At 72.1% G+C, this 112,853-nt stretch carries 102 protein-coding genes, 1 tRNA gene and 3 pseudogenes (1 of these 106 running past the window's edge); 40 read left to right on the forward strand and 66 right to left on the reverse strand.

What is annotated here, in order from left to right:
- Positions 1-9 precede the first annotated feature (9 nt).
- Together ACFWRV_RS02990 and ACFWRV_RS02995 are read right to left on the reverse strand one after the other, a co-directional pair.
- Entirely contained in the window at positions 10-1,179 is a 1,170-nt protein-coding gene (locus ACFWRV_RS02990; protein WP_384327292.1) for a serine hydrolase domain-containing protein, read from the reverse strand.
- A gap of 154 nt (positions 1,180-1,333) precedes the next feature.
- Entirely contained in the window at positions 1,334-2,209 is an 876-nt protein-coding gene (locus ACFWRV_RS02995) for an endonuclease/exonuclease/phosphatase family protein (RefSeq protein ID WP_384327295.1), read from the reverse strand.
- 316 nt (positions 2,210-2,525) lie between these two features.
- On the opposite strand from ACFWRV_RS02995, the gene ACFWRV_RS03000 reads away from it, so the two are divergent.
- Positions 2,526-4,043, forward strand: coding sequence for an MFS transporter (locus ACFWRV_RS03000; protein ID WP_384327954.1), 1,518 nt, complete (start codon positions 2,526-2,528; stop codon positions 4,041-4,043).
- A 158-nt stretch (positions 4,044-4,201) separates the two neighbouring features.
- Entirely contained in the window at positions 4,202-4,978 is a 777-nt protein-coding gene (locus ACFWRV_RS03005; RefSeq protein WP_384327298.1) for a TetR/AcrR family transcriptional regulator, read from the forward strand.
- Here the strand turns inward: ACFWRV_RS03005 and ACFWRV_RS03010 are convergent.
- The 5 genes from ACFWRV_RS03010 to ACFWRV_RS03030 form a co-directional block, all read right to left on the reverse strand.
- Positions 4,972-5,958: an NAD(P)-dependent oxidoreductase gene (locus ACFWRV_RS03010; RefSeq protein ID WP_384327957.1), complete on the reverse strand. Its 987-nt coding sequence runs from the start codon at positions 5,956-5,958 to the stop codon at positions 4,972-4,974. The two genes, ACFWRV_RS03005 and ACFWRV_RS03010, sit on opposite strands and share 7 nt — an antisense overlap.
- A gap of 79 nt (positions 5,959-6,037) precedes the next feature.
- Positions 6,038-6,508: a PPOX class F420-dependent oxidoreductase gene (locus ACFWRV_RS03015; protein WP_384327301.1), complete on the reverse strand. Its 471-nt coding sequence runs from the start codon at positions 6,506-6,508 to the stop codon at positions 6,038-6,040.
- Positions 6,509-6,537: 29 nt separating this feature from the next.
- On the reverse strand, positions 6,538-7,353 hold the full coding sequence (locus tag ACFWRV_RS03020; protein ID WP_384327304.1) for a YceI family protein: 816 nt from the start codon (positions 7,351-7,353) through the stop codon (positions 6,538-6,540).
- Positions 7,354-7,608: 255 nt separating this feature from the next.
- The gene (locus tag ACFWRV_RS03025; RefSeq protein ID WP_384327307.1) at positions 7,609-10,137 is read right to left on the reverse strand and encodes an MFS transporter; all 2,529 of its coding nucleotides are present in this window, start codon (positions 10,135-10,137) and stop codon (positions 7,609-7,611) included.
- A gap of 31 nt (positions 10,138-10,168) precedes the next feature.
- Complete coding sequence (locus tag ACFWRV_RS03030) at positions 10,169-10,681, reverse strand: MarR family winged helix-turn-helix transcriptional regulator (RefSeq protein ID WP_384327960.1); 513 nt, start codon at positions 10,679-10,681, stop codon at positions 10,169-10,171.
- A gap of 224 nt (positions 10,682-10,905) precedes the next feature.
- On the opposite strand from ACFWRV_RS03030, the gene ACFWRV_RS03035 reads away from it, so the two are divergent.
- Positions 10,906-11,121: a hypothetical protein gene (locus ACFWRV_RS03035; RefSeq protein ID WP_030077455.1), complete on the forward strand. Its 216-nt coding sequence runs from the start codon at positions 10,906-10,908 to the stop codon at positions 11,119-11,121.
- A 233-nt stretch (positions 11,122-11,354) separates the two neighbouring features.
- On the opposite strand, the gene ACFWRV_RS03040 is transcribed toward ACFWRV_RS03035, so the two are convergent.
- The 9 genes and pseudogenes from ACFWRV_RS03040 to ACFWRV_RS03080 form a co-directional block, all read right to left on the reverse strand.
- Positions 11,355-12,257, reverse strand: coding sequence for a hypothetical protein (locus tag ACFWRV_RS03040; RefSeq protein ID WP_384327311.1), 903 nt, complete (start codon positions 12,255-12,257; stop codon positions 11,355-11,357).
- A gap of 58 nt (positions 12,258-12,315) precedes the next feature.
- Entirely contained in the window at positions 12,316-13,182 is an 867-nt protein-coding gene (locus ACFWRV_RS03045) for an RNA polymerase sigma factor SigF (RefSeq protein ID WP_384327314.1), read from the reverse strand.
- A 234-nt stretch (positions 13,183-13,416) separates the two neighbouring features.
- Complete coding sequence (locus ACFWRV_RS03050) at positions 13,417-14,295, reverse strand: RNA polymerase sigma factor SigF (RefSeq protein ID WP_384327317.1); 879 nt, start codon at positions 14,293-14,295, stop codon at positions 13,417-13,419.
- A 221-nt stretch (positions 14,296-14,516) separates the two neighbouring features.
- Positions 14,517-14,810, reverse strand: a complete 294-nt coding sequence (locus ACFWRV_RS03055) for a Dabb family protein (RefSeq protein ID WP_073223173.1) — start codon at positions 14,808-14,810, stop codon at positions 14,517-14,519.
- A gap of 10 nt (positions 14,811-14,820) precedes the next feature.
- Complete coding sequence (locus ACFWRV_RS03060) at positions 14,821-14,985, reverse strand: hypothetical protein (protein WP_010056643.1); 165 nt, start codon at positions 14,983-14,985, stop codon at positions 14,821-14,823.
- 415 nt (positions 14,986-15,400) lie between these two features.
- Entirely contained in the window at positions 15,401-15,721 is a 321-nt protein-coding gene (locus ACFWRV_RS03065) for a transcriptional regulator (RefSeq protein ID WP_384327322.1), read from the reverse strand.
- A complete protein-coding gene (locus ACFWRV_RS03070) occupies positions 15,718-16,209 on the reverse strand; it encodes a hypothetical protein (RefSeq protein WP_384327325.1) in 492 nt (163 codons plus the stop codon). Before ACFWRV_RS03070 ends, ACFWRV_RS03065 begins: the two co-directional genes overlap by 4 nt.
- Positions 16,210-16,285: 76 nt before the next feature.
- Positions 16,286-17,356, reverse strand: coding sequence for a MarR family transcriptional regulator (locus ACFWRV_RS03075; RefSeq protein WP_384327328.1), 1,071 nt, complete (start codon positions 17,354-17,356; stop codon positions 16,286-16,288).
- A 200-nt stretch (positions 17,357-17,556) separates the two neighbouring features.
- Positions 17,557-17,806 (reverse strand): annotated as a pseudogene (locus ACFWRV_RS03080) (HAD family hydrolase); the annotation flags it as partial.
- 208 nt (positions 17,807-18,014) lie between these two features.
- Between ACFWRV_RS03080 and ACFWRV_RS03085 the strand changes: the two are divergent.
- Positions 18,015-18,458 (forward strand): hypothetical protein, encoded by a 444-nt coding sequence (locus ACFWRV_RS03085; protein WP_384327331.1) that lies wholly within the window; start codon positions 18,015-18,017, stop codon positions 18,456-18,458.
- A gap of 198 nt (positions 18,459-18,656) precedes the next feature.
- Here the strand turns inward: ACFWRV_RS03085 and ACFWRV_RS03090 are convergent.
- From ACFWRV_RS03090 to ACFWRV_RS03105, 4 genes are all read right to left on the reverse strand, one after another.
- Positions 18,657-18,744 (reverse strand) — tRNA-Ser (locus tag ACFWRV_RS03090).
- A gap of 113 nt (positions 18,745-18,857) precedes the next feature.
- Positions 18,858-19,286 carry a tRNA adenosine(34) deaminase TadA gene (gene tadA, locus ACFWRV_RS03095; RefSeq protein WP_384327963.1) on the reverse strand — a complete coding sequence of 143 codons (429 nt, stop codon included), beginning with the start codon at positions 19,284-19,286 and terminating at the stop codon, positions 18,858-18,860.
- 207 nt (positions 19,287-19,493) lie between these two features.
- On the reverse strand, positions 19,494-20,051 hold the full coding sequence (locus ACFWRV_RS03100; protein WP_384327966.1) for a hypothetical protein: 558 nt from the start codon (positions 20,049-20,051) through the stop codon (positions 19,494-19,496).
- A gap of 352 nt (positions 20,052-20,403) precedes the next feature.
- On the reverse strand, positions 20,404-20,664 hold the full coding sequence (locus ACFWRV_RS03105; protein WP_384327334.1) for a hypothetical protein: 261 nt from the start codon (positions 20,662-20,664) through the stop codon (positions 20,404-20,406).
- A 102-nt stretch (positions 20,665-20,766) separates the two neighbouring features.
- Between ACFWRV_RS03105 and upp the strand changes: the two genes are divergently transcribed.
- On the forward strand, positions 20,767-21,402 hold the full coding sequence (gene upp, locus ACFWRV_RS03110; RefSeq protein WP_384327337.1) for a uracil phosphoribosyltransferase: 636 nt from the start codon (positions 20,767-20,769) through the stop codon (positions 21,400-21,402).
- Between the two features lie 173 nt (positions 21,403-21,575).
- On the opposite strand, the gene ACFWRV_RS03115 is transcribed toward upp, so the two are convergent.
- The 4 genes from ACFWRV_RS03115 to ACFWRV_RS03130 form a co-directional block, all read right to left on the reverse strand.
- The gene (locus tag ACFWRV_RS03115) at positions 21,576-22,178 is read right to left on the reverse strand and encodes a LytR C-terminal domain-containing protein (RefSeq protein WP_384327969.1); all 603 of its coding nucleotides are present in this window, start codon (positions 22,176-22,178) and stop codon (positions 21,576-21,578) included.
- A gap of 219 nt (positions 22,179-22,397) precedes the next feature.
- Entirely contained in the window at positions 22,398-22,694 is a 297-nt protein-coding gene (locus ACFWRV_RS03120) for a type II toxin-antitoxin system VapB family antitoxin (protein ID WP_003967677.1), read from the reverse strand.
- 295 nt (positions 22,695-22,989) lie between these two features.
- On the reverse strand, positions 22,990-24,522 hold the full coding sequence (locus ACFWRV_RS03125) for a M28 family metallopeptidase (protein ID WP_384327972.1): 1,533 nt from the start codon (positions 24,520-24,522) through the stop codon (positions 22,990-22,992).
- Positions 24,523-24,748: 226 nt separating this feature from the next.
- On the reverse strand, positions 24,749-25,408 hold the full coding sequence (locus ACFWRV_RS03130) for an HhH-GPD-type base excision DNA repair protein (protein WP_384327340.1): 660 nt from the start codon (positions 25,406-25,408) through the stop codon (positions 24,749-24,751).
- A gap of 178 nt (positions 25,409-25,586) precedes the next feature.
- Here ACFWRV_RS03130 and ACFWRV_RS03135 point away from each other — a divergent pair, with 178 nt between their 5' ends.
- The 4 genes and pseudogenes from ACFWRV_RS03135 (at position 25,587) to ACFWRV_RS03150 (ending at position 27,487) form a co-directional block, all read left to right on the forward strand.
- Complete coding sequence (locus ACFWRV_RS03135; RefSeq protein WP_384327343.1) at positions 25,587-25,985, forward strand: RNase A-like domain-containing protein; 399 nt, start codon at positions 25,587-25,589, stop codon at positions 25,983-25,985.
- A gap of 38 nt (positions 25,986-26,023) precedes the next feature.
- Positions 26,024-26,590 (forward strand): hypothetical protein, encoded by a 567-nt coding sequence (locus tag ACFWRV_RS03140; RefSeq protein ID WP_384327346.1) that lies wholly within the window; start codon positions 26,024-26,026, stop codon positions 26,588-26,590.
- Positions 26,587-26,784, forward strand: a pseudogene (locus tag ACFWRV_RS03145) (RNase A-like domain-containing protein); the annotation flags it as partial. The gene ACFWRV_RS03140 and the pseudogene ACFWRV_RS03145, both read left to right, overlap by 4 nt.
- Positions 26,785-26,842: 58 nt before the next feature.
- On the forward strand, positions 26,843-27,487 hold the full coding sequence (locus ACFWRV_RS03150) for a contact-dependent growth inhibition system immunity protein (protein WP_384327349.1): 645 nt from the start codon (positions 26,843-26,845) through the stop codon (positions 27,485-27,487).
- A 44-nt stretch (positions 27,488-27,531) separates the two neighbouring features.
- On the opposite strand, the gene ACFWRV_RS03155 is transcribed toward ACFWRV_RS03150, so the two are convergent.
- The gene (locus ACFWRV_RS03155; protein ID WP_384327352.1) at positions 27,532-28,785 is read right to left on the reverse strand and encodes an RNA polymerase sigma factor; all 1,254 of its coding nucleotides are present in this window, start codon (positions 28,783-28,785) and stop codon (positions 27,532-27,534) included.
- Positions 28,786-28,803: 18 nt separating this feature from the next.
- On the reverse strand, positions 28,804-29,214 hold the full coding sequence (locus tag ACFWRV_RS03160) for a YciI family protein (RefSeq protein ID WP_384327355.1): 411 nt from the start codon (positions 29,212-29,214) through the stop codon (positions 28,804-28,806).
- A gap of 230 nt (positions 29,215-29,444) precedes the next feature.
- Here ACFWRV_RS03160 and cbiE point away from each other — a divergent pair, with 230 nt between their 5' ends.
- The 3 genes from cbiE (at position 29,445) to ACFWRV_RS03175 (ending at position 33,115) form a co-directional block, all read left to right on the forward strand.
- A complete protein-coding gene (cbiE, locus tag ACFWRV_RS03165) occupies positions 29,445-30,725 on the forward strand; it encodes a precorrin-6y C5,15-methyltransferase (decarboxylating) subunit CbiE (protein WP_384327358.1) in 1,281 nt (426 codons plus the stop codon).
- On the forward strand, positions 30,722-31,471 hold the full coding sequence (cobM, locus tag ACFWRV_RS03170; protein ID WP_384327361.1) for a precorrin-4 C(11)-methyltransferase: 750 nt from the start codon (positions 30,722-30,724) through the stop codon (positions 31,469-31,471). Before cbiE ends, cobM begins: the two co-directional genes overlap by 4 nt.
- A 528-nt stretch (positions 31,472-31,999) precedes the next feature.
- Entirely contained in the window at positions 32,000-33,115 is a 1,116-nt protein-coding gene (locus tag ACFWRV_RS03175) for an NADAR family protein (RefSeq protein ID WP_384327364.1), read from the forward strand.
- A 133-nt stretch (positions 33,116-33,248) separates the two neighbouring features.
- Here ACFWRV_RS03175 and ACFWRV_RS03180 read toward each other — a convergent pair whose 3' ends face one another.
- Positions 33,249-34,643, reverse strand: coding sequence for a DUF2716 domain-containing protein (locus ACFWRV_RS03180; RefSeq protein ID WP_384327367.1), 1,395 nt, complete (start codon positions 34,641-34,643; stop codon positions 33,249-33,251).
- A gap of 338 nt (positions 34,644-34,981) precedes the next feature.
- Here ACFWRV_RS03180 and ACFWRV_RS03185 point away from each other — a divergent pair, with 338 nt between their 5' ends.
- Positions 34,982-35,395 carry a DUF6578 domain-containing protein gene (locus tag ACFWRV_RS03185; RefSeq protein WP_384327370.1) on the forward strand — a complete coding sequence of 138 codons (414 nt, stop codon included), beginning with the start codon at positions 34,982-34,984 and terminating at the stop codon, positions 35,393-35,395.
- Between the two features lie 198 nt (positions 35,396-35,593).
- On the opposite strand, the gene ACFWRV_RS03190 is transcribed toward ACFWRV_RS03185, so the two are convergent.
- The 4 genes from ACFWRV_RS03190 to ACFWRV_RS03205 all read right to left on the reverse strand — a co-directional run bounded on the left by ACFWRV_RS03190 (position 35,594) and on the right by ACFWRV_RS03205 (position 39,311).
- A complete protein-coding gene (locus ACFWRV_RS03190) occupies positions 35,594-36,403 on the reverse strand; it encodes an aminoglycoside N(3)-acetyltransferase (RefSeq protein ID WP_384327373.1) in 810 nt (269 codons plus the stop codon).
- Positions 36,404-36,631: 228 nt separating this feature from the next.
- On the reverse strand, positions 36,632-38,071 hold the full coding sequence (locus ACFWRV_RS03195; protein WP_384327376.1) for a flotillin family protein: 1,440 nt from the start codon (positions 38,069-38,071) through the stop codon (positions 36,632-36,634).
- Between the two features lie 139 nt (positions 38,072-38,210).
- On the reverse strand, positions 38,211-38,720 hold the full coding sequence (locus tag ACFWRV_RS03200; protein ID WP_384327380.1) for a hypothetical protein: 510 nt from the start codon (positions 38,718-38,720) through the stop codon (positions 38,211-38,213).
- 105 nt (positions 38,721-38,825) lie between these two features.
- A complete protein-coding gene (locus ACFWRV_RS03205; RefSeq protein WP_384327383.1) occupies positions 38,826-39,311 on the reverse strand; it encodes a peroxiredoxin in 486 nt (161 codons plus the stop codon).
- 193 nt (positions 39,312-39,504) lie between these two features.
- Here ACFWRV_RS03205 and ACFWRV_RS03210 point away from each other — a divergent pair, with 193 nt between their 5' ends.
- Entirely contained in the window at positions 39,505-40,257 is a 753-nt protein-coding gene (locus ACFWRV_RS03210; protein ID WP_384327386.1) for an alpha/beta hydrolase, read from the forward strand.
- Positions 40,258-40,282: 25 nt separating this feature from the next.
- Here ACFWRV_RS03210 and ACFWRV_RS03215 read toward each other — a convergent pair whose 3' ends face one another.
- The 3 genes from ACFWRV_RS03215 to ACFWRV_RS03225 form a co-directional block, all read right to left on the reverse strand.
- Positions 40,283-41,074, reverse strand: a complete 792-nt coding sequence (locus ACFWRV_RS03215) for an ABC transporter permease (RefSeq protein WP_384327389.1) — start codon at positions 41,072-41,074, stop codon at positions 40,283-40,285.
- Positions 41,071-42,072 carry an ATP-binding cassette domain-containing protein gene (locus ACFWRV_RS03220; RefSeq protein ID WP_384327392.1) on the reverse strand — a complete coding sequence of 334 codons (1,002 nt, stop codon included), beginning with the start codon at positions 42,070-42,072 and terminating at the stop codon, positions 41,071-41,073. The genes ACFWRV_RS03215 and ACFWRV_RS03220 overlap by 4 nt, the downstream gene beginning before the upstream one ends.
- An 87-nt stretch (positions 42,073-42,159) precedes the next feature.
- On the reverse strand, positions 42,160-42,546 hold the full coding sequence (locus ACFWRV_RS03225; protein ID WP_384327395.1) for a VOC family protein: 387 nt from the start codon (positions 42,544-42,546) through the stop codon (positions 42,160-42,162).
- 126 nt (positions 42,547-42,672) lie between these two features.
- Between ACFWRV_RS03225 and ACFWRV_RS03230 the strand changes: the two genes are divergently transcribed.
- Entirely contained in the window at positions 42,673-43,590 is a 918-nt protein-coding gene (locus ACFWRV_RS03230; RefSeq protein ID WP_384327397.1) for a LysR substrate-binding domain-containing protein, read from the forward strand.
- Positions 43,591-43,706: 116 nt separating this feature from the next.
- Positions 43,707-45,437 (forward strand): SpoIIE family protein phosphatase, encoded by a 1,731-nt coding sequence (locus ACFWRV_RS03235; protein WP_384327400.1) that lies wholly within the window; start codon positions 43,707-43,709, stop codon positions 45,435-45,437.
- Positions 45,438-45,464: 27 nt separating this feature from the next.
- Here the strand turns inward: ACFWRV_RS03235 and ACFWRV_RS03240 are convergent, their stop codons facing one another.
- The 5 genes from ACFWRV_RS03240 to ACFWRV_RS03260 form a co-directional block, all read right to left on the reverse strand.
- Complete coding sequence (locus tag ACFWRV_RS03240) at positions 45,465-45,719, reverse strand: hypothetical protein (RefSeq protein WP_384327403.1); 255 nt, start codon at positions 45,717-45,719, stop codon at positions 45,465-45,467.
- Positions 45,720-45,880: 161 nt separating this feature from the next.
- On the reverse strand, positions 45,881-46,477 hold the full coding sequence (locus ACFWRV_RS03245; RefSeq protein ID WP_384327406.1) for a hypothetical protein: 597 nt from the start codon (positions 46,475-46,477) through the stop codon (positions 45,881-45,883).
- Positions 46,474-47,760 carry an MAB_1171c family putative transporter gene (locus tag ACFWRV_RS03250; protein ID WP_384327409.1) on the reverse strand — a complete coding sequence of 429 codons (1,287 nt, stop codon included), beginning with the start codon at positions 47,758-47,760 and terminating at the stop codon, positions 46,474-46,476. The genes ACFWRV_RS03245 and ACFWRV_RS03250 overlap by 4 nt, the downstream gene beginning before the upstream one ends.
- Positions 47,761-47,826: 66 nt before the next feature.
- Positions 47,827-48,414, reverse strand: coding sequence for a toxin (locus tag ACFWRV_RS03255; protein WP_384327411.1), 588 nt, complete (start codon positions 48,412-48,414; stop codon positions 47,827-47,829).
- Between the two features lie 10 nt (positions 48,415-48,424).
- The gene (locus tag ACFWRV_RS03260; RefSeq protein ID WP_384327414.1) at positions 48,425-48,979 is read right to left on the reverse strand and encodes a hypothetical protein; all 555 of its coding nucleotides are present in this window, start codon (positions 48,977-48,979) and stop codon (positions 48,425-48,427) included.
- A gap of 449 nt (positions 48,980-49,428) precedes the next feature.
- On the opposite strand from ACFWRV_RS03260, the gene ACFWRV_RS03265 reads away from it, so the two are divergent.
- The 3 genes from ACFWRV_RS03265 to ACFWRV_RS03275 all read left to right on the forward strand — a co-directional run bounded on the left by ACFWRV_RS03265 (position 49,429) and on the right by ACFWRV_RS03275 (position 52,145).
- On the forward strand, positions 49,429-49,776 hold the full coding sequence (locus ACFWRV_RS03265; RefSeq protein WP_384327417.1) for a MerR family transcriptional regulator: 348 nt from the start codon (positions 49,429-49,431) through the stop codon (positions 49,774-49,776).
- Positions 49,777-50,115: 339 nt separating this feature from the next.
- Entirely contained in the window at positions 50,116-50,319 is a 204-nt protein-coding gene (locus ACFWRV_RS03270) for a cold-shock protein (RefSeq protein WP_015609674.1), read from the forward strand.
- 245 nt (positions 50,320-50,564) lie between these two features.
- Positions 50,565-52,145: a DEAD/DEAH box helicase gene (locus ACFWRV_RS03275; protein ID WP_384327975.1), complete on the forward strand. Its 1,581-nt coding sequence runs from the start codon at positions 50,565-50,567 to the stop codon at positions 52,143-52,145.
- A 45-nt stretch (positions 52,146-52,190) separates the two neighbouring features.
- Here the strand turns inward: ACFWRV_RS03275 and ACFWRV_RS03280 are convergent.
- The 12 genes and pseudogenes from ACFWRV_RS03280 to ACFWRV_RS03335 all read right to left on the reverse strand — a co-directional run.
- A pseudogene (locus ACFWRV_RS03280) lies at positions 52,191-54,368 on the reverse strand (bifunctional serine/threonine-protein kinase/ABC transporter substrate-binding protein); the annotation flags it as partial.
- A 32-nt stretch (positions 54,369-54,400) separates the two neighbouring features.
- The gene (locus ACFWRV_RS03285; protein ID WP_384327419.1) at positions 54,401-55,252 is read right to left on the reverse strand and encodes a hypothetical protein; all 852 of its coding nucleotides are present in this window, start codon (positions 55,250-55,252) and stop codon (positions 54,401-54,403) included.
- Between the two features lie 275 nt (positions 55,253-55,527).
- Positions 55,528-56,355: a CDP-diacylglycerol--serine O-phosphatidyltransferase gene (pssA, locus tag ACFWRV_RS03290; RefSeq protein ID WP_030722336.1), complete on the reverse strand. Its 828-nt coding sequence runs from the start codon at positions 56,353-56,355 to the stop codon at positions 55,528-55,530.
- A gap of 22 nt (positions 56,356-56,377) precedes the next feature.
- A complete protein-coding gene (locus ACFWRV_RS03295) occupies positions 56,378-57,025 on the reverse strand; it encodes a phosphatidylserine decarboxylase (RefSeq protein WP_003965076.1) in 648 nt (215 codons plus the stop codon).
- Between the two features lie 180 nt (positions 57,026-57,205).
- Complete coding sequence (locus ACFWRV_RS03300; protein ID WP_003965075.1) at positions 57,206-58,411, reverse strand: acyl-CoA dehydrogenase family protein; 1,206 nt, start codon at positions 58,409-58,411, stop codon at positions 57,206-57,208.
- Positions 58,412-58,460: 49 nt separating this feature from the next.
- Positions 58,461-58,964 carry a MaoC family dehydratase gene (locus ACFWRV_RS03305; protein ID WP_384327424.1) on the reverse strand — a complete coding sequence of 168 codons (504 nt, stop codon included), beginning with the start codon at positions 58,962-58,964 and terminating at the stop codon, positions 58,461-58,463.
- Positions 58,965-58,966: 2 nt separating this feature from the next.
- The gene (locus tag ACFWRV_RS03310) at positions 58,967-59,941 is read right to left on the reverse strand and encodes a CoA ester lyase (protein WP_097875371.1); all 975 of its coding nucleotides are present in this window, start codon (positions 59,939-59,941) and stop codon (positions 58,967-58,969) included.
- Entirely contained in the window at positions 59,938-61,950 is a 2,013-nt protein-coding gene (locus ACFWRV_RS03315) for a protein meaA (protein WP_384327427.1), read from the reverse strand. Before ACFWRV_RS03315 ends, ACFWRV_RS03310 begins: the two co-directional genes overlap by 4 nt.
- Positions 61,951-61,959: 9 nt before the next feature.
- Positions 61,960-63,297, reverse strand: coding sequence for a crotonyl-CoA carboxylase/reductase (gene ccrA / locus ACFWRV_RS03320; protein ID WP_384327430.1), 1,338 nt, complete (start codon positions 63,295-63,297; stop codon positions 61,960-61,962).
- A 356-nt stretch (positions 63,298-63,653) separates the two neighbouring features.
- Positions 63,654-64,445, reverse strand: a complete 792-nt coding sequence (locus ACFWRV_RS03325; RefSeq protein ID WP_384327433.1) for a GNAT family N-acetyltransferase — start codon at positions 64,443-64,445, stop codon at positions 63,654-63,656.
- Between the two features lie 77 nt (positions 64,446-64,522).
- Entirely contained in the window at positions 64,523-65,341 is an 819-nt protein-coding gene (locus ACFWRV_RS03330) for a TetR family transcriptional regulator (RefSeq protein WP_384327436.1), read from the reverse strand.
- 91 nt (positions 65,342-65,432) lie between these two features.
- Positions 65,433-67,214 carry a 3-hydroxyacyl-CoA dehydrogenase family protein gene (locus ACFWRV_RS03335; RefSeq protein WP_384327978.1) on the reverse strand — a complete coding sequence of 594 codons (1,782 nt, stop codon included), beginning with the start codon at positions 67,212-67,214 and terminating at the stop codon, positions 65,433-65,435.
- A 360-nt stretch (positions 67,215-67,574) separates the two neighbouring features.
- On the opposite strand from ACFWRV_RS03335, the gene ACFWRV_RS03340 reads away from it, so the two are divergent.
- A complete protein-coding gene (locus ACFWRV_RS03340) occupies positions 67,575-68,147 on the forward strand; it encodes an adenylosuccinate lyase (RefSeq protein WP_384327439.1) in 573 nt (190 codons plus the stop codon).
- On the opposite strand, the gene ACFWRV_RS03345 is transcribed toward ACFWRV_RS03340, so the two are convergent.
- From ACFWRV_RS03345 to ACFWRV_RS03355, 3 genes are all read right to left on the reverse strand, one after another.
- The gene (locus ACFWRV_RS03345; RefSeq protein WP_384327442.1) at positions 68,125-68,688 is read right to left on the reverse strand and encodes a GNAT family N-acetyltransferase; all 564 of its coding nucleotides are present in this window, start codon (positions 68,686-68,688) and stop codon (positions 68,125-68,127) included. The genes ACFWRV_RS03340 and ACFWRV_RS03345 overlap by 23 nt on opposite strands.
- Positions 68,689-68,770: 82 nt before the next feature.
- Positions 68,771-70,357 (reverse strand): alpha/beta hydrolase, encoded by a 1,587-nt coding sequence (locus ACFWRV_RS03350; protein ID WP_384327445.1) that lies wholly within the window; start codon positions 70,355-70,357, stop codon positions 68,771-68,773.
- Positions 70,358-70,501: 144 nt separating this feature from the next.
- A complete protein-coding gene (locus ACFWRV_RS03355) occupies positions 70,502-71,530 on the reverse strand; it encodes an Rv2578c family radical SAM protein (protein WP_384327448.1) in 1,029 nt (342 codons plus the stop codon).
- Positions 71,531-71,699: 169 nt separating this feature from the next.
- Here ACFWRV_RS03355 and ACFWRV_RS03360 point away from each other — a divergent pair, with 169 nt between their 5' ends.
- The 3 genes from ACFWRV_RS03360 to ACFWRV_RS03370 all read left to right on the forward strand — a co-directional run bounded on the left by ACFWRV_RS03360 (position 71,700) and on the right by ACFWRV_RS03370 (position 75,289).
- A complete protein-coding gene (locus ACFWRV_RS03360; protein ID WP_384327452.1) occupies positions 71,700-72,092 on the forward strand; it encodes a VOC family protein in 393 nt (130 codons plus the stop codon).
- Positions 72,093-72,180: 88 nt separating this feature from the next.
- Complete coding sequence (locus ACFWRV_RS03365) at positions 72,181-72,624, forward strand: SRPBCC family protein (RefSeq protein WP_205082053.1); 444 nt, start codon at positions 72,181-72,183, stop codon at positions 72,622-72,624.
- Between the two features lie 220 nt (positions 72,625-72,844).
- Positions 72,845-75,289: an MFS transporter gene (locus ACFWRV_RS03370; protein WP_384327455.1), complete on the forward strand. Its 2,445-nt coding sequence runs from the start codon at positions 72,845-72,847 to the stop codon at positions 75,287-75,289.
- Between the two features lie 109 nt (positions 75,290-75,398).
- Here the strand turns inward: ACFWRV_RS03370 and ACFWRV_RS03375 are convergent, their stop codons facing one another.
- On the reverse strand, positions 75,399-76,385 hold the full coding sequence (locus ACFWRV_RS03375) for a LysR family transcriptional regulator (protein WP_384327458.1): 987 nt from the start codon (positions 76,383-76,385) through the stop codon (positions 75,399-75,401).
- A gap of 132 nt (positions 76,386-76,517) precedes the next feature.
- Between ACFWRV_RS03375 and ACFWRV_RS03380 the strand changes: the two genes are divergently transcribed.
- Positions 76,518-77,522 (forward strand): aldo/keto reductase, encoded by a 1,005-nt coding sequence (locus tag ACFWRV_RS03380; protein WP_384327461.1) that lies wholly within the window; start codon positions 76,518-76,520, stop codon positions 77,520-77,522.
- 24 nt (positions 77,523-77,546) lie between these two features.
- Here ACFWRV_RS03380 and ACFWRV_RS03385 read toward each other — a convergent pair whose 3' ends face one another.
- Positions 77,547-79,232, reverse strand: a complete 1,686-nt coding sequence (locus ACFWRV_RS03385) for a purine-cytosine permease family protein (RefSeq protein WP_384327464.1) — start codon at positions 79,230-79,232, stop codon at positions 77,547-77,549.
- Between the two features lie 111 nt (positions 79,233-79,343).
- Positions 79,344-80,819 (reverse strand): alpha/beta hydrolase family protein, encoded by a 1,476-nt coding sequence (locus tag ACFWRV_RS03390; RefSeq protein WP_384327467.1) that lies wholly within the window; start codon positions 80,817-80,819, stop codon positions 79,344-79,346.
- Positions 80,820-81,042: 223 nt separating this feature from the next.
- On the opposite strand from ACFWRV_RS03390, the gene ACFWRV_RS03395 reads away from it, so the two are divergent.
- The 8 genes from ACFWRV_RS03395 (at position 81,043) to ACFWRV_RS03430 (ending at position 91,759) form a co-directional block, all read left to right on the forward strand.
- Positions 81,043-81,876 carry a M55 family metallopeptidase gene (locus tag ACFWRV_RS03395; protein ID WP_384327470.1) on the forward strand — a complete coding sequence of 278 codons (834 nt, stop codon included), beginning with the start codon at positions 81,043-81,045 and terminating at the stop codon, positions 81,874-81,876.
- On the forward strand, positions 81,869-83,212 hold the full coding sequence (locus ACFWRV_RS03400) for a M20/M25/M40 family metallo-hydrolase (RefSeq protein ID WP_384327473.1): 1,344 nt from the start codon (positions 81,869-81,871) through the stop codon (positions 83,210-83,212). Before ACFWRV_RS03395 ends, ACFWRV_RS03400 begins: the two co-directional genes overlap by 8 nt.
- A 46-nt stretch (positions 83,213-83,258) precedes the next feature.
- The gene (locus ACFWRV_RS03405) at positions 83,259-85,277 is read left to right on the forward strand and encodes a S9 family peptidase (RefSeq protein ID WP_384327476.1); all 2,019 of its coding nucleotides are present in this window, start codon (positions 83,259-83,261) and stop codon (positions 85,275-85,277) included.
- On the forward strand, positions 85,274-86,236 hold the full coding sequence (locus ACFWRV_RS03410) for an LD-carboxypeptidase (protein ID WP_384327479.1): 963 nt from the start codon (positions 85,274-85,276) through the stop codon (positions 86,234-86,236). The genes ACFWRV_RS03405 and ACFWRV_RS03410 overlap by 4 nt, the downstream gene beginning before the upstream one ends.
- A 220-nt stretch (positions 86,237-86,456) precedes the next feature.
- Entirely contained in the window at positions 86,457-88,214 is a 1,758-nt protein-coding gene (locus ACFWRV_RS03415) for a CocE/NonD family hydrolase (RefSeq protein ID WP_384327981.1), read from the forward strand.
- A 141-nt stretch (positions 88,215-88,355) separates the two neighbouring features.
- On the forward strand, positions 88,356-88,595 hold the full coding sequence (locus ACFWRV_RS03420) for a LapA family protein (RefSeq protein ID WP_384327482.1): 240 nt from the start codon (positions 88,356-88,358) through the stop codon (positions 88,593-88,595).
- A gap of 78 nt (positions 88,596-88,673) precedes the next feature.
- Entirely contained in the window at positions 88,674-89,570 is an 897-nt protein-coding gene (locus ACFWRV_RS03425) for an arginase family protein (RefSeq protein WP_384327485.1), read from the forward strand.
- A gap of 200 nt (positions 89,571-89,770) precedes the next feature.
- On the forward strand, positions 89,771-91,759 hold the full coding sequence (locus ACFWRV_RS03430) for a DUF5107 domain-containing protein (protein ID WP_384327487.1): 1,989 nt from the start codon (positions 89,771-89,773) through the stop codon (positions 91,757-91,759).
- A gap of 21 nt (positions 91,760-91,780) precedes the next feature.
- Here the strand turns inward: ACFWRV_RS03430 and ACFWRV_RS03435 are convergent, their stop codons facing one another.
- The 3 genes from ACFWRV_RS03435 to ACFWRV_RS03445 all read right to left on the reverse strand — a co-directional run bounded on the left by ACFWRV_RS03435 (position 91,781) and on the right by ACFWRV_RS03445 (position 94,660).
- Positions 91,781-92,134, reverse strand: a complete 354-nt coding sequence (locus tag ACFWRV_RS03435; protein WP_097870607.1) for a VOC family protein — start codon at positions 92,132-92,134, stop codon at positions 91,781-91,783.
- 69 nt (positions 92,135-92,203) lie between these two features.
- Positions 92,204-93,013, reverse strand: a complete 810-nt coding sequence (locus ACFWRV_RS03440) for a class I SAM-dependent methyltransferase (protein WP_384327490.1) — start codon at positions 93,011-93,013, stop codon at positions 92,204-92,206.
- Between the two features lie 135 nt (positions 93,014-93,148).
- The gene (locus ACFWRV_RS03445; protein ID WP_384327493.1) at positions 93,149-94,660 is read right to left on the reverse strand and encodes a bifunctional phosphatase PAP2/diacylglycerol kinase family protein; all 1,512 of its coding nucleotides are present in this window, start codon (positions 94,658-94,660) and stop codon (positions 93,149-93,151) included.
- A gap of 834 nt (positions 94,661-95,494) precedes the next feature.
- Here ACFWRV_RS03445 and ACFWRV_RS03450 point away from each other — a divergent pair.
- Entirely contained in the window at positions 95,495-96,646 is a 1,152-nt protein-coding gene (locus tag ACFWRV_RS03450; protein WP_384327984.1) for an aminotransferase class I/II-fold pyridoxal phosphate-dependent enzyme, read from the forward strand.
- A gap of 122 nt (positions 96,647-96,768) precedes the next feature.
- Here ACFWRV_RS03450 and ACFWRV_RS03455 read toward each other — a convergent pair whose 3' ends face one another.
- Entirely contained in the window at positions 96,769-97,419 is a 651-nt protein-coding gene (locus tag ACFWRV_RS03455) for a DedA family protein (protein WP_384327496.1), read from the reverse strand.
- Positions 97,416-98,198: an MBL fold metallo-hydrolase gene (locus ACFWRV_RS03460; protein ID WP_384327498.1), complete on the reverse strand. Its 783-nt coding sequence runs from the start codon at positions 98,196-98,198 to the stop codon at positions 97,416-97,418. The genes ACFWRV_RS03455 and ACFWRV_RS03460 overlap by 4 nt, the downstream gene beginning before the upstream one ends.
- 240 nt (positions 98,199-98,438) lie before the next feature.
- Here ACFWRV_RS03460 and ACFWRV_RS03465 point away from each other — a divergent pair, with 240 nt between their 5' ends.
- The gene (locus ACFWRV_RS03465) at positions 98,439-100,613 is read left to right on the forward strand and encodes an alkaline phosphatase family protein (protein ID WP_384327501.1); all 2,175 of its coding nucleotides are present in this window, start codon (positions 98,439-98,441) and stop codon (positions 100,611-100,613) included.
- A gap of 78 nt (positions 100,614-100,691) precedes the next feature.
- Here ACFWRV_RS03465 and ACFWRV_RS03470 read toward each other — a convergent pair whose 3' ends face one another.
- Positions 100,692-101,744: a LacI family DNA-binding transcriptional regulator gene (locus tag ACFWRV_RS03470; RefSeq protein ID WP_384327504.1), complete on the reverse strand. Its 1,053-nt coding sequence runs from the start codon at positions 101,742-101,744 to the stop codon at positions 100,692-100,694.
- A 250-nt stretch (positions 101,745-101,994) separates the two neighbouring features.
- Here ACFWRV_RS03470 and ligA point away from each other — a divergent pair, with 250 nt between their 5' ends.
- From ligA to secD, 4 genes are all read left to right on the forward strand, one after another.
- The gene (gene ligA, locus ACFWRV_RS03475; protein WP_384327507.1) at positions 101,995-104,124 is read left to right on the forward strand and encodes an NAD-dependent DNA ligase LigA; all 2,130 of its coding nucleotides are present in this window, start codon (positions 101,995-101,997) and stop codon (positions 104,122-104,124) included.
- Positions 104,125-104,640: 516 nt separating this feature from the next.
- Positions 104,641-105,357, forward strand: a complete 717-nt coding sequence (locus ACFWRV_RS03480) for a rod shape-determining protein MreC (RefSeq protein ID WP_384327510.1) — start codon at positions 104,641-104,643, stop codon at positions 105,355-105,357.
- 47 nt (positions 105,358-105,404) lie between these two features.
- Entirely contained in the window at positions 105,405-105,971 is a 567-nt protein-coding gene (locus tag ACFWRV_RS03485) for a hypothetical protein (protein WP_384327513.1), read from the forward strand.
- 35 nt (positions 105,972-106,006) lie between these two features.
- Positions 106,007-108,382, forward strand: a complete 2,376-nt coding sequence (secD, locus tag ACFWRV_RS03490; RefSeq protein WP_384327516.1) for a protein translocase subunit SecD — start codon at positions 106,007-106,009, stop codon at positions 108,380-108,382.
- Positions 108,383-108,453: 71 nt separating this feature from the next.
- Here the strand turns inward: secD and ACFWRV_RS03495 are convergent, their stop codons facing one another.
- Positions 108,454-109,311: a helix-turn-helix domain-containing protein gene (locus ACFWRV_RS03495; protein WP_384327519.1), complete on the reverse strand. Its 858-nt coding sequence runs from the start codon at positions 109,309-109,311 to the stop codon at positions 108,454-108,456.
- Positions 109,312-109,428: 117 nt separating this feature from the next.
- On the opposite strand from ACFWRV_RS03495, the gene ACFWRV_RS03500 reads away from it, so the two are divergent.
- Complete coding sequence (locus tag ACFWRV_RS03500; protein WP_384327522.1) at positions 109,429-109,734, forward strand: 4a-hydroxytetrahydrobiopterin dehydratase; 306 nt, start codon at positions 109,429-109,431, stop codon at positions 109,732-109,734.
- A gap of 37 nt (positions 109,735-109,771) precedes the next feature.
- On the opposite strand, the gene ACFWRV_RS03505 is transcribed toward ACFWRV_RS03500, so the two are convergent.
- Positions 109,772-110,734, reverse strand: a complete 963-nt coding sequence (locus tag ACFWRV_RS03505; RefSeq protein ID WP_384327525.1) for a LysR family transcriptional regulator — start codon at positions 110,732-110,734, stop codon at positions 109,772-109,774.
- A 116-nt stretch (positions 110,735-110,850) separates the two neighbouring features.
- Positions 110,851-111,783 carry an NmrA family transcriptional regulator gene (locus ACFWRV_RS03510; RefSeq protein WP_384327528.1) on the reverse strand — a complete coding sequence of 311 codons (933 nt, stop codon included), beginning with the start codon at positions 111,781-111,783 and terminating at the stop codon, positions 110,851-110,853.
- Positions 111,784-111,894: 111 nt separating this feature from the next.
- On the opposite strand from ACFWRV_RS03510, the gene ACFWRV_RS03515 reads away from it, so the two are divergent.
- On the forward strand, positions 111,895-112,853 hold the 5' portion of the coding sequence (locus tag ACFWRV_RS03515; protein WP_384327531.1) for an AraC family transcriptional regulator. It continues 52 nt past the right edge of the window; only the first 959 of its 1,011 coding nucleotides appear in the window; its start codon is at positions 111,895-111,897; the stop codon falls past the right edge of the window.

Below are 112,853 nucleotides of genomic sequence, written 5' to 3' on the forward strand. Positions count from 1 at the left end.
GGGCCGGGCTCAGGCCTCGGCCCCGGCCGCGTACGTCCAGAAGTCCCGCATCACCTCGGGCGCGGCCGGCCCGGCCATCTCCATCTGGGTGAGCAGGACGGCGACCGTGCCGGTGGACGGGATGACGTGGGCCGTCGTGCCGGTGCCGCCGACCCAGCCGTAGCGGCCGAGCACGTTCCAGGGGGCCGCGATCTCGACGTCCACGGCGCCGCCGAACCCCCAGCCCTGGCCCTCCGTGAACAGCCCGCTCGCGGCGCGCTGTTCCGGGGTCAGGTGGTCGGTGATCATCTGGCGGACCGACTCGCCGGCCAGCACCCGGTCACCGGAGTCGTTCAGGCCTTCGGCCAGCAGCATCCGGCCGAAGGCGTACCAGTCGTCGACGGTCGAGACCAGGCCGCCCGCGCCGGACGGGAACGGGGGCGGACTGCTCCACTGCCCGTCCGGGGCGTCGACCAGCTCGGGCTCGCCCCCGCCGCCCGCCCCGGCCCGGTAGTAGCCGGTGAACCGGTCCAGCGCTGCGGGCTCCACACGGAACCCGGTGTCCTTCATGCCCAGGGGCTCGAAGACCCGCTCCGCCAGGTACGCGGGCAGCGGGCGGTCGGCGACCCGGGCGATGAGGACGCCGAGGATGTCGGAGCACGTGTTGTAGAGCCAGCCCTCGCCCGGCTGGTGCAGCAACGGGATACGGGACAGCGCGGCCATCCAGGCGTCCGGTGCGAGGACGGCCTGCGGCCGCGGCGGGCCCTGTTTCAGCTCAGCGAACAGCGGGGCGGCGGCCGGGAGTGTGAAGTCGGACGGGAAGCCGTAGCCGGCCCGGAAGGTCAGCAGATCCAGGAGCGTGATCGGGCGGACGGCCGACACCACGTCGTCCACCGGGCTCTTCGGGGTCCGTACGACCAGCGGCGAGGCCAGCTCGGGCAGCCACGCCGCGACCGGGTCGGAGGGGGCGATCAGGCCGTCCTCGACGAGCGTCATGGCGGCCGCCGCCACGATCGGCTTGGTGATGGAGGCGAGGCGGAACAGCGAGTCCCGCCGCATCGGTGCGGACCCGGCGAGACCGGCCGTACCCGCCGACACCACCTCGACCCGGTCGCCCCGGGCGACCAGGGCGACCGCGCCGGGCATCGACCCCCGGGCGATGTGGGTCTCCAGCAGTTCGTGCAGGGTGGTGGTGGTCATGACCATCCTTCGTCCGTCCGGTACCGCGTGGTCTTGTGCGGCGGCCCCCGGTAAGGAGGACGCGTTCCAGCCGCAAAAGGAAGCATTCGAGTCGAAAGGAGACTCCCGGAGCGCTCTGAATTCACCGCCCCCGCCCGTGCTCCCGCTCCTGCCGTCACTTCCGTAACAGCAGGTCCGCCACCACCGGCCGGTGGTCGGACGCCACGCTCCCCGGCACCCACGCCTTCCGCACGGTGGTCCCGCCCTTCGACACCGCCACGAAGTCGATCCGCTTGACCGGGTCCTGCGCCGGGAAGGTCGGCGCGCCCGGGTCCGCGTCGGTCAGCTCCTGCCACAGCGGGGCCAGTTCGGGGGCGGCGGGCTCCGCGTTGAAGTCGCCGAGCAGGATCTTCGGGCCCCGGTCCTGGGCCATGATCCGCCGGGTGTCGGCGACCTGGGCGACGCGGACGGCGGGGTCCGGGCGGTAGTCGAGATGGGTCACGTACACGTGGACGGGGAGCCCCCGCACCCGTACGACGACCTCGCCGAACCCCGGAGCCGGAGCGGGTACCGGGTTCGGGTCCTGGGTCGAGAGGCGGGTGATCTCGTGGTTCTCGGCGCTCACGATCCGATGCCGCGACAGCACGGCCACCCCGTACTCCGCCCGGGGCCCGCCCGGTTCGGCCGGGTCCAGGCTGTAGATCGGGGCGAAGGAGACGTGCATCCGCAGCCGGCGGGCCAGCTCGCCCGCGAGATCCCGCCACTCACTGCGAGCGCCCCAGTGCCGGTCGACCTCCTGAAGACCGATCACATCGGCTTTCAGCGAGCGGAGTTCGGCCGTCTGGCGGTCCAGGTCGAAGACGCCGTCCATGCCCGCGCCGGCGTGGATGTTGTACGTGGCGACCCGCAGCGGCAGGCCTCCGCCGCCTCCTCCGGAAGGGGAGCGGGGCGTCGGGGCGGCAGCGGCGGCGGGTGGCGCGATGAGCACTCCCAAGAGGGAGGCGGTAAGGAGCAGTTGAGTGAGGTGAGGGGAACGGCGACGCAGCGACATGGCTCTCCAAACGGCCGAAAATCGCGCACTTTGTCAGGTCAGCGTCGAGAACCGTACCGCCGGGCCGCCGCCCGGGTCCCGGCGGCGCGGCCGGTCCGGCGCCACGAAAAATCGACTTGTACGTCGTACGGGGCTGTCTTACGGTGTACAGCGCCGAATCCTGTACACCGTAAGACTCGCGAGACCCGGTACGACCCCGTAAGACCACCGACTCGCCCACTCACCGACCCGACTCATAGAGCCCGAGGAGCCCGCATGACGGCGCCCCGCCGCAGAGCGACCCGACCTCTCCCCTCAGGGGCATCCGCAACGCTGGCTGATCCTCGGCGTCATCTGCCTGGCCCAGCTCGTGGTGCTGCTCGACAACACCGTCCTCAACGTCGCCATCCCCTCCCTCACCTCGGAGCTGCACGCCTCCACCGCCGAGGTGCAGTGGATGATCAACGCCTACTCCCTCGTCCAGGCCGGTCTGCTGCTCACCGCCGGCAGCTCCGCGGACCGCTACGGGCGGAAGAAGATGCTGATGGTGGGCCTCGCCCTGTTCGGCGTCGGCTCGCTCGTGGCCGGGCTCGCCCAGTCCGCCGGCCAGCTCATCGCGGCCCGCGCCGGGATGGGCGTCGGAGGCGCGCTGCTGCTCACCACCACGCTCGCCGTCGTGGTCCAGATCTTCGACGAGACCGAGCGGGTCAAGGCCATCGGCATCTGGTCCACGGTCGCCTCCCTCGGCTTCGCGGCGGGCCCGCTGTTCGGCGGGTTCGTCCTCGACCACTTCTGGTGGGGCGCGATCTTCCTCATCAACATCCCGGTCGCCCTGATCGGTCTGGTCGCCGTGGCCCGGCTCGTCCCGGAGTCCAGGATCGTGCAGGGAGACCGGCCCGATCTGCTGGGCGCGCTGCTCTCCACGATCGGGATGACCGCCGTCGTCTTCGCGATCATCTCCGGACCCGAGCACGGCTGGGCGTCCGGCCGGGTGCTGCTGACGGTGTTCGTCGGCGTCGCGGTGCTGGCCGGGTTCGTGCTGTGGGAGCTGCGCATCCCGTACCCGATGCTCGACATGCACTTCTTCCGGAACCAGAAGTTCGTCGGCGCGGTGGCGGGAGCGATCCTGGTCGCCTTCGGGATGACCGGCTCGCTCTACCTGCTCACCCAGCACCTTCAGTTCGTCCTCGGCTACGGGCCGTTGGAGGCGGGTCTGCGGACGGCTCCGATGGCGCTCACCGTGGTCGCCCTCAACCTCACGGGGGTCGGCGCGCGCCTGGTCCAGAAGTTCGGCACGCCCGCCGCCATCGCGGCGGGGATGAGCTTCCTGGCGGCCGGTCTGGCCGCGATCGCGGTGCTCGGCGGGGGCGACGGCGGATATGGCGGCATGCTGTTCGGCCTGATCGTGATGGGTGCGGGCGTCGCCCTCGCGATGCCCGCGATGGCCAACGCCATCATGAGCGCCATCCCGCCGGAGAAGGCCGGGGTGGGCGCGGGGGTCAACGGCATGCTCGCGGAGTTCGGAAACGGGCTCGGGGTCGCGGTGCTCGGCGCGGTGCTGAACGCCCGGTTCGCCGCGCTCGTGCCGGCCGCTGTCGGAGCCGCCTCGCTCCCCGCCGCCCTGGCCGCGGCCGACGGGCCGACCGCCCGGGCGGAGATCAAGGACGCGTTCGCCTCGGGCCTGGAGACCAGCCAGCTCGTCGGCGCGGTGGCGGTGCTGGCGGGCGGTCTGCTCGCCGCGCTGCTGCTGCGCCGGGCCGAGCGGGCGGAGGCGGTCGCGGCAGTGCCGGTTCAGGCGGTTGACCAGGTGGAAAAGGCCGGGAACGGGGCAGAATCGACGGGGCCGGCGGCATAGCATCGGACGGGACGGGCGTACCGGATGGTGATCATCCGGTACGTCGTTCCGTCACAGGTCCAGAGGGCCCGCAGGCCCGCACGCCCGCAGACCCGCAGGCCCAGAGCTCCGCGGGTCCAGAGCTCCGCAGGTCCGCGCCAAGACGAGGAGAGTGCGCCATGATGTCCGCGTCCGACCGTGGGAAGGTCCCCGCGCGGACCAGTGTCTGGCTGGACCGGCGCGCCCCTTCGCGATCCCGCAGGTCCGAGTCCCCGGCCGGTCTCGACCGCAACCGGATCACCGAGGCGTCGGTGCGGCTGCTGGACGCCGATGGCCTGGCCAAGTTCTCGATGCGCCGGCTCGCCGCCGAGCTGGACGTCACCGCGATGTCCCTCTACTGGTACGTCGACACCAAGGACGACCTCCTGGAGCTGGCGCTGGACTCGGTGTACGCCGAGATCACCCCGCCCGCCGAGGACGCCGACTGGCAGGTGCGGCTGCGGGAGTTCGCCCGCAGCTACCGCGAGCTGATCGTCCGCCACATCTGGATCTCCCCGCTGGCCGGGACCTTCCTCAACATCGGGCCGAACGCGATGCTGTTCGCGTACGCCGTCCAGGACATCGTCCGCGACACCGGCCTCCCGCTGGAGCGGCAGACGGGCGCGCTCGCGGCGGTCTTCCAGTTCGTGTACGGGTTCAGCACCGTCGAGGGCCATTTCAAGGCGCGGTGCGACGCCACCGGGATGACCCAGGACGAGTACCACCAGCGGGCGATGGGCACGATCCGCTCGCAGCCGCGCCTGCGGGAGATCACCGACTACTCCGACGAGATCATGGCGGCCCGGGGCGGTGAGACGGTCGAGGAGATGCGTGAGCGGGACTTCGTCTTCGCGCTCGACATGGTGATCGCGGGCATCGAGGCGGTACGCGACCGGAACGGTTCACCGGCTCAGTAGCCGCGCCCCACGTCCACCGTCAGCGCGGGCCGACGCCCCGCCGCCACGGCCTCCCAGGCGGCGGCGAAGTCCGTGGCGATGTCCTCGTCGGTGGTGATCCCCGAGGAGTGCGAGGTGATGACCGTACGGGGCAGCTTCCACACCGGGTCCCCGGGTGCGGCCGGTTCGGCCGGCAGCACGTCCAGCACCGCCCGCCGCACCCGGCCGTCCCGCAGGGCGGTCTCCAGCGCCCCCAGGTCCACGGTCGCTCCCCGCCCCACGTTGACGAACGTCGCCCCGCGCACCGCCGCGAACCGGGCGGCCCCGAAGAAGCCCTCCGTGGCCGCCGTCAACGGCAGCGTGGAGATCACCCAGCGGGCCTCGCCCAGCGCCCCGGCGTCCTCGGTGGCCCCGATCACCCGGTCGAAGCCGGGCACCACGCGGTCGGAGACGGGCGCTGGCCCGGTCCGTGCGGTGCGGGCGACGCCCACGGTGTGCACCCCGCAGCCCTGCAACAGCCGCCCGACGGCCGCGCCGATGCGGCCGGTTCCGTAGATCAGGGCGGTCTGCCCGACGACGAGCTCGGAGGGGAGGCGCTCCCAGTGCGCGCGGGCGTGCTGGGCGGTGAACTCCGGTACGGACTGGCACTCGGCGAGCATCCAGCCCAGGACGTACTGGGCCATGCGCTCGCCCATCCGGCCCACGGTCCGGGTCAGGAGCGCCGAGCCGGGCCAGGGACCTCGGGCGAGCAGCGGGTCCGTCCCCGCGTTGACGCTGTGGAACCAGAGCAGCCGGCTCGTCCGCAGGGCCTCGGGCAGCGCGTCGCCCACGCAGAGCAGAGGCGCGTCCGACGGTGGCGGGACGTCCGTCAGCGGCTCCGCGCCGCGCCCGGTGATCCGCTCCAACTCCCGCACCAGGCCGACGTCCAGCGAGGGCGCGACCAGCAGCAGAGCCCGCGCGAGCGCGTCGGGCGCGGGCAGCGTCGGGGCCGGAAGGGGCAGCCCGCCCGCGAGAGACGAGTTGGCCGGCCCGGCGCTCCCGCCCACCGTGTCCGGCCCGGCGCTCCCGGTCATCGCGCGATCAGCTCCCCGCGGCCAGGTGGGCCGGGAAGCCGCCGGTGGCGACGGGGCCCCAGCGCTCCGGCGTGACCCGGATGATCGACTTGCCCTGCTTCACCATCGCCGCCCGGTACTCGTCCCAGTCCGGATGCTCGCCCGAGATGTTCCGGAAGTACTCCACCAGCGGCTCGACCGAGTCCGGGGCGTCGATGACCTCCGCCGAACCGTCGATCTGCACCCACGGCCCGTCCCAGTTGTCGGACAGCACGATGACGCTGACCCGCTCGTCGCGCCGGGCGTTGCGGGACTTGGCGCGCCCGGGGTACGTCGACATGACGATCCGCCCCGAGTCGTCCACGCCGCAGGTCAGCGGGGAGCCCTGGGGGCGGCCGTCGGACCGGGTGGTGAGCAGGATCGCCCGGTGCCGCGGGCGGACGAACGCCAGCAAGTCGTCGAGCTCCACGGCGGTGTTGGTCGCGATGTTCGGTGCCATGCCCACCACCCTACGACCGGGCCCGTCGGCTAGCCGGGCAGCGCCTCGCCCTGCACCGCCTGGATGTCCAGCTCCACGCGCAGGGTCGTGCCGATCGCGGAGATGCCCGCCTGGACGACCTGGTTGTAGTTCATCGCGAAGTCGTCCCGGCGCAGTTCGGCGGTGGCGTGGAAGGCCGCGCGCACCCCGCCCCACGGGTCGGGCCCGGTGCCGAGGTAGCTGAGGTCCAGGTCGACGGGGCGCGAGACGCCGTGCATGGTCAGCTCACCGTGCACGGTCCAGCGGTCGGGTCCCGCCGGGTCCAGCGCGGTGGAGCTGTAGGCGATCTCCGGGTACCGGTCCACGTCCAGGAAGTCCGGCGAGCGCAGGTGCTTGTCCCGCATGCCGTTGCCGGTGTCGATGCTGGCCGCCCTGATCACCGCGTCGACCCGGCAGCGGGAGGCATCCTCGGCGATCTCGATCCGGCCGCCGAAGTCGGTGAAACGGCCGTGCACGCTGGAGATCCCCAGGTGCTGGGCGACCGCGGCGACCGAGGAGTGCGCGGGGTCCAGCGACCAGGCGCCCGGCGGCGGCAGCTCCACCCCGCCCTGCCGGGCCAGCACGATCTGCCCGGCCTCGATCCGGCCGCTCGCGGTGACGAGGGCGGTGGAGGCGGCGGGGGCGTACCCGACCGCCGTGACGATCACCGTGTACGCGCCGGCCGTCAGGGAACCGTCCGTGCGGACGGCCCCGTTCTCGTCGGCCGCGGCGCGCAGCACCTGGGCGCCGGTCATGTCGGTGACCGTCACGACGGCGTGCTGGACCGCCCAGCCGTCCCGCGTGCGTACCTGTGCGCGAAGTCCCATCCCGTATCTCTCTCCTAGCTCGATGACCCGCGGTGACCTGTTCCGGCCCGTGGGGCACATGAGTCGGGCCCCGGGGCGGTACGGCGGGCCGTCCCCTGCCTGCCATACCCGCCACCGGGGCCCATTTCCACCCGGTCGCGACAGCCTCTCCGCTGGAAGTGCCGTCCGACCAGGGGTCTTCGCGATCCCTTCACGTGCACGTACATCCCCGGACAACACATCCCGGTGCACGCGCGCCCCTACCGGAGGGATCAGTCACTCACCCGGGTGGGCGAGTTCGATGTCGTGCCCGTCGACTCCGGGGCCGCTCACGGTGAGCGATCCGGCCACCGGCGGGTAGCCGGTCGCGATGACCGCGTACTCGCCCGCGTCCAGGTCGGTGAAGGCGTACGCCCCGTCCTCGCCGGTCGTCGCGGTGGCGACCACGTTGCCCGCCGCGTCGATCAGGGTGACCCGCGCGTCGGCCAGCGGACCCCGGGCGGATCCGGCCCGCACGACGCCCCGGACCAGAGCACCGGACCGCAGCGCGGCCTCGACACGGGTGACGCCCTGGCCGCCGATCTCCACCGGCAGCGCCAGCGGACGGAAGCCGGCCGCGTTGACCGCGACGGTCACGGAGCCCGGGATCAGCTCGCCGAAGGCGAACTCACCGGCCGGGCCGGACGCGCCGGTGGCCAGCACGTCGCCCCGGACGTCGGTCACGATGACCATCGCGCCGTCGACGGGGGCGCCGGACTCGGCGGCCTTCACCACTCCGGCCAGTCCGCTCGTACCGGACAGCAGGATGTCGAAGGCCAGCGGTTCCTCGCCGACGACCACCGTGGACGCCTGCGGCTGGAAGCCGTCGGCGGAGGCGATCAGCACATAGCTGCCGGAGCCGGGGGCGTCCAGGGTGTAGCCGCCGTCGGGCCGGGCCACGGAGCGCCCGAGCTGCCGGCCGCCCAGCGAGATCAGCGTGACGGCCGCGCGGGCGACCGGAGCGCCCTCCGCGCCGCGCACCACACCGTGCACGGGGGTGCCCCGGACGGTGTCGAGGGTGTCGTACGAGGCGGGGGCGTCGGCCGTGTCGACCGAGGTGACCCCGGCCGCGCCCTCGGAGACCTGACCGGCCGCGCCGACGGCGGCGGGCACGGGGATCTCGGCGGTCTCGACGGCCGCCGGAGCGTCGACGGGAGTGTCGTTCGCCGCGCTGCTCTTCAGGGCGACCTCCTTGATGAAGATCGTCACGACGAAGGCGATCAGCGCGCACGGAGCGGCGTAGAGGAAGACGTCACCGACGCCGTGCCCGTACGCGGCCTCCATGACCAGCCGGAAGGGCTCGGGCAGCTTGTCCAGGTCGGGGATGCCCCCGCCGCCGGTACCGCCGTGGCCGAACTTGGCGCCCTCGGGGCCGAGGTCGGCGAGGCCGTCCTTGACGTAGTGGGTGACCCGGTTGCCCAGGACCGCGCCGAGCGCCGAGACGCCGATCGCGCCGCCGAGGGACCGGAAGAAGGTGACGACGGAGCTCGCGGAACCGAGGTCCTCGGGAGCGACCTGGTTCTGGGTGGCGAGGACCAGGTTCTGCATCATCATGCCGATGCCGAGGCCCATGACGAACATGAAGACCGCGACGTGCCAGTACTCGGTGTCGTACCGGATCGTGCCGAGCATCCCGAGCCCGGCCGTGACCAGGAACCCGCCGCTGACCAGCCACGCCTTCCAGCGCCCGGTCTTGGTGATGACCTGGCCGGAGATGGTCGAGGAGAGGAAGAGGCCCGCGATCATCGGGATGGTCATGACGCCGGACATCGTCGGCGACTTGCCGCGCGCCAGCTGGAAGTACTGGCTGAAGAACACGGTGCCCGCGAACATCGCGATGCCGACGAACAGCGAGGCGATCGAGGCGAGCGTGATGGTGCGGTTACGGAAGAGGCGCAGCGGAATGATCGGTTCGGCGGCGCGCGACTCGACGAGGACGAAGATCAGGCCGAGCAGGACGGAGCCCGCGACCATCACGTAGGTCTGCCATGACAGCCAGTCGTACTTGTCGCCCGCGAAGGTCACCCAGACCAGCAGCAGGGAGACGGCGGCGCTGATGAAGAACGCGCCGGTCCAGTCGACCTTGACGCCTTCGCGCTTGACGACCGGGAGCTTCAGGGTCTTCTGGAGCACGATCAGCGCGATGATCGCGAAGGGGACACCGACGTAGAAGCACCAGCGCCAGCCCATCCAGCTGGTGTCGGTGATGACGCCGCCGAGCAGCGGGCCGCCGACGGTGGCGACGGCGAAGACCGCGCCGAGGTAGCCGCTGTAGCGGCCGCGCTCGCGCGGGGCGATCATCGCGGCCATGACGATCTGGGCGAGGGCGGAGAGACCGCCGACGCCGATGCCCTGGACCACGCGGCAGGCGATGAGCATGCCGCTGCTGGTCGACAGACCGGCGACGACCGAGCCCAGGACGTAGATGACCAGGGCTATCTGGACCAGCAGCTTCTTGCTGAAGAGGTCGGAGAGCTTGCCCCAGAGCGGGGTGGTGGCGGTCATGGCCAGCAGCGAGGCCGTCACGACCCAGGTGTAGGCGCTCTGGCCGCCGCCGAGGTCGGAGATGATCTCGGGCAGGGCGTTGGAGACGACCGTCGACGACAGGATCGCGACGAACATGCCGAGCAGCAGCCCGGTCAGTGCCTCCATGATCTGCCGGTGTGTCATCGGCGTGCCGTCGGGGGCGCCGGAGGCGGTGTTGCCCCCGTGCCCTCCGTGCTTGGCGTGGCCGCCCCGCACACCGGTTGGTGTGGTCGTAGCCATTGAGTTCCTTATCCGTGCGTATTTGCTTCTGTTACACAGGTGTACGGGTGTGAGCCTCGTCGCCGAGGCGGGTCCTGCACTCGCCGGTGTGACGTCCGGGGGCGCAGCCGCCGGATCCGCGACAGGCGAAGCTGTCACGCAGCCGGGACAGCAGCGCGATGAGCAGGCCGACGTCGTCGTCGGACCAGTCCTGGAGGTTGTGGGCGAACACCTCGGTGGTCCGCCGGGTCAGTTCGTCGAGCTGCTCGTGCCCGCCGGGGGTCAGCCGCAGGATGCGGGACCGCTTGTCCGCCGGGTCCGGAGACCGTTCGATCCAGCCGCGATCGGCCACATGTGCCACGTGGCGACTGGTCACCGACATGTCCACGGACAGCAGCTCGGCGAGCCGGCTGATCCGCATCTCGCCGTGCCGGTCCAGGAGGGTCAGTACGGCGGCGGATCCCGCGGGGCACTCGGGGGGCAGCGCGCGGGCGAGCCCCCTTTTGACGGCCCCGACGGCGCTGAGCTGCCGGGCCAGTTCCTCGTAACTACTCCGTGCGGCCACGGGAACCCCCAGCACACTCACGACTATGTTGTTGCTTAGGGCAACGATAGAAGCCGTTGGTTGCTACAGGCAAACGAAAACGGCCTTGCAGGAGTAAAGGAACGCAAAAGCCTCTGTAGGGTCCGGGTCAAGCCCGTTCCCGGTGCGCGCCGCCGCAGGTCGGGTGGGCTGCCGAGTGGCCCGGGGGTTGGGCCGGGGGCCCGAGTTCGCTAGGGTCCTGCCCCATGGCACACAACCCCCACGCCCCGCAGCCGGGCCCCGAGGGCAACCACGACCCGGCGGGCAGCACGCAGATGTTCCGCGCCTTCGTCGACGAGGGCGAGCCGCAGCGCCGGCAGCAGCCCGCGGCGACCTCGTCCGGGCCGAGAGTCGGGGTGATCGCGGCCGTGATCGCGGTCGTCGTCGTCCTCGGCGCGGTGGCCTGGCTCGCCCTGGGCTGACGAACGACAGCACGACCGTACGGACCGACCTGTACGGACCTCTACGGACACGGTACGGACCTGTACTGACCCGTATTGACCTGTGCTGACCTGTACGGACCGTACGACCCGGCCGCACGGGGGAACGGACAGCGGGGCCGCGACGGGCGGCGGCCGCTCCGCCCCCGCGCGGCCATTCGTGCGTTCAGGGGCACCCGGCCCCGGGCCGGGCCACTCCCGTACGGCGGCCCGGGTCACTCCCACGCGGCGGAGACGTCCTGTGTCTCGACGCGCATCCCCAGCGGGACCCGCCAGGACTCCACGCAGACGGTGTACGTCTGCGTGCGCGACGAGCCCGCGCCGATCGGGGCGGGCAGGGGCTGCGACGAGGTGATGGTCGCCCAGTCGACGCCGAGCGCGCCGATGATGTGCGTGGCGAAGGTGACGGTTCCCGAGCGCGCCGGGGTGCCGCCGGTGTTGCGGAACTCCACGGTCACCTTCTCGCACCACCGCTTGTCCGCCGCCGCGCGCTGCGGTGCGCTCAGCGTCAGCGCGGCCGGGGTCGCGGGAGGAGCGGGGGGTTTCGGGGTGCCGGAGGTGCCGGAGCCCGGAGGCGAGGGGGTGCCGGGACCGCTGGGGCCGCCACCCGGCGGGGACTCGGACCCGGAGCCGGACCCGGAGCCGGTTCCCGAGCCCGGCTTCGAGGGCTTCGCACCCACTCCGTCGGGTACGCCGTCGGGCGCCCCGGCAGCCTGACCGCCCGCCGTCCCCGTACGCGCCCCACCGGGACCGTCCGGAGCGGCTGCTCCGGGCTCACGCGCCCCCGAGGGCGGCGCGGAGCCGGCGGACGGGGACGTAACCCCGCCACCCCGTCCACGGCCCCCGGCGCTCCCACTCCCGCTCCCGTTCCCGTCGAGGGGGGTGAGCGTCACCTTGCCCGAGGGCGCTCCGTCCCCGTCCGAGGGGTTCTTCGAGTTTCCGGCGGCCGCGCCGACGGCCACGTAACCGTCTCCCGACCCGCTTCCGCAGCCGGACAGCAGACCGGTGCCCAGGCACAGCGCGGCCGCCGAGGCGGCGATGGCGCTGCCTCGGCGGCCGGTCGGGCCGGGTGTCCGGTGGAACCGCGGGCTCTGACGTTGACGCATCGGACGTCGCATCGCGTCAGTGTGTCTGACGGGCCGTCACATATGAACCCTCGTGAACCGCTTTTCCGCCTCAGTCGGCGATGAGCCCTTCCCTGAGCTGTGCGAGCGTGCGGGTGAGCAGCCGGGAGACGTGCATCTGGGAGATGCCGACCTCCTCGCCGATCTGCGACTGCGTCATGTTCGCGAAGAAGCGGAGCATGATGATCTGGCGCTCGCGCGGGGCGAGTTTGGCCAGCAGCGGCTTGAGCGACTCGCGGTATTCGACGCCCTCCAGCGCCGTGTCCTCGTACCCGAGGCGGTCGGCGAGCGAGCCCTCGCCGCCGTCGTCCTCGGGGGAGGGGGAGTCCAGCGAGGAGGCGGTGTAGGCGTTGCCGACGGCGAGGCCGTCGACCACGTCCTCCTCGGAGACCCCGAGCGCGCGGGCCAGCTCCGGGACCGTCGGCGAGCGGTCGAGCTTCTGCGCGAGCTCGTCGCTGGTCTTGGTCAGGGCGAGCCGCAGCTCCTGGAGGCGGCGGGGGACCCGCACGGACCAGGAGGTGTCGCGGAAGAAGCGTTTGATCTCGCCGACGACGGTGGGCATCGCGAACGTCGGGAACTCGACGCCGCGTTCGCAGTCGAACCGGTCGATCGCCTTGATCAGGCCGATCGTGCCGACCTGGACGATGTCCTCCATCGGCTCGTTGCGGCTGCGGAACCGCGCCGCGGCGTACCGCACCAGCGGGAGGTTCAGTTCGATCAGTGTGTCCCGCACATAGGTCCGCTCCGGACTGTCCGTTCCCTCGGGGCCCGAGGCGGGGCCGAGCGCGGCGAGCCGCAGGAACAGGGAGCGGGACAGCGTGCGGGTGTCGATGGCTTCCGGTGAGCTGGTGAGCACGGCGGGTGCCGGCATGCTCTTCGTGAGCGTGAGCACCTTCGAGCTGCCCTGTTCTTCGGACATGCCACCCCCTTGAGGTCGCGGACGGTCGCGGTGGCCGCGACCATCGGAGGAACGCAGCCTCCACCTGAATACCGGAGGTGGGGCTGCGGCAAACGCGCTTCCAGCAGAATGTCACATGTCGGCAACACGCTGTAGTGACATGTCGACAAGTCAGCGCCGAATACGCCCTGGAAACAGGGGGTGTAGGCCTTTTATGCCGTCAGAACTGCTCTGTGGACGGTCTACCCGTTCCGGTTACGCCTCGATCCTGTTTGCGGATCTCAATCGGGCGAAACTTCTGGCGAGGAGCCTTGACACGTGCATCTGGGAGACACCCAGCTCGGCGCTGATCTGAGACTGGGTCAAGTTGCTGTAGTAGCGCAGCAGAAGGATGCGCTGTTCGCGTTCGGGAAGCTGGACGAGGAGGTGCCGGACGAGGTCGCGGTGTTCGACGCCGGCGAGCGCGGGGTCCTCGTAGCCGAGCCGGTCGAGGAGTCCGGGCAGCCCGTCGCCCTCCTGGGCGGCCTCCAGCGAGGTCGCGTGGTACGAGCGCCCCGCCTCGATGCAGGCCAGCACCTCGTCCTCGGAGATCTTCAGCCGCTCGGCGATCTCGGCGGTGGTCGGGGACCGGCCGTGGGCGGTCGTCAGATCCTCGGTGGCGCCGGTGACCTGGACCCAGAGCTCGTGCAGCCGGCGGGGGACGTGGACGGTCCGCACGTTGTCGCGAAAGTAACGTTTGATCTCGCCGACGACGGTGGGCATCGCGAACGTGGGGAACTGGACCCCGCGCTCCGGGTCGAACCGGTCGATGGCGTTGATCAGACCGATCGTGCCGACCTGGACGACGTCCTCCATCGGCTCGTTGCGGCTGCGGAACCGCGCCGCGGCGTACCGCACGAGGGGAAGGTTCGCCTCGATGAGGGCGGCCCGGACCCGGCGGTGTTCCGCGGTGCCCGGCTCCAGGTTCTTGAGCTGGCCGAAGAGGACCTGGGTGAGCGCCCTGGTGTCGGCGCCGCGGGCCCTGGCGGGCCTGGCCGAGGGATCCGGGGTCTCGGTCTGGATCTCCTCGGTCCGGACGGTCTGAACGGTCTGGACGGTCTGGGGAGGCACTTGAGGCGCTGTACTGGCCGGCACGGTGACGCCACCCCTTTGCGGTCAACTACGGTCAACTCATCCGTCAAAAGCGGTCATAGCATCACAAGACATGTCCACTGTGTGCAAGCACCGCATAGTGCCGTGTTGAGGTCATAAGGGTTTAAACAGAACAAAGAAACCCCCCGCCGGAACGGCGAGGGGCTGGGTGGATCCGGGACCGGCCGAGTCCGGTGAGAGGTCGGGACGAGACCGGGACGGGCTCAGAAGGGATAGTCCGCGATCACCCAAGTGGCGAATTCCCGCCACTGTCCCGCGGCGGCCTGGTGAGCCGGGTGCTCGACGTACCGCTTGAGCGCGTCCTCGTCGGCGACCGCGGAGTTGATGGCGTAGTCGTAGGCGATCGGCCGGTCGGTGATGTTCCAGGCGCACTCCCAGAACTCCAGCTCCGGAATCTGCCCCGCCAGCTCCCGGAAGGCCCGGTCCCCGGCGACGACCCGCGGGTCGTCCCGCTCGACGCCGTCGTTCAGCTTGAAAAGGACCAGGTGGCGGATCATCGTACGTCTCCTACTTCACCAGTTCTGACATGAAGTCACCGACGCTCTGCGCGGCGGTGGAAATGCCTTCGAACCCTACCTGGACCAGTTCGGCGGCCCGCTGCGGAGACATGATGATCGTGTACAGCACGAAGACCACCAGCATGTAGATGATGATCGTCTTTGCCTTGGCCACAATCGTGCCTCCCCATCGACCTCACGTGCGATCGGGCGATTCTATCCGCACGGATGGCCGTATCTGATGGCCGTTTTTGATCACTGATGCGCCTTTTAAGGACCTACGACCCGGCCATCGAGGCCTTTCGCCCGACCTCACGGCTCCCGCCGCCCGGCACGATGGATACCGAGCCCGACGGGACCAGGCAGGACCCGGACGGCCGGAAACAGGGCCTCTCTGTGGGGTCGGCCGCCGCGCGATTTCCCCCCTGACCGCGACGGACGACCAGCAGGCCCCGTTCTCACCGGGGGAAGCGGCTTGTCCCCCCGACGCCGCTTCCCCCGACCTGAACCATGAACCGGAGCGCCCGGTCGCCGTACGTCCTGTGTACTGGCGACCGGGCGCTTCGCGGTTCGCTGTGTGGCCGCGCCGATCAGGGAGCGGAATCCGCCGGCCCCACGATCGCGCGCAGCGCCGCGAGGTGCCCCTGATAAGCGGCCCGGCCCGCCCGGGTCAGGCGAAGCCATACGCGTTGCCGGGTATCGCGGACGGCCTTGCGCTGCTCGACGTAGCCGGCGTCCATCAGCACGGTGGCGTGCTTGCTCAGCACGGAGGCGGACAGGCCGAGCTGCTTCTGGACGAGGCCGAACTCCGCCTCGCCCGCGGTGTCGAGCAGGGCGCAGATGCGCAGCCGGTTCGGGGCGTGGATGGTGGCGTCGAAATCCGCCGGCATGTCGTGGGCGTCGGAGTTCACGAGGTCTTCCGGTGCAGTCGTACGAAGGCGAGATGAAACCCGACGGACGCGGCGGCCCCGATCACCGAGGCGGCGATCAGCCACCCCGGCCACCCCGAGGAACGGAACGCGAACGCCGAGCCCACCAGGATCGAGGGCAGCCCGACCGCGAGCGGCACGGTGGCCCGCTTCGGCAGCACGTCCAGCCGCAGGGCCACCCCGGTCTTCTCCCGCCACGTCTTGGCCGCGACGGCGAAGAGCGCCCCGTACACCCCGGTGATGGCCACCATGATCCCCATCCAGGCGGAGCCCGGCAGCAGCCAGTCCTCGTCGGCCATGGCGCCTCCGTAGACGATCGGGAGCGCGGCGACGTAGAGCGTGAGCGTGACGAAGAACCAGTTCGGCCAAGGCGTCGCCGAGAGCGCGGCGGCGGAGGCCCGGATGCGCTCGGTGTCGGCCAGGGCGGAGTGAGCCTGCTCCGGCGTCGGTCGTACCCCGTTAGTTTCCATGACGGAAAGAGTAGTGGAGAGTTTCCGGTAAGGAAAGTGGAATGTTTCCGGTAGGGAAACGGAGGGGGCCGGGGCCTCAGACAGGTTTGAGGAGGTCGCGAAGGTTGGCCATATGGGCCTTCACGGCGGCGATCTCGGCCGGGTCGGGTGTGCTGTCTGTGATGGTGGTGCGAGCTTTGTGGCAGGGGTGGCAGAGGCCGTCAGGGAGTGCTTCGGGGAGGCCGGGCCGGCCGCAGTCGGTGCATTCGACGAGGATGCGGCGGGTGGGGGCCGGGGTGCCGGGTGCGGTGACCTGGTCCGGCAGCCGGGGCGGCATTTTGTCGGCGAGGCGGCGGCGGAGGAGACCGATGGGCGAGTCGACCTGGGCGGGGAGCCCTGCCGTGAGGGCGCTGGTCAGGTACTCGACGGTGACGCCCCGGTCGAGCCACTGGGTCGCGAGTGGTGCGAGGGCGGTGCAGTCGTCGGCGGAGAGGGCCAGGCGGTGGTCGTCGCGGCCGAGGCGGGCCAGGGCGAGGTAGGCGGGGGAGGGGGTGGTGTCCCCGGTCTGCCTTGCGGGGACCGTGTCCGGTGCTCGGGGTGGGGTGCGTTGGTGCGGTACGGGGGTGGGTTCGGGGGCCCGTCCGACAGGCGATGTGCCCTCCGGCCGCGCGGGCGGCGGCGGTTCCTCGGCCGGGACCCACGGAGGCGGCGGTGCCGTGCCGGGGGTGGGGGCTTCCGGTGCGGCGGGGGCTGCGGCCGGGGCGGCGTTCTCGGTGGCGAGGTAGGTGTTCCACCACTCGTTGTCGCGTGCGGTGCGGGACCAGAAGGTGCGGAAGACCCAACGGGTCTCGTCGCCCGCGCCGACCGCGCATCGAACGCGGCGCAGGTGCCCGGCGACGGACAGGGCGGTCAGGGAGGTGGAGATGGCTTGTTGCCCGTAGAGCGGGAGCTGCTTGGCCAGCTGCTTGACACTCATCGCGGCGCCGTCGGGGATGTGGTCGACGAACCCGGCGACGTAGCGCTCGCGGGTCGGAAGGAGGGCAAAGTCATCGCGCGTGCGGGGAAGTTGGCCCGGCGCGGAGCGTTTGCCGTACCCGGGCTTGGCCATCGGGTGCGCGGCGGAGACTGCGGGGGCTGGCAGGGCGGAGCTAAGGTGCTGGGTAGCCATGGGATCGGCTTTCTGGGTGACGATCTTGCGGTGAGACCCCGGCCTGGTGCGCCAACACCGCGTCGGGGTCATTTGATTTCTCGCACCGTAAGCAGTCGTGACGCTGCGCCGCAAGCTGTCACGATTAGTCATACTTCCTGGCCGTGGCGGGGCGGGGAGGGGGGGAAGGTTTTCCCCAACCCCCTTCTTTTCCTACCCGGTTAAAGAAGGCGCTCGAACCCCGGATCCCGCATCCCGACACCCGAGTCCCGGAACCCGAGCTTCGGGCCGGAGACCCATCTTCGTACCCCCGAAGAGTGACCCGACCGCCCCGAAGCCCGAGGCTTGAGGCTCAGGACCCGAGCTTCGGAGGGGCTACGCCTTGCCCTCGCCCAGGGCTGCCCGCAGCCAGTCGAGGCTTCCTTGCGCCAGGAGTTCGTCGGCGAGGCGGTTGCCGGTCTCGGTGACGATGCCCAGCGCGGTGACGTACCCGCCCGTGGGCTCAGCTCGTGGGACGCCGCGCTGTCAGCAGATGGTCGGCACTGTGCGTACGGTGACTGAGCGTCCAGGTTTGTCGGCTGAGTCGGCAGCTGAGGTCGGGACGGGATGGAAAATGGATCGACGCCCCCGTACTCCGCGGGCGAGCATGCGTCCCTACGCCACGCTGGCCGGAGGTTCCGTGGGATCCAGAGACGCCGACATCGACTTCACGTTCGCGGACCCGATCACCGTGCGCGCGGCTCTGGATGCACTGGCCCGGGTGGGCTGGTCCATAGATGTCTCTGCCGGGAGCGTCTCCTACATGATCAATGGCGTGGATGACATGTACGAGTGGTACAACAGCTCCTCCGGAAACACCGGCGACGTGCTGGCGCGCCTGGACGCGCCCGGCAACCTGCTCTACAGCGTGGCCGTTGACGTCGTTCATCTGGAGGCGGGGACCGGCGGGATGCTCTTGTTCATGCCTGGCCGCACTGAGGTTTCCTTCGTGCCCACCATCGATCGCCGGTGTATCCCGGCGGCGCCGGAGTTCACCGACCTCGCCTGGTACCTGAATGCTCTCGTACCCGCCTTCGTCGAAACAGGACTCGAGGGGTATGAAGCCAAGGAGACCAAGTACTGAGTCGCCTGCACTGCTGCGTGCCTGGCTACGGGTGACGCGAACGCGGCGAAACAACGGATCCGAGCTGAGACTCAATACGACATGACCCCTTCCCCGCTCTCTGACGAGGACGGGGCCGCCGGGGTGCTCGTGCGGCCGGCTGAGACGGAGGGCAAAGCGAAGGGTCCGGCTCATTGAGCCGGACCCTTCGTCCACAAGCGGTAGCGGTGGGATTTGAACCCACGGTGACGGGTTACGCCACACTCGCTTTCGAGGCGAGCTCCTTCGGCCGCTCGGACACGCTACCGAGAGAGAGCTTAGACCATCCCGGGGCGTGGACAGAAATCGGTTCTCGGGGGTGGGGCCGTAGCCGGTCGGGCGTCGGGGCCGTGCCTGGTCAGGTGGCGGGGCCGTAGCTGGTCAGAGGGGTCGGAAGAAGGCCGTCAGCTGCTCGGCGCACTCCGGCTCCAGGACGCCGGCGATGACCTCCGGGCGGTGGTTGAGGCGGCGGTCGCGGACCACGTCCCAGAGGGAGCCCGCCGCGCCGGCCTTCTCGTCGCGGGCGCCGTAGACGACCCGGGCGACGCGGGACTGGACCAGGGCGCCCGCGCACATCGTGCAGGGCTCCAGGGTGACCACCAGCGTGCAGTCGGTCAGGCGCCACTCGCCGTGGGACTCGGCCGCTCGGCGCAGGGCCAGGATCTCGGCGTGCGCGGTCGGGTCGCCGGTGGCCTCGCGCTCGTTGTGGCCGGTCGCCAGCTCGGCGCCGTCGGGGCCGAGCACGACGGCGCCGACCGGCACGTCGCCGGCCGACGCCGCCCGCGCGGCCTCGGCCAGGGCGCGGCGCATCGGGGCCTGCCAGGGGTCGCGTACGGGGTCGGGCTCGGGTACGCGTACGGGATCCGGGGCGGGCTCGGGTGAGGGGTCCGGCGGTCGAGCGGTCACTCGCGGACCCTAGCGGACGGGAGGGGAGGGGACAGGGAGAGGGAGGAAGTGGAGCGGGGCGCCGGGGAGCGCCCGGTGGGCGTCGTGGTGGCGTCCGGTGCTCCGGCCCGGCTAGCGGACCGTCTCCAGGACCTCCGCCGCTCCCACGGCCTCCGCGATCTCGGAGAGGGCGTCGGTCTGCAGGGTGAGCAGCTCCTTCTCGGACATCCCGAGGTCGGCGAGGACCCCGAGCTCACCGATCGGGCCCGCCGGTACGGCGTCCGGGTCGGGGCCGTCGTCGTCCGGGTCCGTGTCGGCCGCGGGGGCGGTCCGCTCCGGTTCGCCGTCCTCCGTGCCGTCGAGGTCGACGAGCTCCTCCAGGGCGGCGATCTCGTCCTCGGCCCCTGGTTCGCGGCCGAGCAGTTCGTCGGTGAGCAGGATCTCCCCGTAGGAGGAGCGGGCGGCGGCGGACGCGTCCGAGACGTAGATTCGGGGGTCCTCCTCACCGTCCACCCGGACGACGCCGAACCAGGCGTCCTCCTGCTCGATATAGACCAAGACCGTGTCCTCGTCCACCGAGGCCTCCCGGGCCAGGTCCGTCAGATCGGACAGGGTCTCCACATCGTCGAGCTCTGTATCGCTCGCTTCCCACCCGTCTTCGGTGCGCGCGAGCAGTGCGGCGAAGTACACCGTGACTCTCCCACTGGTCATAGGCGAATCGGTCCGACGGGAGGGCGAACGGTGATCCGTCCGTCCTGGGCCCCGCCCAATCGGCATCGTGGCAGAAACCAGCGCCGTGCGAGACCTCTTCGACCGTTGCGTCGGCCATCAGTTCCAGGAGTGCCTGGTCGGCCCTCGTCCTGACGAGCCGATCGGAGGGCCGACAGGAGGGCCGTTCGGGGGCCGTTCGGAGGGGAGTGCGCCGGTGGTACGCGGAGAGCTCAGCGGTGGGAATCGCCGGGGGAGCGTCAGGGACCGCCCGTTGTTCATCCGCCGAAGTCCCGCCGAAGTCGCGCCGGATTCCCGCCGATTCACGGCCGGTTCACCAGCGGAACGTGCGCATCCGCATCTGCTGCCGCATCCGGGCGGCCCGGGCCCGGCGCGGCTGCACCCGGTCCCGCAGCTGCTTGGCCTCATGAAGCTCACGGAGGAACTGGGCGCGTCGCCGGCGGCGGGCCGCGTCACTCTCCTGCGCGTCCTCGACGTCGCCCGCCGTGCCCGTGGCACCCGTCACGACCTCGGCGTCGCGCCCGTCGCGCGGCCCGCGCGAGGCCGGGTGGCCCCGCAGTTCCCCGTCAGCCATCGACACACCACCCCAGTGCTGGGTCCGTATGCCCCCACCTTCCCCCCGAACAGGTGGTTGATGCCAGCGCAGAGTGCCGGGCGGCGCGGTTACTGTTGACGCATGCGGATCCACGTCGTCGACCACCCGCTGGTGGCGCACAAACTCACCACGCTGCGCGACAAGCGCACCGACTCCCCGACCTTCCGGCGGCTCGCCGACGAGCTGGTCACCCTCCTCGCCTACGAGGCCACCAGGGATGTGCGTACCGGGCAGGTCGACATCGAGACCCCGGTGACGCCCACGACCGGGGTGAAGCTCTCGCACCCCCGGCCCCTGGTCGTCCCGATCCTGCGGGCCGGTCTGGGCATGCTGGACGGCATGGTGCGGCTGCTGCCGACCGCCGAAGTGGGCTTCCTCGGCATGATCCGCAACGAGGAGACGCTCCAGGCGGAGACGTACGCGACCCGGATGCCCGAGGACCTCTCCGGCCGCCAGGTCTACGTCCTGGACCCGATGCTGGCCACCGGCGGCACCCTCGTCGCGGCCATCCGCGAGCTGATCAAGCGTGGCGCCGACGATGTCACCGCCGTCGTCCTCCTCGCGGCGCCCGAGGGCGTCGAGGTGATGGAGCGCGAGCTGGCCGGGACCCCGGTCACCGTCGTCACGGCCTCCGTCGACGAGCGGCTCAACGAGCACGGCTACATCGTGCCGGGCCTCGGGGACGCGGGCGACCGGATGTACGGCACGGCCGATTAGGACCCGAGTAGGGCCCGAGTAGGACTTGAGTGGGCACGGGCAGGACCCGGCCCCGCCACCCCACCTGCCCCCTCACGACTTCGCGCCCCGCCCCGGTACCGTACGGTCTCGTCCGTACGGTGCCGGGGCGGGGCGCTACGCGTATGCCGGAGGTCGGCCGGGGCCGGCCTCGGTCAGCAGGAGGGGGACGGGGACGGGGCCGGCTTCGTCAGGGCCGTCATCGCCGCCGTGGCGTCCTTCGGGGTGCTGAACGCCTTGAACTTCGCCCCGAGGATCAGGTCCACCTCGCCCGTCTTGCGGGTGTCCGTCTTCTGTACCGTGCCCGCCAGCTGGGTGCCGAGCACCGTGAAGCTGCCGTTCTTCGCGGCCGGTGCTCCGAGCAGCACGCCCGCGCCCGGCACCTTCTTGTCGTACTCCTTCGACGCGTTGCCCACCTCGCCGATGGCGAAGCCGCGCTTCTTGAGCTCCTCGGCGGCGGCCTTGGCCAGCCCGCTGCGCGTCGTCGCGTTGTAGACGTTGACCTTGATCGCGGCCGGTTTCGGCAGCGCCTTGGCGGGGACCGCGGACGGCTTCGCGGTGGGGCAGTCCCGCGTGTGGCCGGCCGCACTGGCGCTTCTGTCGCCGCCGGTGAAGACGTCGATGAGCTGCAGAGTGCCCCAGCCGGCCAGGCCGAGGGCGACGACGGCTCCGATGCCCGCGAGGACCAGCCTGCGGCGGTGCCGGGGGCGGCGCATGCGGGGGTAGGCGTCGCCCGTGATGCGGTACTTTCCGCCCATGCCGGGGGGAGTGAGCATGCTCATGGAGGCAGCGTAATGCGACCCGGTGATGATGCGTACTAAATGATCAACGTATGGCACCCGGATGAGCGTGAAAGCACCCGAAAGCCCGAATCAGGGTCTTGAGGGGATGCGGAAAACCCGGGTGGGGTGTGTGCCGGTGGGGTGTGTGCGGGCCGTGCGGCGAGGTGCGGGCGCGCGGGTGCCGCGGGCGGTGCGTCAGCCCAGGTCGAGGACGCGCGCGTGCAGTACCTGGCGCTGTTGCAGCGCGGCGCGGACCGCCCGGTGCAGACCGTCCTCCAGGTAGAGGTCGCCCTGCCACTTCACGACGTGCGCGAACAGGTCGCCGTAGAACGTGGAGTCCTCGGCGAGGAGGGTCTCCAGGTCCAGCTGGCCCTTGGTGGTCACGAGCTGGTCCAGGCGAACCGGACGCGGCGCGACGTCCGCCCACTGGCGGGTGCTTTCCCGGCCGTGGTCGGGGTATGGCTTCCCATTTCCGATGCGCTTGAAGATCACACGGAAAGCCTACCGGTCAAGAGCCACCGGGCGCAGCCACGGAAGCTCACCACGATGCCGGTGCAAAGGCCGTATAGCGCTGGATAGGGCGGGATACCGGGACGGGGGTGGAGTGGGGTGGGGTGGGGTGGATGGGGATGGGAGGGAAGTGGGGTGGGGGGATGGAGGTGGAGGCGAGGGCGGGGTGAGGGGGTACGGGGCGTGGGGTGAGGGGGCCGGTACGGGATCCGGGTTCCGTACCGGCCCCCCACTGCTCGCGTCCGCGTCACTCACGGACTCCGGGGAGAGGTGGCCGCTACTCCGAAACCCGGCCGTGGCCCTCGCGCAGGCCGCCTCCGCTGCCTCCGCTGCCCGGTGTGCCGGAGCCCGTGTCCGGGGTGACCGGGCGGGTCAGGGAGCGCAGATCGTGCGCGTACGTTCCGACGGCGTTGGCGATCACGTCGATGTTGGTGTCGAAGTGGCCCAGGTCGATGTTGTCCAGGTCGTCGCAGGCCGCGTGGTAGCAGGGGTCGTACGCGATCCCGGCCTCGCCGCCGAACACCTCGGCCTGGGCCGCCGTCTTGATGCCCTCCGCGCCCGTGTCCGTACCGCCGGAGGGGATGCCGGCGTCGATGAACGGGCCGTAGTCCGATCGGCCGGTGAAGTCCGTGCCCTCGTGCGGCTTGCTCTTGCCGTCGAGGAACTCGTTGATGTCGCGCTCCAGTTGGGCCGAGCCTTCCGGGCCCGGGCCCGCGCCGACCTTGTCGGAGTCGTCGCCGTCGAACACGAACTGGACGCCGTTCGGCGAGGCGATCATGTCGAAGTTCAGGTAGAGCTTGATCTGCTCGCGCTGCTTCTCACTCAGGGCCGCGACGTACTTCTCCGAGCCGATCAGCCCGTTCTCCTCGGCCGACCACCAGGCGAACCGCACCTTGTTGGCCGGGTCGCTCTTCGACTTCGCCAGCTTCAGGGCGACGTCGAGCAGACCGGCGGAGCCGGAGCCGTTGTCGTTGATGCCGGGGCCCTCGGTCACCGAGTCGAGGTGGGCGCCGAGCATCACGGTCCGCGCCGCGCTGCCGCCGGGCGTCTCGGCGATGACGTTGCGGGTGGCGCGGTCCTCCTGGAGCTCGCGGATCTCGAAGGAGACCGTGACCTCGCCGTTCGCGAGGTCGGCGACGAGCTTCTCGCCCTCCTCCTGGGTGAGGCCGCCGGTCGGGATCTTCCCGGCGGCGACTTCGCCGAGCGTGCCGGAGAGCACGCCCTCGACGTTGTTGTAGATGACCGCGCCGGCCGCGCCGGCGGTGGCGGCGGCCGCCTGCTTCTCGGCGAACGAGCAGCCGCCGCGCTTGATCAGCGCGATCTTGCCGGTGAAGGTCGCGGAGGCGTAGTCGGCGGCCTCGCAGCCCGTCGTCCCGTCGACGGGCACGGCGACGAGTGCGGCCGTCAGGCCACCCTCCTTCGTCGACGGCGTGTACGTCATGGCCTTGATCGTCACGTCGCGGGGCGTCGGCGTCACCACGGCGAGCTTTTCGGCCAGCGTCTCCGTGTAGGTGAAGCGGAAGGTCTCGTACGAGACCTTGTACCCGGCCCGCTGAAGCTGCCGGTAGACGTACGCCGCCGAGGCGTCGTGACCCAGCGAACCGGCGGCGCGGTGGCCATCGGTGGAGTCGGCTATCGCCTGGAACTGCTGGAGGTGGCGGTAGGCGTCGCGCGCGGACGCCTTCCTCACCAACTCCCGTGACAGCTTTGCCGCTTCCTTCCCGGGGTCGTGCGATGCGGGGCGTCCGGGGTGCGGGGACGCGGCCAGGAGGAGCGGTGTGGCCAGGGCGGTGGCGGCCACGACAGCCATGGCTCTGCGACGTGTTGCGTGCACAGGAGTCCTTCCGGTCTGAACGGCTGAAGCCCGAGCCGCTGGTGCTCCGAGCGGCTCAGTGGCTGAACGGCTGAACGAATGTGCTGCGAAAGCTAGCGAGTGGGGTGACGCCTGTGAACCGGTGTGGCCGATTCTCATCGGTGGGGCGGGGTCGTCGGCCTGTTCCGGCGCATGGCCGTCTCACTTCCTCCGTATCGCCGTGTCACTTCTTCGGCGAGGCGCCGGGCTTCTTCGCTGCCTTGGCCGCCTTCGCCGCCGCCTTGGCCTCCTGTTTGTACGCACGCACCTCGACGAGCGACTCCGGGCCCGTGATGTCGGCGACCGACCGGTGCGATCCCGCCTCCCCGTACGAGCCCGCCGCCTCCCGCCACCCCGTCGGACGCACACCCAGCTGCTTTCCGAGCAGCGCCAGGAAGATCTGGGCCTTCTGGGCGCCGAAGCCGGGCAACGCCTTGAGGCGTTCCAGCAGGTCGTCGCCGGTCGCGGCGTCCCGCCACACCGCGCTCGCGTCGCCGTCGTACTCGGCGACCAGGAACTGGCACAGCTGCTGCACCCGCTTCGCCATGGAGCCGGGGTAGCGATGCAGGGCCGGTTTGGCGGTGAACAGTTCGGTGAAGGCGTCCGGGTCGTAGGCGGCGATCCGCCCCGCGTCCAGGTCGTCGGAGCCCATGCGTTCCGCGAGGGTGTACGGGCCGGTGAACGCCCACTCCATCGGTACCTGTTGGTCCAGCAGCATGCCGACCAGGGCGGCCAGCGGACTGCGGCCGAGGAGCTCGTCGGCCTCCGGATTCTGGGCGATCCGCAGGGTGGTGTCCTTGCCTTGGCCTGCGCCGCTCTTGCTGCCGCTGTCGCTCGTGGTCATGCTGCCGATCATCGCGAGCACGGCGCACGGCGGCGACCGGGACTGCGCCGATGGCCCCATCCCTGTCGGCCGAAGGGAGTAAGGAGAGGGAAGGGGGAGGGGTAAGGAGCGGAAGGCCTTCCGGTGGGGCAAAGCGGCTGACATCGTCCCGCTGCCCGACTACCTGGGCCTGGACAACGTGTCCAAGGCCTGGCTGATGCCCGGGATCACGGTCGGTACAACGGACGGCAATCTCACAGCGGCTCTCAACGGTGTGACGGATCAGCACAACACCGAGTGGTATATCGCGATGCGCCAGTTCTGCGGTGCCATCTGGGGCACCAGCGACTGGGGCAAGAAGCGGAAATGGCTGGCGGGAAATCCCGATCCTTCCAGGTCCACCCGGAACCTCGGGCTCGAATTCACCGACCCGGTGGGCACGTCGTGGAGCCGCGGGGGCTCCGCGCCGCACGATGCGAACAAGGTGATGGTCACGCTCAGGCCGGTACCAGGGGGCCATTCGCCCTATGTTGTACTGACGTCGATGCCCTCCGACCTCCCTCCGCCTCCTCAGTTCGCCTGGTCGAACCATGCCTGACCGATGCCTCCCCTGACCGACAGACCGGGAGAAGCCACATGACCGTGGTGGACAAAGAGACCTGGCAGACAGCCGTGTACGAGCTGTTCGGCGGCAGTGCGTTCGCCTCGGTGGGTCCGCGCGAGAAGGGAGAGGGGGACTGGCGCAGAGGTGCCGTTGACGTCATGAGGCTGAGGACTCGAGACCCGCGGGGATGGTGGAGCGTCAACAATGCCCCAGATGGTGACGTGCACACGCTCTGCGGTCCCGACCGCCCCTTTCTCCCTCCCCGCTCCGCGGACTTCGACGCGGTGCACAAGGTTTCGACGCGGGGAGCGGCCCAGGTTCTGGTCACGCTGCAGGGGGACTGGTTCCTCACTGCCGGGATTCCCGAGTTCGACGAGCGCGAACCGGAGTTGAAGCGGCATGCTGGAATGATCCTCGACCGCTTCGGCCATGATGCGCTCTGCTATACGAACGCTTCCGCGGCCAGGGACGATCCGAACGGTGACATGTTCAATAGAGAAGCCGCCTACGAGGGCTTCACGGACTACGCACTGGACTGCGGAGTGATTGTGGTCTCACCGACCGAGGTCGGCGTTTTCTGGGGTTTCGTCATTGACTGAGAGAGGGTGCTGCGACCAATCGTTCCTCGACCTACCCTGACCGGGAAACCGCGCACAGGTGCACCCAGCAGGTCATTACCTGGAATGAGCAGAGGATTCACCGCTGGCTGGCCCAGGGCACGCGGGTACGCCTGACCATCGAATCGGCGTGGCCTTCCCGGCCCGAGCCGGTGGGACGGGTTCTGCTGCAGTCATGAAACCGTTCGAATTTGATCGCCGTTACGGCGAGTTGGATCAGGTTGTCAGCGCCGCATGGGGCAGAACGCGGAGGACGTGAACGAGGACGGGCGCGGAGGCACGCGCGCGCCGAGCCACGCGCTGCAAGCCTGTCTGCGCCACACGTGGCACACCCGCCCGTGGGCCCTGGCCATCGCTGAACAGCAGCTTCGTGAGTACGCCAGCTTCCCGCCCGGTCGGCTCCGCCTCCGCCTGGGTGAGTTCTATCCCGTACCGGACGTCGGCCTGCCCGAGACGCGTACGCAGGACTGGCTGCTCCAGCTTGCGGACCAGGTGAGGCACAGCGTCGACTCCGGCCAGGTGCCCGTGCCGTCGGTGCCTCGGACGCACTGGGAGTGGCAGGCCCGCTTCCCAGAACTCGCCCAGTTCCTCGCAGGATGGTTCTCGCAGGACATGGTGGACGAGTTCCCCGACCATGAGGCGGCCGTGAGCCACTACGAGGCCACCACGGACCGGGCCCTCGTCGCTCGCCTGGTCGGAGAGGTCGCCGAACTTCTTGCCCTGGATCTAGAGGAGACCGACTACGTCCTCGGGCTGGCCGAGCTCGGCCTGGAAGTGGACCCGCCCGCACCTCTCTCGGCGGGCGCCTGGCTCGAAGCCGTCATGGGCCGGCTCGGTCGGCCCCGTCCGAAGTACGGTCCGAGCCTGACCGGTGAGTAGAAGGGCGGCCGGGCAGGGGGGAGAAGGCCGCCGGCCCGGCCGCCCTACCCGTCCAGCCGGTCCGCAAGCAGGCGCAGGTAGCGGGCCTCGGGTTCGCTGAGAGTGGCGTCGGCGGCCGCGCGGTAGGCGGTACGGGCGGCGGCCGGCTCCCCGGCGCGCTCCAGGAGATGGCCGCGTACGGCGTCGAGCCGGTAGTGCCGGTGCTCCGCCGCCCCCGCCAGTGCGTCGACCTCCGCCAGCCCCGCCCGGGGGCCGTGCACCATGGCCACGGCGACCGCCCGGCCCAGCGCGGCGGCCGGGTCGGGGGAGCGCCGCACGAGGAGGTCGTACAGGGCGAGGATCTGCGGCCAGTCGGTGTCCTCGGCGCGCTCGGCCTCGTCGTGGAGGGCGGCGATGGCGGCCTGGAGCTGGTAGTCGCCGGCCGGCCCCTGGGCGAGCGCCTCCTCGGCCAGCGCGGTGCCCTCGGCGATCGCCGTACGGTCCCAGAGGGCCCGGTCCTGTTCGTCGAGGGGGATCAGCTCACCGCCCGGGCCGTTGCGCGCCGGGGTGCGTGCCTCGGTGAGGACCATCAGCGCCAGCAGCCCGGTGACCCGGCCCTCGTGAGGGAGCAGTCTGCGGACGGCGCGGGTCAGCCGGATCGCCTCACGCGCCAGGTCCGTGCGGTGGAGGTCGGGGCCCGCGGTGGCGGTGTAGCCCTCGTTGAAGACCAGGTAGAGGACCTGGAGCACGGCGGCGAGCCGCTGGTCGCGGTCCTGGGCGTCCGGCTGCCGGAACCGCGTGCCGCGCACCGTCCGCTTGGCCCGGCTGATCCGCTGGGCCATCGTCGCCTCCGGCACCAGATGGGCGCGGGCGATCTCCGCCGTGGTGAGGCCGCCGACCGCGCGGAGGGTCAGCGCGATCTGGGCGGCGGGGGAGAGCGCGGGGTGGCAGCAGAGGAAGAGCAGGGTGAGCGTGTCGTCCTCGGAGGGGGCCCGGTCGAGACCGGAGGGCTCTTCCCCGGGCGGCGGCGCGACGAACGCGTCCGTCGGGGTGAGGGCCGCCGCCGTCTCCTCGCGCCGCCGCCGGGCCTCGTCGCTGCGCAGCCGGTCGGTGAGGCGGCGGGAGGCGACCCGGATCAGCCAGCCGCGCGGGTTGTCGGGAACCCCGTCCCGCGGCCACTGTTCGGCGGCGGCGATCAGGGCCTCCTGGGCGGAGTCCTCGGCCGGGTCGAAGTGCCCGTACCGGCGCACCAGCGCGCCGAGGACCTGCGGCGCGTGACGGCGCAGCAGGTCCTCGATGTCGTCGGTCGCTCGGCCCACCTGGACCTTTCGGCTCGGTCAGTCGTCGAGCCCGCCGTCGACGGGCCGGATGAGGACCGGGTAGTCGGGCGCCCCGGCCGGCTGCGGACAGCGTGCCACGCGGGCGGCGATCTCGGTCACCCTTTCCAGGCTCTCGCAGTCGAGGATCCAGAACCCGGCGAGCAGCTCCTTGGTCTCGCTGTACGGCCCGTCCGAGACCACCGGACGGCCCTCGCCGTCGAGGCTGACGGCCCGGCCGGACGCGGGATCCCGCAGACCGTAGCCGGTGACCAGCTCGCCCGACTCGGAGAGGTCGTCGTTGATGCTGCCCATGTGGGCGAACATCGCCTGCATGGCCTTCTCGTCCCAGGCGGGGCTGTCGGCGCTCCCCTTGCCGCTCTGCGCGTCGTAGTCCGCCTGGCTGCCCTGGACCATCACCAGATACTTCATGACCGTCGCCTCCTGGTCGCTCGTTCGCTCCGTGGTCTTTCTTCCTCTTGCACAGGGGACGTCGGGGCCGACGGGGGCTTCTCGACACCACGCGCGAAGTTTTTTCGGATTCACCCGCTGGAGGGGCGTTCACCCGGCGGGGTGGGCGGAACGGGGTGTTCAGTAAAGTTCGGCTGCGTTGCCCTGTTCTCCGACTTCACCTCACTCCGCCGCTGAACGAGGTCCCTCCCGTGCCACCCGTCCCGTCGCCATCCCCCTCCCCCCTGCACCCGGTCTCCGTCATCGGGATCGGCGCGGACGGCTGGTCCGGGCTGTCCGGGACGGCACGGGAGGCGCTGCGCGGGGCGGAGGTGCTGATCGGCGGGGCGCGCCAGCTGGATCTGCTCCCGCCGGAGTGCGCCGGCGTACGGGTGGGCTGGCCGTCACCGCTGCGGCCGGCCGTCCCCCGGCTGCTCGCCGAGCACGGGGAGCGCCGGATCGCGGTGCTGGCCAGCGGGGACCCGATGTTCTACGGGATCGGGCGGGCGCTCGTGGAGGAGCTGGGGCCTCAGGGGCTGCGCGTGCTGCCGCACCCGTCCTCTGTCTCGTACGCCTGCGCGCGGCTCGGCTGGCCGGTGGAGGACACGGAGGTCGTGACGCTGGTGGGCCGCCCGGCGGCGCGCCTAGCCGCCTCCCTGTACGAGGGCCGGCGGCTGCTCGTCCTGAGCGCGGACGCGACCACCCCGGCCACGGTCGCCGCCCTCCTCACGGACCACGGCTTCGGCCCGAGCCGGCTGCGGGTGCTGGAGCAGCTGGGCGGCGAGAGCGAAGAGCACGTCGACGGCATCGCGCAGGCGTGGGCGCACGAGCCCGGGGACCCGCTGAACGTGATCGCGATCGAGTGCCGGGCGTCGGCGGAGGCGCTGCGGCTCGGCACGGTGCCGGGTCTGCCGGACGAGGCGTACGAGCACGACGGCCAGCTCACGAAGCGGCACATCCGGGCCGCCACACTGGGCGCGCTGGCCCCCGCGCCCGGGGAGTTGCTCTGGGACGTCGGCGGCGGATCGGGCTCGATCGCGATCGAGTGGCTGCGCGCGCACCCGTCCTGCCGGGCGGTGAGCGTGGAGCGGGACCCGGTGCGGGCCGAGCGGATCACCCGTAACGCGGAACGCCTCGGCGTCCCCGGCCTGCGGGTCGTCACCGGCCCGGCCCCGCTGTCCCTGGCCGAACTACCCGCCCCCGACGCGGTGTTCATCGGCGGCGGCCTGACCGCGCCGGGCCTGCTGGACGCGTGCTGGGAGGCGCTGCGCCCGGGGGGACGGCTGGTCGCGAACACGGTGACGCTGGAGTCGGAGGCGCTGCTGGCCGAACGGCACAAGGCGTACGGCGGCGAGTTGGTGCGCCTCGCGGTCGCGCACGCCGTCCCGGTCGGCGGGTTCACGGGGTGGCGCCAGGCGATGCCGGTGACGCAGTGGTCGGTGACCAAACCCCAGACCTCAGAAGTGAGTTCGCACATGGGAGACAGAACATGACCGTGTACTTCATCGGCGCGGGCCCCGGCGCGGCCGACCTGATCACGGTGCGCGGCGCCCGGATCCTCGCCGCCAGCCCGGTCTGCCTGTACGCGGGCAGCCTGGTCCCGGTGGAGCTGCTGGCCGAGTGCCCGCAGGGCGCCCGCCTGGTGGACACGGCGAACCTGGACATCGAGCAGATCACGGCAGAGCTCGTACGGGCCCACGCGGACGGCCATGACGTGGCGCGGCTGCACTCGGGCGACCCGTCGGTGTTCAGCGCGGTGAACGAGCAGATGAAGCGCCTGGACGAGGCGCACGTCCCGTACGAAGTGGTCCCCGGCGTCCCCGCGTTCGCGGCGGCGGCCGCGGCCCTGAAGCGCGAGCTGACGGTTCCGACGGTCGGCCAGACGGTGATCCTGACCCGCATCGCGCAGCGCGCCACGGCGATGCCGGACGGCGAGGACCTGGCGACCCTGGGCCGCAGCGGCGCGCTGATCGTGCTGCACCTGGCGGCGCGGTACGTGGACCGCGTGGTCGACGAACTGCTCCCGCACTACGGGGCGGACTGCCCGGCTGCGGTGGTGGCGATGGCCTCCCGCCCGGACGAGATCATCCTGCGGGGCTCCCTGGACTCGATCGCCGAGCAGGTGAAGGCGGCCGGGGTGATCCGGACGGCGGTCATCATGGTGGGCCGGACGCTGGGCGCGGAGCAGTTCAGGGACAGTCACCTGTACTCACCCGAGCGGGACCGGCACGTCTGCTGAGGGGGTCACCGCCGGTGCGTTCGCCCGGACGGTCAGGCGGAGCGCAGGACCGCCGCTTCGGCCGGCTCCGGGATGCCCGTGGGCGGCGGGCTGCGTACTGCCGAGCGAGGCAGGGCGCGTACGGGTGAAAGCGGTGAGACTGCTACGGCGGTTGCGACGGGCAGGCCAAGCTGTGGGCCGTGACTTCGTCCTCATCCCTCCCCGGATGAACCGCTGGGGGACCTCGCCGGTCGTAGCGTCGCGGAGCTGGGCGCCGGAGCCGGCCGCCAGGCTGCCCATGTGGCAACCGTGTTGAAGGCGGTGTGCGTCATCGCGATCGACAGCTCCGCCGCTCAGCACAGCCGTGGCCGTGATCTCCACGAAGGTGTGCCCGGCCTGGACTTCGTCCACGATGACGCCGCCGCTTACCTTCAGGGCCACCCGTGCATCCTCGATGCCGCCGGGAGGACAACCTCCTGTCTCGCGACAGGATCACTCTTCGCCGAAAAGGGCAGCGGGGAGTGAGGCCGGGCCCGGCACAATGACCGGATGATCGGCAACCGGATCACTTACCGCAAGGCGGACGGCGTCCGCATACCCGGAACCTGGCGGCACGCATTCATCTGCAACGGTGGAACGTTCTTCCTGACGGACCTCATCATCTACGCCGACGGACTCGTCGACTGCTGGGGCCTGGTCACCGTCGACGAGTTCGAGCAGAAGTTGCGCTCCGGCTGGGTGGCCACTGACCTCCCGGAAGGCGCTGAGGCCTCAGCCCACGACCTGGCCTCATGGAAGTTCAGTGAGCCACACACATGGCTCACCCCCGAGTTGTTGCTCGCCGAGGTGCGGGACACCGTCGACCAGCTGAACCGTCGCCCCGATTCGACCGCCCGGTGCCTGGCAGCCGTCGATGTGTTCCTCGCCGACCGGACCGAGGAGAATCGCGCCACCGCTCGGGCCGCCTATCTCGCCATCCCCGAGACCCAGCGCCGGTACGCGCTCGGCGACATGGACCGTAAGGACTGGCCGCTTCAGGTGTTGGTGGTCGGGGTGGGCGGCAGGCCGGACAACTGGTCCGACGAGCCGGTCTCGGCGAAAGCGTACGAGGATTCCCTCGCCTACTTTGCGGAGCGTGCCCGGCTCATCGCCGAACGACCCTTGCGGATTCCTGCGGACGGCCCCGCGACGCCGCACGCACCGGCGATCCATCTGGCCCATTCATTCCCGCGGCAGCAAATCGACGACCCGGGCAGGGTGGGTCTGCGCAATGACTACCCCGCGCCCATCGACATCGACGGCATCACCTACTCGTCCGTCTCCCAGGCGTATTGGGCCCTGTCAGTCACCGAGTCCACGACGCGAGCCGCCATCGCAGTTGCGGATACCTCACACGCCGCCCGCAAACTGGCTGCCGACGCAACCCGGCGTGAGGGCTGGGAACACGCCCGTACCGCCGTCATGACCACACTGCTGCGTATCAAGTACACGCACCACCCCGACCTGGCAGAGATCCTTCTCGCAACCAACGACGCCACCCTCGTCTACGACGACGTCGACTCCGGCTTCTGGGGTGACAACGCCGGCCGCGGCCGCAACTGGACAGGTCGTCTCCTCGAACTCGTTCGCTCTGAACTGCACGCGCAGCGGGCCGGAATCAGGTAGCGGGATGGTGCTGCGACGTCTACAGGTTCCAGCCGGCCGACCCGAGCCGGATCTCCAGCGGCCCGGGACGGGCGATGCTCGGCGTAGAGGGACAGGCCGGTTGGCGGGTGCGACGGTGTAGGCCGCCCGTGGCTCAGAGTTCCGGGCCGGTCGGCGATTCGTACGTCCAGACGTTGCCGACGTTGCGGCCGTCCCGGCGCATCACCGTGCCGAGGAGGGCAGTGAGGTCGTCTTCGACCTCGGCCAGCAGGTCAGCGCCGAAGACGCACAGAGATTCCTCCCACGGGTGCCAGAACGTGCCCATGCGCAGGTCGCGAGTGAGGAGCTTGTAGTAATCGCCCTCCCAGCAAGCGGCGCCAGGCCAAGTCGGCCGGCCGGTCCCGCCGACGCGGACCGGGTCGAAGCGGTAGCCCTGGTGCCACCAGCTGACCGAGTAGAGCTGCTCGCCGGGGCGGACGCGAGCGCGCAGTCCGCGTTCAACGATGTCCTGGAGACGCGCGACTCGGTGGTTGTCCGGAAGGTCCCGCCGCAGTCCGTATGTGTGGCGGGTGTCGGTGACGTCCCCAACGTGCCAGGTGACGGAGTGCGGAGGCTCCTCGATGGCCGGGTAGGAGGTGGTACTGGGCTTGAAGGCGAACCTGGCTTCGAATGCGGCACACAGCGAATCGTGATCCCGGTCGTCGAACAGCATGGACACCGGGCGGGTGATGGCGGGTGGCGGACTCGCTGGCGTCCAGGCGTAATCGCGTACGGTCCACACCGCGCGGAAGCCGACGGCGAGGAGAGCGTCCAGGAGTGGTCCGGTCGGCGCCTCGGCGGTGAAATAGCGCCGCTCCGGCGCTGGGCCGGTTCCCGAGTGGAGGCCGCGGCTGTTGCGGGCCCACTGGACCCAATGGGGCAGGAACTCTACGTGTGGCCCGGTCATGCCCCGCACGGCAGCGAACTCCGTAGCGCCCACAGCCTCTGCCCAACCTGCGCCGACGAGCCGGGTCTCCGCCTCAAGCAGCTGGACATTCAGCGCCCAGTTCAGCAAGTTCCCGTGGTCCTCGCGGATGTCCGCCAAACCCCGCGGGTGCGGACCGCGGGGCTCGGCCAGACGGTCCAGCTCCCGCAGCCGGTGGTAGCGATAGCCCAGTCTCCGTACGCGTAGGCCCCTCGCCGGTTCAATCGAGCCCGCTATGTGGTCGAGCTCGGCTATGAGAAGCGTCCGCTCCGGCCCGACGGCCGTGAAGCCGGCGTTACGCAGCGGCTCGTCCATGGGGATCGGGTCGTGGCTGTACGCCCGCCACTCGGCCGGCTCGCATCGAGTAGCGAATGCCTCCTGCTGCCGACGGATCAGCCCGGTCACTTCCGTCGGGTCGGTTCCCCTGACCAGGGGGGAGTGCCGAACCGTGCCGTGCGTGCCGTAGTGGGCCCGAATCACCGGGCCGTCCCGCTTCACGACGGCTCCCACCGGCGCCCGCTCGGAGACGTGTCCCCGTACCTGCTCGTCGTACGCCGCCAGCAGCGCGCCCACCCCATCCGTCACGTCCTCAGCCGGGCACACCTCTGTCCACGGCCATGGCGATTATCGGGACGCTCCCCGACGTCGGCCACTCGATAACGGCCGTCCTGAGGAGCTGATGCGTGAGACAGCGAGACGACCAAACCGCTCAGACAAGCGGACCGTCCACGTCGAGGAACAACAGCGGTCGGTTCACTGTTTCCCCCGGATCTCGCTGCCTGTGGAGTGCCCCGGTCAGCGTAGCTTCGGGATGGCCTGGGCGCCGGGCCGGCCTGAGTGATGACCATGATGGGGAGCGTGTGATCACGCCATCGCCCTGTCGGCCCGGGAGATGTGGTGGTTGCCCGGCGGACAATGGCGTCGTGACTTTGACGATGTGGGTCGACGAATGGCAGATGCAGTGCTGTGGAGCGAACTTCGCGTCCGGGGGCCTTGTTTCGTGGTCACTCGAGGAGGCCGATCCGGAGGACTACGTCGACGTCGTCGGTGGCGAACGTGCGGAGGGGATCGACTTCCACGAGGAGCATCACGGCCAGGAGGAGCTTGCCCCCACGTCGCTGGAGGTGCTCTCGATCACTGAGGTGCACTGCCGTTACGCGGTGCCTCCGGGTGCCACGGACCGGGTGAACCATCCCGTTCCGGGCACGGCCGTGCTGATTCCGGTCGACCGGGCGTCCGGTTGGGCAAAGGCCCAGCCGGGCGTCGACTTCGCGGGCTACCTGGTGACTGCCCGACGTGTCACAGCTCCGGCAGAAGGCAGGGGCGCTGGCGGTTGATGAGGGAGGCTGCGGGGTCGGCTCTGGCAGGTCTTCCGTTGGCGATCGTCGTAGCACTCCGAAGCACACCTGACCTGGGCACTCATCACTCTCATGACAAGGCGACTGACAAGAACAGGTGCCCGTCGCGACTGGTCGAAGAAGCCCACCACCAGCAGGTGAGCGTCACAAGGACCGCCATAACCTGAGCTGCTGCAATCAGACCGTGGCGATACGCGGCCGATGATCTGTCAGCCACGCCTCGGCGTAAGCAACGGCGTCAGCCAGGCCGAATAGTCGGGCCTTCGCACCGCCAACTCGTCCCCTTGTCAACGAGCTTTCCCTCTCGAAGCCCGCACCCAGCTCATCAAAGCGGTCGTCGGAAATCGCAGTGTCGCGCACCGTGCTCCAACGGCGGCCCTGCGCGGTCATGACTGCGAAGGAGTTGTCGACCTGCGACGCAGGAACTCGGTATTCGGCAAGATGAAACGCCGTGCAAGATGCGAAGTCGGTGCCCAGGAGAAGAACCCGTGCCCCCGCCTCTTCAAGCCGAGCGAGAGGGCTACGTTCGCCGAGCCGACAGTCGAGTGCATGGCCCTCCACGATCTTGGCAGCGCGCGGACCCACGGCCGCGAAGGACGTCTGCGGATGGCAGCTGCGGACGGCGCCCGGCCAGGTTCGGGCAGCCTCCGGGATGACACCGACACCGAGAGAGGGCGTGGTACGTGCGTCGAAGGGCGGCATTGCGGCACGTATATCCGCCCACCATGACTCGGGAACGGGCCGGTTTCCCCAGTACGCCGGATCCGAATTGTTCCCGGAGTGCGTCGGTACTACCAAGGTCCCATCGTCGCCAAGGGCATCGAGCAGCGCCATAACGACAACCTCGGGACCGCCGCACACCCAGCCAAGCGAGCTGAGTGAAGAGTGCACCAGGAGCGTTTCACCAGGGTTCAGACCAAGAACGCGCAGGTCCGAGGCGAGCGAATCACGCGTACACATCGGGCCAGTCGAAGCCGTGAGAGACATAACCGGTCAGTGTCCAGGCCTCACGGCCCCCGCACCACCGAGTTTCCATGTTGCAGCCGCACCAGACCTCACTCCTCGGCTTACACCCCGCCCGGACCGATCACATGAGGGTCGTCGGTTGCCAAACACTCACTAAGTCGTACGGTCCGGTGGGGTGTTCCCGTGGACATGGGTGTGCCCGGGGGCCGGCGTGCGGCTCCCGGGCACTCGTGCGCGTGATTTCTCGCGTCAGCCCTTGATCTCGATCTCGCCGTTCGTCGTAGACGTGTCCGGGGTTGCCGTCGGCGCCGGGACCGTCGTCGTGCGGTTCTTCAGGTTCTCCAGGAGGGACGCGAGGTCCACGCCCGTCGTCGAGCTGAGCAGTTCCATGCCCTGCGAGACGTTGTCGGTGACCGTGCGGGCCAGCTGGCTCGCGCCGTCCGTGGAGATGACCGTCATCTTGTCGATGGCGCTCAGCGGCTCCGAGGCCTTCGCGACGACGCTCGGGAGGACCTCGACCAGCATCTGGAGGACGGCCGCGTCGCCGTACCGCGCGAACGCGTCGGCCTTCTTCTGCATGGCCTCGGCCTCGGCCGCGCCCTTGGCGGCGATCGCCGCGGCGTCCGCCTCACCCTCGATGCGGACTGCGTCGGCCAGCGCCGAACGGTGCAGCTTCTCGCCCTGACCGGTCAGGCGCGAGCGCTCCGCGTCGGCCTCGGCCTCCTTGACCTGGGCGATGCGGCGGGCCTCCGCCTCCTGCTCGGCCTGGTAGCGGGCGGCGTCGGCGGGCTTACGGACCTTCGTGTCCAGCTCGCGGTCGGTCAGCGCGGCCTGGCGCTCGGCGACCTTCTCCTGCTCGGCGAGGACTTCCTGCTGGCGGGCGGCCTCGGCGAGCGGGCCCGCGGCGTTGGCCTTGGCGGCCGCGGCTTCCGTCTCGGCCTTGATCTCGGCCTGCTTCAGGTAGTACGTCCGCTCGGCGATGGCGATCTCCTCGGCCGCCTTCAGCCGGGCCTGCTCCGAGGCCCGCTTCGCGATGGCCTCGGCGATGTCCGCCTCCTGCTTGGCGCGGGCGGCCTCCGGGCGGCCGAGGTCCTCCAGGTAGGAGCCCTCGGTGGTGATGTCCTGGATCTGGAAGGCGTCCAGGATCAGGCCCTGGCCGGAGAGGCTGGCCTCGGCCTCCTCCGCGACCTGCCCGGCGAACGCGGCCCGGTCCCGGATGATGTCCTCGACCGACATCCGGCCGACGATCGCGCGCAGCGCGCCGGACAGCACTTCCTGGGTGAAGCCGACGATGCCGTCCTGCTGCTGGAGGAAGCGCTGGGCCGCGGCGCGGATCGCTTCCTCGCTGCCGCCGACCTTGACGATCGCGACGCCTTCGAGGTTCGACTTGACGCCGCGCAGGGTCACCGCGCCGCGCACCGCGATCGGGATGTGCCGGCTGGACAGGTCCAGGGTGAACTTCTGCTGGACGAACGGCACGACGAAGACGCCGCCGCCCACGACGACCTTCTGGCCGCTGTTGTCGATGCTGGTGCGCCCGGTGACCGGATCCGTCGACTTCTTGCCGCGGCGGCCGGTGATGATGAACGCCTCGCTGGGCCCGGCCACCTTGTAACGCGTGATGACGACGAGGCCGAGCAGAACGAGGAGTACGACGATGCCGATGACGGCGATGACTACTGGGCTCATGGAGTTTGTCCCCCCTGCCTCCCGTGGGGGACGGCAGATCGTTGTGGAGCGGGCGGTGCTGTGGAGTTGATCGCGGTGCGGTGGTGTCGATCGCCGAAGGTGGGCGTGTGTCCGGCGGGCCGGGCAGGTGGTCGCGTGGTCAGCGCTCCACCGGGCGTACCGCGACCGATGTGGTCGACAGTGCCTCTTCCACCCAGATCTCGGCCCCGCGCGGGACGGGCGCGGCCGATTTGGCCGCGTACTTCACCGGCTGGCCGCCCAGACTCAGCAGCACCTCGCCGTAGCCCCCGGCCGGGATGGCCGTCACCACGGAACCCGAGGTGCCCACCAGGTCGGAGTCGCGCGGCGTGGCATGCGTCTGGTCGCGCATCAGGGCCTGGCTGAGTTTCCAGGTCAGCCAGGCAGCCACCAGGCCGGCGGCGACGCCGACGACGGTGGCGACGAGCGTCCCCGCGCTCGTCGCACCGAGCACGATCGCTCCGCCGAAGCCGAGCATCGAGAGGAAGCCGGCGATCACGGGAAGCGAGAGCAGCCCGTCGAAGATGCCGTCCACCACGCCGTCGAAGAGTCCTTCGAGGACCCCGTCGAAGATCAGGGAGAGGGCCAGCAGGACGATTCCCGCCAGGCCGAGACCGAGAAAGAAGGTCACGCGATCACTCCCCCACCTGTCGACTTCCCCCGAGCGTTTTTCGTCGATCTGGCTGGATGATCCCATACAGCCCTGGCTCCGGTCACTGCCGGGATCCGGCAATCTTTACGCGTTTTTGATGCCGGACAGGCGGTCCGTGAGCGTGGTCAGCGACTGGAACGTCGCTCCGAGCAGCGCCACGTGCTTCCAGCGCAGGACGCCGTCCGGGCCGATGAGGAAGACCGCCCGCCGCACCCCGATGCCCGGCGCGGCGACCCCGTACGCCTTGGCGATCTCCCGGCCCTCGTCGGCGAGCAGCGGCATGCGCAGGTCGAAGGCGCGGGCGAAGGACTCGTGGCTGTCCACACCCTGTGGACTGATTCCCCAGACGTCCGCGTCGAGGCCCTCGAAGGCCTCCATGCCCGAGGAGTACGAGCAGAGCTGCTTCGTGCAGACGCTGGTGTTGTCGCCCGGGTAGAACGCCAGCACCACGGATCGGCCACGGGCGGTGGAGAGGCGGTAGTCGCCGCGTTCGAAGGCGTCGCCCGACAGGACTCCGCCCGGGAGGGTGAAGTCGGGTGCCTCGGCGTTGAGTCGGGGTCCTGATGCCATGAGGGAAGGCTCCTTCGGTGGGTGGTACACGGACGCTCCGTGAGCGTGACCGTACAGGGCGGCACTTTCCGTTCCCGTCGCGTCGTTGATCCGTCGAGCCGTCCGTCGGTCCCTGCCGCCCATCCGGAGCGGCCTCGGCGCCGAATACGGGGAGAGGGGGTACTGCGCCCCGCTCCCGGACCTGGAGGTACGCGTGGCCCAACGACCGCCGTCGGCAGCGGTTCTCGTCCTGCACGGGGGACGCGAGACCGGTACGGAACCCCCGCCGCCGGGTCTGCTCAATCTGCCCGGCACCCGGATGCGCCCCTTCGTCCGGGCCGTCGGCCGGGCCACCCGCGCCGCCGGCGAGGACGTCCTGGTCAGGCAGGTGCGGTACGCCCACCGGGGCTGGAACGGCACCCGCGCGGACCCCCTCGGCGACACCGTGGCCGCCCTCGACGCGCTGCTGGAGGAGGTGGGCGGCGAGCTGCCCGTGGTGCTCCTGGGGCACTCCATGGGGGCGCGCGCCGCCCTGGGCGCCGCCGGGCACCCCCTCGTGCGAGGCGTCGTCGGGCTCGCGCCCTGGTGTCCGCCGGGGGACCCGGTCACCCAGCTCGCCGGCCGTGACATCGTCCTCGTCCACAGCAACCGGGACCGGATGACCAGCCCCCAGGCCACCCAGTCCCTCACCGCCCGGGCCCGTCGCGCCGGCGCCCGTACGTGCATGATCACCGTTCGGGGCGGCGACCACGCCATGCTCCGCCGGGCCGCCGACTGGCATCGGCTCACCACCGGGCTGGTCACCGGACTGCTGGGTTCCGGCAGTCTGCCCGGTCCGGTCGCCGAAGCCCTCGCCCTGCCGCCCACGGCCGAGGCCACCGAGGGCACCCTCGATCTGGATCTCGACCTCGGCCCGCTCCGGGCCCGGTCGTCGTCCGCCCGCACGGCAGTGCCGGACGCCCCCTAGGGGGCGTCGCGCGCGCTCAAGCCGCCTACTGGGGGTCGCGGTTGAACTGTGCCGTCGACCAGCGGTAGCCGAGGAGCGTGAGGCCGAGGCACCAGGCAAGGGCGATCCACCAGTTGTTGCCGATCTCGGTGCCGAGAAGGAGCCCGCGCAGCGTCTCGATGGCGGGCGTGAACGGCTGGTACTCGGCGATCGGCCGGAACCAGCCGGGCATGGTGTCGGCAGGGATGAAGGCGCTGGAGATGAGCGGCAGGAGGATCAGCGGCATGGCCATGTTGCCGGCCGCCTCGGGGTTCGGACTGGCCGCGCCCATCCCGACCGCGATCCAGGTGAGTGCCAGGGCGAACAGCGTGATCAGCCCGAACGCCGCGATCCACTCCAGTGCCGTGGCGTCCGTGGACCGGAAGCCCATCGCCACGCCGACGGCGCCGACGAGGACCACGCTCATCACGCACTGCAGTACGCCGCCGACGACATGCCCGACGAGCAGGGAGCCCCGGTAGATCGCCATGCTGCGGAAGCGGGCGGTGAGGCCCTGGGTCATGTCCGAGCAGACGGACACCGCGGCCCCGATCACGGTGCTGCCGACGGTCATCAGCATCAGGCCGGGGACGATATAGGCGATGTACGCGGAGCGGTCCGCGCCGCCACCACCGATCCCGGCGCTCATCACGTCGCCGAAGATGTAGACGAACAGCAGCAGCATCATGATCGGCGTGAGCAGCAGGTTCAGGGTCCCGGACGGGTACCGCCACGCGTGCAGCAGGTTGCGGCGCAGCATGGTGTTCGAGTCGCGTACGACATCGGAGAGAGGGCTCATCCGACGGTCTCCTTGAGCTGGTCGGGGATGGTGGCGGGACCGGTGAGGGCGAAGAACACGTCGTCCAGGTCGGGGGTGTGCACGGTCAGCTCGTCGGCCTCGATACCGGCCGAGTCCAGCCGGTCGAGGAGGGAGCGCAGCGCGCGCTGGCTGCCGTCGCTGGGGATCTGCAGCGAAAGCGCCTCGTCGTCCGCGGCGACGTCGCGCAGTGCGACGACGGCGCTCCGGTACGCGGACGGGTCGGTGAAGCGGAGTCGGACGTGGCCGCCTGGGACGATCCGCTTGAGCTCCTCGGCCGTGCCCTCGGCGACGATCTTGCCGTCGTTCAACACGGCGATGCGGTCGGCGAGTTCGTCGGCCTCCTCCAGGTACTGGGTGGTGAGGAAGACGGTGACGCCGCCCGTGACCAGCTCGCGGATGATCTGCCACATGTTGTGGCGGCTGCGCGGGTCGAGGCCGGTGGTCGGCTCGTCGAGGAAGATGATCCGGGGGGCGCCGACCAGCGTCATGGCGATGTCCAGGCGCCGCTTCATGCCGCCGGAGTAGCTGTGGGCGGGCTTTTTGGCCGCGTCCACCAGGTCGAAGCGCTCCAGGAGTTCGGCGGCGACCCGCCGCCCCTCGCGCTTGGACAGGTGGTGCAGGTCCGCCATGAGGAGCATGTTCTCCTCGCCGGTGATCAGCCCGTCCACGGCCGAGAACTGGCCGGTGACCCCGATCGCCGCCCGCACCCCGGCGGGTGCCTCGGCGAGGTCGTGGCCCGCGACCTGGGCCTGCCCGCCGTCGGCGGCGATGAGCGTGGACAGGATCTTCACGACGGTGGTCTTGCCGGCACCGTTCGGGCCGAGCAGCGCGAATACGGACCCGGTCGGGATGCGCAGATCGATCCCGTCGAGGACGGCCTTGTCGCCGTACGACTTGCGCAGGCCGACGGTGGAGACAGCGGCGGGCGCGTGTGGTCCGCCGCCCGGGATGGATGTGGGCATGACAGAAGAAGGCATAGGGCCCTCCTGTTCGAAGGATGATCTCGACGAATGACTCGAAGGATCTAAGGGGAAGGGAATCGGGTTGAGTGGAGCGAGAGCCCGTCAGGCGCCGACGGGTGGCACCCACTCCACGATCTGGATCACCACACCGTTGGGGTCGAGGAGGCGCAGCACCCATTCACCCCACGGCTCCTGGCGCAGCGGCATCGTTATCCGCGCGCCCTCCCGGCGCAGCCGCTCGTGTTCGGCGGCCAGGTCGGTGACCGTGAAGGACACCACCACGTCGGCGTGCGCGGTGGGCTGCTGTCCCGGATGCGGCTGCGCGTCGCCTCGCAGCACGACGAGGTCGGTGGCCGCGTCGTCGCGTGAGAGGTGGATGACATCGTCGGCCACCAGCACCTCCCGGAAACCCAGATGGCTGGTGAAGAACCGGCTCGACGCCGCCGGGTGGCCGACGGTCAGCACCACGGCCGACGCGATGATGTTCATCAGCTGAGTTCCTTCCGCGTTGCCCGCTGTCGTCACGGTCAAGCATCGACGCTGCCGACGGGCGCATCAACGACGTATCGTGCAACGGCGATTAACACAGCGATTCACGATGCGGGGGCGGCGGGCGTGGAGCTGCGGGAGATACAGATCTTCCTGGCCTTGGCGGAGGAGCTGCATTTCGGCCGGACGGCGGACCGGTTGCACGTCACTCCCGCCCGCGTCAGCCAGGTCATCAAGAAGCAGGAACGTGCCATCGGCGCCGAACTGTTCAAGCGGACCAGCCGCAACGTCCAGCTGACACCCGTCGGGGAACAGCTGAGAGACGGCCTGGCCGCCGGCTATCGGCAGATCCAGGAAGCGCTGGCCACCGCCGCCACCGCCGGCCGGGGGATCACCGGCGAACTCCGCGTCGGCTACTCCGCCGCATGGTGCGGCAACCTCGTCGTGGCGGCGGCCGACATCTTCCGGGTCCGTCACCCCGACTGCGTGGTCCACATTCAGGACTCCCAGCTGAGCGACCCGCTCGGACCGTTGCGTGACGGCAGCCGCGACCTCCAGCTGATCGAGCTGCCCATCGACGAGCCGGACATCGTCAACGGCCCGGTGCTCTTCTCCGAGCCCCGCGCCCTCGCCGTCCCCGCCGGCCACCCGCTCGCCGAGCGGGAGACCGTCTCCCTGGAGGACCTCGCCGAGGCCCCGATGATCACCGTCACCGGACAGCCCTCGTACGTCCTCGACTTCCACTACCCCCACCGCACACCGAAGGGCCGGCCCATCCCGCGCGGTCCGTCGACCACCGCCTGGCAGGAAGTGCTCGCCCTGGTCGGTGCGGGCAAGGGAGTCTCCCCGACCTCCGCACGGGCGGAGCACTACTACTCCCGCCCGGACATCGTCTACGTCCCCTTCCGCGACGCCCCGGCGGTGGAGTACGGCCTCTTGTGGCCGGCCACCGGGAACACCCCGAAGGTGCGCGCGTTCGTCCGCACCGTCGTCGAGACGGCCGCCCAGCAGCGGGTGCGGCCTGATCCGGCCGGCACACCCTAGGGTCTTTCGTTCGGATCCGAACGAAAGGCCCCAGGACCTGTCGGCCGCCCTGCGGATGCGGTACGGGAGGGGGCGGCCGACGATGGAGACTCGGGAGCCGACGAGCGGCGGGAGGCATGCTCTTGCAGGCCGACACGTGCGACGACGGCATGCCGTCGTTCTTCGACCAGAGGACCGTCGCTGCCCTGTTCGACGGCAATCCCGCGGCCGTCGCGGTACTCGACCACGATCTCCGCTACACCTACGTCAACCCGGCCCTCGAACGGCTCAACGGCCTCCCCGCCGCCTCCCACATCGGGCGGACCTTCTCCCAGGTGCTGCCCGAGCTGCGCGGTCAGGCCGCCGCCCTGCGCGACGTCCTCGCCGACGGCAAGCCCCGCGAGGAGACGATCCGGGGGCAGACGTGGGCGGTGTCCGAGGTGGAACGGCGGCTCTGGCGGGCCACGTACCACCGGCTCGACGCGGACGGGGAGGGCTGCGGGCTGATGGCCATCGTCGTCGAGATCACCGACCTCGCCCGTCAGCGCGAGGAGCTGGAACAGGCCCGCGGTCACGTCACCCTGCTCTCCACCGCCGCGGTCCGGATCGGTACGACGCTCGACATGGACACCACCTGCCGTGAGCTCGCCGCGTTCGTGGTGCCCGCGTTCGCCGACGTCGCGGCGGTCGACGTGTTCCCGTCCGAGGTGGGGCACTCCGTACGCCGCCCGGCCCCCGGCGTCGTACGGCTCCGGCGGGCCGCGCTGCGCGGCGACGGCGATCTCGACGAGCAGGTGCAGCGGTTCGGCCATCCCGGGGAGTACGTCGACTTCGCGGCGGACTCCGCGGTGCCCCGCTGCCTGGCGGAGAACGAGCCGGTCCTCGACGACTGGGAGGACCACGGCCGAGGGCGCAGCGCCTTCACCTCGGACCGGATCGCCGCCTCCCGGGCGCTCGGTCTGCGCCAGGCCCTCGTCGTCCCGCTCACCGCCCGGAGCCGGCCGCTCGGCACGCTCAGCCTCGTCCGGGCCGAGGGCTCCCCCGCCTTCAGCGACCAGGACGTGGCCGTCGCCCGCGAACTCGCCGTCCGGGCGGGCGTCGACCTCGACCACGCACGCCGCTACGACCATGAGCACAGCATCGCCCGCGAGCTCCAGCGCTCCCTGCTCTCCGAGCCCTGGGGCCCCCACTCCCACGTCGAGGTCGCGACCCGCTACCTCCCCGCCGACGAGGGCGTCCTGGTCGGCGGGGACTGGTACGACGTCGTACCGCTCCAGGACGGCCGGCACCTGAAGGCGATGGGCGACGTCATGGGCCATGGGGTGGAGGCGGCCGTCGCGATGAGCCAGTACCGCTCGCTGCTGCGGCTGCTGGCAGGGGAGGACCTGCCGCCGCACCGGATCCTGGAGCAGCTCGACGGCATGGTCGAGCGGTCGGGTCTGGACCGGGCGGCGACCTGTCTCCTCGCCGTCGTGGACCGGTTCGGCGGGGTGTGCGAGGTGGCCAGCGCGGGCCATCTGCCCCCGGTCTTCATCGACCCGGGCGCCGGCGGGGCCCGGGTGGTGCCGGTGCCGGTGGGGCCCCCGCTCGGCACCGGGTTCGGCGGATACAGCACCGCGTCCGTGCCCTGCGGGCCGGGAACCGTGCTGTTCATGTACACCGACGGGCTGGTGGAGCGCCGGGGCGAGGACATCGACGTGTCCGTGCGACGGCTGGCCTCGCTGACCATGCCGCCGGGCGGAGGCCTGGAGGACCTGCTGGACGAGGTGCTGGACCGGTTCGGCGAGGACGCGGAGGACGACATCGCCGTCCTCGCCTCCCGGATCCGCGAGGGCCCGCCGGTCGTGCGGCCGACCCCTTCGGAGTGACGGTGCCCGCCGCGGGAGGAGTGGGGCTCAGGCCGCTTCCGGGTTCTCCCGGCGCCGGCCTCGCAGCTGGCGGAGTACGAGCGCGGCCGAGGTGATCAGCGGCAGCAGCCCCGCCACCGCGTCGGCCGTTGTCAGCTTGTCGTGGGTGCCCCTTGCCCGGCGGACCTGCTTGGACGCCCTGACGACCGCGAGCGCGCTGCTGCCCAGGCTCAGCAGGAGCCCGGCCTTGCCGCCGCGCAGGCCCTTGGCGGGCGCGGACCGGTTCTTCGCCTTCTTCGCCATCGGAGGCACCTCCAGCCTGCGGGGCCGTCCCGTCGCGGGCGAGCCCTCCCCGTACACGTAACCGGGTGTCCGCCGCCCCCGCAACGGGAACGGCCCGCGGCCCGGCTGCCCGCTCGCCCCGGCCCTCGTCCTCGTTCTTGTCCCTGTCCTCGTCCTCGTCCTCAGACGAAGACGTACGCCACCGTCGTCGCCGCCCCCAGCCCCGCGCCCGCCAGGGTCTGGGCGACGGTGTGGTAGCCGAGGGCGACCCGGGACCAGCAGACCGCCGCCGTCAGCGCGTACGCGGCGATCCACCAGGGAGAGTGCACGACGGCCAGGAGCGAGACGGCCGCCGAGGCTACCGCCGAGTCGACCGAGATCTTCCAGACCGTGTTGACGGCCAGCAGGCCGATCGTCATCACCCACAGCGCGAGCATCGCGACGAGGATCCCGGTGGGCGCGTTCCCGAGCACCATCACCACCGAGCCGGCGCCGATCGAGCCCAGGATCACGAAGAAGATCGGCGCCCGCTTGGTGCGGTCCACCACATGGCGGTCGCCCCAGGTGCCGCGCCCGCGCTCCCACTCGATGTACCCCGCCGGGATCAGCCCGGCGCAGAGCGCCCCGAGGAAGCCCCAGAGCAGCCCCGTCCAGTCGCCCGCCGCCGCGAGGCCGATGCCGAGCATGCCCGCCAGCAGGACGTTGCGCGGCTGGAGGACGTCGGTGACGGTGCGCGCCACCGGCGCCGTGGCGGGGGTGGTGTCCGTGGTGCCGGTCATGCGCTCGTCTCCGTGGTGCGGGCGTCGGTCGTGCGGGCGGGGTCGGCTGTCGCGGCCGCGAGGACCGCGCGGGCGCGCTCCTCGTCGACCGTCCGGTACGCGGCGGCCACCCGGACCAGCCGGGCCACCTCGCCGTCCTGGTCCGCCGCGTGCTGGGCGGCGACCAATGCGGCTCCTCCGGCGGCCGCGCCGGACTCCTTCGCGAGCAGGGCGGCCCGGATCCAGTAGGCGTCGGTGAGGGACTCGGCGCGGCGCGGCTCGTCCGTGTCGCGGGCGGCGGCCCCTTCGGCGGCGGCGAGCAGCCCGTCGGGCACGTAGTGGCGCAGCTTCTCCGCCGCGTCCGCGATGTCGGCGGCCCAGCGGTCCACCCGCAGGTCGGCCGGGACGTTGAACCGGGTCAGTTCGCGGGCCAGCGGGGCGGGCGGGTCGAACGGCTGCTCCGGGAACGCGGCCATCAACTCGTACCAGAGGGCGTGCAGTTTGACCTGGGCCCGCCACAGCCTGGCCCGGCGCGCACCGGCCGCGAAGGCGGGGATGGACGCGCCGAGCGCGAAGAAGGCGAACAGCACCAGCTGCGCCGCCTCGGTGATCTGGTCGAACCGCAGGGCGAACGCCTCGCTCGGCTCGTCGACCACGCTGATCCACAGGAAGAGGGTGCGGCTGACGGTGTAGCCGACGCCGATGAACATCGCGAACGTCATCATCCCGAGCCCGATGCGCAGATGCCGTCGCCGGGCGTCGAGGGTGGCCAGCGCCCACTGGAAGGCGCACACGGCGGAGGCGGCCCCGAGGTAGAGGTAGAAGACGCTCATGTAGAGCGTGGCGCCCCCCTCCCCGGCGTGGTCGGAGACGAAGCGGTCCGAGGGCTCGGAGCGGTCGACGACGGTGAAGAACAGGACGGTCAGCAGGATCAGCGTGGCGACGGACGCCTTGGCCGCCAGCTTCTGGACGAGCCGCGCGAACCGTACGTGGCGGGGGACCGCGCCCTCTTCGGGGTAGCTGCCGTAGATGGCCACGATGTAGCTGAGGATGGCCAGAATCGCCACCGTCGCGGTGTAGTGCTTGATGAGGACGGCGAGGTCGGTGACGGCGCTGTTGTTGAGGCCGATGCGCACCGCCTCGGTCTTCGTCCACAGGGCGATGGCGAATCCGGCGTAGCAGCCCCACAGGGCCCGGCGTCTGCGGTCCTCCTCGTCGCCCCACAGGGCAGCGGGCATACGCCACAGGGCAACGGCCGTCATCAGGCCGGCTATCAGGTAGCCGGCGAGATCGAGGGGGGTCACGGCGGGGTTCGTCCTCGGGGTCGGGGATGCGGGGCGGAGCCCGCGGGTCGGGGGTGATGGCACGTGTCAGCCGCCGGCGGGCCGTCTTCCGGGGAAGAGGCCGCGCCGTCGGTGGGCCACCGGGCGGGACAGGGAGTTGTCCAGCCGCCCCACCATGTCATCGGTGGTGAGGTCCCGCGCCATTCTGGGGATCAGGGAGGCACCGAATTCGGCCATGCGTTCGTCGTGGGTGTCGTACTGCGCACGGGCCTGGACGGTGCCGCCGCCGGAGGCGAAGGACTCGGCGGCGGCAGGGGAGATCATCCGGGCGATCAGCGAGGTGTCGAAGACCGGGAGGAGCGCGCGCAGTTGCTCCGCGTCGAGCGTGGTGCCGTGGTCGAACCACTCGTGGCACAGCTCGTGCAGGATGACGTGCTGGGTCTGGTACGCGGTCGGCCTGCGGCGGTAGAGGACGAGGCTGGTGCCGCCCGCCTTCAGGCGCAGCCCGCAGGCGGCGTTGACCCGGGCGAGGCGGTCCGGCATCTCGTGCAGCCGGATCGTGCGCCCACGGGCCTCCTCCATGTTCGCGACGAGCCCGTCCAGCGTGAAGGGAACCGGGAGGGGCAGGTCGGCGAGCCCGGCCTCGCACTCTTTCCGCAGTTTCCGCAGGGACATGACCAAGACGCTACGCTGCCGGACCCCCGGGGCGGTGATTCGCGCCGGAATCTTTCCCGCCGCTCTCCCCGTCCGGGCCCTCCCCCTCCCGGGCAGCGTCCTCCAGCAGGGACAGGGCGAACCGCAGCAGTTCCGGCGGGAGCCCGTCGTCGTCCAGCCCCCGGCCGGCCAGTCCGCTGATCTCCCCGGTGCGCCGCTTGGCCAGGAACTGGAGCCCGGCGACGACGTCGTCGACGACCTCGGACTCCTCCTTGAAGAAGCGCCAGTCCACGCCGAACCCCAGGCCGAGGGCCTTGAGGATGTCCTCGGACGGCTGGGTGACCTTGCCGGCCAGGATGTTGGAGAAGTAGCTGTGGGACAGGGAACCGCCGCGGTCGCGGACCAGCTCGGCGAAGACCCGGCCCGAGATCTTCTGGCCGGGGAAGGTCTTCTCGACCATGTATTCGACTTTTTCCCGCAGGGTGTCGAGGCGGGGCAGCTCGTCCGGGCCAGGAGGGTCGACGGGTTCCGGACCGGGGCGTTCGACGGGTTCCGGACCGCGTTCGTCGCCGTCGTCCATGGCCATCCGGGCCTCCATGATCACCTCGGAGTCGGAACTGAGCTTGCGGAAACACTCTACGTCACTGTTAACTCGAAAAAACACGGGCAGGGGACCACGAGGGGAGTCCCCTGCCCGTGAATGAACCTGTGCCCCGCGACGCCCCGAGAAGGCTCCGGACAGGGGTGTAGCCCTTCACGACGGGGGATGCGTGAAGGGCTACGCGTGCATTATGGCCCCGCGGTGCTCCCGACGACAACTGACCGGTCGGTCAGTGATCCGCCGGAAGGCCGCGACGGCGGACCCGTCGGGCCCTTCCCGGCGGCCCGAATCTGTTCCGGCCGCGATAGACATGGCCTTGCCGGGCGATTAGGGTTTCTTGTGCAGTCACGTGAAACAGCGGTACGCAGCAGAGGCGCACCCCGCAGGCGTACGGCGCCCGGCTCCTCCGGTCACGCGTGACGGAAGAGGTGCAGATGCCCCCGGAGACCCCCACGCACGCCACCGACCGGCTCGACGACGACGATTACCCCGCCTACACGATGGGGCGAGCCGCGGAGATGATCGGTGCGACGCCGGGGTTCCTCCGGGCGATCGGCGAGGCCCGCCTGATCACCCCGCTGCGGTCCGAGGGCGGCCACCGCCGTTACTCCCGCTACCAGTTGCGCATCGCCGCCCGCGCCCGCGATCTGGTCGACGCCGGCACGCCCATCGAGGCCGCCTGCCGCATCGTCATCCTGGAGGACCAGCTGGAGGAGGCGCTGCGCCTCAACGAGGAGCTGCGCGGCCGGTCCGCCCGCTCCGGCGGTCCCGCCGAGCGCTGACGGCCGCCGCGCCCCGGGGTGCGGAAGGCCCCGCGCGGCCCCGGAAAATATCTGCATTCGTCAGCACAGAATTTCGCGCAATGTGCGATGAGGCTTTTATGTTCCGGATCTGTTCCGACACGGCCGGTGATATTAGGCACCCGCCTCTCACGGCTCCCTCGTGCTAGTGTTGATCTCAGTTGCAGTTGTGGTTCCCAAAAACTTCAAGTGTTCTTGCCGGTCGGATGTCGGCGGGCGCACTTTTGTATTTCCGGTGTTCTTCCGGACGGGGTAATCATCGCGGCGACGTGGGGTCCGCACAGTGTGGGCCCGCGGGCTCTGCCCCTAAGGAGATATGACATGGCTACTGGCACCGTGAAGTGGTTCAACGCGGAAAAGGGCTTCGGCTTCATCGAGCAGGACGGCGGCGGCGCCGACGTCTTCGCCCACTACTCCAACATCGCCGCCTCCGGCTTCCGTGAGCTGCAGGAGGGCCAGAAGGTGAACTTCGACGTCACGCAGGGCCAGAAGGGCCCGCAGGCCGAGAACATCACCCCCGCCTGATCACTCAGGCAGCACTGCGCAGCTGGGGCCCGCACCTTGGGGTGCGGGCCCCAGCTCGTTGGCGTTTCCGGGGCGCGCTGCGCGCGGCCCCCGACGGAGCCGCGTCCGGTGAAATCATTCCCGGCGGCCGGGCTTCGTTTTCTTTTGTCATTTCATCGGCTCGTTCTTGCGATTCTGGGTGCCGTTCACGGTCGCTTCCCGAAAAAGAATCCCTCGATACGTGCCCCATCGAGGAAAGGTTCTGCATGAACCGCGAACGCACACCCCGCTCGAACGACCGATTCTCCCGGACGCGTTCCGGCGGCGCCCCCCGCTACTCCGGCGGTGGCGGCGGCGAGCGCCGGGCCGCCGGCTTCGGCGGCGGCCCGAAGCGGTCCGGCGGCTCGGGCGGCTCGGGCCGGTCCGGTGGCTACGGCCGCCGCTCCGCCTCCGGCGTCAAGGGCGAGTTCGCCCTGCCGGTGACGGTCACCCCGGCCCTTCCCGCCGCCGAGACCTTCGGCGAGCTGGAGATGCCCGCACCGCTGAAGGCGGCGCTGGTCGCCGAGGGCATGACCGTGCCCTTCCCGATCCAGGCGGCCACCCTGCCGAACTCGCTGGCCGGCCGGGACGTCCTGGGCCGGGGCCGCACCGGCTCCGGCAAGACCCTCGCCTTCGGCCTCGCGCTGCTGGCCCGCACCGCCGGCCGCCGCGCCGACGCCAAGCGCCCGCTCGCCCTGGTCCTCGTCCCCACCCGGGAGCTGGCCCAGCAGGTCACCGACGCGCTCACCCCGTACGCCCGGTCGCTGAAGCTGCGGATCGCCACCGTGGTCGGCGGCATGTCCATCGGCCGCCAGGCCAGCGCGCTGCGCGGTGGTTCCGAGGTCGTCGTCGCGACCCCGGGCCGCCTCAAGGACCTGATCGAGCGCGGCGACTGCCGGCTGGACCGGGTCACCATCACCGTCCTCGACGAGGCCGACCAGATGGCCGACATGGGCTTCATGCCGCAGGTCACCGAGCTGCTCGACCAGGTGAACCCGGACGGGCAGCGGATGCTGTTCTCGGCCACCCTGGACCGCAACGTCGACCTGCTGGTGCGGACCTACCTGAAGGACCCGGTCGTGCACTCCGTCGACCCGGCCGCCGGTGCGGTCACGACGATGGAGCACCACGTCCTGTACGTCCAGGGCGCCGACAAGTACGCGGCCACGACGGAGATCGCGGCCCGCGACGGCCGCGTGATCATGTTCCTGGACACCAAGCACGCCGTGGACAAGCTCACCGACCACCTGCTGCACAGCGGGGTCCGGGCGGCGGCGCTGCACGGGGGCAAGTCCCAGCCGCAGCGCACCCGCACCCTGGAGCGGTTCAAGACCGGGCACGTCACGGTGCTGGTCGCCACCAACGTCGCGGCGCGCGGCATCCACGTCGACAACCTCGACCTGGTCGTCAACGTGGACCCGCCGAGCGACCACAAGGACTACCTGCACCGCGGCGGCCGTACCGCCCGGGCCGGGGAGTCCGGCAGCGTCGTCACGCTGGTGCTGCCCAATCAGCGCCGCGAGATGACCCGGCTGATGGCGGACGCCGGGATCACCCCGCAGGTCGCCCAGGTCCGCTCCGGCGAGGCCGAGCTGAGCCGGATCACCGGCGCGCAGGCGCCCTCCGGCGTCCCGGTCGTCATCTCCGCCCCGGCCAAGGAGCGCTCCGGCCGCAGCGGCGGCGGCGCGTTCATGGGCCGCGGCACCAAGCGCGGCGGCGGGGCCCCGGCCCGGCGCGGCCGTCCCGGTGTGCCGACGCCCGAGGCCCGCGCCGCCGCCGCGCAGCGCCGGAACAACCGCGCCGCGTGACCCGTGCGGCCGGCGGCGGGGCGCCGCCGGCCGCCCCCCCCCCCCCCGGCCGTCCATCCCGATGTACCGGAAGCGGCCCCGCTCCACGCGGTAGATGAAGACCCCGGTTCCGGTGTACATCCCGTTGGCGGACTCGAAGGCGTAGCTCTTGGACACGCCCTTGTACGAGGTCGTCCGCAGCGCGGGCAGCAGGTCCTGGCGGGTCACCGTCTCCCGGCCCAGCCCCTCGGCGCAGGCGGCGATCAGCCCGACCGCGTCGTACGCCTCGGCGGCGAACAGCGGCGGCGCGTGGTCGAAGCGCCTGCGGTAGTCGGCCGCGAACGGGTGCACCGAGGGTACGGAAGCGGGGTCGGCGGCCGTCGAGACGACCAGCCAGCCTGCCGCGTCCTCGCCCGCCTCCGCCAGGAACCGCGGGTCGTGCACGGCCTGGGTGCCGATCTTCGGCCCCAGGAACCCGGCTCGGGTCAGCGACTTCGCGAACCGTCCGGCGTCCCGCCAGCCACCCCCGTACACCACCGCCCCCGGCTGTCTCGCGGCGATCCGCTCGGCCTCGGCGTCCAGGTCCCGGGTGCCTTCGCGCACGGTCTCCGCGAGCACCGTGCGGCCGTTGCCGAGCAGCCCCGTGTCGAGGAAGCGGGTGGTCTGCCTGCCGTACTCGGTGCCGTCGTCGACCAGCGCGATCCTGTCGATCTCGTAGGCCCCGAGGAACTGCGCCACCGGCAGCATCTGCATGTCGTTGCGCGGCCGGGCGCACAGGAAGATCCGGTTCAGATGGCGGATGTCCCCGTCGACCACGCTGAGCAGCGGCAGCGCCGCCTCGTCGTACGCGACCAGCGCCTCCCGGGCCGCGTCCGTGCCGGTCGCGCCGAGCGCGGCCACCAGGAGCGGATCCTCGGCGAACCGGCGCACCGCCGCCTTCGCCCGTTCCTCCTCGCCCCCGTCGTCGACCGTCGTCAGCCGCAGCGTGAACGGCGCGTCGCCCCGCGCGTTGTGCTCCGCCACCGCGAGCCGCGCCGCCCGGTCCTGGCCCTTGCCGAGAGCCGCCGAGGGGCCGCTGAGGTCGGCCTGGAGCCCGATGTGCAGCTCCGGGCGGGCCGCCTTCCCGCCCTTCTCGCCGCCGCCCGGGTCCTTGTCGTCGCCGGAGGAGACCAGCCAGGCGGTGGTGGAGCCCGCTGCGGCGAGGGCGGCGGCCCCGGTGACGTACGCGAGGAAGCGGCGACGGCCGGGGGCGGCGGGGACGGCGGTCGTGTCCCGGCCACCGCCCCCGGTGCCCGTGTCCGTACCGGTTCCCGTGCCCGCGTCCGGGCCGCCGTCCGCGCGGGCGTCCAGGCTGGTCGCGTCGATGTCGGGCAGGGCGAGCATCCGCGCCGAGCGCTCGGCGATCAGATGCGTGACCGGTCCGGGCAGCCAGCTGCCGCCCGACAGGTCCTCGGCGAGCGCCTGCCGGATGTCCGCAGCCGTCGGACGGTCCTCGGGCTCCTTGGCGAGGCACGCCTCGACGACCGGGAGCAGCCCGGGCGGCAGCGCGCTCAGGTCCGCCGTGTCGTGCACGGTGCGGAACAGCATCGCCTCCACCGGGCCGGTGCCGAACGGCCGGCCGCCGGTGGCCGCGTACACCAGGACGCAGCCCAGCGAGAAGACGTCGCTCGCCGGGCCGATCCGCCGCCCCTGGGCCTGCTCGGGCGAGAGGAAGCCGGGGGAGCCGACGATCACGTCCGTCGCCGTGAGGACGGTGTCGTCCAGGGCCCGGGCGATCCCGAAGTCGATCAGCCGGGGGCCGTCGAGGCCCAGCAGCACGTTGCCGGGCTTCACGTCCCGGTGCACCAGACCCGCCGCGTGGACGGCCTCCAGCGCCTCCGCGAGCATGGAGCCCAGCGCCCGGACCCCGCGTTCCGGCAGCGGCCCCCCGCCGCCGACCGCCTCGCTCAGGGCCGGCCCCGGCACGAACTCGGTGGCCAGCCAAGGCGCCGGCGCCTCGGTGTCCGCGTCGACCACCGGCACCGCCCACCGGTTGCGGACCTGCCGGGCGATGGCCACCTCCCGCCGGAAGCGGGCCCGGAAGCCGGTGTCGTCGGCGTACTCGGCGCGGATCAGCTTGATCGCCACCAGCGAGCCGCCGGGTGACCGGCCCAGCAGCACCACGCCCATGCCCCCGGCGCCGAGCCGGCCGAGGACGCGGTATCCGGCGATCCGGGCCGGGTCGGTGGAACGGAGCGGTTCCATCAGGGGTCAGTGCCTTTCGTCCGGGCCCGCGGTCACTTCAGTTCCAGCTCGACGCGGTAGAGCACCTTCGCGCCGCCCTCGGCGGCGATCCGCAGCAGGTCGGTGTTCGTGTAGCCCTTCGCGCCCTTGACCGACACGGCCGTCGTCACCGGGCCGATCCGCGACTTGGACCATACGTAGTCCTGGATCCCGCCCGACTCCGGACCCGTGTACTTCCCCGCCTCGAACAGCGAGGCGTCCGCGTTGCGCACGTCCTTCTGGTCGAACCGGAGGGACATCAGACCGCTGAGACGCTGTCCGCCGCCCAGCTCCTGCTGCGGGCAGCGGAAGCTCTCCTGGACGGTGTCCTTGATCTCCTCGTCGGCCCCCGCCTCGGTCCGGTGCACGGTCACGGTCACCGCTCCCTGGACCCGCCCCTTGCCGCCCGTCGCCGGGACGTCGAGCCGCCGCGTGAAGCTGTCCAGCACGCCGGAGGGCAGCGCGGAACGGGTCCAGACGCAGGATTCCGGGAGCACGGGCCAGCTGCCGCCGCTCTCGTACGGGGTGTGCCGGACCATCCCCGCCGTCCAGTCGGACTCCCCGAGCGCGGCGTTACGGGTCAGCTTCCGTGCCTGGGCCGCGGTCTTCGGGACCCGGGCGGGGTCCGGCGTGAAGTCGTAGGCGCTGGGCAGCGCTCCCGGCAGCGTGGACTCCTTCGCGCCCGGCTTCCCGGAGGCCCCGGTCTTCTCCCCGCCGGTCGCCGGGCCGCCCTGCTTCGCCGATCCGCTCGGTTTCGGGTCGGGCCCGGCCTTCTTGTCCTTCGACGCCGACCCGCCACATCCGGCCAGCAGCACCCCCGCCGCCGCGACCGCCACCACGCGTGTCCCCACCAGCATCAGCTTCATCCCGGACCCCCCTGGTCCCCCCGCCGCGCCCTGGCCGAAATGGCCCGGGTATCGGTTGCGAGGCGATTCTAGAAGCCGGGTACGGCGGAGGGACGGAAACCCGGTACTCACCTCGCTGCCGAAAATTCTCAGCCACCGAGAGGGCTTCGCCTCTGGTGGCGGGACGCGTCCGGTGGTAGGCGGCATCGAGGCGGCCTTCCGGACGTGCCGGGAACGCACGAGAGCCCGGATGCCGGGGAGCATCCGGGCTCTCGCCCTGGTTCACACACGTACCGCTACGGCAGCTGCGCCGCCCGCGCCTCGCGCCGGTTGTCGCGGAACGTGTTCACGCGCCGTGCCGTGGCGAACAGCGGGATCACCGCGCCGAGCACCACCTGGAGCGCGCAGCCCGTCTGGAGCAGCAGCTGACCGCCGGGCGCGTCGAACGCCCACGCGGCGAGCAGCCCCATCGCGGCCACGATCCAGCCGAGCATCGCCACCGCGAGGACGCCCCGCGGCTTGGGGTACTCCACCCGGCTCACCATCAGCCATGCCACGCCGACGATCGCGAGCAGCGTCGGCACGAAGGGCAGCTCCAGGAGCACGATCGAGACGACCGTCAGCGCTCCGAAGGGGCTCGGCATGCCCTGGAACATGCCGTCCTTCAGGGTCACGCAGGAGAATCTGGCCAGCCTGAGGACCACCGCCAGCAGCACCACGATCGCCGCCAGCGCCGACACCCGCTGATGGGCGTCGTCGGCGACCATGCCGTACACGAGCACGAAGTAGGCCGGCGCGAGCCCGAAGCTGATGAGGTCCGAGAGGTTGTCCAGCTCGGCGCCCATCGGCGAGGAGCGCAGCTTGCGCGCCACGAGCCCGTCGAACAGGTCGAAGATCGCGGCCATCAGCATGAGGATCACGGCGGTGGCGGCCGAGTGCCGGGCCATGCCCGTCTCGTCGCTGCCCGTGAGGTGCGGGATCAGAATGCCCGTGGTGGTGAAGTACACCGCCATGAACCCGCACGTCGCGTTACCGAGCGTGAGCGTGTCCGCTATCGACAGCCGCATCGACAGCGGCATGTCCTCCGTGCCGTCGACGTCGTTCTCGTCGTCGGCCTCCGGCACCCAGCCGGCCTTGGTATCAGGATCAATCACGGTCAATTCGAGTCACCCCCGCGGTGGTGGCCTGACCGACCTCGACCGCGACATCGATACCTTCCGGGAGGTAGATGTCCACGCGCGAGCCGAAGCGGATCAGGCCGATGCGCTCGCCCTGCTCCACCTTCGTGCCCTCGGGGAGGTACGGCACGATTCGACGGGCGACCGCTCCCGCGATCTGCACCATCTCGATGTCTCCGAGCTCGGTGTCGAAGTGCCAGACAACGCGCTCGTTGTTCTCGCTCTCCTTGTTGAACGCCGGAACGAACCCGCCCGGGATGTGCTCGACCGACGTCACGGTGCCCGCCAGGGGCGCGCGGTTGACGTGGACGTTGAGCGGGCTCATGAAGATCGCGACGCGGGTGCGCCCGTCCTTCCACGGCATGATGCTCTGCACCACGCCGTCGGCCGGGGAGATGACCCGGCCGTCGGTGATCTCGCGCTCGGGGTCACGGAAGAACCACAGCATGCCCGCCGCGAGCGCGGTGGTGGGCACGGCCACTGCCGCCCAGCGCCCCGACTTGCGGGCGCGGGCCAGGCTGAGGGCTGCGGTGGCGACGGTCGGCAGGAGCCACGGCGATGCTCCGCGGGCGATGCGGACCCCGCCGCGGGATGCGGAGGAAGTGCTGTCGGGCATGGATGACCTTCGTAGCGGATGATGCCGCGCTGGCAACGGGGGACGGCGGCTTTCCGAAGATGCTATCGGTTGCCGGGCGCAACTGGGCAAGCCAGCAGCCGAGTCGGACTGTCGAACGCCGCCCGTCGAGGGTGACCCGGTGTGATGTTCTTCGCCACCAAATCACCCTGAAACGGACAATCAGCCCTGGAATCGGTACTCCTCCAAGAGGCGCCGGCCAATGATCATTTTCTGGATCTCGGCGGTACCTTCACCGATCAGCAGCATCGGCGCCTCACGGTAGAGGCGCTCGATCTCGTACTCCTTGGAGAAGCCGTAGCCGCCGTGGATACGGAAGGCGTCCTCGACGACTTCCTTGCAGTACTCGGAGGCGAGGTACTTCGCCATCCCTGCCTCCAGGTCGTTTCGTTCCCCGGAGTCCTTTTTACGTGCTGCATTGACCATCATCGCATGAGCGGCTTCGACCTTGGTGGCCATTTCGGCCAGTTTGAACTGGATCGCCTGGTGCTGGGCGATCGGTTTGCCGAAGGTGTGGCGCTGCTGCGCGTACGAAACGCCCAGCTCGAATGCACGCTGTGCGACCCCGCAACCACGTGCGGCCACATTCACCCGCCCGACTTCGACGCCGTCCATCATTTGGTAAAACCCTCGGCCTGTCGTGCCCCCGAGCACACGATTGGCCGGAATGCGCAGGTCGTCCATGATGAGCTCGGTCGTGTCGACGCCCTTGTAGCCCATCTTGTCGATCTTCCCGGGGATGGTCAGGCCGGGCCGGACCTCTCCGAAGCCGGGCTCCTTCTCGACGAGGAAGGTCGTCATCGACTTGTGCGGCGCGGTCCCCTCGGGGTGGCCTTCGTCACTTCGGCACAGAACGGCCACCAGCGTGGAGGTTCCGCCGTTCGTCAGCCACATCTTCTGGCCGTTGAGAACATACTCCTCGCCGTCCTTCACGCCCTTCGACGAGATCGCCGAGACGTCCGAGCCGAGCGCCGGCTCGGACATCGAGAAAGCGCCCCGCACCTCGCCGAGCGCCATCCGCGGCAGGAACGTGTCCTTCTGCTCCTGCGTGCCGTGCTGCTTGAGCATGTAGGCCACGATGAAATGCGTGTTGATGATGCCCGACACGCTCATCCAGCCGCGCGCGATCTCCTCCACGCACAGCGCATAGGTGAGCAGTGACTCACCCAGACCCCCGTACTCCTCGGGGATCATCAGCCCGAAGAGGCCGAGTTCCTTGAGCCCCTCGACGATTTCCGTGGGGTACTCGTCGCGGTGCTCCAGCTGGGTCGCGACCGGAATGATCTCCTTGTCGACGAAATCCCGGACCGTGGAAAGGATTTCCCGCTGGATGTCGTTCAGACCGGCGGTCTGGGCGAGTCGCGTCATGGCTGCTTCTCCTGTGGCTTCACGCGGATGGCCTTAAGGCTTCACACAGTTACTTGGCGGGCGTCGGGCGGCCCGGCTGCTCGCCGCCCCGCTCCTTGATGTACGTCTCGGTGGGGACCATCACTTTGCGCCGGAACACGCAGACGACCGTGCCGTCCTGCTTGTAGCCCTTGGTCTCCACGTACACGATCCCGCGATCGTTCTTGGACTTCGACGGGGTCTTGTCCAGCACGGTCGTCTCGCCGTAGATCGTGTCGCCGTGGAAGGTCGGCGCGATGTGCTTGAGCGACTCGACCTCCAGGTTGGCGATGGCCTTTCCGGAGACGTCCGGCACCGACATGCCGAGCAGCAGCGAGTAGACGTAGTTGCCGACGACCACGTTCTTCCCGAAGTCGGTCGTCTTCTCCGCGTAGTTGCTGTCCATGTGCAGCGGGTGGTGATTCATGGTCAGCAGACAGAAGAGGTGGTCGTCGTACTCCGTGACCGTCTTTCCGGGCCAGTGCTTGTAGACGGCACCGACCTCGAACTCCTCATACGTGCGTCCGAACTGCATGATCAGGCCTCCGGAGCTTCGAACTTGGACGTGCGCTGCATTCCGGCGGCCCGGCCCTTGCCCGCGATGACCAGGGCCATCTTGCGGCTGGCCTCGTCGATCATCTCGTCGCCGAGCATCGCGGAGCCCTTCTTGCCGCCCTCCTCCGAGGTGCACCAGTCATAGGCGTCGAGGATCAGCTCGGCGTGGTCGTAGTCCTCCTGCGAGGGCGAGAACACCTCGTTCGCCGCGTCGACCTGGCCCGGGTGCAGCACCCACTTGCCGTCGAAGCCGAGGGCCGCGGCGCGGCCGGCCACCTCGCGGTAGGCGTCCACGTCACGGATCTGGAGGAACGGGCCGTCGATCGCCTGGAGGTCGTGGGTGCGGGCCGCCATCAGGATGCGCATCAGGATGTAGTGGTAGGCGTCCGCCGGGTAGCCGGGCGGCTGCTGGCCGACGACCAGGGTCTTCATGTTGATCGAGGCCATGAAGTCGGCCGGGCCGAAGATCAGGGTCTCCAGACGCGGCGAGGCGGCGGCGATCTCGTCGATGTTCACCAGGCCCTTGGCGTTCTCGATCTGCGCCTCGATGCCGATCTTCCCGACCTCGAAGCCCATCGTCTTCTCGATCTGGGTCAGCAGCAGGTCCAGCGCCACGACCTGCTGGGCGTCCTGGACCTTCGGCAGCATGATGCAGTCGAGGTTCGGACCCGCCCCCTCGACGACCGTGATGACGTCCCGGTAGGTCCAGTGCGTCGTCCAGTCGTTGACCCGCACGACCCGGGTCTTGCCGCTCCAGTCACCGTTGTTCAGCGCGTCGACGATGTGGTGGCGGGCGCCCTCCTTGGCGAGCGGCGCGCAGGCGTCCTCCAGGTCCAGGAAGACCTGGTCGGCCGGGAGGCCCTGGGCCTTCTCCAGGAAGCGCGGGTTCGAGCCCGGCACGGCCAGGCACGAGCGGCGAGGCCGCAGCCGGTTCACGGGGGTGGTGGGCGTGGTCATGCGGGGACCTCCAGAGGGTCGAGCTTGTTCGCTTTCCGGATCTCGTCGACGATACGGCCGATGATCTCGGTGATGCCGAAGTCCTTCGGGGTGAAGACGGCGGCCACTCCGGCTGCGATGAGCGCGGCGGCGTCGGCCGGCGGGATGATGCCGCCCGCGATCACCGGGATGTCCGGCGCCCCGGCCTCGCGCAGCCGGTGCAGCACGTCGGGCACCAGCTCCGCGTGCGAGCCGGAGAGGATGGAGAGGCCCACGCAGTGCACGTCCTCGGCGAGCGCGGCGTCGGTGATCTGCTCGGGGGTGAGCCGGATCCCCTGGTAGACCACCTCGAACCCGGCGTCCCTGGCCCGTACGGCGATCTGCTCGGCCCCGTTGGAGTGCCCGTCCAGGCCCGGCTTGCCGACCAGCAGGCGCAGCCGCACCACCCCCAGGTCGGCGGCGGTACGGGTGACCTTCTGGCGGACCAGGGCGAGCGTGCTGCCCGGCTCCGCGGTGACCGCGACCGGGGCCGAGGAGACCCCGGTGGGCGCGCGGAACTCGCCGAAGACGTCCCGCAGCGCCCAGGACCACTCGCCGGTGGTGACGCCCGCGCGGGCGCACTCGACGGTGGCTTCCATCATGTTCTCGGTGCCCGCGGCGGCCTTCTTCAGCGCGGCCAGCGCCTCGGAGGCGCGCGCCTCGTCGCGGTTGTCCCGCCACTCGTGCAGGGCTGCGACGACCCGGGCCTCGTTCTCGGGGTCGACCGTCATGATCGCGCCGTCGAGGTCGGAGGTGAGCGGGTTGGGCTCGGTGGACTCGTAGATGTTGACGCCGACGATCTTCTCCTCGCCGCCCTCGATCCGGGCCCGCCGGGCCGCGTGCGAGGAGACCAGCTCGGACTTGAGATAGCCGGACTCGACGGCGGCCATCGCGCCGCCCATCTGCTGGATCCGGTCGATCTCCGCGAGCGACTCCTCGACCAGGGTCTCCACCTTGGCCTCGATGACATGCGAACCGGCGAAGATGTCCTCGTACTCCAGCAGATCGCTCTCGTGCGCCAGCACCTGCTGGATCCGCAGCGACCACTGCTGGTCCCAGGGCCGGGGCAGCCCCAGCGCCTCGTTCCAGGCCGGCAGTTGCACCGCGCGGGCGCGGGCGTCCTTGGAGAGGGTGACGGCCAGCATCTCCAGGACGATGCGCTGGACGTTGTTCTCCGGCTGCGCCTCGGTCAGGCCGAGGGAGTTGACCTGCACGCCGTAGCGGAAGCGGCGCTGCTTGGGGTCGGTGATGCCGTACCGCTCACGGGTGACGCGGTCCCAGATGCGGCCGAAGGCGCGCATCTTGCACATCTCCTCGATGAAGCGGACGCCCGCGTTCACGAAGAACGAGATGCGGGCGACCACGTCACCGAACTTCTTCTCGGGCACCTGGCCCGAGTCGCGGACCGCGTCGAGCACCGCGACGGCGGTCGACATGGCGTACGCGATCTCCTGGACCGGGGTGGCCCCCGCCTCCTGGAGGTGGTAGCTGCAGATGTTGATCGGGTTCCACTTGGGGATGCGGTTGACCGTGTACGTGATCATGTCCGTGGTCAGCCGCAGCGAGGGCACCGGCGGGAAGACGTGCGTCCCGCGCGAGAGGTACTCCTTCACGATGTCGTTCTGCGTGGTCCCCTGGAGCTTGGTGGGGTCGGCCCCCTGCTCCTCCGCGACCACCTGGTACAGCGCCAGCAGCCACATGGCGGTCGCGTTGATCGTCATCGAGGTGTTCATCTGCTCCAGGGGGATGTCCTGGAACAGCCGCCGCATGTCACCGAGGTGCGAGACGGGAACACCGACACGGCCCACCTCGCCGCGGGCGAGGATGTGGTCCGGGTCGTATCCGGTCTGCGTCGGCAGATCGAAGGCGACCGAGAGACCCGTCTGGCCCTTGGCGAGGTTGCGGCGGTACAGCTCGTTGGACGCCTCGGCGGTCGAGTGACCGGCGTACGTCCGCATGAGCCAGGGCCGGTCCTTCTGACGTTCGTTCATCGGAGAACCTCAGACGTTGCGGAAGCGGTTGATGGCGTCGATGTGCTGCTCGCGCAGTTCCTGGTCGCGGACGCCGAGCCCTTCGCGGGGGGCCAGCGCGAGGACGCCGACCTTGCCCTGGTGCAGGTTGCGGTGGACGTCGTACGCGGCCTGGCCGGTGTCCTCCAGGGAGTACGTCTTGGAGAGCGTCGGGTGGATCTTGCCCTTGGCGATCAGGCGGTTGGCCTCCCACGCCTCGCGGTAGTTGGCGAAGTGGGAGCCGATGATGCGCTTGAGCGACATCCACAGGTAGCGGTTGTCGTACTCGTGCATGTAGCCCGAGGTGGAGGCGCAGGTGGTGATCGTGCCGCCCTTGCGGGTGACGTAGACCGAGGCGCCGAAGGTCTCGCGGCCGGGGTGCTCGAAGACGATGTCGATGTCCTCGCCGCCGGTGAACTCGCGGATGCTCTTGCCGAAGCGCTTCCACTCCCTGGGGTCCTGGGTGCGCTCGTCCTTCCAGAACTTGTAACCCTCGGCATTGCGGTCGATGACCGCCTCCGCGCCCATCCGCCGGCAGATGTCGGCCTTCTCCGGGCTGGAGACCACGCAGATCGGGTTGGCGCCGCCGGCCAGCGCGAACTGGGTGGCGTAGGAGCCGAGTCCGCCGCTGGCGCCCCAGATCAGCACGTTGTCGCCCTGCTTCATGCCCGCGCCGTTGCGCGAGACGAGCTGGCGGTACGCGGTCGAGTTGACCAGGCCCGGAGCGGCGGCCTCCTCCCAGCTGAGGTGCTTCGGCTTCGGCATCAGCTGGTTGGACTTGACGAGGGCGATCTCCGCCAGGCCGCCGAAGTTCGTCTCGAATCCCCAGATGCGCTGCTCGGGGTCGAGCATCGTGTCGTTGTGGCCGTCGGAGGACTCCAGCTCGACCGACAGGCAGTGCGCGACGACCTCGTCGCCCGGGTTCCAGGCGTTCACGCCGGGGCCGGTGCGCAGGACGACGCCCGCGAGGTCGGAGCCGATGACGTGGTACGGCAGGTCGTGCCGCTTGGTCAGCTCGCTGAGCTTCCCGTACCGCTCCAGGAAGCTGAACGTCGACACCGGCTCGAAGATCGAGGTCCAGACGGAGTTGTAGTTCACGGAACTGGCCATCACGGCGACGAGGGCCTCGCCGGGGCCGAGTTCGGGGACCGGGACGTCGTCCAGGTGGATCGACTTGCGGGGGTCCTTGTCACGGGATTCGAGCCCCGCGAACATCTCCGCCTCGTCCTTGTGCACGGTGATCGCGCGGTAGGACTCGGGGAGGGACAGGGCCGCGAAGTCCGCGGCGGTGCTGTCCTGCGACTGAATCGCGTCCAGGATTTCCTTCACGGTGTTGCCTCCGGTGATGCGGCGTCGAGGGAACGCTTGAGGGGCCCTGCTGGCAGGGAGAGCGGTGCGGTGTGGAGGTGTTGCCGTCGGTTCGGCAGGTGGAGCTCGGCTTTGCTCGGTGGAGCAGAAGGGTGCCTGTGACGCAGGCGTCCGGGCGCGCAGCACGGTGGTTGCGGGGACAGCCGGCGTACGTGTGAGGTCTCAGCACGCCGGCCGCCCGGACACCTTCAACGTATGGCACTCCGTGACACCTGACAAGGCACCCAGTGCCAACAATTTCTCTCACTTGTCATCTCGTGGGCACGCATGAGCAACACGATGGGCGTTACGAGACGTTCTGTCCTGCTGGCAGGCGGTCAGCGGACCCCTCGGTACACATACGGCGTCGTCGTGCCGAGCGCCGTGAAGCCGAGCCGGGCCAGGATCGGCGCCGACATCCCGCTCGCGTCGACCTGGAGGTAGCGGTAGCCGCGCTCGACGGCGATCCGGGCCCGGTGGGCGACCAGCGCCCGGTAGAGGCCCCTGCCCCGCCACGCGGCGACCGTCCCGCCGCCCCAGAGCCCAGCGAAGCCGGTCCCCGGACACAGCTCCATACGGGCCGAGCTGACCGGCTCCCCGCCCGCCATGACGACGAGCGCCACGAAGTCGTCGGGGGCCTCCGCCAGCCGCTTCACGACCTGGTGCAGGAGGCGGGTCCCGTCCGCCCCGAACGCCCGCTCATGGGCCAGCGCCATCAGCTCCGCCCCCGCCGCGTCCGTCACGGGGCGCAGTGTGACGCCCTCCGGCAGGGCGACCGGTCCGGTCAGCAGTCCCGCGGGGGCGACCAGCAGGGTCTCCGACGGCTCCGGCGCGAATCCGGCCGCCCGCAGCCGGTCGCCCAGATCGGCCGGCCGGTCAGGGGAGTGGAGCTTCCACTCGAACTCCTGGTGGCCGAGCGCGCCGAAGTGCTCGATCTGCGCCCTGATCGCCGCGTCGGCCCCCTCCGCGTCCAGCTCCGGGGACGACCAGACGACCCCGTTCCAGTCGTCGGCCCCGCCCACCTGGCGCACGACGGGTCCGGCGCGCTCGACCCGCACGCCCGGTCCGTCGGGGCGGGCGTGCTCGCGCATCGTGCGGTCGTACAGGGCGCGTACTTCGTCGGTTCGCATGGTCGGAACCCCACCACGGGGCCGCGGCCGTCGCGAACGGATTACGGCCCCGCCCGCGGCGGGGCCCGCGTCCGGCCTCAGCGGTCCTTGAGGGCCTGCTGGATCGTCCGCATGACCTCGTCCAGCGGGGCGTCCGTACGCGCCACCGCGACGAGCACCTCGCCGTCCGCGGCCACCGACGCGGCCGGGGCGCGCTCGGGCTCGGCGCCCGCCGTCCGGCCGGCCCCGATGCCCGTGCCGAAGGTGTCGCGCACGATGGCGAAGGCCCGGTCGAGCTGGGCCTCGACATCGCCCTGGCCGCCCGCCCGGAGCCAGCGGCGCAGCACGTGGTTGTGCGCGGTGACGACGGCGGACGCGGCGACCTCCGCGAGCAGCGGGTCGTCGTTGCCCACGTGGTGGTCGCGCTCGTCGAAGTGGCCCAGGAGATAGCGGGTGAACAGCCGCTCGTAGCGGGCCACCGACGCGATCTCGGCCTCCCGGAGGGTCGGCACCTCGCGGGTCAGTTTGTAACGGGCCACGGAGACGGCGGGCTTGGCCGCGTACATCTTCATGACTTCCTTGATGCCGCGGCAGACGGTGTCGAGCGGGTGCTCGTGCGCGGGGGCGGCGTTCAGGACGGCCTCGGCCCTGACGAGGGTGTCGTCGTGGTCCGGGAAGATGGCCTCTTCCTTGGAGCGGAAGTGGCGGAAGAAGGTCCGCCGGGCGACGCCCGCGGCGCCCGCGATCTCGTCGACGGTGGTCGCCTCGTAGCCCTTCGTGGCGAAGAGCTCCATCGCGGCGGCGGCCAGTTCGCGGCGCATCTTGAGCCGTTGGGCGGCGGCGCGGGTTCCCGCGGTGGTGGCCTCCGGGGCGTCGGTCGCGGCGGTGGCACGGGGTGACTTGGCGGGCTGGGACATGGCATGAACGTAACGCATCGGTGCAGGAGAGCGCGCCTGCGGGGGCGGGCCGCCGGAGGGTCCCAGCAGCCCGCCCCACCCGGCTCCCGGGTCAGCGACGGGCATATTCGCGGAAGCCGCGCCCCGTCTTGCGGCCGAGGCAGCCCGCGGCGACCAGGTGCTCCAGCAGCGGCGCGGGCGCCAGGCCCGGGTCGCGGAACTCCTGGTGCAGCACCTTCTCGATGGCCAGCGAGACGTCCAGGCCCACCACGTCGAGCAGTTCGAACGGGCCCATCGGGTAGCCGCCGCCCAGCCTCATCGCCGCGTCGATGTCGTCCAGCGAGGCGTAGTGCTCCTCGACCATCTTGATCGCGTTGTTGAGGTACGGGAACAGCAGCGCGTTCACGATGAACCCGGCCCGGTCCCCGCAGTCGACCGGGTGCTTGCGGATCTTCGCGCACACCGCGCGGACCGTGGCGTGCACGTCGTCGGCGGTCAGAACGGTGCGGACCACCTCGACCAGCTTCATCGCGGGCGCCGGGTTGAAGAAGTGCATCCCGATGACGTCCTCGGGGCGCCCGGTCGCCCGGGCGATGGCGACGACCGGCAGCGAGGAGGTGGTGGTGGCGAGCACCGCGCCCGGCCGGCAGACCTTGTCCAGGGCGGCGAACAGCTGCTGCTTGATCTCCAGGTCCTCGGCGACCGCCTCCACGGCGAGGTCGACCTCCGCGAACCCCTCCAGCGAACCGGCCGCCGTGATCCGCGCCAGCGTCTCGTCCCGGGCCTCGGCGGTCAGCCGCCCCTTGGACACCGAACGCTCCAGCGACTTCGCGATCCGCCCCTTGGCGACGTCCGCCTTCTCCTGGGTCCTGGCCGCCAGCACCACGCCGTAGCCGGCCTTCGCGAAGACCTCCGCGATCCCGGACGCCATCGTCCCGGACCCCGCGACCCCGACGGACGCCACCTCGCGCCCGGCCCCGGCCGTGCTCTCCGCCGCCGGGGTCAGCGCGTCGGGCACCACGGCCTGGCCGCCCGGGGCGTCGTACGTGTAGAAACCGCGCCCGGCCTTGCGTCCGGTCAGGCCCGCGCTGCTGAGCTGCCCGAGGACGGGGGCCGGGGCGTGCAGCCGGTCGTGGGAAGCGGAGTACATCGCCTCCAGGACCGTACGGGCGGTGTCGATGCCGATCAGGTCGAGCAGGGCCAGCGGGCCCATCGGCAGCCCGCAGCCCAGCTTCATCGCGGCGTCGATGTCCTCGCGGGAGGCGTAGTTCGCCTCGTACATCGCGGCGGCCTGGTTGAGGTAGCCGAAGAGCAGCCCGTCCGCGACGAACCCGGGCCGGTCGCCGACCGCGACGGGCTCCTTGCCCAGCTCCCGGGCCAGCTTGGTGACGGCCTCGACGGCGGGCGGCGCGGTGAGCACCGAGGAGACCACCTCGACGAGCTTCATCGCGGGCGCCGGGTTGAAGAAGTGCAGGCCGAGCACGCGCTCGGGGTGCTGGGACTCGGCGGCCAGCCGGGTCACCGACAGGGCGTTGGTGCCGGTGGCCAGGATCGCGGTGGGGGAGACGATCGCGTCGAGGTCCCGGAACACCTGCTGCTTGATCTCGTACGACTCGGGCACCACCTCGATGACCAGCTCGGCATCGGCGGCGGCCCGGAGGCTGTCCCCGGTACGGAACCGGGCGAGCGCGGCGGCCCGGTCCTGCTCGGTGATCCGCCCGCGGCCCACGGCCCGTGCGGTGGACGCTTCGAGGGAGGCGACGGCGCCGAGGGCTGCCGCCTCGCTGACGTCGATGCCGATGACCTCGCGGCCCGCCAGGGCCAGGACCTCGGCGATGCCGGTGCCCATGGTGCCGAGGCCGACGACGGCGATGGTGGAGAGAGGGGTGTCCATCACGGGACTCCAGGGTGAGTGACGACTGTGGGAGCACGGCGCGCGCGGCGATGAGGGAGCGGCGCGTGGCGTGCGGAAGCTGCGTGTCGTGGAGCACGGGGCCTAGGCGCGAAGAGCGCGCGCCCGGCCGTGAGGGGTGACGGACTCTGTCCCGAAGTCGCGTCGCACGGAAAGCCGAACCGACAAGCACTCCGGATGGCTGCGTCACCAGGCCACCGGAGCCTGCGGGGAGTGTGCCCCGCTCAGATGAGACTAACCGGCGAGTAACGAGCGCGCCACCCCGGGATTCGTGTGCCCTGGGCCACACGGACTCCGCCGACCGGCTCCGTACGGAGCGTATCCGTCGATACGCTGAGCGTCATGGATGAGGAGTTCCGTTCACTCATGGACCGGCTGGAGCCCGAGGCCGCCGGATCGCCGCAGTACGCCCGGCTCGCGGCCGCCGAGGACCCCGAGGAGCTGGCCCGCGTCCTCGTGGAGCCGCACCAGCCGCTGTGGGCCCGCGAGCTGGCAGCCTTCCGGCTCGGCTGCGCGGGCGACCGGCGGGCCTTCGAGGCGCTGGTGCTCCTGCTCAACCACCGCGACCCTGAACGCTGCGTCTCCGCCGCCCACGCCCTGGCCCGCCTTGACGACCCCCGCACGCCCCGGGCCGCCGCCGCCCTCGCCACCAACGCCCTGCGCACCGCCTACGCGCTGCACCCGGTGCGCCTGCTGACCGACCTGCGGGCCCCCGAGTCGGTCCCCGCCCTGGTCGCCACCCTCCAACGCCTGCTGGCCCCCGGCGAACCCCACTGGCGCGTCGCCCTGGCCTGCGTCGAGGGCCTCGGCCGGCTGGCCGACGAACAGGCCCGCCCGGTGCTCACGGCGGCCCTCCCGCACCCCCGGCTCGGGGCGGCCGCCGCGGCTGCGCTCAGCCGGCTGCCGCAGGAGTGAGCGGGCGGACGTAGCGCAGCTCCGGCACCATGACTCCGCCCGCCTCGAACTCCTCCTGCGCGCCGTCCGGCCGGAACCCGGCCCGCTCGTAGAAGCGGCGCGCCGCCGTGTTCTCCCGGAGCACCCACAGCGCCATGTCCGGGTGGCCCGCGGTGGCGGCCCGGGTCATCAGCTCGGTCAGCAGGGCGCCGCCGACCCCGGTCCTTATGTGCGCGGGCAGCACGTAGATCGCGTACAGCTCGCACCGGGCGAGCCGACGGCCCTCGGCGCGGTAAGGGCCGCTGCAGGCCCAGCCGATCACCGTTCCGTCCGGCCGCTGGGCCACCACGTCTACGTACTCCCCGCGTTCGGTGAAGTACCCGCGGCGCCGCTCCGTCTCCCGGCCGATGTCCATCGCGTCCAGAAAGGGCTGCGGAATCATGCCCCGGTACGTGTGCTGCCAGCCGCGCACCCGGATCGTGGCGACCGCCTCGCAGTCCTCGATCCGCATGTCACGGACGGTGGTGCCGGGCGGGGGCGGGGGAGTGGTGGAGTGCCTCATGCCGGGCCATCCTCGCCCACCCCCGCGCACCCCGCCCGTGCTTTTTCCGCGGGCTGTCCGGGCGCCGGGCCGGGGTTCGGAATCAGCGGCGGAAGCCGAGCAGACCGTGCAGGCGGCTGCCCTTGCTGTTGTCCACCGACTGCGCCGCCGCCTTCTCGGCGGGCAGCGGCTTCGGCTCCGGCAGGGCGGCGCAGACCGCGTCCGCCTCGCCCCGGCCGCGCGGGACCGTGCCGTCGGTCAGATAGGCCGTCAGATGCCCGTCCAGGCACGCGTTGCCGCTCAGCGTGATGCCGTGGTTGCCGCCGCCCTCCTCCACGACGAGGCTGGAGCCCTTGAGCTTGCGGTGCATGCTGACCGCGCCGCCGTACGGGGTCGCCGCGTCGTCGGTCGCCTGGAGGATGAGCGCCGGGGGCACCTGCCGGTTGTTCACCGGGACCGGGTGCAGCGGCGCCACCGGCCAGTCCGCGCACGGCGCGTTGTACCAGGTGTTGTTCCAGGTCATGAACGGCGCCTTCTGGTGAATGCGCCGGCTGTCGTTGCGCCAGGTGCTCCAGTGCTCGGGCCAGCCGGCGTCGCGGCACTGGACGGCCGTGTAGACCGAGTAGCCGTTGTCGCCGCTCGCGTCGACCGCGCCGAAGTTCTCGTACACCTCGACCAGCGCCTCGGCGTCCCGGTCCTTCACGTACGCGGCGAACGCCTCGGCGAGGTAGGGCCAGTAGCCGTTGTAGTACCCGCCGGGCAGGAAGGTGTCCTCCAGCTCGCTCGCGCCGACCGTGCCGCCCGCGGGCTGCCGCGCCACGTCCGCCCGCATCCGGTACCAGGCGGCCTCGACGCGGGCGGGGTCGGTGCCCAGGCCGTAGGCGGCGTCGTTCTTCGCGACCCAGGCGGCGAAGGCCTTGTGGCGGTCGTCGAAGGCGTAGTCCTGGCCGAGGTTGCCCTCGTACCAGACGTCGTCCGGGTCGACGACCGAGTCCAGGACCAGGCGGCGCACACGCTCCGGGTACAGCTTGGCGTAGACCGCGCCGAGGTAGGTGCCGTAGGAGTAGCCGAAGTAGTTGAGCTGCCGGGAGCCCAGTGCCCGGCGGATCACGTCGAGGTCCTTGGCCGCGCTGACCGTGTCCATGTACGGCAGCACGTCGCCGTGCTTCTCCCCGCAGGCCCGGGCGAAGGACGCCGCCCGGTCGCGGTTGATCCGCTCCGCGCGGTAGGAGGCCGGCACCGAGTCGGGGCGCACCGGATCGAAGTGCCCGGGCAGGCAGTTCAGGGCGGGGGTGCTCTTGCCGACGCCGCGCGGGTCGAAGCCGATCACGTCGTACTGGGCGGCGACCTTCTTCGGCAGCGAGGACGCCACGAACCCGGCCATCGACAGGCCGCTGCCGCCCGGACCGCCCGGGTTGACCAGCAGCGGGCCCTGGAACTTCTTCGCGGTGTGCGGGACGCGGGACAGGGCGAGCGTGACCTGACGGCCGGACGGGCGGAGGTGGTCCAGCGGGGCGCGGACCTTCGCGCACTGGAGCGTCGGGTAGCTCTCGGTCGGACAGTCGGTCCACTTCAGCTTCGGGGCGGGCGGCGCGCTCGCCGCGGTGGCGGCGGCCGGGCCGGGCGCGGCGGTCAGCAGACCGGCGACGGTCGCGCCGACGGCGACCAGAATTCCTGCACGTTTCGTCATGGGGCCTCCCGGAGTGGCGGGACGCGGCGCCGGATCACCGGTCCCCGCCGCATGCTCTCCGAATTCCCCCGCGGAAGGGCCCGTTCCGCGCGGAGTCGACCCGTACGGTCACGCCATCGGCCCCACGGGTCCCACGGTTACGCCTCAGAGCAGGGTCAGCTGGGTCGGGCCGGGCTCCGGTGCGGCCGGCTCCGGGGTGATCCGGCGGGGCTCGCCCCGGTGGGCCGGGCCGATCCCGAACTCGTCCGCCAGCTCGTGCACCTGACGCGTGATCCGGCGCTGGTACCAGGTGGGGGCGTACGCCCCGTCCGCGTACATCCGCTCGTAGCGCTCCACCAGATGCGGATGGTGCTGCTGGAGCCAGTCCATGTACCACTCGCGCGCGCCGGGGCGCAGATGCAGGACCAGCGGAGTCACCGAGGTGGCTCCCGCGTCCGCGATGGCCGCGACCGTGGCGCGCAGCTGCTCCGGGCGGTCGCCGAGGAACGGGATGACCGGGGCCATCAGGACCGAGCAGCCGATCCCGGCCTCGGTGAGGGCGCGCACCACGTCCAGTCGGCGTTCGGGGGAGGGGGTGCCCGGCTCGACCGTCCGCCACAGCTCCCGGTCGGTGAAGCCCACGGAGACCGAGACACCGATCTCGGTGACCTCCGCCGCCTGCCGCAGCAGTTCCAGGTCGCGCAGGATCAGCGTGCCCTTGGTCAGGATGGAGAACGGGTTGGCCCGGTCGCGCAGCGCCGCGATGATGCCCGGCATGAGCCGGTAGCGGCCCTCGGCCCGCTGGTAGCAGTCGACGTTCGTGCCCATCGCGATGTGCTCGCCGCGCCAGTGCCGGGAGGCCAGCTCCCGTTGGAGCAGCTCGGCCGCGTTGATCTTGACGACGATCTGGGAGTCGAAGCCGATGCCGGTGTCCAGGTCCAGATAGCTGTGGGTCTTGCGGGCGAAGCAGTACACACAGGCGTGCGTGCAGCCCCGGTAGGGGTTCACCGTCCATTCGAACGGCATCCGCGAGGCTCCGGGCACCCGGTTCAGGATCGAACGGGCCCGGATCTCGTGGAAGGTGATGCCCCGGAATTCCGGGGTGTCGAACGTGCGCGTGGTCACCGCGTCCGCGGCGAAGAGCGCGCTGTTCCCGGTCGTCGAGTTCTTCTCGACCAGATTGTCCCAGCGCATGGACGCCTCCTCGGTAGCACTCCTCGCAGAATAGAACACTTGTTCCCTTGATCGTGCGAGGCAGGCCCGGTGCCGGTCTGCCGTGTGTCCCCCGGCACCGGTGGCCGCGGGGCGCCGGCACTACCGTGTGGGCCTGGACGAGCCGCTACCCGACCGGGAGGTCCCGACCATGGCCAGCAAGTTCACCGAGCTCGCGATCGACTGCGCCGACCCCACCGGCCTCGCCCGCTTCTGGTGCGCGGTGCTCGATTACGAGGTGGTGCGCGAGGACCGGGGCGACGGCGTCGTCACCATCGGCTCGCCCGAGGTGCCCGAGGGCCGGGCCCGGCCCGGCCCCGTGCCGCCGGTGCTGACCTTCGCGCGGGTGCCCGAGGGCAAGGCGGTCAAGAACCGGCTCCACATCGACGTCAACCCCACCGACCGGGAGCAGGACGAGGAGGTGCGCCGGCTGCTCGATCTGGGGGCCCGGCACGCCGACGTCGGCCAGGGCGGCGCGAGCTGGGTCGTCCTCACCGACCCGGAGGACAACGAGTTCTGCGTCCTCGCGACCCGCTGCCCCTGATCCCCTCCCCGCCCCGATTTTGAGCGGCCGTGCCCGAGGTGGTTGGCTCAGCTCACCCCCCGAACCACGGATTGCTGGAGGAACAGCCATGGCGCAGGTCGAGGCCACCACGGAACGCATCATCGCGGCGGACGCAGAGGCGGTGTTCGACGCGCTGGCCGACTACAAGGACGTCCGCGGCAAGGTGCTGCCCGGGCACTTCAGCGAGTACGAGGTCCGGGAGGGCGGCGACGGCGAGGGCACCCTCGTGCACTGGAAGCTCCAGGCGACCAGCAAGCGCGTCCGCGACTGCCTGCTGGAGGTCAGCGAGCCGACCGACGGGCAGCTCGTCGAGAAGGACCGCAACTCCTCCATGGTCACCACCTGGACCGTCACCCCGGCCGGTGAGGGAAAGTCCAAGGCCGTCGTGGTCACCGTCTGGGACGGCGCGGGCGGCATCGGCGGGTTCTTCGAGCGGACCTTCGCCCCCAAGGGCCTCGCCCGCATCTACGACGAACTGCTCCAGAACCTCGCCACCGAGGTCGAGAAGTAGCCGCCCTCCGCTGCGTCGGAGAACGGTCCGTCCGGCCTCCGCAGGACGACCGGCCTCACCGGAACGGGTGGTTTTCCGGGACGGCCGGTTGTGCGCCGTAGTGGCTCCCACCGGCGCATAAGCCCTCCGTGCGCGCCGCGTACGCCCCTCGTCACGTTTGCCCCGCCTTGCCGCGCGATGCGAGAAATGGGCGGCGCAGGTGCGACGAGGGGAGCGTTACGTGGTGGGCGGTATCACGCTGGTGAAGGACGAGCCGGACGGCCCGGGACCGGAGGGCCCGGCGGCGACGGCCGGAGCCCTCGCCGCACCGCCCCCGCCACCCCCACCGGCCGGACCCGGCCAGCCACCGGCGGACATCAGCCCCCGCAAGGTCCGCATGGTCTTCCTCGGGCTGATGCTCACCCTGCTGCTCGCGGCGCTCGACCAGATGATCGTCGCCACCGCCCTGCCCCGCATCGTCGGTGAGCTGCGCGGCCTGGAGAAGATGTCCTGGGCGGTCACCGCCTACCTCCTCGCCTCGACCATCGTCCTGCCGCTGTACGGCAAGCTCGGCGACCTCTTCGGCCGCAAGGGCGTCTTCCAGTTCGCCATCGTCGTGTTCATCATCGGCTCCGCCCTCGCGGGCTGGTCGCGCACCATGGACGAGCTGATCGCCTTCCGCGCCATCCAGGGCGTCGGCGGCGGCGGTCTCATGATCGGCGTCCAGGCGATCATCGCGGACATCGTCCCGGCCCGGGAGCGCGGCCGCTACATGGGCCTCATCGGCGCGGTCTTCGGCCTCGCCTCGGTCGCCGGGCCCCTGCTCGGCGGGTTCTTCACCGACCACGCCTCCTGGCGCTGGTGCTTCTACATCAACGTCCCGTTCGGCCTGGTCACCCTGGCCGTCATCGCGGTCGTCCTCAAGCTGCCCCGGCCCGCCGTACGCCCCCGGCTCGACGTCCTGGGCGCGGTGCTCCTCGCCGTCGCCTCCACCTGCCTGGTGCTGGTGACCAGTTGGGGCGGTACCGAGTACGCCTGGGGCTCGCGCACCATCCTGGGCCTGGCGGCGGGCGCGGTCGTCACCACGGCGCTCTTCGTCGTGGCCGAGCACCGGGCCGCAGAACCGATCATCCCGCTGCGGCTGTTCCGCGACTCCGTCTTCAACGTCACCGGCCTGGTCGGCGCGGTCGTCGGCATCGCGCTCTTCGGGGCCGCCAGCTACCTCCCCACCTATCTCCAGATGGTCGACGGCGTCAGCGCCACCGAGTCCGGGCTGCTGATGCTCCCGATGATGATGGGCATCGTCGGCGGCTCCATCGCCTCCGGCCAGCTCATCACCCGCACCGGCCGCTACCGGATCTACCCGATCGTCGGCAGCGCCGTCTCGGTGGTCGGCATGGGGCTGCTGTCCCTGCTGGAGGCGGACACCTCCGCCCTGGCGTACAGCTTCTACCAGGCCGTCCTCGGCCTCGGCATCGGGCTGGTCATGTCCGTCCTCGTGCTCGCCGTGCAGAACTCCGTACGTCCCTCGGACCTCGGCACCGCCACCAGCGCCAACAACTACTTCCGGCAGATCGGCGGCAGCGTCGGCGCGGCCATCTTCGGCACGCTGTTCGCCGGGCGGCTCTCCGACGCCCTCGGCGTGCGCCTGCCCACCGGCGCGGAGCTGCCCGCCCCCGAGTCGATCACCCCGGAGATCGTCCACGCGATGGAACCCGCGCTGCGCGACGCCTACATCCAGGCGTACGTCGACGCGATGCCGCGCATCTTCCTCTACCTCGTGCCGGTGCTCGTGCTCGGCCTGATCCTCGCCTTCTTCCTCAAGGAGAAACCGCTGGTGTCCCACCACAGCCCCGAAGCCGCCGAGACCACGCAGATCCCCGCCGCCCGCGCCGACTCCGGCCGGCCCGCCGCCCTCGGGCACCTCGCCGGGGTCCCGGTCCACGGCAGCGTCCAGCACCCCGACGGCACCACCGTTCCCCGGGCCGCCCTCACCCTCATCGACGTCCAGGGGCAGCAGATCGGGCGCGGGGCCAGCGGCGAGGACGGGCGGTACGCGCTCAGCGTCCCCGGCGCCGGCTCCTACGTCCTGATCGCCGCCGCCGGAGGCCACCAGCCGCAGGCCGTGAGCGTCACCGTGGGCGAACGCCCGGTCGAGCTGGACGTGGTGCTCGGCGGCGCCGGACGCCTCGCCGGCTCCGTCCTCACCCCCGACGGGGCCCCGGTCCGCGATGCGGCCGTCACGCTCACCGACGTACGGGGCGAGGTCGTCGCCTCGACCCGTACGGGGCGCGAGGGCGGCTATGTCATCGGCGAGCTCATCGCGGGCGAGTACACCCTCGCCGCCAGCGCCCCCGCCTTCCGCCCCGCCGCCCTCCCGGTCAGCGTGCAGGCCGCCCGCGAGACCCGGCAGGACATCGAGCTGGCGGGCGGGGCCGTCCTGCGCGGCGTCGTCCGGGCCACCGGCGGACGGCCCGTCGAGGACGCCCGGGTCACCCTGCTCGACGCGGCGGGCAACGTGGTGGACACGCTCACCACCGGGCCCGACGGCTCGTTCCGGTTCGTCGACCTGTCGTCCGGCGAGTACACCGTGATCGCCGCCGGATACCCGCCGGTCGCCACCGTCCTCCAGGTCGCGGGCGGCGGCCGCACCGAGCGCGACCTCCAGCTGGGGCACGAGGACTGAGCCGTACGGGACCGGGGCGGGGCCCCGGGGCCCCTGGGGCCGGTGGGGCTCCATGGGTCGACGGGCCCCTAGGCCGGAGGGGTCCCAGGTGCCGGTGGGGCGCCAGGACTCAGCCGCGGAGCCACGCCCGCCCCGCGTCCTGCCCGGCCGGCTCCCGCCCCGCGTCCTGCCCGGCCGGCTCCTGCCCCGCGTCGTTCCCGGCCGGCTCCCGTACCGGGTCCTCCCGCACCAGCCGCATCAGAGCCCGCGCCCCCGGGCTCAGGCTCCGCGCCCCCGGCAGCACCACCACGCTCTCGTACACCGGCCGGTGCGCCCCCGTCAGCTCCACCGCGACCAGCCGCGCCGCCTCCGGCTTACGGGAGAAGTGGTGCGGCACCACCGCGATCCCCAGCCCCTCCTGCACCAGCTCCAGCAGGCTGTGCACGTCGTTGACCTCCAGCCCCACCGTCCGGCGCACCCCCGCCGCCGCGAACGCCTCGTCGGCGGCCCGGCGCGGCCCCCAGTCCGGATGGAAGTCGATGAACGACGCCCCCGGCAGCTCCTCCCAGCCCACCTCGGCCCGCCCGGCGAACGGATGCCCCGCCGCACACAGCAGCACCATCGGCTCCCGGGCCAGCGGCACCAGCTCCCCGCGCCACTCCGCCGGGCCGACCGTCGCAGCGAACGCCAGGTCGAGGCGTCCGCCCGCCACCCCGTCCAGCAGACTGCTGGTGCCCTCCTGGCGCAGCCGCAGCTCCATCTGCGGATGCTCCCGGTGGAACGCCGCCAGCAGCCGCGCCGGGCTCACCCCCGCCACGCACTGCTCGACCCCCACGGTCAGCGTCCCGCGCAGCAGCCCCCGCACGGCATCGACCGCGTCCCGCGCCGCCCGCGCCCCCGCCAGCGTGCGCTCCGCCTCCACCAGCAGCGCCCGCCCCGCCTCGGTGAGCCGGACCGTGCGCGTGGTGCGGCTGAACAACGGGGTCCGCAGCTCCTGCTCCAGCGCCCGGACGGAGGCGGAGAGCCCGGACTGCGAGACGGCGAGGCGCTCGGCGGCGCGGGTGAAGTGCTGCTCCTCCGCCACGGCGACGAAGTGCTCCAGCTGACGCAATTCCATGATTGAGCAATGTAGGCGATGAATCCGAGCGGAATCTCCTGTTGGACTGCTGGATCCATCTGCGGAAGCCTGGGGTCCGTACGCGTGCCGGTCCCGGCGCGCCACCCCCGTACCCCTCCCGCGGAGCCTCGTATGTACCTGCCGTCCGCCGACCGCTACTCCGCCATGCCCTACCGGCGCACCGGCCGCAGCGGTCTGCTGCTGCCCGCGCTCTCCCTCGGCCTCTGGCACAACTTCGGGGGAGACCGGACGCCCGAGACGCAGGGCGCCATCCTGCGCCGCGCCTTCGACCTCGGCATCACCCACTTCGACCTGGCCAACAACTACGGCCCGCCGCCCGGCTCCGCCGAACTCACCCTGGGCCGCGCCCTGGCGACCGACTTCGCCCACCTGCGCGACGAGATCGTCATCTCCACCAAGGCCGGCTACCACATGTGGGAGGGGCCGTACGGGGAGTGGGGCTCGCGGAAGTACCTGCGCGCATCCCTGGACCAGAGCCTGAAGCGGCTCGGCGTGGAGTACGTCGACATCTTCTACTCCCACCGGCCCGACCCCGAGACCCCCCTCGAAGAGACGATGGGCGCGCTCGACACCGCCGTACGGCAGGGCAAGGCGCTGTACGTGGGTCTGTCCAACTACTCCGCCGCGCAGACCCGCGAGGCCGCCGCCATCCTCAAGGACCTCGGCACCCCGCTCCTCATCCACCAGCCCCGCTACTCGATGCTCGACCGCCGTATCGAGGACGACGGGCTGCCGGACGTTCTCGACGAGCTGGGCGCCGGGTCCATCGCGTACTCGCCGCTGGAGCAGGGCATTCTGACCGACCGCTATCTGCACGGCATTCCGGCCGGTTCCCGGGCGGCGGGCGCCAGCCCCTTCCTGAGCGCCGACGCCGTCACCCCGCAGCTGGTGGAGCGGCTGCGCGCGCTGGACGCGCTGGCGAAGGAGCGTGGCCAGTCGCTCGCGCAGCTGGCGCTGGCGTGGGTGCTGCGCGGCGGCCGGCTCACCTCCGCCGTCGTCGGCGCGAGCAGCGTGACCCAGTTGGAGAACAGCGTCGAGGCCGCCCGGAACCTGGACTTCACCGAGGACGAGCTGTCCCGGATCGAGGAGCTGCTGCGGGACACGAAGACGGGCTGACGCCGCTCACGCACGTACAGCGGGTCAGGTGCGGGAGAGCGGTACGGGCGGGGCGGCCGGAAGGACATGGTCGCCCGCCTTGTCCGTGCTCAGGCACAGGGAGCAGACCATGGCGTCGTGGGCCGGGCAGGCGGCCAGATCCGGGCGCTCGAAGGTCTGCCGGCAGACGTGGCAGTCGTAGGTGTCCGCGCTCGGGTTGCCCTCGGCGTCCAGCAGCGGCACCGGGATGCCGTCGTCGCTCCGGCGCAGGTAGTACTTGCCCCGGGTGACGATCGCCATCACCGGGGTGAGAACGAACGCGATCACCACGGCGGCGACGGGGGAGTAGGGCTGGAGCGTGTCCCCGAAGGCGTGGAAGTACATCGCGATGGAGAGCCCGGAGGCGGCGGTGAACGCGGTCACGCCGACCGGGTTGACCGCGTAGAGCATGCCCCGGCGGAACTCCGGCGCGTGCGGGGACAGCTTCAGCAGGTACTTGTTCACCCCGATGTCGGTGGCGACGGTGACCACCCAGGCGATGGCGCAGTTGGAGTAGAAGCCCAGGATGCTGTTGAGGAAGCTGAACATGTCGGCCTCCATCAGGATCAGCGCGAAGGCCAGGTTCACCAGAACGAAGATCATGCGGCCCGGGTAGTGCTTGGTGACACGGGTGAAGGAGTTCGTCCAGGCCAGCGAGCCGGAGTAGGCGTTCGTCACGTTGATCTTGATCTGGCTGATGACGACCAGGATCACGGCCAGCGGCACCACCAGCCAGGACGGCATCATCGCGTCGAACGCGCCGCGGAACTGCTGGATCGGCTCGGTCGCGGCGGCCGGTCCCACCTCGGACAGGATGTAGACGGCGAGGAAGACGCCGATGGCCTGCTTGACCGCGCCGAGCACCACCCAGCCGGGACCTGCCATGACCATCGCGGTCCACCAACCGCGCTTGTTGGCCTCGGTCTTCGGCGGCATGAAGCGCAGGTAGTCGATCTGCTCGCCGATCTGCGCGATGAGGGAGAGGCAGACGCCCGCGCCGAGCAGCACGGACGCGGTGTTCAGGCTGCCCTCGCCGTCGGTGCCCGCGTAGGCGAGGAAGCTGTCGACCGTGCCCGGGTCGGTGGCGACCAGGTAGACCAGCGGGCCGACCATCAGGAGCAGCCAGACCGGGGTGGTCCACACCTGGAGCTTGCTCAGCGCCTTCATCCCGTAGATGACGAGCGGGATGACCATGAGGGTGGAGACGGCGTAGCCGAGCCACAGCGGCAGCCCGAAACCGAGCTTGAGGCCCTGGGCCATGATCGCGCCTTCGAGGGCGAAGAAGATGACCGTGAAGCTGGCGAAGATGACGCCGGTGACGACCGAGCCGTAGTAGCCGAAGCCGGAGCCCCGGGTGATCAGGTCCAGGTCGATGTTGTAGCGGGCCGCGTAGTACGCGAGCGGGAAACCGGTGATGAAGATGAGGGCCGCGGCCACGGTGATCGCGACCAGCGCGTTGCCGGTGCCGTGGGCCATGGCGATCCCGGCGCCGATGGAGAAGTCGGCCATGTACGCGATACCGCCGAGCGCCGTGGTCGCCACGACCATCGGGGTCCAGCGGCGGTAACTGCGCGGCGCGAAGCGGAGGGTGTAGTCCTCCAGCGTCTCCCGCACCGCCTGGGGCCCGTCAGGGGCGGCGGGCGGCGCGGGGTCCAACGGGGCAGGTTCGGCGAGCTGAGTGCGGGTATCCATGGCGGGCGACGCTAGGCAGTCGCCGTTACCCTCGCGTACGCCCGGTGTGAAGGGGGCGTTTCGGCGGACTCACGGCCCGCCGGCCGGCCGGGGTGACGCGAGGCCCCGGAGTCAGGGCGCGATGCCCACTCCGTCGATCCGGCCCCAGGCCCGCTCCTGCCCGGCCGTCAGGGCGGGCCAGCCGAGTCCGCCCGGCCGGGGCAGCACCCGGGAGGCGTACGGGGAGGGCCGGAACGCCGGATCGTAGAAGCAGCCCGTGCCGCGGCTTTGGTCGAAGGCGGCGCACGAGTCGGCCAGCGATCGCGGAGTGGGCTTGCGGCCGGTGCGGACCCAACGGTCCAGTCCTGCCATGGAGTTGGCGTACTCCGCGTCGCTCAGCCCGCTGTGCTCGCTCTCCCGGGTGAAGGTCTGCACGAGGCGGTGCTCCCGGCCCGCGCCCCGCAGCGTGGCCCGGTAGGCGGCCTCGTGCTCGACGAACGCCGTGGGGTCGTCGATCGCGTGCAGGGTGAGGACGGGCAGGGACACCCGCCCGGTGAGGTCGCTGTCCCACGAGAGGTCCCGGCGCGCGGCCGGGTCCGCCGAGAACCGCTCCACGCCCGCGTTGAGCGCCCGGTCGTCGTGCGAACCGGTATACCGCACACCCCGGTTCGAGAAGGGGTTACGTCCCCCCAGCCGGGTCGAGACGATGTCGCGGAAGGTGAACGTGGCGAACCGCAGATGCGACTCCAGGGACCGCTCCGGGATCCCGGTGACGGCCAGGATGTCGTCGAGGTTGCGCTGCTGGAGCGCGGTCCGCGCGGCCGGTTCGGCGTCGAACCCCGTGCACTCCCGCAACCGGGCGCTCAGCCCGGCGGACGTCATCGTGGAGTCCGGGCGCAGCCCCTGCCACAGCGGGTACCGCGGCTCGGTGGGACGCGGGTGGTTGCCGCAGTAATACTGGTGGACCACGCGCAGGTCGACCCGGTAGTCGTAGCCGCGCGAGCCGCCGCCCAGGACGCCGTTGGTCAGCAGCACCCCGTCGTACGCCCCGGGCTTCCGGCCGTACGTCTCGGCGACCTTGGCGGCCACGTTCCCGCCCCAGGACTGGCCGTGCACGAAGGTCCGCTCCGGCTTCCCGAACCGGTCGACGAAGACCCGGCGCACGCTCTCGGTGTCGGCCGCCGCCATCCGGGTCCCGTAGCCGCCGCGCCGGTAGGAGGAGCCCGCCCAGGCGTACCCCTCCTCGACCATGACGGCCCAGCGCTCCAGGTCCTCGGTCGAGCGGGCCGGGTCCGAGGCGTCGCCGAGATCGGGCCCGCCGTGCGCGTGCACCACCAGGGAGCCGTTCCAGCGGGTGGGGACGGCGAGCGCGTAGTACGCCCCGTTCCCGTCCCGGCCGGTGTAACACCGCGCCTTGTCTGCCAGCGCCTCCGGGCAGGCGGCGGCGACCGGGGCCCCGGCGGGGCTTCCGGCCGGGGCGGGCGCCGCCGGGGCCCGCCCCGCCGCCCCCAGGAGCAGGGCCGCGACCGTGGCGGCCAGCGCGGCCGAGCGGAACCGGTTGCGGCGGTACAGCGGTAGGGCGCGGGCGGGCACGTGGGGGGAGTTCACGGGGGCGGCTCCTGGCGTTCTGCGAAGGCGGCGGCGCCACGGGCGCCGCCCGGCACGGTCGGTGCCGGCTGCCCCGGCACGGGGGTGCGCCGGGATGCCGGATGCTAGGAAGCGCCGCACCCGGGGGAGAAGCCCCGCGCGCATTGCGTTCATAGTGTTCGCCCCGGCGGGCGGATCCGCGCCGCCCTGGCCCGTGCCGCTCACGGGGCGTACGGTGTGGCGGATGAAGATCCTCATCAGCGCGGACATGGAAGGCGCCACCGGAGTGACCTGGCCGGCCGACGTGCTGCCGGGGACTCCGCAGTGGGAGCGCTGCCGGCCGATGTTCACCTCGGACGTGAACGCGGCGGCGCTCGGCTTCCTGGACGGCGGCGCCGACGAGGTCCTGGTCAACGAGGCCCACTGGTCGATGCGCAATCTGCTGCTGGAGCGGATGGACGAACGGGTCCAGATGCTCACCGGCAAGCACAAGTCGCTGTCCATGGTGGAGGGCATCCAGCACGGCGACGTGGACGCGGTGGCTTTCGTCGGGTACCACACCGGAGCCGGTACGGAGGGCGTCCTCGCCCACACCTACCTCGCCAACTCCATCACCGGCGTCTGGCTGAACGGCGTCCGCGCGAGCGAGGGGCTTCTCAACGCGCACGTCGCCGCCGAGTACGGCGTGCCCGTCGTCCTCGTCACCGGCGACGACCTGACCTGCGTGGACGCCGAGGGGTACGCCCCCGACGCGCGGAAGGTCGCCGTCAAGGACCACGTCTCCCGTTACGCGGCGGTGTGCCGCACCCCCGCCCGTACGGCCGCCGACATCAGGACGGCGGCGAAGGCGGCCACCGCGCTCGCGGGGCGTCGGGACCCCGTCGCCGGGAAGACGTTCACCGTCGAGCTGGAGTTCGACGCCGAACATCTGGCGGCCGCCGCGACCGTGGTCCCCGGCGTCGCGGCGAGCGGTGAGAGGCGCGTCGCGTACACCAGCGCGACGATGTACGAAGGAATTCGCACGTTCAAGGCGGTGACGACGATCGTGTCGGCCGCTGTGGAGGAACAGTATGGCTGAGGCCCCCGACCTGCTCGGTCCCGTCGACCGGCAGGCCCTCGACGAAGTGGTGACGTTCACCTCCGAACTCATCCGCATCGACACCACCAACCGGGGCGGCGGCGACTGCCGGGAACGCCCGGCCGCCGAGTACGTCGCCCAGCGGCTCGCGGACGCCGGAATCGAGCCGACGCTGCTGGAGCGCACCCCCGGCCGGACCAACGTGGTCGCCCGGATCCCGGGCACCGACCCGTCGGCCGACGCGCTGCTCGTCCACGGCCACCTCGACGTGGTGCCCGCCGAGCCCGCCGACTGGACCGTGCACCCCTTCTCCGGCGAGGTCCGCGACGGAGTCGTGTGGGGGCGGGGCGCCGTCGACATGAAGAACATGGACGCGATGGTCCTCTCCGTCGTACGCGGCTGGGCCCGCGAGGGGTTCCGCCCCGCGCGCGACATCGTCATCGCCTACACCGCCGACGAGGAGGACAGCGCCGCCGACGGCTCCGGCTTCCTCACCGAGGAGCACGCCGGCCTCTTCGAGGGCTGTACGGAGGGCATCAGCGAGTCCGGGGCCTTCACCTTCCACGCGGGCGACGGCCTCTCGCTGTACCCGATCGCGGCGGGCGAGCGCGGCACCGGCTGGCTGAAGCTGACCGCCGAGGGCCGGGCCGGACACGGCTCCAAGGTCAACCGGGAGAACGCGGTGAGCACGCTCGCCGCCGCCGTCGCCCGGATCGGCGAGCACGAGTGGCCCATCCGTCTCACCCCGACCGTCCGGGCCGCGATCACCGAGATCGCCGCCCTGCACGGCATCACCGCCGACCTCGACGACCCCGCCTTCGACGTCGCCCAGCTCCTCGGCAAGCTCGGACCGGCCGCCTCCCTGGTCGAGAACACCATCCGCAACAGCAGCAACCCGACGATGCTGGACGCCGGTTACAAGGTCAACGTCATTCCCGGCCACGCCGCCGCCTTCATCGACGGGCGTACGGTCCCCGGCGGCGACGAGGAGTTCCACGCGACCCTGGACCGGCTCACCGGACCCTCGGTCTCCTGGGAGTTCTACCACCGCGAGAGGGCCCTGACGGCTCCGGTCGACTCCCCGACGTACGCCAAGCTGCGCGCCGCCGTCGAGCGGTTCGACCCGGGCGCGCACACCGTCCCGTACTGCATGTCGGGCGGCACCGACGCCAAGCAGTTCTCCCGCCTCGGCATCACCGGCTACGGCTTCACCCCGCTGAGGCTGCCCGTCGGCTTCGACTACCAGCGGCTCTTCCACGGCGTCGACGAGCGCGTCCCCGTCGACGCGCTCCACTTCGGCGTCCGCGTCCTGGACCACTACCTGCGCACCGCCTGACCTGACCGCCTGCCGACCGATCCGCGCCCCGGGGGGACCGACCTACGTGAACACCGTGCCCGCAGCAGCCCCGTACGGCAGCTGGCCGTCGCCGATCGACGCGGCCCTCGCCGCCTCGCACGACGGCCGCCCCGACCACCTCGGCGCCGTCGGGGACGAGGTCTGGTGGACCGAGCCGCGCCCCGCAGAGGGCGGCCGCCGCGCCCTGATGCGCCGCCGCGCCGACGGCACCACCGCCCTCGCGCTGCCCGCCCCCTGGAACGCCCGCAGCCGGGTCATCGAGTACGGCGGGCAGCCCTGGGCCGGCACGGTGCGCGAGGACGGCGAACTCCTCGTGGTGTTCGTCCACTTCGCCGATCAGCGGCTGTACGCCTACGCCCCCGACGGGCCGGACGACCCCTGGCCCCTCACCCCCGTCTCCGGCGTCGGCGGCGGGTTGCGCTGGGTGGACCCGCAGGTGCGCCCGGAGCAGGGGGTGAAGGGCGAGGTGTGGTGCGTGCTGGAGGAGTTCACCGGGCCCGCCCCCACCGACGTCCGCCGTGTGGTCGCCGCCGTACCGCTCGACGGGTCGGCGGCCGACGACCGGGCCGCGATCCGGGAACTCTCCGACGACCGGCACCGGTTCGTCACCGGCCCCAAGGTGTCCCACGACGGGCGACGGGCCGCCTGGATCGCCTGGGACCACCCGCGGATGCCGTGGGACGGCACGGTGGTCATGCTGGCCGACATCACCGGCACGGGTGACTTCACCGGCGTACGGCCCCTGGTCGGGGACCTCGACGAATCGGTCTGCCAGGTGGAGTGGGACCGCGACGGCAGCCTCCTGTTCGTCTCCGACCTCGCCGACTGGTGGGAGCTCCAGCGCATCCGCCCCGACGCCGTCGCGGGCGGCGTGGTCCCCAGCAGCCGGCTGCTGCCGCCCCGGGGCGAGGAGTTCGGCGGGCCGCTCTGGAAGATCGGGACGCGCTGGTTCCACCCGCTGGACAACGGGCTCATCGCCGTCCTGCACGGCAAGGGCGACCTCCGCCTCGGCATCCTCGACCCGGAGACCGGCGAACTCGCGGACACCCCGGGTCCCTGGACCGCCTGGTCCGACACGCTCGCCGTGCACGGCAGCCGGGTCGTCGGCGTCGCGGCCGGCCCCCGCACCGGCCCCGAGATCGTCGAGCTGGACACCGCGACCGGACACACCCGCACCCTCGGCACACCGCACCGCGACGCGGTAGACCCGGCGTACTACCCGGCACCCGAGTACCGCGTCTTCACCGGCCCCGACGGCCGCGAGATCCACGCCCACATCTCTCCGCCGCGCAGCCCCGAACACGTGGGCCCCGAGGGCGAGAAGCCCCCGTACGTGGTCCGGGCGCACGGCGGCCCCACCGGCCACGCCCCGCTCGTCCTCGACCTGGAGATCGCCTACTTCACCTCGCGCGGCATCGGCGTCGCCGAGGTCAACTACGGCGGCTCCACCGGCTACGGACGCCGCTACCGCGAACGGCTGCGCGGCGAGTGGGGCGTGGTCGACGTGGCGGACTGCGCGGCCGTCGCCTCGGCCCTGGTCGAGGAGGGCGCCGCCGACCCGGACCGGCTCGCGATCCGGGGCGGCAGCGCGGGCGGCTGGACCGTCGCCGCCTCGCTGACCAGTACCGGCCTGTACGCCTGCGGGACGATCCTCTACCCGGTCCTGGACCTCGAAGGATGGGCCACCGACGGGACCCACGACTTCGAGTCGCAGTATCTGGAGTCCCTGGTCGGCCCGTTCGCGGAGGTGCCCGAGCGCTACCGGGAACGCTCCCCGCTCCACCGCGCCGACCGGCTGAACACCCCGTTCCTGCTGCTCCAGGGCCTGGCCGACGTGATCTGTCCGCCCGCCCAGAGCGAGCGGTTCCTCGCCGCCGTGGCCGGCAGGGGCGTTCCCCACGCCTACCTCGCCTTCGAGGGGGAGGGGCACGGATTCCGCCGCGCGGAAACCCTGGTGCGCGCCCTGGAAGCCGAACTCTCCCTCTACACCCGGACATTCGGCATCGACCGGACCGACGTACCGCCCCTGGAGCTGACCACGTGACACCCCAGGCCCCCGGACCGGCCGCACCCCTCGCCCGGCCGCCCCGGCTGCGCCCCGGGTCCCGGGTCGCCGTCGTCGCCCCCAGCGGCCCGGTGCCCGCCGACCGGCTGGAGGAGGGCCTCGCCGTCCTGCGCGACTGGGGCCTCGAACCCGTCGTCGGCCCCCATGTCCTCAGCTCGCAAACCGAGTTGGACTATCTCGCCGGGGCGGACCGGGACCGCGCGGCGGACCTCCAGGCCGCGTGGAGCGACTCGTCCGTGGAGGCCGTGTTCTGTGCCCGCGGCGGATACGGCGCGCACCGGATGGTCGATCTGGTCGACTGGACGGCGATCCGGGCCGCCGGGCCCAAGGCGTTCGTCGGCTACAGCGACATCACCGTGCTGCACGAGGCGTTCGCCCTGCGGGCCGGGTTCGCGACCCTGCACGGGCCGATGGTCGCCACCGAGACGTTCCTCAAGGACGCGCCGACCCGGGAGCACCTGCGCGCCACGCTCTTCGAGCCCGAGACCGTGCGCACCCTCGGCCTGGAGTCGGCCGGGACCCTGGTCCCCGGCCGGGCCCGGGGCGTCCTGTACGGCGGGTGCGTCAGCCTGCTCGCCGCCGACCTGGGCACCCCGGGAGGCCGGGCCGGCGCCCGCGGCGGCCTGCTGGTGATCGAGGACACCGGGGAGGAGCCCTACCGGCTCGACGGCATCCTCACCCGGCTGCTGCGGTCCGGAGCCCTCGACGGGGTCGCCGGGGTGGCCTGCGGCTCCTGGCAGGAGTGCGGGCCGTACGAGAAGATCCGCGCCGTGCTCGCCGACCGGCTCGGCCCGCTGGGCATACCCGTGGTCGAGGAGCTGGGGTTCGGGCACGGTCCCACCGCGCTGACGATCCCCCTGGGTGTTCCCGGCGTGCTCGACGCGCCTGCGGACGGCGGGCGTTGCACGCTCACCGTCGAGGTCCCCGCCCTGCTCTGAGCCTCCTCGGCCCTCCCGCCCCCGTACCCGCCCGCGCCGTCGTCCGCGCGGGCGCGAGGGTGTGTGCGTCCGCCCGCGGAACGTGAACATCCGTCAATAACCGCTGACACATACGTTGACACGGCGATGACCCGTGTCACAGCATGAGCGCGGCCCAATACTTACCGGTCGGTAAGATGTCCTCGGCGTGGAGGTCTTCGTGTCAGGTGCTGTTTCCATAGTGCGCGGCGCGCTCGTCGCGGTCGCCGGGGCGGCCCTCGTCGCCCCTCTCGTCCTCGCCGGCCCGGCCCATGCCGAGGCCGATCCGTACACCGTCACCCCGCTGACGTTCACCGTCGATGCGGGCGACCGCACCTGCACGGTGGACGCCGATCTCTACCGGCCCGTCGGGGCCGACGCCGGCCACCCGGCCCCCGCCGTCCTCGCCACCAACGGCTTCGGCGGCAGCAAGTCCGACGGCTCCACGGACACCATCGGCAAGGCCTTCGCCGAACGCGGCTACGTCGGGCTCGTCTACTCGGGCCTCGGCTTCGGCGGGTCCGGCTGCCTGATCACCCTCGACGACCCCGCCATCGACGGAAAGGCGGCGAGCGAACTCCTGGACTTCCTCGGGGGAGTTCGCGCGGCCGACGACGGGACCAAGGCCGACTACGTCACCCAGGACGCCGACGGCGACCCGCGCGTCGGGATGATCGGCGGCTCCTACGGCGGAGCGATCCAGATGGCGACCGCCGCCGTCGACCCCCGCGTCGACGCCCTCGTCCCGCTGATCACCTGGAACGACCTCGCCTACGCGCTCGCCCCCAACAACACCGGGGCGCGCACCGGCGTCACCTCCGACACCCCCGGCGTCTTCAAGTGGCAGTGGACCAACGGCTTCTACCTGATCGGCGAAGGCCAGCCGCTCCTCAACCCGAGCCTGGACCCCTCCCGGATCAACCGGCTGGACTGCCTGCACTTCGCCACCCGCGCCTGCGAGACCATCCGGCTGCTCAACTCCGGCCGCTACCCCGCGGACAAGGCCGAGGAGATGCTCACGTACGCGCGCAGCGTCTCCCCCGTCTCCTACCTCGACCGGGTCAAGGCCCCCACCCTCATCGTCCAGGGCCAGGCCGACAGCCTGTTCAACCTCAACGAGGCCACCGCCACCTACCGGACGCTCAAGGCGCAGGGCACCGAGACGAAGATGATCTGGCAGTCCTGGGGGCACAGCGGCGGCCAGGTCCCCGGCGAACTCGACCTGAGCCAGGGCAATCTGGAGACCAGCCACGTCGGACAGCGGGTGCTGGCCTGGTTCGACCGCTACCTCAACAAGAACCCGGCCACCGACACCGGGCCCGCCTTCTCCTACTACCGCGACTGGCGGAGCGGCTACGGCACCGCCGACGACGTCCCCGCCCTCTCGCGGTCCCTGTACCTCTCCGGCGACGGCAAGCTGGTCGACAACCGCTCCAAGGTGGCGCGCGGCAGCCGCCAGTACACCAACTGGCTCGTCCCCACCAGTCACTCCGAGAGCTCCATCGCCCCGCTGATCGGACTCCCCGACCCCAAGCCGTACGACACGAAGGGAACCTACCTCGGCTGGCGCAGCGAGCCCCTCACCGCACCCCTCGACGTCGTCGGCGCGCCGAAGGCCACCCTCAAGGTCGTCTCGCCGAAGACGGAACGGGTCCAGAACAGCGGTGACGCCTCCGACAAGCTCGTCCTGTTCGCCAAGGTCTACGACGTCGCGCCCGACGGCGGCAGGAAGCTGGTGAACCGGCTCGTCTCCCCGGTCCGGGTCCCCGACGTCACCCGGCCCTTCACGGTCGAGCTGCCCGGCATCGTCCACCGGTACGAGAAGGGGCACCGCCTGGAGTTCGTCATCGCCGCCAGCGACACGGCGTACTTCGGCAACCGGGGCATCAGGCCCGTCACCGTCGTGAGCGCCCCCGAGGACACCGGCGTACTGGAGCTCCCGGTCGTCCCGGCCGGCTGACACCCCGGCGTCCCCGTTCACCCGAACGGCCGTACAGCACCGCCCCCCGGCCCCGGCATCCGCACATGCTGGGACCCCGGGGGGCGGTCGCGCGCACGACAGCGGGCCGGACGGGCGAGGAACGAGCGGAAGGGTCGGCCCATGAGCCCCAAGGACGTGTCGAGCGGCAGCGGAAGCGCCAGGGGGTGGCTCACTCCGGGGCGCATCGTGGTCGGTGTGCTCGTCGTGCTCGTCATCGTGTTCATCTGCGTGAACACCAACAAGGTCACCATCCGGGTGCTGATCCCCGAGGTGACGATGCCCCTCTGGTTCGCGCTGCTGGCCATGTTCCTCATCGGACTCGGCTGCGGCGGCTATCTGTTCCGTCGCAGGGGCAAGTGACGGGCCCCGTCCCCCGGCTCCACCGGTTCCCGCGAATCCGCTTGAGGGCCCCGGGCCCGTGCGGCGAGGATGGGCCGCATGCGTACGATCGTGGTCCTCGACGCCCCTTCCAACCTCGGGCTGCGGCCCCCGGCACCCGGCACCGTCCCCGGCTGCCACAAGCTGGCCGGCGCCCTGCGCGACCGGCGGATCGTGCGGCGCGTCGGCGCCCTGGAGGGCGGTGTCGTCGTCCCGCCCCGCTACGACCTGGGTGACTGGCAGGAGGGCGACGGGGTGTTCAACGCCGCCGCCATCGCCCGCTACACCCGCACGCTCGCCGACCGCATCGAAGGACACGTACGGGCCGGTGAGTTCGCCCTGGTCCTCGGCGGGGACTGCTCCATCCAGCTCGGCGCCGCCCTCGCCCTGCGCCGCCTCGGCCGGTACGGGCTCGCCGCCGTCGACGGATCCGCCGACTTCCGGCACACCGGCAACAGCGACCGGATCGGCGCGGCGGGCGGCGAGGAGCTGGCCATCGCCACCGGCCGGGGCCAGGCCGACCTCAGCGATCTCGAAGGGCTCGGCCCCTACCTCAGGGACGAGGACGTACGCCTCTTCGGCATGCGCGACGAGGACGAGGACCAGGCCGAACTGGCCGCGCTGAAGATTTCCCACGCGACCGTCGGCCGGATCCGGCAGTGGGGCGCGGCCGAGCTGGCGCGGTCCACCGTTCAGAGCCTGGAGACACCCGCCCTCGACGGCTACTGGGTCCATCTGGACGCCGACGTCCTCGACCCGAGCGTCATGCCCGCCGTCGACAGCCCCGACGACGGGGGCCTCCTCCCGGACGAACTCGCCCCCCTGCTGCGCACGCTCGTCTCCTCCCCGCGCTGCGTCGGGCTCAACGTCACCATCTACGACCCCGACCTCGACCCGGACGGCAGCGCGGGCACACTCCTCGCCGACCTGGTCGTCGGGGCGCTCGCGGGCGCGTGACGGGGTGATCCCGGCCGGGACCACGGCCGGGCGACCGACCGGGGGAGTGGCCCGGCGGCCGGCACGGGAGCGGCCCCGAACCACGGACATCCGGGAAATGCGGCCGACGGCACTCTGGCCCCGCGCGGCCACCTGCGTGTTCCATGGTCACCGGGGGCGCCCGGACCTGCGGCGGCCCGTCGCGAGGGAACGAGGGTGTCTTGGCCACGACCGTACGACGTGCCGTACTGAACCTGCCCGCAGCGCCGCTCGGGCCGGAGAACCCGCTCCCGCCGCTGCGGACGCCCGCCCCGCCGCCGGCCGTCCTCGACCCCCGCGAACGGGCGGGCCTGCCGCGCGACATGGCCAGGCAACTGGGCCACCGCCCGCTGCGCACCATCCTGCCCACCCGGCTGCGCGACGGCTACGGGCGCGAGCGCACCCCCACCGACCTCGATACCGTCGTCATCGAGAACGACCGGCTGCGCGTCACCGTGCTCCCCGGACTCGGCGGCCGCATCCACTCCCTGCACCACAAACCCACCGGCCGCGAACTGCTCCACCGCAACCCGGTCCTCCAGCCCGCCGCCTTCGCCCTCAACGGGGCCTGGTTCTCCGGCGGGATCGAGTGGAACATCGGCGCCACCGGCCACACCACCCTGTCCTGCGCGCCCCTGCACGCCGCGCTCGTGCCCGCCCCGGACGGGGGCACGATGGTCCGGCTCTGGGAGTGGGAGCGGCTGCGCGACCTGCCCTTCCAGGTCGACCTCTGGCTCCCCGACGACTCCGACTTCCTGCACGTCGGCGTACGGATACGCAACCCGCACGAACAGCCCGCGCCGGTCTACTGGTGGTCCAACATCGCCGTTCCGGAGACCCCGGACACCCGCGTCCTGGTCCCGGCCGACGAGGCCTGGCACTTCGGCTACGACCACACCCTCACCCGGGTCGGCGTTCCGGAGGCGGGCGGCCTCGACCACACCTACCCGCTGCGCTCGGAGTACCCGGCCGACCACTTCTACGAGCTGCCCGAGGACGCCCGGCGCTGGATCGCCGCGCTCGACGCGGACGGCCACGGCCTCGCCCAGACCTCCACCGGCCTGCTGCGGGGTCGCAAGCTGTTCCGCTGGGGGCACGGCAGCGGAGGCCGCCGCTGGCAGGAGTGGCTGAGCGGGACCTCCGACGGCGGGTACGCGGAGATCCAGGCCGGGCTTGCCCGCACCCAGCTGGAGCACGTCCCCCTCGAACCCGGCGCCGCGTTCAGCTGGCTGGAGTCCTACGGTCCCCTGTCCGCCGACCCGGCCGCCGTGCACGGCCGGGACTGGGCCGCCGCCACCGGGGAGGCCGCGGCGCGGCTGGAGGAGGCGCTTCCGCGCGCGGCGGTGGCGGAGGCGTACGCGGCGTGGCTGCCGCACGCCGACACCGAACCGGGCGAGGTGCTCGCCACCGGCTCCGGCTGGGGCGCGCTGGAGGTGTTGCGGGGCGGCCACCGGCTGCCCGGCACGCCGTTCTTCCTCGCCACGCTCGGCGAACAGCAGGCTCCCTGGGTGGAACTGCTGGAACACGGCACCCTGCCGAAGCCCTCCCCGGAGGAACCGCCCGGTCCGACACCGGTCTCACGGCCCTGGCGCGACATGCTGGAGACCGCCGACGCCGACCCGCACACCGAGTACCACCTCGGCATCGCGCAGTGGCACGCCGACGACCGGGCCCAGGCCGTCCGCAGCTGGGAACGCGGACTGGAGTGCGGCCCCGCACCGCGCTGGCCGCTGCTGCGCTGCCTCGCCGTCGCCGCCGAGGAGAACGGCAGGCAGGGCCACGCCGCCGAGCTGCACGCCGAGGCCTTCGCAGACCTCACCACGTCGGGTACGACGGACCTCGCCGCGTCGGCGGAGGGCGTCGCCCTCCTTGTCGCCCTGGCCCGCGAGACCGTGGAGGCGCAGCTGTCCGCCGGCCGGCCCGAGGCGGCCCGGGCGCTGCTGGCCGGCCTGCCGGAGGCGGTCCGTGAGCGCGGACGCTTCCGGCTGCTCCTTGCCCGGACGCTGGTCGCCGAGGGCGACACCGGGGCGGCCCGCGCGATCTTCGACGCCGGATTCGAGGTGGCCGACCTGCGCGAAGGGGCCGGAATCCTCGGCGAGTTGTGGGCGTGCGTCAGCGACGAACCGCTGCCGGACGCCTACGACTTCCGGATGAGCCCGCCCCAGGAGTGATCAACGCACCCGGGCGGCCGGTCAGACGGTGACGTTGCGGTCCACGTACTCGAAGACCGAGCCGTCCGGGTGCAGCGCGATGAGGTTACGGCCCGCCGGGGTCGGCACCGGTCCCGCGATGACCCGCGCGCCGGCTCGCGTCAGCGCCGCGCTCGCCTCGTCGACATCCTTGACCGCGATGGTCGCACCCACCTTGCGCAGCACCTCCAGCTCCGACTCCGGTCCGCTCATCAACAGAAAACAGCCGATCGCGGCCACCGACACCCCACCGCGCTCGAAGCGCAGGGCCGACGTGCCCGTCAGCCCCTCGTAGAAGGCCACCGAGGCCTCCAGGTCGTCGACGCAGATACGCAGCGTGGTTCCGAGGATCTCCATGCGTACGAGGGTAGTTGGCCGCCGCGACCGGTGTGATCGGTTCCGGGCGGGCCGGAACCTCTCCTCACCTCACACCCGGCACAGCACCTCACCGTGGGGGACCATGAACCAGCCGTCGCCCTCCTCGCCCCAGGAGCGCCAGGCCCCGGCGATGGCCGTGAGCTGCTCGGGGCTCGCGTGGCCGCCCCGTACGGCCAGCTCGGCATAGACCGAGTCCGTCGTACGGTCCGCCCACAGGCCGCTCCACCAGGCGCGGCTCTCCGGGGTGGCGAAGCACCAGGCGGCCGCGGTCGGGGTGATGTCGGTGAACCCGGCCCGCCGCGCCCAGGACAGCAGCCTGCGGCCGGCGTCGGGCTCGCCGCCGTTGCCGCGGGCCACCCGGCCGTACACGTCCTGCCACTCGCCGAGACCGGGGACCTCCGGATACCAGGTCATCGCCGCGTAGTCGCTGTCCCGGGCCGCGACCACACCGCCGGGGCGGCAGACCCGCCGCATCTCGCGCAGCGCCTGGACCGGGTCGCCCACGTGCTGGAGCACCTGGTGGGCGTGGACCACGTCGAAGGAGTCGTCGGGGAAATCCAGGGCGTGCACGTCGGCCACCGCGAACTCGACGTTCTCCAGGCCCCGTTCGGCCGCCACCGCGGCGGCCTGGCCGAGAATGTCGCCGGTGGTGTCCACCGCGGTGACCCGGCCCGGCGCGACCAGCGCGGCCAGGTCGGCGGTGATGGTTCCCGGGCCGCAGCCGACGTCGAGCACGGTGAGACCGGGGCGGAGTTCGTCGAGGAGGTAGGCCGCCGAGTTGGCGGCGGTCCGCCAGCGGTGCGAGCGCAGGACCGACTCGTGGTGGCCGTGCGTGTACACGGCGGTCTCCTTCGGCATGGCGTTGCGTCCTCTCCCCAGCCTGTCGCCGATGGGCACGGCGACAGGAGCCACCGTACGCCGCGATGTCGGATGATGAGATGGGCGTCTTGCGATGCGGACGGGTGTCGGGGTGGGGTGTGCTGCCCCGGTGCGTCAGACCGGCATCGGGCAGTAGACCGTCAGCGCCTCCGGCAGCTTGTCGATCATCAGCTCCTTTCCGGAGTGGGCCACTTCACCGTCGTACGCGTACGGAGTCCCCGGCGCCAGACCGCCGATCCGCACCCGGCGCCGCCGCACCGCGGCATGGGCGGGGGAGCGGGTCAGCGGTCCCGCCACCGCCGCCGCCAGCAGGCGCAGCGCGGGGCCCCGCCCGCCGTGGACCACCCGGACGTCCAGCAGCCCGTCCGCCAGGTTGTGGCGGCGGCCCGGGTTGGGGCCCACCCGCCGGAAGAGCCCGTTGCCGACGAAGACCAGCCACAACGGGCGCCTGCGGCCCTGGAGTTCGGCCTCCAGCGGTCGCTGGCCGCGCAGCACGTGGAACGCCGCGAGCACGCCCGCCGGCCAGCCGCCGATCCGCGGCGACCAGTGTTCCCGGGTGCGCACCAGGTCCGGGTAGACGCCCAGCGAGAAGGCGTTGAGGAAATAGCCGTCCGCCCCGTCCGCGCCCCTGGGCCCCGGCCGGAAGCGGCCGAGGTCCACCCGGATGGCATCGCCCACGGTGAGGGCGGCGGCCGTGTCGTGGACGGTCTCGATGCCCAGGTCGTAGGCGAAGTGGTTGAGCGTCCCGCCGGGGAAGACCGCCAGCGGCATCCCGTGGGTGGCCGCCACGGACGCCGCGAGGTTCACCGTGCCGTCGCCCCCGCAGACACCCAGGGCCCGGCCCTGGGCGGCCGCCTCGTCGAGGGCGGCCGGCAGATCGGCGGGCGCGACCTCCATGACGGTCGCCATCGGCAGCGCCTCGCGCACCAGCGACGCGGTCGCGGTAGCCGTACCGGACTCCCGGTTCACCACCACGACGAGGTCCTTGCCGGCGGGCAGCGCCGGGGCCTCGCCGGGCGGCCGGCCGGGAGCGGGCAGCTGGCCCCGGGTCGGCACGACCCCGCGCAGGGCGAACGCGGCTCCTACGCCCAGCGCCGCACCCGCGAGCACATCGCTCGGATAGTGCACCCCGGTGTAGACGCGGGAGGCCGCCACGGCCACCGCGACCGGAGCCACGACCGCGCCCCAGCCCTTGGACTCCAGGGCCACCCCCGTGGCGAACGCGGCGGCCGACGCCGCGTGGCCCGAGGGGAAGGAGGTCGTGACGGGCTGCCGCTTGAGCTGCCGGACCATCGGCACCGCGTCCATGATCGGCCGGTCACGGCGCACCGCGCCCTTGCCGACGGTATTGATGGCCGCCGAGGCCACGGCGAGGGACGCCACCCCGCGCAGCGCGGCCCGGCGCGAGCGCGCACTGCTGCCGAGGGCCGCGATCCCGGCCGCCGCCCCGAACCAGAGCAGCCCGTGGTTGGCGCTCCGGCTCAGCCGGGGCAGCAGCGGATCGGCGCCCGGCCAGTGCCGGTCCGCGACGCTCCGGAAGACGGCCAGGTCCCGCCCTTGCAGCCAGCCGCGCAGCCGGGCGACGGCGGGGGCGGCGGAGGTGGATGAAGTTCGCGGTGTTGCCATGGCTCAGCGAATACCCGGCCGGGCCACGCTGAACCAGCAGGCGCGCTGAGACCCTGGCCACGCGCCACCGCCGACCGGCGGAACGGCCCAGGCGGCGACTGCCCCCGGCGCGGGCGCGCGCCTGGGCGGGCGGGCCGCCCGGAACCTCCGTATAAAGAAGCCAGAGGCATTACGAGGAAGCGTCATCAGGAAGCCGGAGGCGTCGACCAGGAGCCGATGACCGGACCCGGACCCGGCCCCGGGGGCTCTGAGCCGATGCGGGCCCCGGCCCCGGGCCCGGAGCCGGGCGAGCGTGGCGGGGTCGAACGCGCGGAGCGACGAGCGGCGGAGGAGGGCCGGATGCACGGGACCGAGGACACCGGCCCGGACGGGGACCCCGACCGGGATCGCGCGGACGAGCACCGGGACCGCGCGGAGGACGACCAGGCCTCCGTCGACGAGCACCGGGCCCGGGCACACGGGCACGGGTCCCAGCCGGAGGAACCCCGGGCCCACTCCGGCGAGCAGCGGGACCGCGCGGAGGACCGCCAGGCCACCGCCGGCGAGCACCGGACCCACGAGGCCTCTGCGGACGAGCACCGGGACCACGCACACGGGCACCGGTCCCAGCCGGAGGAACCCCAGGCCCCCGCGGACGAGCACCGGGCCCACGCGGAGGACCACCAGGCCTCCGTCGACGAGCACCAGGCCCGCGCACACGGGCACCGGTCCCGGCCGGAGGATCCCCGGGCCCACGCCGGCGAGCACCGGGCTCGTGCGCACGAGGATCACGGCGACCGCGCGCACGAGGATCACGGCCCCGTCCGCTACGGGCCGCCCGCCCCGGACCCCGGCCTGCCAGTCCTCCCCGAGCTGGCCGCCGTCCTCGCCGCCGCCTCCGCCCGGACCCGCCCCGAACCTCCCGGCGGCGGGCCGGTCCTGCGCGAGGCGGCCCGCGGCTACTGGGACCGGCGCGGGCTGCACGGCGCGGCGGGCGGCATCGCCGCCGCCCCCGGAGCCCAGCCGCTCCTCCTGGCCCTCATCGGCGCGCACGGCGGCGACGTCCTCATGCCGCGCCCCTGCCCCGCCGCCTGGACGCCGCAGGCCCGGCTGCTGGGCCGCCCGGCCTACCACGTGCCCACCCCGGCCGAATGCGGCGGCGTCCCCGACCCGTACGCCCTGCTGGAGACCGTCCGCCGGGTCCGTGCGGAGGGCGGCCGGCCGAAGCTGCTGCTCCTGTCGGTCGTGGACGACCCCACGGCCACCGTCGCGCCGCCCGAGCTGGTCCGGGAGGCCTGCGAGGCGGCCGTCGGGGAAGGGCTGCACATCATCAGCGACGAGACCTGGCGCGACACCGTCCACCGGCCCCGCGACACCGTTCTGCTCAGCCCCGCCGAGATGAGCCCGGACGACGTCACGGTGATCAACGACCTGTCCGGGGCGCTCGTGCCCGCCGCCTGGCCGGTCGCCGTGGCCCGCTTCCCGGACACCGCCCGCGCCGCCGTGCGGCACGCCCGCACCCTGGACATCCTCACGGCCCTCGGCGCCCTCGTCGCCGGTCCGGTCGCCCACGCGGCCGCCCACGCCCTGGGCGAGCCGGACTCCGTACGCGACCGGGTCCGGCGGGCCGCGGCGCTCCAGGCCGAGGTCGCCGCCGCCGCCCACCGCGCGGTCCTCGGCTCCGGCGCGCTCGCCCGTCCCCCGCAGGCGGGCCGCCACCTGTACGCCGACCTCGGCCCGCTGCGCTCCCGGCTCGCGGATCTGGGCGTCACGGACTCCATGGAGCTGGAGGAGTACCTCACCGACCGGCTCGGCGCCCCGGCCCCGGGCGGCCACCGCTTCGGGGACGAACTGGGTGCCCTGCGCGTACGCCTGGGCACCGGACCGCTGCTGGGAAACACGCCGCACCAGCAGACGGAGGCCCTCGCCGCGGCGAAGCCGCTGGAGCTCGCGCATGTGGCGCGGGCACTGGACGACTTCGCGGCGGTCTTCCGCGCGCTGCGCTGAGAACGGTCACCCCCGCCGAGGACGGATGCTCACGCCCGCCCGGCGTCAGGGCCGCCGCCCGTAACAGGCCGGACGGTCACCCCGTGACAGGCAGGGCCGTCGCCCCGTGACAGGCAGGACGGTCACCCCGTCGCGTCGCCCGTGTCGCGGCCGAACCGCGCCCGCAGCCTGCGCCACACCGCCGGAGCCCCGCTGATCAGCAGCGTCAGGGCGACCGCCGCGACCACCCCCTGCCACGGCTCGGGAAACAGCGAACCGCCCAGGATCCCGATCAGCTGGTACGTCGCCGCCCAGGCCAGGCAGGCCGGAACGTCGCCCCGGGCGAACTGCCGCAGCGGCATCTTGCCCAGCAGACACGCCAGCATCACCGGTATCCGCCCGGCCGGCACCAGCCGGGACAGCACCAGCACCGTCCCGCCGTGCTCCGCCAGCTTCTCCTGCGCCTGGGCCAGCCGCTCCGGCGCGGCCCGGCGGGTGATCGCCCCCAGCCACTTCGAGCCGTGGTTCGACCGCACTCCGCGCTGCCCCAGCCAGTACAGACAGATGTCGCCGAGGAACGCGGCGGCCGACGCCGCCAGGAACACGAAGAGCAGGGTGAGCGGTGACGTCTGGTGGAACGCCACCACCGCCGCGGAACTCACCAGCGCCCCCGTCGGCACCACCGGCACCAACGACCCCAGCGCCACCAGGGCGAACAGCGTCGGGTAGCCGACCGCCTGCTGGGTCGACTCGGTGGGCAGCTCCCGCACCACCTGCTGGATCTCCTGGATCACCGGCCGGCCTCCGGTCTGACCCGTTCGCCGTGCGCCAGCAGATGCACCGTCACCTCGGGCGCGCGCTTCGCCGCGTGCCGTACGAACTCGTCGCCCGGCGCGTGGAACTCGTGCGGGCGCACCGCGTCCAGGCCGACCGGCCAGTACGTGCCGTAGTGCACCGGCACCGCCGAGCGGGGCGCGAGCCGGGTCAGCGCCTCGGCGGCGCGGGCCGGGTCCAGATGGCTGTGCCCCAGGTTGGGCCCCCAGCCGCCCACCGGCAGCAGCGCCACGTCCACCGGCCCCACGGCGTCGGCCATCGCGTCGAAGAGCCCGGTGTCCCCGGCGAAGTACGTCCGGGCCTCGCCCTCGACCACATAGCCGAGCGCGGGCGACCGGTGCGGCCCGACCGGCAGCCGCCGCCCGTCGTGCAGCGCGGGAACCGCCCGCACCCGTACCTCGCCGATCCGCACCGTGTCGCCCGCCCTGACCTCGGTGATGTGCAGCTGCCGTACCCGCCGCAGCATCCGCAGCCCCGGCACGGCCGCCACCGCGCCGCTCGGCACGATCAGCCGGCTGCCGGGAGCCAGCCGGGCCAGCGACGGCAGATGCAGATGGTCGGAGTGCAGATGGGAGACCAGCACCACCTCGGCGACCGCGGCGTCCGGCGGCGGCACCTCGCCCCGGCGGCGGCGCAGATGCGCGAAGCGCCGGACGAACAGGGGGTCGGTCAGCACCCGCACCCCCGAGTCCTCGATCGTGCAGGTGGCATGACCCCACCAGGTGACCTCCACCGGCACCTCGCCTCCTCGCTCGCTCCTCGGCGCACCGTGACCCGTGATCCCGCGTCCCGGTGCGTACGGCCCGCGCGGCCTGTGACCGGGCGCGCTGCCGGTACGAGCCTATGCGCCCCCCGTACCTTCGCGTCGAGCCTCGGGGTCTCCCGCCGAAGCCGCTGACCGGGACCGGCGCTGTGAAAAGCTGAAGGGCGGGCCCCGGACGACCGGGCCCGGGGCGGAGAGGGCCTGAGGTGGAGCGGCGTGGGTGACGGGAAGTGGCGCAGGGCGGGCACCGCCCTGATGCGGGTGATCGCGGTCTGGGCGGTGTCCACCCTCACCATGCTCGCGCTGGCCGGAGCCCTTCCCGACTTCCAGCTCCAGTCCGACGACGGCGACACCATCACGAGGACGGCGTTCACCGCGGCCTGGGGCGCGGGTGCCTTCGGCCTGCTCTCCGCACTGGTGTGGCCCGTCCTCGTGCGGTCCCTGCTCATCGTGCCCGCGCTCGTCCTCGGCGCGCTGGTCTTCTTCCTCAACGGCTCGCTGCTGCTGATAGCGCTGCGCCTGATCCCGGACGGGCGCGGCGACGCCGCGCCGGAGACCGCGGTCGTCGTCGCCGCCGTGATGTCCGCCGTCGCCTCCGCCACCTCCACCGCCCTCGCCGTCCGCGACGACGAGGCCTACCGTCGCCGGCTGTCCCGGCTCGCCGACCGGCGCCGCAGACGCGGCAGATCGCCGGCCCCGGCCGAACCCGGCCGCGACGGGCAGCCCGGCACCGTCTTCCTCCAGCTCGACGGCGTCGGCCACGACGTCCTGGTGAACGCGGCGGCCGGCGGGCTCATGCCGACCGTCGCCGGCTGGCTCGCCGACTCCTCCGGACACCGCCTCACCCCCTGGCGCACCGACTGGTCCAGCCAGACCGGCGCCAGCCAGCTCGCCATCCTGCACGGCAGCAACCACGACGTGCCCGCGTTCCGCTGGTACGAGAAGGAGACCCGCACCGTCATGGTCTCCAGCCGTCCCGCGAGCGCCCTCGAAATGCAGCGCCGGGCCATCGAGCGCACCCACGACGGCGGACTGCTCGCCGTCGACGGCGCGAGCCGCGGCAACCTCTTCAGCGGCGGCGCCGGACAGCTGGCCCTGGTGCTCTCCATGGCCGCCCGGCGCGGCAAGGGCCGCCGCTCGCGCGCCGGATACTTCGCGTACTTCTCCGACCCGGCCAACGCCACCCGTACCGCCCTCTCCTTCGGCGCCGAGGTCCTGCGCGAGATCGGCCAGTCGACCCGGGCCCGCGTCCGGAAGGTCACCCCGCGGATCAAGCGCGGCGGGCTCTACCCCTTCATCCGCGCCTTCGCCACCGTCGTGGAGCGCGATGTGGTCGCCACCGCCGTCCTCGGCGACATGTTCGCCGGACGCACCGCCGTCTACGCCGACCTCGTCGCCTACGACGAGGTCGCCCACCACTCGGGACCCCACAGCCGGGACGCGGAGAGGGTCCTCGTACGCCTCGACCGCTCCCTCGCCCTGATCGCCAAGATCGCCGACCACACCCCGCGCGCCTATCGGATCGTGCTCCTGTCCGACCACGGCCAGAGCCCGGGGGAGACGTTCGCCGGGAAGTACGGGCTCACGCTCAAGGACCTCGTACGGGCGGGCTGCGGGCTGCCCGTGCCCCGCCGGGCCCAGCGCACCCGCAGCGCCTCCGAGGCCCGCGACGCGGTGCGCATCGCGCTGCACCGCCCGGTCGGGGACCAGGAGGCCGAGCACCCGGCCAAGCTCTCCGACCCGATCGTGCTGGCCTCCGGCAACCTCGGGCTGATCTCCTTCCCCGACATCGAGGGCCGCGCCTCCCGCGAGCAGATCGAGCGCCGCCACCCGGCGCTGCTCTCCACGCTCGCCAACCACCCGGGGATCGGCTTCCTCCTCGTCGGCGGGGAGCACGGTTCCGTGGTGCTCGGGCCCGGCGGCGCCGAGGTTTCCGTCGCCGAACTGGCCGACGGAGAGGGCCCGCTCGCGGACTTCGACGTCGGCGCGGCCGACGCCGTACGGCGCACCGACACCTTCCCGCACGTCGCCGACGTCATGGTCAACTCCATGTACGACCCGGCCACCGGGACCGTGCACGCCTTCGAGGAGCAGATCGGTTCGCACGGCGGACTCGGCGGCCAGCAGTCCCGGCCGTTCCTGCTCTGGCCGCGCGGACTGACGGACCCGCTCGACATCGTGGCCGCCGAGACCGCGGAGGGCGCTCCCGTGCCGCCGGGCGGCGGTCTGGTGGGCGCCGAGGCGGTCCACCGGGTGCTCACCCGCTGGCTCCAGGAGTCCTCCGGCCCCCAGGTGCCGGTGCGCGCCGAGGGGTTCGCCGGGGCCGGCCCGGCGGACGAGCCGTTCCCGGGTCAGGCCCCGGTGCCGGACGCGCCGGGAACGACGGCCTGAACGGTGGGTCGAGCACGCTCAGGGACGCGCCCGTGAGGTCGCGCCCGCGTCGCCCGGGTGGGACGCGGCTCCGTCGGCTCAGGCCGACTGCCGCCGTACGAGCGCCGGGGGGAAGAGCACGGAGGGCGAGGGCCCGCCCGGCTCGCCGATCTGCTTCAGCAGCAGCCGTGCCATCTCCGCCGCCATCTCCTCCACCGGCTGCCGGACCGTGGTCAGGGGCGGGTCGCAGGCGGCCGCGGCGCTGCTGTCGTCGAAGCCGACCACCGCCACATCGGACGGCACGTCCCGACCGGCCCGGAGCAGCACCGGGAGCGCACCCAGGGCCATCAGGTCCGAGGCGATGAACACTCCGTCCAGATCCGGGCGGTCCGCCAGCAGCCGGCGCATCGCCGCGGCCCCGCCCAGATGCGTGAAGTCCCCCTCCGCGCAGGCCACGTCCTCGATGCCGTGGGCGGCGCAGGCCGCCAGGAAACCGGTCAGCCGGACCTGCCCGGCGGGCATGTCCTGGGGGCCGGAGATCGTGCCGATGCGCCGCCGCCCCAGCGCGGCCAGGTGATCGGCCGCCAGCCGCGCCCCGGCGTGCTGGTCCACCTCCACGTAGGCCAGCGGTGACGGCTTGTGCGGACGGCCCGCGAGGACGGCGGGCATCCGGGTCTCCTGGAGCAGCCCGGGCAGCGGGTCGTCGGCGTGCGTGGTGATCAGCACGACCCCGTCGACGTGGCCGTGGCGCAGATAGGAGAGCAGTTGGGTCCGGGACGCCTCGTCGTCGGCCAGCATCACGACCATCTGGATCCCCGCCGGGCGCAGTACCTCCAGCAGCCCGCTGACGACCCGGCCGAAGTACGGGTCGGAGAACATCCGGCCGACGAACGGCTCGGACATCGGCCGCCGTTCCCGCTCGGAGACCACCAGGGCCACCGAGTCGGTCCGCCGGGTCACCAGCGAGCGGGCGGCCCGGTTGGGGACGTAGCCGGTGGTCGCCACCGCCTCCTCGACGACGGTGCGCAGGGCGGGGTCGACCGTGGTCGCTCCGTTGATCACCCGGGACACCGTCGCCCGTGACACACCGGCCACGGCCGCCACGTCCTCCAAGGTCGCGGGACGTACGGGCTGCGGCACTTCGGCTGTCATGCAGCCCTTTATACCCGCAGGCCGGCCGCCCCGTTCAGCCGAGGGCCAGGTCCCGCGCCGTGACCGTGCCCGGCATGTCGGGTCCCGCGTGCACATCGGTCAGGGGCAGGCCCATGCGGGTCAGCAGGGGGCGCGGGCGGCCGAGTTCGGACACCTGCCCGGTGCGGCACCCGAACCGCGACGCCCTCCCGCGAACGGGTCGCGAAGGGGACCGGGGCCGTTGTCAGTGGTGGGCGGAAGAATGGTGACCATGACGAACTCAGCTGCTGTGCTCGCCGATGCCGCCGCCTATGCCGCCGCGGTGGAAGAGGCTTCCCTCGCCGCTGCCGCGTACTACGCCTCGGGCGAGAGCGCGCTGGACGACGACGCCTACGACCGGCTGGCGCGCGGGATAGCCGCGTACGAGGCGGCTCACCCGGAGGAGATGCTCGCCGACTCGCCCACCGGCAAGGTCGCGGGCGGGGCCGCCGTCGGCGACGTGCCGCACACGGTGCCCATGCTCTCGCTGGACAACGTGTTCTCGGCCGAGCAGTTCGCGACCTGGACCGCCTCGCTGGAGCGGCGCATCGGCAGACCGGTGACCGCGTGGAGCGTCGAGCCGAAGCTCGACGGCCTGGCGGTCGCCGCGCGCTACCGGGACGGCCGGTTCGAGCGCCTCATCACCCGGGGCGACGGCACCGCGGGCGAGGACGTCTCGCACGCGGCGGGCGCCGTCGTCGGGCTGCCGGAGCAGCTGGCCGAACCGGTCACCATCGAGGTGCGCGGCGAGATCCTCATGACGAACGACCAGTTCGACCAGGCCAACGCGATCCGTACGGAACACGGCGGCGCTCCCTTCGCCAACCCGCGCAACGGGGCGGCGGGCACGCTGCGCGCCAAGGACCGCGCCTACCGGGTGGAGACGACCTTCTTCGCCTACGGCGCGCTGCCGCTGCCCGATTCCGGGCAGCTCGGCGAGACCCTCGCCGAACTGCCCCACAGCGAGGTCCTGGGTTACGTCGCCGACCTCGGCGTGCACACGGCCGCGGGCACCGACGTGGCCCCGGTCCTGGCCACCGCGGTCGAGGGGGTCCAGGCGCGGGTGGACGCGATAGGTTCCCTGCGCGCCGCGCTGCCGTTCGGCATCGACGGGATCGTGATCAAGGCCGACCTGGCGGCCGACCAGCGCGAGGCGGGCTCCGGAACCCGCGCGCCCCGCTGGGCCATCGCCTACAAACTGCCCGCCGTGGAGAAGATCACCCGCCTGCTGGCCGTCGAGTGGAACGTCGGGCGCACGGGCATCATCGCGCCACGCGCGGTCCTGGAGCCCGTGGAGATCGACGGCTCCACCGTCGGCTACGCCACCCTGCACAACCCGGCCGACATCACCCGACGCGACCTGCGGCTGGGCGACCAGGTCATGGTCTACAAGGCCGGCGACATCATCCCGCGCATCGAGGCTCCCGTGGTGCACCTGCGCACCGGCGACGAGACGCCCATCGACTTCCCCGAGAGCTGCCCGCAGTGCGGCTCCGACATCGACACGAGCGAGCAGCGCTGGCGCTGCACCCGGGGCCGCAACTGCCGTCTGGTCGCCTCCGTCTCGTACGCGGCGGGCCGCGATCAGCTCGACATCGAGGGCCTCGGCTCCACGCGGGTCGTCCAGCTCGTCGACGCGGGGCTCGTCGCGGACTTCGCTGATCTGTTCACCCTGGAGCGCGAGCAGTTGCTCGCCCTCGACCGGATGGGCGAGACCTCCACGGACAATCTCCTGGCGGCCATCGCGACCGCCCGCACCCGGCCGCTCTCCCGGGTCTTCTGCGCCTTGGGCGTACGGGGCACGGGGCGCTCCATGTCACGCCGTATCGCGCGGTACTTCGCCACGATGGACCGGATCGTCGCCGCCGACGTGGAGACGCTCCAACGGGTCGACGGCATCGGCAAGGAGAAGGCCGCCGCGGTGGTCGCCGAGCTGGTGGAGCTGGCCCCGCTGATCGGCAAGCTCGTCGCTGCCGGGGTCACCATGACGGAGCCGGGCGCCACCCCGCCCCCGGAGCCCGGGACGGACGAGCCGGCCGGCCCGGACACGAAGGCCGACGGGGAGACCGGTGCTGACACCGGAACCGGCTCCGCGCTGCCCCTTGCGGGGATGACCGTGGTGGTCACGGGCGCGATGTCCGGAGCGTTGGAGAAGCTGTCGCGCAACCAGATGAACGAGCTGATCGAGCGGGCGGGCGGCAGGTCGTCCTCCAGCGTCTCCCAGCGCACGAGTCTGCTGGTCGCCGGGGACAAGGCCGGCTCCAAGCGCACCAAGGCGGAGGCCCTGGGGGTCCGGATCGCGGTGCCGGAGGAGTTCGCGGAGCTGGTCGGCGCGTTCCTGACGTCGGGGGAGGACGGCTGAGCCGGTGACTGCCGCGCACGCGGCGTCGGCGCACCTGTGAATCAGCGAGGAAGTGGCGTTCCAGCACCCCGTATTGCATAGTGAGGGCTCGGTCGCGCCTCGCTATCAGCGGGCCGACGGGTGCGTGGGCGGCGGCGATGGCCGGCCCGGGGGTGAGGGACGATGCGTTCTGTGCATGACGGACAGCGACCGGGTCGCGCCGTCCCCCCGTCGCCCGGACCCGCGCCGATCCCTGCTCCTTCGACCACGTCGGTACCGGCTGTTCGTGTTCCGACCGCTTCCGCGCCCGGCGAGTGGCGAGGGCCGCTTCGTCCGGGGGCGGGCCCATGGGGGAAGGGCCCCGGACCGCTTCGTGACGGGAGCGGTGCCGGGGCGTCCGGGGCGGGGCGCTCCCACCGGGTTCTCCGGGCGTACCACCGGCACCAGGGCGCACCGGGCACCCTGGCTGCGCCCGGCGGCACCCCGGCCGCCCGCGGGCTGGCGCTGGACCTCGGCAGTTCCCGTACCCGGGCCTGGGTGCCCGGCCGGGGGCTGGTTCTCGACCCGCTCCCCGGCCCCGGCCCCCACGGGGGCGCCGAGCGGCCGGTCCGGCGCGGCCGCATCGTCGACCCCGAGTCCTGCGGCCGGCAGCTCGGCCGGATCGCCGACGCGGCCCTGGGCCCGGACCGCGGGGACAGCGTGATCGTCCTCAGCCACCCGGTGCTCGCCGGGGCCGAACACCGCACCGCCGCGCGGGCTTTGCTCGCCGGGCTCGGGACGACACGCGTCCTGGTCCTCAGCAGCGCTCGGGCGGCCGCCGCATACGCCGGACCCAGGGAGACGGGCCCCCTTCTCGTCGTCGACCTGGGGGCCGAGCTGACCGAGGTCACGCTCCTCGTGGGCGGCCTGGTCGCCGACGCCCGGCAGGCCGAGAGCGGACTCGACGACCTCGACGGCCTCGATCCGGCGGCGCTGCCCGCGGTCCTCGTCGGCACGGTGCTCGACATGATCACCTCCATGTGGCGGCACGACCGGCACGGCGCGATCCGCGGAGCCCTGCGCAAGGGCCCCGTGCTCGCGGGCGGCGGCGCGCTGCGGGCCGACGTCCCCGATCGCATCGCCCGCTGCCTCGGCACCCGCGTGCGCCTGGCCGACGACCCCTCGACCACGGTCGTCCGGGGCGCCGGACAGATCCTCAGCTCCCTGCTCCGCCACCGGACGCCGCCGCCCGAGCATTCCGGCCGACCGAGGTGACGCGAAACCCGGGGCGGCCCCGGGCGAAGGCATCCCGGGTGCGCTCGGTGCCGGCCACCCTCCTACTGACCGTCCTCGCCCTGGTCTGCGGTGTTGCCACGGCGACCGGCGCGGCACCCGTCCTGACGCCCCGAAGTCTCGCCCCCGCCGTCACCGCGGCCCCGGCGCCGACCGCACCGATGACCCACCGCCACGGCACCGTCGCCCGGCCTGACATCCGGCATCGGACCGGGCAGGTCCCCGGGTCCGACCGAGGGGCGCCGGACCACGCGAGCGGCGTCCTGGCCGGGCCGGGCCCGGGCGCGGTGGCGCAGGCCGGGCACGAGCAGCCCAGGGCGGCGGCCGATCCGGCGCAGGCTCCGCGGGCGGGCACCGGCCGGCCGTACCTGCTCCTGCACGCACCGCCGCCACCGCACGACGCGCTGACCCCCGCTCCGCCGGGGCCGGCCGAGCCGCACGGCGGCGTGCGGCGGATCGCCGCGGAGTCCTTCGACGCACCCGGCAGCCGCAGGGGCGCGCTGCCCGGCGTACGGGGGCCTCCGGGCAGGACGACCACCGGTCCCACGACCGGTCATCCGTCCTGTTCTGCCGATCCGGCGTCGCGCCCTCACTGAGGTGAGGGCCCTCGGCGCCCCACCGGAGGGTTTCCATGACTCGCGCCACCACGGTGCGAGCGGTTCTGGCTGCCGCCGTCCTGCTCGTCTCCGTCTTCATCACCCTGACCATGTCGCCCAGACTCGGCCTCGACCTCCAGGGCGGCACCCGTATCGTGCTCCAGGCCCGGGACACCGCCACCGTCGAGGCGGACCGGGAGACCACCGACCGCACCCTGGAGGTGCTGCGGCAGCGCATCGACTCGCTGGGCGTCTCCGAACCGACCCTGACCCGGTCCGGCGAGGACCGGATCATCGTCGAACTGCCCGACGTCCAGGACCCGCGCCAGGCCGCCGAGGTGATCGGCCGGACGGCGCAGCTCACGTTCCACGCGGTCGAGGGCCCGGGGGAGGGGCAACCGGAGGAGAAGACCCCGCCCCCCGACTCCACCGGCCACTCCACCGGCGACTCCTCCGGTGACCCCACCTCCGACCCGACGCCCGACCGCTTGGCCCTCCCCGACGAGCAGGGCCGTCTGCTCGCCCTCGGCGAACCCCGGCTCTCCGGCGCCGGAGTCGAGGACGCGACCGCCGCGATCGACGCGCAGGGCGGAGCGGGCTGGAGCGTGTCGCTGGAGTTCCGCGAGGGCGCCGGGCAGGACTGGAAGAAGCTGACCGGCGAGGCCGCGTGCCATCCCGCCGGGGACGACCGGCGGAGGGTCGCCATCGTCCTCGACGAGAAGGTCATCTCCTCGCCGCAGGTCGACCCGTCGGTCGGCTGCCGGGCCGGACTGCCGTCGGGGGCCACCCGGATCACCGGGTCGTTCAGCGCGGACGAGGCGCGCGACCTGGCGCTGCTCATCAAGGGCGGAGCCCTGCCCGTACCCGTCGAGATCGTCGAGCAGCGGACCGTCGGCCCGACGCTCGGCGCGGCGGCCATCGACGCGAGCGCGCGGGCGGCCCTCATCGGAGCGGCCGCCACCGCGCTGTTCATCACCGTCGTCTACCGCCTCTTCGGCGCGCTGGCCGCCGTGGCGCTGGGCGCGTACGGAGTGATCTCGTACGCCGCCCTCGTCGCCCTCGGCGTCACGCTGACCCTTCCCGGGCTCGCCGGATTCGTCCTCGCGATCGGGATGGCGGTCGACGCGAACGTCCTGGTCTTCGAACGGGCCAGGGAGGAGTGCGCGGAGCGGCCGAAACGCTCCCTGCGCTCCGCGCTGACCACCGGGTTCCAGAAGGCGTGGAGCGCGGTCGCCGACTCCAACGCGACCACGCTGATCGCGGCCGGACTGCTCTTCTTCCTGGGCTCGGGCCCGGTCAAGGGCTTCGGGGTCACCCTCGCCATCGGGGTCGTCGCCTCGATGTTCTCCGCGCTGGTCATCGCCCGCGCCCTCACGGAGATCGCCGCGAACTCCCGCTTCGTCAGCGACTACCGGGGCGTCAACGGCATCGGGCGCCCCGGCGCCGTACGGACCTGGCTGGTCCGCAAGGACCCGCGGCTCTTCCGCGAACCGGTCCGCCGGCTCGTCGTCTCGGCGGCCCTGGTCGCCGTCGCGGTGGCCGGGATCGTCGTGCGCGGGGTCGATCTGGGCGTCGAGTTCACCGGTGGCCGGCTGGTCGAGTACTCCACCAGCCGCCCGGTCGACGTCGAGACGGCCCGGGACACGCTCACCGCCGCCGGGTTCGGCGACGCCGAGGTCACGACGGCGGGCGACGGCGACCTGTCGGTGCGCACCGGGAAGCTCGACAACGACGGCGAACACGCCCTGCGCGCTGCCCTCGCCGAGGAGGGCGGCGAGACGACGAAGGTCCGGGACGAACTGATCGGCCCGAGTCTCGGCGACGAACTGCGCCGCAACGCGCTGATCGCCCTGGGCGTCGCGGTGGCCGTACAACTGGCCTATCTGGCGGCCCGGTTCCGCTGGACGTTCGCCGTGGCCTCGGTCGGGGCCATGGTGCACGACGTGATCCTGGTGGTGGGGGCCTTCGCCTGGCTGGGGCGACCGGTGGACGGCATCTTCCTGGCCGCCCTGCTCACCGTCATCGGCTACTCGGTCAACGACTCCGTGGTGGTCTTCGACCGGGTACGGGAACTGTGGGGGGCGAACCGGCGGAGCCCGCTGGACACCATCGCCCGCCGGGCCGTCCTGCAGACCGTTCCGCGCACGGTGAACACCGGGATGGGCGCCCTGTTCATCCTGGCCGCCCTCGCGGTACTCGGCGGCGATTCGCTCGCCGACTTCGCGCTCGCCCTGCTGATCGGCATCGCCGTCGGCACCTGGTCCTCGGTGTTCACCGCCGTACCCGGAGCCCTGGTCCTGGAACGGACCACGAAGGCCCCGCCGCCCGCACCGGGGAAGGGCAAGGGCGCGTCGCGGGGGAAGGCCGGTGCGGCACGGCGCGACCCGCTCGACAACGGGGCGCGCGTCTGAGGTGATCCCGTGCCCCCGGGCAGCCCGTCGCCCCGGCATTACCGCCGGGGCGACGGGCGCAGCCGCCGGGTTCAGGCGCCAGGGGCTACGTGGGCGTGCAGATAGGCGGCGGTCTCCCGGTCGGCGGGCAGGAACGTCTCGATGGCCAGCTCGGCCACCGTCACGTCCATCGGCGTGTTGAACGTCGCGATCGACGACACGAACGACAGCACCCGGCCGCCGTGTTCGAGCAGCATCGGCAGCGCGAACGCGGCGGCGGCCCGCCTCCGGTCCGTAGCGCCCGCCGCCCGGCCACGGCCGCCGTGCCCGCCGGCGCGGTCCGTGCCGCCTTCCGTTGAGGGGGCCGGATACGCGGCCACCTCGTCGTGCAGCTCGCGCAGCGCGGGTGAGCGTTCGAGTGCGATCTGACGGTCCATCTGCGCCAGCAGGTCCGCCCGCCACTCCCGGAGGTTCACGATGCGCGGGGCGAGGCCCTCCGGGTGGAGGGTCAGCCGCATGGCGTTCACCGGCGGGGTCAGCAGCTTCTCCGACACCCCGTCCAGCATCAGCGCGATACCCCGGTTGGCCGCCACCACCCCGTAGGTGCCGTCCACCACGAGCGCCGGATACGGCTCGTACGCCGCGAGCAGCCGGTCGAGGCTCTCGCGCAAGGAAGCCATCGCGGGGTCGTCGAGCGGCGTCTGCGGATAGCGGGGCGCGTAACCGGCGATCACGAGAAGGGCGTTGCGTTCACGGACCGGTACGGCCAGCTGTTCGGCCAGTCGCAGGACCATGTCCTCGCTGGGCCGGGAGCGGCCCGTCTCGATGAACGAGATGTGGCGGGCCGAGGAGTCCGCGCGCAGGGCCAGCTCCAACTGGCTGATGCGCCGCTGTTCCCGCCAGTCCCGCAGTAGTGGCCCCACTCCCGTGTCGGGCAAGACAGTTGTCATGCCAAGACCGTAACGTCACGAGCGGGCCGGACGGCGGCCGCGCCGGTACGGACCGCCCCCGCCCGCTGTGACGCACACGTCGATCCACGTTCCACCGAGACCCACGGGAGCCGTGCCATGAGCGCCGAACCGCTGTCGCCGACCGAGATCGACCGTCGGCTGGAGAGCCTGCCCGGCTGGGCGCTGGAAGGCGACCGGATCACCCGGACCTTCCGGTTGCCCTCGCACTTCGCCGCCGCCGCGCTGACGGTCCACATCGCGCGGATCCAGGACGAGCTGAACCACCACTCCGACCTGACGCTCGGCTACAACACGGTGGCCCTCACCGTCCACACGCACGACGCGGGCGGCGCGATCACCGAGAAGGACCTCGCGCTCGCCGCCCAGGTGGCGGCCGCCGCCCCGGCACACGGGGCCGAATAGCCTCCGGCCGAGCCGAACGGCCCACCGTCCTTCCGGCTCAGGCCACCGTGCCGAACCTCGGGTGCGCGCCGAGCCACTGCGCGTAGCTCGGGCTGCGCGAGACCGCCTCCGCGTACGCCGCGCGGGTCGCGCCCGCCACCAGCCCCGCCGCGGCGTCGGCGGCGGGGGAGCGCGGATGCCGGCCCACCAGGTGACGCCAGCTGAGCGGCGCACCGGCCAGCGGTCTGGTCACCAGGCCGGGCGTCGGCGGGAACGTCGCCCGGCACAGCCCGATCGCCCGCCCCACCTGCACCAGATGGACGACGGACGAGGTGTCCGTCTCGTACACCGACACCGGGGTGAAGCCGGACCGCGCGCAGGCCGCGGTGAAGCAGTCGGCGAAGCAGCCGTCGCCCGGCACGTCCGCCCAGCACTCGTCCGCGAGCGCGGCCAGGTCCAGTTCCGCTTCGCCGGCCAGGGGGTGGTCATCCGGCAGCATCACGAAGACCGGGTCCACCCCGACGACCTCCCAGACCAGCCGGTCCGCCAGCGGCGGCGGACTCTCGCCGCACGTCCCGATCAGCGCGAAGTCCAGCCGCCCGTCGATCACCAGCGAGGCGATCTCGTCCACCGACCACGAGGTGTACGTCGACACCGTCGCCGCCGGGTGCGCGGCGGCCATCCGGTCCACCAGACCGCCGAGCAGCGGACCGTGGGTGCCGCCCAGCCGGAACCGGTCCAGCGCCCCCCTGGCATTGGCGAACCGCACGGCCTCCGCCTGGAGTTCACTGACCGCGGGCAGCACCACCCGGGCCCGTTCCAGCACCAGTTCGCCGAGCGGGGTGGCACGGGCTCCGGTGTGGTCACGGTCGAAGAGAGCGCCGCCCAGGGCCTTCTCGATCCGCCGCAGCTGAGCGCTGAGAGCGGGCTGGGCAAGCCCCAACGTGGCGGCGGCCTTGGTGAGGCTGCCCGTGTCGGCTATCGCACGGACCGTTCGCAGATGGCGCAACTCCAGCTCCATAAGGGCAAGTTATGGGCCCGGACGCAGCCCGGCAATACGCCTGCTCCGCCTATCGTTCGGTCGGTGTACACGGGCCGTACTCCGCCGGGCAGGCCGGCGGGGTACGGCGTTCCGGTTCAGCCGTGCCAGGCACCGTCCGCGGCGGCCTCGCGGGCGAAGTCGGCGAGGTCCTTCGGCTCCCGCCCCAGCACCCGCTTCACCTCGTCCGTCGTCGCCGCGTTGTGACCGTCCAGCAGCGTGGCGAACAGCTCGGCCAGGAACGCGGCCTCCGCCTCGGACACCCCGAACTCCGCCAGCAGCGAGGCGTACGCGGGCCCGGTCACCGGCACGTACAGCACCGCCCGGCCCGTCGCCCGGCCCAGCACCTCGGCCGCCTCCTCGAAGGTCAGGGACCGCGGTCCCGTCAGCTCGTACACCGCCCCCGCGTGCCCGTCCCCGGTCAGCGCGGCCACCACCACGTCGGCCAGGTCGTCGAGGTCCAGGAACGGTTCGGCCGTCGTGCCCGCGGGGAACACCAGCTCGCCGCCGAGCACGCCGTCCAGCAGCGCGCCCTCACTGAAGTTCTGCGCGAAGAACGCCGACCGGACGACCGTGACCTCCACCGCCCCGGCGGCCCCGCGCAGCGCCTCCTCCGCGACGACCGCCCGCGGTTCGCCGCGCCCCGACAGCAGCACCACCCTGCGCACCCCGCACGCGGCCGCGGTCCGCCCGAAGGCGGCCATCGCCTCCGCCGCCCCGGGCACCGCCAGGTCCGGGTAGTACGCCACATAGGCGGCCTGCGCGCCGTCCAGGGCCGCCGTCCAGCCCGTGTCGTCCTGCCAGTCGAACGGCACGTCGCCCGTGCGCGAACCCGAGCGGACCGGAACTCCGAGGGCGGCCAGCCGCTCGGTCACCCGTCGGCCGGTCTTGCCCGTTCCGCTCGTCACCAGGACCGTTCCCGTCATCCGTCCCACGCCTCGCCCGTCGCGTTCGGCGGTGCCGGTGCCGGTGCCGGTGCCGGTGTCGTTGCTGTTGCCGTCGTCTCGTCGTGTGTACGTGTTCTCCGTCATGGCTCCAGGCTCCCGGGCCCGCCCCCGCCCGGACATGCTCCAAAGGCTCAGGCACCTACGCCTGAGTCCACGGCCACGCCTCCGGGCGGCCACGCGTCTACGCTGGCGGCCATGGACGCTCTCGCCGGACTCCTGGACGGGCCTCGGGCCCGGGGCGCGTTTCTGCTCCGCATGGTGATGGAGCCGCCCTGGGCGGTACGGGTCGAGGACCGGGCGCCGATCTGCCTCATGTCGGTCCGGCGCGGTACGGCCTGCATCGTCCCGTCCGACGGAGGCGAACCGGTCCTGCTCGGTCCCGGGGGCATCGCGGTGGTCCGCGGCCCCGATCCGTACACCGTCGCCGACGCGCCCGGGACGACACCCCACGCCCTCGTCGGGCCCGGCGGTGTCTGTACGACGCTGCACGGCCGCCCGCTCTCGCAGGACATGGTGCTGAACGTACGGACCTGGGGAAACGCGGCCGACGGCGCCACGGCCGTCCTCGTCGGCACCTACCTGCTGGACGGCGAGATCAGCCGCCGGCTGCTGGACGCCGTGCCCCCGCTCCTCACGGTCCCCGCCGACGCGCGGACCCGGCCGCTGCTGGACCTGCTCGACGCGGAGATCGCCCAGGACGAGCCGGGCCAGCGCGTCGTCCTGGACCGGCTGCTGGACCTGCTGCTCATCGCCGTGCTCCGCGCCTGGTTCGCGCGGCCCGGGGCCGGTGCTCCCGCCTGGTACCGCGCGATGGGCGACCCGGTCGTGGGCGCGGCGCTCCGGCTGCTCCAGAACGACCCGGCGCACCCCTGGACGGTCGCCTCGCTCGCCGCTCGCGCAGGGGTGTCCCGGGCCGGCCTGGCCCGCCGGTTCACCGAGCTGGTCGGGGAGCCGCCGATGGCGTATCTCACCGGCTGGCGGCTCGCCGTCGCGGCCGACCTGCTGCGCGAGAGCGACGCCACGGTGGAGGCCGTGGCCCGGAAGGTCGGCTACAGCGCGCCCTTCGCCTTCAGCGCCGCGTTCAAGCGGGTCAGGGGGGTCAGCCCGCAGGAGTACCGCGGCGGTACGCCGGGAAACCACCTCGATTTGCCGGA

Source organism: Streptomyces sp. NPDC058576 (genome assembly GCF_042718715.1).
GTDB lineage: Bacteria > Actinomycetota > Actinomycetes > Streptomycetales > Streptomycetaceae > Streptomyces.

Bases quoted from the DNA above. Each gene is read 5' to 3' on its own strand.
- ACFWRV_RS02990 (WP_384327292.1), bottom strand. From the start codon at position 1,179: ATGACCACCACCACCCTGCACGAACTGCTGGAGACCCACATCGCCCGG.
- ACFWRV_RS02995 (WP_384327295.1), bottom strand. From the start codon at position 2,209: ATGTCGCTGCGTCGCCGTTCCCCTCACCTCACTCAACTGCTCCTTACC.
- ACFWRV_RS03005 (WP_384327298.1), top strand. From the start codon at position 4,202: ATGATGTCCGCGTCCGACCGTGGGAAGGTCCCCGCGCGGACCAGTGTC.
- ACFWRV_RS03015 (WP_384327301.1), bottom strand. From the start codon at position 6,508: ATGGCACCGAACATCGCGACCAACACCGCCGTGGAGCTCGACGACTTG.
- ACFWRV_RS03020 (WP_384327304.1), bottom strand. From the start codon at position 7,353: ATGGGACTTCGCGCACAGGTACGCACGCGGGACGGCTGGGCGGTCCAG.
- ACFWRV_RS03025 (WP_384327307.1), bottom strand. From the start codon at position 10,137: ATGGCTACGACCACACCAACCGGTGTGCGGGGCGGCCACGCCAAGCAC.
- ACFWRV_RS03035 (WP_030077455.1), top strand. From the start codon at position 10,906: ATGGCACACAACCCCCACGCCCCGCAGCCGGGCCCCGAGGGCAACCAC.
- ACFWRV_RS03040 (WP_384327311.1), bottom strand. From the start codon at position 12,257: ATGCGACGTCCGATGCGTCAACGTCAGAGCCCGCGGTTCCACCGGACA.
- ACFWRV_RS03045 (WP_384327314.1), bottom strand. From the start codon at position 13,182: ATGTCCGAAGAACAGGGCAGCTCGAAGGTGCTCACGCTCACGAAGAGC.
- ACFWRV_RS03055 (WP_073223173.1), bottom strand. From the start codon at position 14,810: ATGATCCGCCACCTGGTCCTTTTCAAGCTGAACGACGGCGTCGAGCGG.
- ACFWRV_RS03070 (WP_384327325.1), bottom strand. From the start codon at position 16,209: ATGGAAACTAACGGGGTACGACCGACGCCGGAGCAGGCTCACTCCGCC.
- ACFWRV_RS03075 (WP_384327328.1), bottom strand. From the start codon at position 17,356: ATGGCTACCCAGCACCTTAGCTCCGCCCTGCCAGCCCCCGCAGTCTCC.
- tadA (WP_384327963.1), bottom strand. From the start codon at position 19,286: ATGCGCCGCGCCCTGGCCGAGGCCGCGCGGGCGGCGTCGGCCGGCGAC.
- ACFWRV_RS03105 (WP_384327334.1), bottom strand. From the start codon at position 20,664: ATGGCTGACGGGGAACTGCGGGGCCACCCGGCCTCGCGCGGGCCGCGC.
- upp (WP_384327337.1), top strand. From the start codon at position 20,767: ATGCGGATCCACGTCGTCGACCACCCGCTGGTGGCGCACAAACTCACC.
- ACFWRV_RS03115 (WP_384327969.1), bottom strand. From the start codon at position 22,178: ATGGGCGGAAAGTACCGCATCACGGGCGACGCCTACCCCCGCATGCGC.
- ACFWRV_RS03125 (WP_384327972.1), bottom strand. From the start codon at position 24,522: ATGGCTGTCGTGGCCGCCACCGCCCTGGCCACACCGCTCCTCCTGGCC.
- ACFWRV_RS03130 (WP_384327340.1), bottom strand. From the start codon at position 25,408: ATGACCACGAGCGACAGCGGCAGCAAGAGCGGCGCAGGCCAAGGCAAG.
- ACFWRV_RS03140 (WP_384327346.1), top strand. From the start codon at position 26,024: ATGACCGTGGTGGACAAAGAGACCTGGCAGACAGCCGTGTACGAGCTG.
- ACFWRV_RS03150 (WP_384327349.1), top strand. From the start codon at position 26,843: ATGGGGCAGAACGCGGAGGACGTGAACGAGGACGGGCGCGGAGGCACG.
- ACFWRV_RS03160 (WP_384327355.1), bottom strand. From the start codon at position 29,214: ATGAAGTATCTGGTGATGGTCCAGGGCAGCCAGGCGGACTACGACGCG.
- cobM (WP_384327361.1), top strand. From the start codon at position 30,722: ATGACCGTGTACTTCATCGGCGCGGGCCCCGGCGCGGCCGACCTGATC.
- ACFWRV_RS03175 (WP_384327364.1), top strand. From the start codon at position 32,000: ATGATCGGCAACCGGATCACTTACCGCAAGGCGGACGGCGTCCGCATA.
- ACFWRV_RS03190 (WP_384327373.1), bottom strand. From the start codon at position 36,403: ATGTCTCTCACGGCTTCGACTGGCCCGATGTGTACGCGTGATTCGCTC.
- ACFWRV_RS03195 (WP_384327376.1), bottom strand. From the start codon at position 38,071: ATGAGCCCAGTAGTCATCGCCGTCATCGGCATCGTCGTACTCCTCGTT.
- ACFWRV_RS03205 (WP_384327383.1), bottom strand. From the start codon at position 39,311: ATGGCATCAGGACCCCGACTCAACGCCGAGGCACCCGACTTCACCCTC.
- ACFWRV_RS03215 (WP_384327389.1), bottom strand. From the start codon at position 41,074: ATGAGCCCTCTCTCCGATGTCGTACGCGACTCGAACACCATGCTGCGC.
- ACFWRV_RS03220 (WP_384327392.1), bottom strand. From the start codon at position 42,072: ATGCCTTCTTCTGTCATGCCCACATCCATCCCGGGCGGCGGACCACAC.
- ACFWRV_RS03225 (WP_384327395.1), bottom strand. From the start codon at position 42,546: ATGAACATCATCGCGTCGGCCGTGGTGCTGACCGTCGGCCACCCGGCG.
- ACFWRV_RS03235 (WP_384327400.1), top strand. From the start codon at position 43,707: ATGCTCTTGCAGGCCGACACGTGCGACGACGGCATGCCGTCGTTCTTC.
- ACFWRV_RS03240 (WP_384327403.1), bottom strand. From the start codon at position 45,719: ATGGCGAAGAAGGCGAAGAACCGGTCCGCGCCCGCCAAGGGCCTGCGC.
- ACFWRV_RS03245 (WP_384327406.1), bottom strand. From the start codon at position 46,477: ATGACCGGCACCACGGACACCACCCCCGCCACGGCGCCGGTGGCGCGC.
- ACFWRV_RS03255 (WP_384327411.1), bottom strand. From the start codon at position 48,414: ATGTCCCTGCGGAAACTGCGGAAAGAGTGCGAGGCCGGGCTCGCCGAC.
- ACFWRV_RS03260 (WP_384327414.1), bottom strand. From the start codon at position 48,979: ATGGCCATGGACGACGGCGACGAACGCGGTCCGGAACCCGTCGAACGC.
- ACFWRV_RS03265 (WP_384327417.1), top strand. From the start codon at position 49,429: ATGCCCCCGGAGACCCCCACGCACGCCACCGACCGGCTCGACGACGAC.
- ACFWRV_RS03270 (WP_015609674.1), top strand. From the start codon at position 50,116: ATGGCTACTGGCACCGTGAAGTGGTTCAACGCGGAAAAGGGCTTCGGC.
- ACFWRV_RS03275 (WP_384327975.1), top strand. From the start codon at position 50,565: ATGAACCGCGAACGCACACCCCGCTCGAACGACCGATTCTCCCGGACG.
- ACFWRV_RS03285 (WP_384327419.1), bottom strand. From the start codon at position 55,252: ATGAAGCTGATGCTGGTGGGGACACGCGTGGTGGCGGTCGCGGCGGCG.
- ACFWRV_RS03295 (WP_003965076.1), bottom strand. From the start codon at position 57,025: ATGCCCGACAGCACTTCCTCCGCATCCCGCGGCGGGGTCCGCATCGCC.
- ACFWRV_RS03300 (WP_003965075.1), bottom strand. From the start codon at position 58,411: ATGACGCGACTCGCCCAGACCGCCGGTCTGAACGACATCCAGCGGGAA.
- ACFWRV_RS03305 (WP_384327424.1), bottom strand. From the start codon at position 58,964: ATGCAGTTCGGACGCACGTATGAGGAGTTCGAGGTCGGTGCCGTCTAC.
- ACFWRV_RS03310 (WP_097875371.1), bottom strand. From the start codon at position 59,941: ATGACCACGCCCACCACCCCCGTGAACCGGCTGCGGCCTCGCCGCTCG.
- ACFWRV_RS03315 (WP_384327427.1), bottom strand. From the start codon at position 61,950: ATGAACGAACGTCAGAAGGACCGGCCCTGGCTCATGCGGACGTACGCC.
- ACFWRV_RS03325 (WP_384327433.1), bottom strand. From the start codon at position 64,445: ATGCGAACCGACGAAGTACGCGCCCTGTACGACCGCACGATGCGCGAG.
- ACFWRV_RS03330 (WP_384327436.1), bottom strand. From the start codon at position 65,341: ATGTCCCAGCCCGCCAAGTCACCCCGTGCCACCGCCGCGACCGACGCC.
- ACFWRV_RS03335 (WP_384327978.1), bottom strand. From the start codon at position 67,214: ATGGACACCCCTCTCTCCACCATCGCCGTCGTCGGCCTCGGCACCATG.
- ACFWRV_RS03340 (WP_384327439.1), top strand. From the start codon at position 67,575: ATGGATGAGGAGTTCCGTTCACTCATGGACCGGCTGGAGCCCGAGGCC.
- ACFWRV_RS03345 (WP_384327442.1), bottom strand. From the start codon at position 68,688: ATGAGGCACTCCACCACTCCCCCGCCCCCGCCCGGCACCACCGTCCGT.
- ACFWRV_RS03350 (WP_384327445.1), bottom strand. From the start codon at position 70,357: ATGACGAAACGTGCAGGAATTCTGGTCGCCGTCGGCGCGACCGTCGCC.
- ACFWRV_RS03355 (WP_384327448.1), bottom strand. From the start codon at position 71,530: ATGCGCTGGGACAATCTGGTCGAGAAGAACTCGACGACCGGGAACAGC.
- ACFWRV_RS03360 (WP_384327452.1), top strand. From the start codon at position 71,700: ATGGCCAGCAAGTTCACCGAGCTCGCGATCGACTGCGCCGACCCCACC.
- ACFWRV_RS03365 (WP_205082053.1), top strand. From the start codon at position 72,181: ATGGCGCAGGTCGAGGCCACCACGGAACGCATCATCGCGGCGGACGCA.
- ACFWRV_RS03375 (WP_384327458.1), bottom strand. From the start codon at position 76,385: ATGGAATTGCGTCAGCTGGAGCACTTCGTCGCCGTGGCGGAGGAGCAG.
- ACFWRV_RS03380 (WP_384327461.1), top strand. From the start codon at position 76,518: ATGTACCTGCCGTCCGCCGACCGCTACTCCGCCATGCCCTACCGGCGC.
- ACFWRV_RS03385 (WP_384327464.1), bottom strand. From the start codon at position 79,232: ATGGATACCCGCACTCAGCTCGCCGAACCTGCCCCGTTGGACCCCGCG.
- ACFWRV_RS03395 (WP_384327470.1), top strand. From the start codon at position 81,043: ATGAAGATCCTCATCAGCGCGGACATGGAAGGCGCCACCGGAGTGACC.
- ACFWRV_RS03400 (WP_384327473.1), top strand. From the start codon at position 81,869: ATGGCTGAGGCCCCCGACCTGCTCGGTCCCGTCGACCGGCAGGCCCTC.
- ACFWRV_RS03420 (WP_384327482.1), top strand. From the start codon at position 88,356: ATGAGCCCCAAGGACGTGTCGAGCGGCAGCGGAAGCGCCAGGGGGTGG.
- ACFWRV_RS03425 (WP_384327485.1), top strand. From the start codon at position 88,674: ATGCGTACGATCGTGGTCCTCGACGCCCCTTCCAACCTCGGGCTGCGG.
- ACFWRV_RS03435 (WP_097870607.1), bottom strand. From the start codon at position 92,134: ATGGAGATCCTCGGAACCACGCTGCGTATCTGCGTCGACGACCTGGAG.
- ACFWRV_RS03440 (WP_384327490.1), bottom strand. From the start codon at position 93,013: ATGCCGAAGGAGACCGCCGTGTACACGCACGGCCACCACGAGTCGGTC.
- ACFWRV_RS03445 (WP_384327493.1), bottom strand. From the start codon at position 94,660: ATGGCAACACCGCGAACTTCATCCACCTCCGCCGCCCCCGCCGTCGCC.
- ACFWRV_RS03470 (WP_384327504.1), bottom strand. From the start codon at position 101,744: ATGACAGCCGAAGTGCCGCAGCCCGTACGTCCCGCGACCTTGGAGGAC.
- ligA (WP_384327507.1), top strand. From the start codon at position 101,995: ATGACGAACTCAGCTGCTGTGCTCGCCGATGCCGCCGCCTATGCCGCC.
- secD (WP_384327516.1), top strand. From the start codon at position 106,007: ATGACTCGCGCCACCACGGTGCGAGCGGTTCTGGCTGCCGCCGTCCTG.
- ACFWRV_RS03495 (WP_384327519.1), bottom strand. From the start codon at position 109,311: ATGACAACTGTCTTGCCCGACACGGGAGTGGGGCCACTACTGCGGGAC.
- ACFWRV_RS03500 (WP_384327522.1), top strand. From the start codon at position 109,429: ATGAGCGCCGAACCGCTGTCGCCGACCGAGATCGACCGTCGGCTGGAG.
- ACFWRV_RS03505 (WP_384327525.1), bottom strand. From the start codon at position 110,734: ATGGAGCTGGAGTTGCGCCATCTGCGAACGGTCCGTGCGATAGCCGAC.
- ACFWRV_RS03510 (WP_384327528.1), bottom strand. From the start codon at position 111,783: ATGACGGAGAACACGTACACACGACGAGACGACGGCAACAGCAACGAC.